Raw genomic sequence first — 115,343 nt, 5'->3', positions numbered from 1 at the left:
ATTAGATTTTAAATAATTTATAACTGCATCAATTTGTTCGGAAGATAGCTTTTTATTAATAGGATGTTTGTACGCCCCTAAAAGCTTATTAATTTGTAATGCAAGATTCACTGCTACTACATTATTGTATTTTACAAGCTTCCAATCTATGGGAAAAGCAGGAAACTTCACTCTACCAACTGCTGGGGTATTATAATTAAAAAGCTTAGCAGAGTTTAATATTTGATTGTTATCTACAACTTTATTAAGAACTGCCGCTAGAGTACCAGGGTAAAAAACCTTATCTAAATAAGAAATATCAATCGGTTTTCGATCTTCAAAATAATTTGTTTTTTTGTCTATATAATCTTCATATTCTCTAGAGTTTTGTATATGAGTATTTTTTATATTTTTAGTCATGAAATTCCTGTATTCTTTGAGCTTATATACTATTAAATAGCTGAACTCATAGGCTATTGTCTAGAGAAAAATTTGATTTTAAATTTAATTAATATTTGTTAATTCAATTGAAATATAAGGATATAAAATGTAGGTTATTTTTGCTAAAGAATACCTCAAAATAACAAATCAATTAGAACTTAGACTTAATTCTGACTAATGAATGAAATTACTTGTTAATTCTATATTATTTAATTCTTCTACAAAATCTAAAATATCCATTGGGTGGTTATGTTACTTCCCTCCATAATAGTTATTTGCTTTTTTAAATCTTGCTCACGTTTTTCTTTAGAAATTCTGGTCCTTGAATTAATATCACAGTTCTTTTAGTCATTTTTATTATTCAAAAAATTAATCGAAAGTAATGTAGTACAAAATTAATTTTCTGTTAATTCTTAATAAAAACTAATTCACTATCGGACGAGTACTCGGTACTAAATTCATACCCTAAATATGAGAAATCTTTAAGTAGCTTAGGTGAATCAATTAGATTATTGGCAATAACATTCATCATGTTTCCACGGGCCTTTTTAGCATTTATGCCAATTGTTAATAATTTCCCGTTTCTATTTTCTTTGAAATGAACGTTAACTAGTTGATATTTGAGGCTATTTGGATTTATTACAGATGAGTATTCTTGTGATGCTAAATTTAGTAAATATTTATTTTCGTGCTTAGCAAGAATTTTATTAATATAATCCGTGATTTCATCTTGCCAAAAGCTTGTTAAATTTAGTTCATTTAGCTTTGTTGCCATTTCTAATCTATACGGCTTAATAACATCTAGCGGTTTTAGAACTCCGTAAAGCCCTGATATAATAAGTAGATGTGATTGTAGGAAATTTAGTTCATGATTAGTTAGTTTTTCTATATGTATATTATTAAAAACATCTCCTGCATAAGCAAAAATAGCTACTTTACTCTCTTGATCATCAAAATTTTTAAATCTATCCTTATTTATATGCGCAAGCTTTGCACTTATATTCATTATTTCCGATAATTGATTCTCAGAATAGCCTTGGAGTATAGAAAGTAACTGATTTGTTAGTTTAGGGAAGGCAAGAGAAGTTAGCTCTAACTCATGAGCTAACTTCTCAAAATTAAGAGTTTTAGCAGAAGAAATAATAACAAGCATTTCTATCTAGCCGGAGTACTTGGAAGAGATGAAGTAGTGTTAGCAATATTTCTGTTAGTATTATCGATTGTTTTCATAATCGCATAGCTTGGATCACCGTCAAGTTCTACTACTTCTTTTGATTTCGTGGTTTTACCAGCACAGCCAATTAAAGCTACAGAAGCAAGTAAAATTATTAAATATCTTATCATAAATACCCTATTTTAATTTTAAACTTAAGATAGTTGCTTATTATTATAATGTCAATTAAGAGAAAAATTTTATTACCCTACCCCTACAGGTTCTAAGTAATAATCTAAGGATTCTTTATAATACTCTAAATCTAATTCGGCATAATTTAAATTAGAGCCATCTTCTCTTCTTTCTATTTCAGGTTCAGGTTCAGGCTTATCATAATTTTTTCTAGTTTTTAAATAATATTCTAAAGTGTCCTCATATTCCCATTTAGGGTGATCATCAGATTCTTTTTCTAAATATATCATTATTGATGATATATTTTCCTTTAAAAATTTATTACATACTTCTTCAAAAATGGGATAATATTCGTTCTTATTAGATACTAAAGGCATGATCGTTGCTTTACTATCATTTAAGTAATTATATAATGCTTCAAAAAAAGAATCATATTTCCCATTACCTATAATATCATGATATACAAGAGAGTCCATGGTGAGCGCTTGAATAATCAACTTTCCGTCTATCGATAATATTTTTTTAAAGAGTTCTAAATCTTGAGTATGAAGAGCCATGGAAAAAATATTATTATGTACTACCATGCTTTTTATTATTTTCCACTTCTCTATAGCGCTATATTTAGACCATTCCATAGCTTATTCACTCCTTAAATAAATTTTTAGGCATTCGATAGTAAATCGTATTATAGAATTTTTCGACATAGTTCTTTTCAAATTCTACTTCTAGAGGTAATTTGTACGTCGAGCTGGCACTACGTTCCGCGTCTCCTTCAAATTCCTCATTATAAGCAAATTTGGGAAGAACTATACTTTCAGGGAATTTGCGTTTGCGTATGGAGAAATTACCGAAATTTCTGATTTCGATACGCTCTTGTTCTTTAAGAGACTGACTTAAATAATCTAAAATTAAATTTACCGAATCTTTAACATCTTCTTTAGAAAGATAATTCAGTTCATTATGTATTTTATCTATTAAATAATTCTTAGTAACCATTATTAAAAAATCGCCTTGATTCCGTTAAAACTATTTTTAAAAAAACTAGGTGTTATACTATCAAAATCTTCAAGTATTATGTCCATTAATTTTGGTTTTGGTTTTAATTGATAATCTTTTACAGTTAGATTAACGTTAACTTTCTTAACTTCCTGTAGCCATTTTAATGCTGTATCTTCCGAGCCTATAACATCGACAAGCTTTAACTTTAAAGCCTGACGGCCTGAATATAGTCGTCCGTCTGCAAGCTTTTTTACTTCTTCTATAGGAAGATTACGCCTCTCTGAAACAATCTCAAGGAAAAAATTATAAGTATCTTCTATATTTTCCATAATAGCTACTCGTACTTCTTCGGTCAGTTTTTCGGTAGGATTTGGAACAGCTTTTAATTCACCTGATTTAAAATTATTAAACTTAATTCCTAATTTTTGAGCAAGTTCTGTTACCTCAGCTGTTTGTAATATTACACCGATTGAACCCGTAATAGTTCCGTTATGGCTAACAATATAATCACCTCCGAGAGAAATTAAGTAACCGCCGCTTGCAGCCATTGTCCCCATAACTATTACTACGGGCTTTTTCTCGGATATTTTACGTAGAATATTATAAATTTTTTCAGAACCGACTACTGTACCGCCAGGAGAATTTACATTAACTATTAATGCTTTAATATGAGAATCATCGATTATTTTTTTAAGCTTCTTGTCACGCTTCTCATCCTCAAGAATTATTTCATCTATTAATACTGAAGCTATATAATCCTCATTACTATTAATAAGTGAAACATCTTTTGGAGCAAAGTTTTTACCGATTAGTAATAATACAATAGCAATTAAAATAACAGCCACAAACTTCCAAATTAATAGACGAGATTTTATTTGTCTTCTTTCAATTAAATAATCAGGCGACATACTCGTGATATTTTATGTTTTTAATTAGTACAATCAGCGTCATTGCGTGCAGTCGTAGGATGCGTGACAATCTCATGAAATAATAACGAACTCTTAAGATTGCTTCGTTAAAATTTTCAATTTTTCCTCGCAATGACGACACGACTACAAACCGTTTTTAGGACGCTCAGGACTCTTCATCATCTCAAAAAACTCACTGTTGGTTTTAGTATTTTCAAGTTTTTTGAGTAAAAATTCTATTGCTTCACTGCTACCCATTGGATCGATAATACGACGAAGAACCCACATTTTATTTAATATTATTTTATCAACTAATAGCTCTTCTTTTCTAGTTCCTGATCTGGTTATATCAATTGCCGGATAAATACGCTTATCAGCGATTTTACGATCTAAGACTATTTCAGAGTTACCTGTACCTTTGAATTCTTCAAAAATTACTTCATCCATACGGGAGCCGGTCTCAATTAAAGCCGTACCGATTATAGTAAGCGAGCCGCCGTTTTCAATATTTCTTGCCGCTCCAAAGAATCTTTTCGGTCTTTGTAGTGCATTAGCATCAACGCCGCCTGTTAATACTTTTCCTGATGATGGCACTACGGTATTATAAGCACGAGCTAAACGTGTTATCGCATCTACTAAAATTACTACGTCTTTTTTATGTTCTACTAAACGCTTTGCTTTTTCAATAACCATTTCCGCAAGCTGTACGTGTCTACTTGCAGGTTCATCGAAAGTAGAGCTAACAACCTCACCACGTACGGAACGTTGCATATCGGTTACTTCTTCAGGTCTTTCGTCTATTAGCAGCACTATTAAAAATACTTCCGGATTATTAGTAGTAATAGCATGTGCAATATTTTGTAATAATACGGTTTTACCTGTACGAGGCGGCGCTACTATTAATGCACGCTGTCCTTTACCCATAGGAGCTACCAGTTCAATAACACGTGTACTAAAATCTTTACTATTATCCTCAAGCTCTAATCCTAGTTTCTCATCAGGATATAATGGGGTTAGATTATCAAAATGAACACGATGATAAGCTTTGGATGGGTCTTCAAAATTAACTTTATTTACTTTTAGTAAAGCAAAATAACGTTCTCCGGCTTTTGGAGCTCTGATCTGACCTTCTACCGTATCACCGGTACGCAGACCAAAACGACGAATCTGACTAGGAGAAATATAAATATCATCAGGACCTGCTAAATAATTTACTTCCGGCGAACGTAAAAAACCAAATCCGTCAGGTAATACCTCAAGTACTCCCTCACCAACTATTAAACCTCCCTGCTCTACGGATTTCTTTAAAATTGCGAAAACTAATTCTTGTTTAAGTAATGAATTAATGTTTTCAATTTTTAATTCCTCTGCTTGAGCTTGTAGTTCTTCAGGTAATTTACGTTTTAATTGTTTTAAATTAATAATACTACCGTTTTCTGCAAGATTATTATGATTGTTATTGGATTCGGAATTGTTAAGTTCTTCTGTGGATTCTTTATTAGCTGTGTTCATTATTTTATTATTAATAGATTATATTGTAAAGAGTTGAGTTAGCAAAACTTTAATTACCTTAATTGAAGGAAGTAATATACTTATTTAAATCAGGAATCAAATTAGATTTTTAGAAAATTTTATTTATTCTTGCGGTTTGAAGAATTATTTATTTTGTTAGCTTTAAAAGCTGTCTATGTATATAAGAGCATACTAACAATGTAACAGCCTGTTGTCAACTTAAATCGTCATTGTAAGCAGGTAATCGGTAAATCGTCATCGCGAGAAAAAGCAAAGCCTTGACGCGAAAATCTCGGGAATTTTGTGCTGTTTCATGAGATTGCCACGCTCCTTATAGTCGCTCGCAATGACGGATAACCAATCCACGTAACTCTATAAATTCTTCGACCTTAATAATAATACATTTGTATTAAGTAGCGGGGTGAATACGTTTTTAACTTCGTTTAATAACGCTTCATTGCTTATTTCTTGTTTTAATTCACTGCGTACTGCATCAAATATTTCTCTTAAACTTTTCTCTTCTGCCATATATTTAAAGATATATTTAGTACTTCTAAATATTGGCATTGAGATATTAACATTATTTAACACTCCATTATTAATAGTAAAATTAATAGCACTATTTATTGCTGAATGGTTAGACTCCAAATGTTCATAAATTTGTTTAGCGAAATTGGCAATATTATGGAAGTACGGTATATTATCAAGATCATTGAACGATACTACACTATCTTTTTGATTTGATACGTAAAATGAATGTTTAATTATATTACCGGTTAGTATCTCGCAAATTGATTCTTGAGTTACTTTATCCATCTTCTTAATTTTTTGTAGAAGCGAGAAATCTTTTATATAATTTTCTGGTCTGAGTAAAATTTTCTCTAAAGGATCAAGATAATCAACAAAATGTAAGTCTGCTTTTTCTACAAATTCATGTAATTCAGGAATGGAGTAAGCTCTATCTTGCTTATGCAAGAACATATCGTAAATCCCAACATCACCGAAATTTTGATAATCTGAAAATAACTCCCAACCTCTTTTATACCAGTTAGTAGAAGGTAAATTATCCAGAATTAATTTCCCGTTCATTACTTCTTCGACACGGTTTTTAGTATCTTTATTTATCATTTTCATTAAATCTTGAATTTGATAAACCCCGGTACGTCCATATTTAGCATATACCATTAAACCCATACCACCGGTTGGCTTTAAAGAATCTTTTAGATTTTTTAAAGCTTCCTCGGGATTTGCTAAATGATGAAGAACTCCGGTACAATTTATATAATCAAATTTTCCAAGTTTTAGATTAGGTATATTTAATATGGAATCATTAATCCATTTAATATTTTTAAGACCTCGTACTTCAGCACGTTTTTGTGCTACTTTCATGCTAGGCTTACTAAAATCTAGATATATTATTTCGGTATTTTTATCTTTTAATTGTTCAGCAAGATAAATAGTTGAATCACCCGTGCCGCCGCCAGCTATTAAGCATCTAAACCCGTTATTGAAATTTTCTTTTCCTTTATACAGAAAATGGTTTAATTCTCCTAGGAATTCACCGCAAATAGTAAGCAAACGTTCTTTTTCTTGATTTGGGTCTCTGAAAGGATAAGGATAATCTTGATAATGCTCTTGTACTTCCGCTAAGTCTTTAGAAATTTTTGTTTTCCTTGAATCGCTCATAAATTATTATTTTTAAGTTATTATTATATCTTTTATAATTAACTGAATAGTATAGTTATCTTGCCAATTATTTGTTTTTAGCGTTCCTATTGCTGAAATATTTTTTGCTTTAGGACTTAATAGAACCTCTTCAAATGAAGTACCTACCGAATTAAAGGCAACGGCGGGTATAGCTTTATTGCCAAACGCTTGCTTATTTGGAGCAAGTAAACATCTAATATGTCTACTTCCAACAATATCTGCTTTTAATACAAATAAATTATCGAATTTAAATATAGGTTCATGATTACCTTGACCAAAAGGTTCTAAAATATCTAATTCATCCATTAAAGGAAAATTAATGCTACTTGACGTTAAATTAAGCTCATATTCTGCTTGCTTATAATTTTCTAGTTTATTTGCTTTAATTTTAAAAGCATTATTTAAAAAATTCTGTAATTCTTGTAATTTTTCAGCAGTTACGGTAAACCCTGCTGCCATAGCATGCCCACCACCGGATATTAGTAGATTCTTGCTTTTAGCATTAATAATCTCAGCTCCAAAATCAATACCTACAATAGAACGGCATGAAGCTTTGCCGATTCCATCACTCAAAGCTATAACCGCTACCGGCTTATCAAATTTTTCTTTGAGTCTTCCTGCAACGATTCCTATAACTCCGGGATGCCATCCTTCTTTTACAATAAATAATAAACTACTATTTTCTTGTGTCAAAGCAATTTCCATCGCTTCTTCTATCATCAATAGCTCGATTATTTTACGCTCATTATTATGCTTTTCAAGCTCCAGTGCTAATTTATTTGCTTCATTAATGCAGCTAGTAGACAATAGATTAGCACCTAAACTTGACTTCCCTACTCTACCGCCTGCATTGATACGTGGACCCAAAACAAAACCTAAATGATAACATTTCGGTATTTCATTAAGCCCTGCCATATCGTATAATGTTTTAATCCCTATATTTTGTCTTTGTTGCATTACCTTTAAACCGCTCGCTACAAATGCACGATTTAAGCCTGTTAATTTCATCATATCACAAACAGTACCAAGAGCTACCAAATCTAGATATTTCATTAAATTAGGCTGAGGAATTTTTGTAAAATAATTCTTCTTTTTTAAGTTCGATAATATGGCAGTTGCAAATAGGAAAGCAACTCCTACAGCTGCCAAATGCTTATATTCACTTTTTTCATCAATACGATTTGGATTCACTATAGCTACTGCATCCGGTAATATATCTGCAGCTATATGATGATCGATGACTATAACATCAAGACTAACGTCTTTTGCGTATTTTAGAGCTTCATGTGCCATAGCACCACAGTCAACCGTAATTAATAATTCGACAAAGCTATCTTTAATTTTTTGCATAGCAAGAGGAGTCGGGCCGTATCCTTCAGCTATACGGTCGGGAACATAAATATCGCATATTATATTTAAGTCTCTAAAAACATTTTTAAGTAAAGCGGCTGAAGTAGCCCCGTCTACATCATAATCGGCAAAAATACATATTTTTTGGTTATTTAAGATAGCTTTAACAGTTCTAGCTACCGCTTTATCCATATCAAGTAAATGAAAAGGATCAGGCAATAAATTTTTGATTTTCGGTACTAAAAAATTTTCTACTTCCTCTAAATTACTTACTCTTAATGATACTATTCTAGCAAGTAAACCACTAATTTTAAAACTTCGACATAATTCTGTAACTATATCCTCGTTAATTAGTTTTTGTTGCCATATTTTACCGTTTATAGATACTCGTGGTTTCATTATTATTTTAATTATTAAGATGTTTTTAGATAATTACACAACAAAAATCATCATTTTTACCTATGCAATCAAACGTACCGCAATCACTTTTCTCTTCTGGGCTTAAAATTATTGTTTGACTAGTATAGTCATTATGTTTCTCTGATGAGCTTGTTAGACTTACTGATTCTATATTTTCTTCTATAGTTCACTTGTATGCGAATGATTATCGGTACTTTGATTATTTTTTTGTTATTTCATTTAGAAGTATTAATTCATCGCTATTTAAACTATTCTTAGAATAGGATTGTTGTATTATTTTTACTTCTTCTTTAGATATAGTAGTTTTACCTTGATCATTATATGTATATATTATTATATCATATTCCTTTTTATTCATGCTCTACTCCTATATTTCAGAAAGTTTTTTAGCCTCATCATCTGCAATTAAAGCTTCAACAAATTCATCTAATTGCCCGTTCTTAACTACTTCCTCTATCTTATAAAGTGTTAGGTTTATTCGGTGATCTGATACTCGTCCTTGCGGGAAATTATAAGTACGAATACGCTCGGAACGATCTCCTGAACCTACCTGCCCTCGTCTACTATCGGCTCTTTCTTGATCCTTTTTATGACGTTCTTCTTCATAAACTCTAGCTCGCAAAATCTTTAATGCTTTAGCTTTATTTTTATGCTGTGATTTTTCATCTTGCAACGCTACTACAATACCGGTAGGTATATGAGTTATTCGGACAGCAGAGTCGGTAGTGTTTACATGCTGTCCACCTGCTCCCGAAGCTCTATAAGTATCAATTCTTAAGTCTTTATCTTCAATCTTAATATCAACCTCCTCAGCTTCAGGAAGTACTGCGACAGTCGCCGCAGAAGTATGAATACGTCCGTTCGATTCAGTTTCAGGTATTCGTTGCACTCTATGAACGCCTGACTCAAATTTGAGCTTAGAGAATACATCTTTGCCTTTTATTGACGCCGATGCTTCTTTATAACCACCTATACCTGTATCGGAAATCGCTAATATCTCGAAACGCCATCCTTTTAACTCAGCATATCGTTGATACATATTGAAAAGTACAGCAGCAAAAAGTGCAGCTTCTTCACCGCCGCTTCCTGCTCTAACTTCAATAATAGCACTTTTACTATCCGCATCATCTTTCGGTAATAAAGCAATTTTTACGGCTCGCTCAAGTTTCGGTAGTGAATTTTCAAGAGTATGTATTTCGTATTCAATCATTTCTAAGGTGGCATTATCAAGTCCTACTTCTAACTTAAAATTATTTGCTTCTTCAAGTTCGGATTTAGCTTTATTATATTCTTTAATTCTTGCTACAACCACTTCAAGTTCTGCATATTCTTTAGATGCTTTAACAAACTCGTCTCCCATAACGCCGGAAGATAGTCTTTTGCTTAGATCTTCATATTTATCTAAAATTTTTGTTAAATTATCTGAAAAACTCATGTTATTTTTGATTTGATTAGGAGGGTAAGATATAATATTATTGTGCCTTTCTGTAAAATAAAGAGTTGGTAGACGAAGATCAACTTCAAAAAGAGCAAGGAGTTTATAAGTCAAGAAGCGGAGCGTATATATAATACGTGAGCATTCTTGAACTTATAAACGACGTAGCCAATTTTTGAAATTCATCGAGTATACAACATCATCAAAGCGGGACTCTCTATAAATTTCTTAAATACTGCTAAAAATTCAGCACCGACAGCTCCGTCCACTACTCGGTGATCGGCAGAAAGAGTTACGTCCATAATTGTTGCTATAGCTATTTGATCATTCTTGATTATAGTGCGTTTTGAGCTGCTACCGACACCCATTATACAACTTTGCGGCGGGTTAATTATAGCATTGAAATTCTTAATTCCATACATACCGAGGTTAGAAATAGTAAACCCTCCGCCTTGAAACTCTTCAGGAGTTAATTTATTATCTTTTGCTTTCTTTATTAATTCTTTCATCTCACGGGATAGCTCCATAATATTTTTTTGATTAGCATTTTTAACTATCGGCGTAACAAGCCCATTTTCAATTGCTACCGCTACTGAAATGTCAACATTATTGTAATATCTAATCGCATCTTCTCCCCAACTAGCATTAGCACTTGGAACTTCTTGCAGAGTCTTGGCTACTGCTAAAATAATAAAATCGTTAACTGATATTCTTGATGATTTATCTTCTGCAAAAGATTTATTGATATCTTCTCTCGTATCTAACAATTTATCGACATTACATTCTATAGATAAATAAAAATGTGGGACTGTTTGTTTAGATTCAAGCAGACGCTTGGCTATAATCTTGCGGATGTTATTATTCGGTACTAAACGATATTCTTCAGGATTTCTACTAACTATTTTATTATGAACAGTGCTAGGAGTATGCGATAAGATATCTTGTTTGACTATTCTACCGTGCGGTCCGCTACCTTTTACGCTCTCAAGCTTAATATTCCCCATTTTTGCAAGTCTTTTCGCAAGAGGTGAGGCGAATATTTTACTTTTATCATGATTTGTAACTGCTAACTGCTGTTCTATATTAGAGTGTTGTACAACTATATTCTCGGAGGATTTTGGAAGGTTAGCATCTGCTTTCGGTGATAGTGATGCATTACTATTTTTTGCAATGAACGCATCAATATTGGCTATATCTTCTCCCTCTTCGCTTAACACGGCAATTAAAGAGTTAACAGGTACATTTTGGCTATTTTGCGGGATAACTATCTTGGCTAGTATTCCCTCGTCTACTGCCTCTATTTCCATCGTTGCTTTATCTGTTTCAATTTCGGCAATTACTTCCCCAGGATTAACTTTATCCCCCTCTTTTTTTAACCACCTAGCTAGATTTCCTTCATTCATAGTTGGAGATAGAGCGGGCATTAAAATTTTAATCGGCATAATATATTTAGATTTGTTATTTTATTGGTTGTTATTTAACGGTAATTTATGTCATTCCTGCGAAAGCAGGAATCCAGTATAAAGCGAGATAAGTCGAGCTTTTAATTTCAGAAATTTGCTGTATTTATAATTTTTTTGGGATTCCCGCCTACGCGGGAATGGCATAAACGAGCCATGCAGCAACGCCCTCCGCTCCTCGCAATGACGTTATTGCACCTTAATATCAGGGCTAACTATCATTATCATCTGCTTACCTTCCATTCTAACATGCTGATCGATTTTAACGAGTCCTTCTAACGCTATTTCTATACGTTTAAATAATTCTTGCCCGACTTCTTTATGAAGAATCTCTCTACCTTTAAACCATAAAGAAATTTTTACTTTATCGCCGTCTTTTAAAAATTCTTTTATTTTTCTTAGTTTAGTTTCAAAATCACCTATACTAATATTAGGTTTAAATTTCATTTCTTTAAGTACGACGATTTTTTGCTTTTTGCGTGCCTCATGCAAACGTTTTTTGCTTTCATACTTAAACTTACCGAAATCTAAGATTTTACATACAGGGGGTTCGGCATTCGGTGATATTTCGACTAAATCAAGACCGGCTTTGTCAGCCATGTCAAGCGCTTCTCTAATATTTACGACGCCGTGCATTTCACCGTTTTCGCCTACTAGACGAACTTCTCTAGCTCTGATTTCTCTATTAGCCTTAGGAAAATTATTTTTAGAAATAAAATTTCTCCGTATTATGTTTATAAATAAATATATATTGCATTTAACTTATTTTATTTAAAATTACAAGTAAATAAAATATTTTATCTTTAATTTTATTTAGAAAGTTTTAAAAAAATTGAAACTACGAGGCAAATTCCAAATATTAATAAGCAGATTCGTGTTAATTTAGCGATTCTTTCCTGCGTTTTCAAGTTTTTTAGATCTATAGCATGTTTATGGGCTTGTTCTTTTTGCGCCATATTCATTAATTCTTGTAAAGTACCGGGATAAATATTCTCATACTCACTGATTAAATCAATTGGCGGTAATATATGCTCAAATTTTTTACGGTAAAAATTATTATCAGACTCGTTTACACTAAAAGTCTTAGCATAACCTTTATTTAATCTATTATTTTTGTTAAAAAAACGTTTAGTCTCTTTCATATTCCTTTTTTATTTTTTGAAATGTATATAATATATTACTTTCAACTATTTTAAAATAATCAATTAATTGCGTTTCTTTTTTTTGCTGTTGTTTAGAGTTTTTCATATTTATTATATTCTTTAGCTCTGCATATACTAGTTTTATAAAATTTTGTTTCATTGATTATACTAAATTTATAAAATCTTTTTTTGGTATCAGCGGTTCGCCCCTAAAATTTATAGCATAATTAAATTTATTGCAACAGGTTATAAAATTTTTATCACATCCGGCAGTAATTTTTACTTCCTCGGCATCTTTAGTGTAATCCGGTATAATATTCTCTAATATAATCAAATCACCGAAATTATTTAGAACTTTACTGCCAAAACGATTGTCACCGAATATAATTTGACCGCCGTTATAATAGCCGTTTTCTTTATTTAAATCTAGTATTCTTAAACTTTCTTTGAGTATTTCTTTAACCTTATATATCCCGCTATATAAATTTTTATCTATTTTACATTTACTATCTCCGAAAGCCACTCTACAGGTTTTACTATTCAGGTTTTAAATGTATTTAAAAACTTAGGTCATATTTTGTATATAAAGTGCAATAATATGTGATAAAATGCTCAAAAACACCTTCACTATATATTATTAGTTTAACAATAGCATTATTTAAATTCATCGCCATCATAATTCCTTTCTCCTCAAAAATACCTTCAATAATTATATGATTTTGCGCAGAATCGTTAAATTTCGCTTCTTTTAAATCTAAACCTGAATTCGGTAAAAAAAACTATATCTTCATTTTTTATAATATGATCGCTATTTGTTAAATTTAATTCCTCACCACTTGCTAGCTTAATTTGGAAACAATAAACAAAATTCGTGAGCTTTGTAATTACTTCTTCAATAGTAATACTCATATAATCACCTCAATTAATTCTATATCGGATAACGCTATAGAACCATCACTGCAATATGAATATTCAAAGCTATCTATACTAAATCTAACAGCTACGTCAAAAGTAAAATCAGCAGTTAAAGTTGCATCTTGTCCTAAAGAATTCGGAAGTGTTATAGTGCCGTCATTGTAATCAATTATACCCATAGTCCTTACGTTATTAATATAGGTCGCACCTCCATTTTACAGATGTGGATATTAAAAGGCTATACGTTCAATAAGAGTTCCGATGACTTTATCATGAATATCCAATGACTTGGAAAAACAAATTGTTTTACGTGTCAGTCTTTTGCATCTTGTTCTAAGATTTAAGTTACCCCGTTCTATCCGTTGAGTATATTTTTTACTAACAATGTGTTTTTTGGGATCTAATAACCTAGCATAACTTCCCCATCCATCTGTAAAGTAAAAAGTAACCTTAAAATCCTCCGGTTTTTTTCAGTAATGATTCTGATGTGCTATCACATCTTGTACCAAAAGTATAAGCAACTACTTTTAACAAAATCTTATCCAAAGAATATCAAAGCCATCTTTGTTTGGATTTATTCTGTACATAAGGCCATTGTTCATCTATTTCAGGAGCAATAATTACTTCTATCGTATTGATAGAATGATTTATCTTTTTTAACGCTAGATTTTTTTTAAAACACGGATAACCGTATTGATACCCACTTTTAATACTCTTACTGTATCCCTAACTCCAGAGCCATTGATTGACATATCTACTATCTGAGTCTTGACTCCAGGCTTAGAGGCATTATTAATATATTACAGTTAAAAATATCGATTACACTGCTTGCATTGATATCTCTGTTGTTTTGAAATTGAATATCCCGCCTTTACTACTTTTTCTGTGTCGTTATAATATCTACACTTAACATCTATTCTTGATCTACACTTAACATCTATTCTTGTCATAACTCCTTAACTATAATTCTCTCTTATTACTGTTTGAGGATTATAGACTATTCATGCTAAGCTGCAATACGGGGGCACGACCCTCTTGGGGTATATATTAAATTAGAGCTTAGGTAATAGAACTCTTCGGAAACTCTATTTCTAGGGGGAATTTGTACGTCGATCCTTACCACTCATCCTCACGTACTAATGTACGCTGCGGTTCGAGGTGAAGTGTCTTCTTCAAATTCCTCTCTATAAGCGAGTTTTTGAAGAGGTCTAATGATTAACAATAGTTAAACCAATAATTTAAATTTAGTAAAATTTTTGCTAAAAGGAGAGTTCGGCAGTAGAAAAAGAGATTATTTTTTTGGAAGATAGTTGTAATATTATTCTGCCGGTATTATCGATATTTTTAAAAAGACCGGTTACTATATCATTTTGATGCTTAACGGTAATATTTTCATGTAACTTATAGGCATGTTCTAACCACTTTTCTCTAATAAGAGAAAAACCGTTATTATCCCAAATTTGATAGTATTTTTCAAAATTTTCTATTAATTTTTCAAGTAAAGCTTGCGGCTCTATAGGCGGTAGATTTTCACTTATTAAGCTAGTAGTAGGCTGGTCGATATTATCAGGGTGATAGGTGATATTAATACCGATACCGATAATAATATAATAATTATTTTCTACTTTAATGGATTCAAGCAGTATACCGGCAATTTTCTGACCGTTAATTAATACATCATTCGGCCATTTTAGCTTCACACTGTCATCCCGTGGCCCCGCCACTGGATCCAAAAAAATAGATCCGGTGGAGGGGCCACGGGATGACATAGTATCATAAACGGCAAGTGCTACGACAAAAGATAATTGCGGTAGTAATTCTAGCTCTTTATCAGGCTTTATTAGTAAACTTGTATGTAAATTACCGGGATTAGATCGCCAGTTTTTACCGCTTCTACCACGTCCATTAGTTTGAGATTTGGCAAGCACGACATAATTTGACTCGACTTTACCATTCTTAGCAATTCTCATGGCTTCAGAATTTGTACTATCTATTTCATCAAAAACAGCTAGTTTAAATTTACTTATATTCATTTTTTAGTAACCGTCGTTGCGAGGAGCAAAGGGCGTTGTTGCATGGTTCGTTTTATGTCATTCCTGCGAAAGCAGAAATCCATCATAAAGCTAGATAACCTCTGCTTTTAATTTCAAAAATTTACTGTATTAATGCTTTTTGGATTCCTGCTTTCGCAGGAATGACATAGGGAACGGGAGTGACATAAAAACACCTAATCACCCCCTACTCCTCTGACTACTAGCTACCTCATGTTTGTTTTGAATTTTTGGTGCTTCGCTTTTACTTTTAGTAATAAAGCTTTCTAAATCTTGTTTAGTAAATTTAAACTTAGCAATATTTTCATCAAAGGTTTTGGTCTTGTAAAATCTTGCATCCTTATTTTTATCTATTCCAAGTACCTCAATGAAACTATCTTTTATTTTACTTGAAACGGTAGGATCATTTAATGTATGCAGCAAAGCTTTCAATGGGTTTGTATCGGCTTTTAACGTATTATTACGACTAGTAGCTGCAATAATTACATATTCTTTAAGGTTCTTTTGCGGTTCTTTTTCGTTTAATGCTCCGGTTTTGCAAAATGATAATAGCATTTTTGCTTTATCATTATAATTTTCAATAACACCATCCTGCCATTTAGAATTATTGTTTTCCCTTGACGGAATAAACATTTTTAATAATTTAGCTCCAAAAGTTTTATGTAAATTTTTATTATCATAAACTTCATAAACATTTAGCAGAAATTTTTGATGGTCAAATGTTTTATCAACTTTTTTCTTAGTTTATGATTATTTAAATATTCTCTGGTTTGGCAATATTCTTTAATATGCTAATAATCAGAATATTTTTGTGCATCTTTGAAATCCAAAGTATCTATTCCGATAGTATCTAAAACAACAGTGTTTAAAGCATTTTCGCGTAGCTGCTCATTAGTTTCTTTTAGGGTTTCGGTATATTTAAATTTTCCCCCTACTTTTTCAAGCGCCTTAAATAGTACACCAACTAAAAATTTTACGATATCACTTGGGCTTTCAAATTTTTTTGCACTATATGTAGCAATATTAGCATCAGCTTCCATTCCAACTCCAAAAGCCATAGCTAGAGTCCTACCTTGCTTTTTAGCTGAGATAATCTCCTCCATATCATCAGTTACTTCTTTTGTATCAAATTCCGGCTCATTGTCTTTAAAATATTTTGTTGGTATATTATCTCTATATCCGCCGTCGACATATTTTTTACCGTCAATTTCTACCGACTCAAAAACAATAGGGATAGGGACAGAAGCGCGGCACGCTAAAGCAATTTCAACATCAGGGGTATCAACGCTACTGAAAATAGTTAGCTCGCTTGTCTCTTGCTGAGTTGCCGTAATTACTAAATCTTTATACTGCACTGGATCGTATTTTCGCAGTAACGCTATATCTTTAAAATATATTTTTCCGTTTTCTTGATATCTTTTTCTTAATTCATCAAGAACTTCATCTCCTTTAACATTTACTATATCTGATCTCTGTAAAAAATTTCCTATATTTCCTTTAATAACAAGATCTAATAAATCATGTAAAGGTTTACTGTCTTTATTTAATTGTAGCACGCCGGCAGAAAATCCTTTTTTTCTAGTAAATCTTGTAAATTTGTATTTTTAAAAATTTCTTCAAATCGCTCCGGTTTCGTTCCAGGAGCTACCACTGCGACAGTAATAGCACCGGCGGAAGAACCGGTTACAGCTTTAACATTATCTAAAATACCGGCTTTTTTGCTGCCTCATAAGCTTCGGAATATATCGCTCCCTTAGCCCCCCTCCACTGAAAGCTATATATTCGATAGGAGCTTTCTGTGCTTGCTCTAACTCCTGCAATGTTTTTGTTTGATTACTAGAAGATTTTTGAATTTTTTCTAGGTCTTCTAATTCTTCCAATATATCAGATTACTCATTAACTATGGGAGTTTTTGACTCTTGCTTCAGATTATTAATAATAGGATGCTTTCTTACCTTTATATCAACCATAGTCTTACTTAATTAAATTATCTTCTGCAAACTTCCAGTTAATCATATGCTTGATAAATATGTCAACATAATCAGGACGCTTATTACGATAATCAATATAATACGCATGTTCCCAAACATCACATGCGAGAAGCGGCTTCGTACCGTTTGCTATAGGAGTGCCGGCATTAGCAGTTTTTATAATTTGTAACCTATTATCGTGATATACAAGCCATGCCCAGCCACTACCGAACTGCCCTACTGCCTCTTGTTTAAATTGCTCACAAAATTCTTCAAAGCTATCGAAATCTTTATTAATTTGTTCTAATATTTTGCCGCTTGGCTTACCTCCGCCCTGTGGCTTTATTGAATGCCAAAAAAAGGTATGATTCCATGTTTGAGCTGCATTATTAAAAATAGCGGCATTTGAGTTTTGTGATGACCATTCGATTATTTCCTCTAAATCTTTCTTTTGTAGTTCTTCTTTATCTGAAAGTAGTTTATTTAGATTTTGTACATAAGCATTATGATGTTTACCATGATGATAATCGAAAGTCTCGTGAGTAAAATGCGGTTTGAAACTCTCTTTATCATAAGGTAAGTCAGGTAAGACAAACGGATAAGAAGTTTGATTAGATTTGTTGCAATAGGTCATAATTATTTTCTCCTAGGTTTGTTTTTATGCTGTGTCATACCGCGATTTGACCGCGGTATCCAGTTAAGAATACTAACTTATTAGTATTCTTAGTTGTTTTTATGAATCTCGTGGTCAAGCCACGGGATGACAATTGGATAGCAACTTATAAAAATCGGAAGCTAAATAAAGCGATCCGGTTATTATAATATTTGCTTTATTATTGCCGTTTATCTTCTTTATATCACTAATCGCTTCTTCGAGTGAGTCGCTTTCGCTAAAATCAATACCGCTCCTTCTGCTTTCCAAATTTATTGTTTCTGCACTATAGCTTAATGGTTCGGATAAAACTTTAACACCGTAACCTTTAATTGTCAAACCCTTAAAGTATAAGCAAAATTCCTCGACACTTCTATTTTTAGTCATACCGAGTATTAAATATATCGGTGATTTTAAATTATCACGAACCCAATTTGCCAAAACTTGAGCTCCGCTATTATTGTGAGCTGCGTCTACCCAAATTTGAACATTATTACCTATTAATTTTGAGTATTTTTGTAGATCGATTTTTTCAATTCTTGCAGGCCAAATAGTATTTTGTAGTCCTCTAGAGATAATTTCATTACTTATATTAAATTGTTTATTTATCAAACTTATTAAAGCAATAACGCTTGCAGCATTGATTAATTGATGATCGCCGGCTAAAGAGGGAGTCGGAAATTCATAGGTAAAATTTCGTGATGAGTAGATAAATCCGTTGTCCGTCTTTTTAATACCGAAATCATATTCATAACAGAAACTAGATACTTCTAGCTCTTCACTCTTTGCAAATAATGTTTCATAAACTTCCAAGGTCTGCATACTTATAACGCAAGGAACGCAAGACTTCATAATACCAGCTTTCTCAACTGCTATTAGAGGTAATGTATCACCCAGCATATTCATATGATCATATGAAATAGGCGTAATTAAAGTAATTAACGGCTGCTTCACTATATTTGTTGCGTCTAACCGACCGCCAAGGCCCGTCTCTAAAATTAATATATCGGCTTTTGTTTTCTCAAATGCTAGAAACGCTGCTGCCGTAGTACCTTCAAAGAAGCTAGGTTCGATATTAAATTTTTCGCTTACTACTCTTACCTGCTCGCAAACCTGCCATAATTCATTATCTGAGATTTTCTCGCCTGCTATTACGATTCGTTCATTAAACTCTAATAAATGAGGAGATGTACAGCAATGTACCTTATAACCAGCAAACGTAAAGATGCTTTTGAGCATAGCGACACTTGAACCTTTACCATTTGTACCTGCTATATGTATGACGGGAGGAAGCCTTAAATGAGGATCACCCAAAGCTTTTAAAAGTCCTTTAATATTCTCTAAATCATATTTAATTTGATTTTTCCAATTCCGAGTCGGCACCGGAAAATGCGGCATTAGCATTTGTTACTGTTTTTTTCATGAATGAAAGTTGGTGTTGTTGCATGGCTTGAAAAACCTACTCGATGTCATTCTCGCGGAAACGGGAATCCATGATAAAGCAAGATAAATCGGGCTTTTAAAAAGCTTAAAAGTACTGGATTCCCGTTTCCGCGGGAATGACATCGAAACTTTAGATCAACTGTTTTTAGGTAATACCGAAGTTCATCGAGTCTTTGATTTTACTATATTTACAAGCCCAACTAGTAATATTGACTTTATTATACCGGGTACAATGAAAAATAGTATACCACTATAAAACGCTTCTTTTAATCCTAAGAATTTAGACAGCCACAACCAGCCGAGTCCGCTAACTATAGCATTACCGGTTAAATATAAAATAAACTGATTTAAGAATTTATTAGCGGTAAAAGCTTTACTTTTTAAGCTTGCCATGACATGTACAGCAATTGGAAAACCAACCAAATATCCAGCAGTAGGTCCTGTTAATTTAGCGAGTCCTCCTGAATAATTCATCATAACAGGCGCTCCCATAACGCCTATAGCAATGTAACATAACATTGTCAAAGGAGCAGTAATTTTATCGTAAGTTAGTCCGATAAATAGCACTGCAATGGTTTGTAACGTTACGGGAATAGGTTTAAAAGGTATTGTTATTTGTGAACAAATTGCAAGCAAAGCCACACCTAAAAATACCTCAAGAGTTCTTTGTTTGAACAAAGAAAAAGAAATTGAATTAAGTTGCATAAGCTACCTCATAATTTATTTTTAAAGTAAATAACTAAATAGAATGATATAGGATTGCTGTCAATAATTAAAATTCAAAAATCTAAATCTATATAATAGCTCGGAGGGGCAAAACCTGGGATTCGATCTTGTAATAATAACCTAAAAGCCGGTCTTGATTTAATTAGTGAATACCAATGTTTGATAAGTGTCCATTTATCCCAATAAATTTCACCGAAATAGTCTAGTACCGATAAGTGACAGCTTGCGGCAATATCGGCAATAGTGAGTGAATCCGATGCGATATAGCTCCTTCTTTCTAGTAAGGAAGTTATATATTCTAAATGATGATTTAAATTATTTTTAGCGGCGCGTAAAAACTCGGTTCTTGGGCTACTCATTTTAGCAATTGATCTTATAACTTTTTCATCGATGATAATTTTGGTAACTTCACGATAAAACTTATCGTTAAACCAAAAAAATAATCGTCTAATTTCGGTACAAATATCAATATTTTCATCTAAAAAATTAAAATTCGGATATTTGCTATTAAGATATTCGGCAAAAGGATAAATTCCTATTACGAATAAGCCGTACGATTCTTCTAAAACAGGTAAAGTTCCTGACGGGTTTATCTTTAAGAATTCTTTATTAAATTGCCAATAATCTTCTTTAATTGTAGTAAATTCTATATCTAATTCTTTTAAAAAGACACGAGCTTGTCTTGAAAGAGGGCAAATAGGATAATGATATAACTTTTTCATTAAATTGTTCTATGTCATTCCCGCGTAGGAGGGAATCTAATAATAAACAGGTTTAATATGTTGTAAAATGTTGTAAAAATAAAAATTTTTTTCTACTGGATTCCCGCCTACGCGGGAATGACACAAAGCTAGTTTCTGTATGATTTATGATTAAGTTTTACATAAGGATTTATATAAAACTTAAAAAGGTCTATAAGCCGGATTCTGTATGAATTAAATTCATTGCAGTTATTTATCTAGGATAAACGTTACCGTTTACCTCAAGCGATCTACCCGCATTACAAGCCGGTTAGAGATAACCCGGGAACTTACAATATTGAGTTCTGTAACGCCTATTTGATCTTGCTCTTGGTGGGGTTTACCATGCGTAATTTGTTACCAACTTACCGGTACGCTCTTACCGTACCTTTTCACCCTTACCAAAAATACTCGATCAACTTCAAAAATTGGCCACGTCATCCTACAAGAGCTACGGTTCTCACGTATTAAGTATACGCTGCGATCCTCGCCTTGTAGATTCCTTGCTCTTTTTGAAGTTGATCTTCGTATTCATACTTGGCGGTATATTTTCTGTGGTACTTTCCCTAAAGTAAATTAATGCTCCGCCGGAGATTAGCCGGCACCATACCTCTATAGAGTCCGGACTTTCCTCGTGGCCCATAGTTTTGCTATATCACCACGCAACTGCACGACCGTTTAGAATTATGGTCAATTTTCTTAAATTAGTCAATAACATTTAGAGGAAATTCAATTAGCTTAATAAGTATAATAACAAATTTATTAATAAATTTAAAATTTCAACTATTTTATTAAAGATATTCTTAATTTAACGTTGCTACTATGTTTTTCATACTGTATAAATGTGGTTTAATGTTCCTAAACACATAATATTGTTAGCAAATTTTGATATATGATATGAAAAAATTAATTTATTATTTTGGCAGTAATGGTAGTGATGGAAACGCTGGTATGAAAAATATACTAGGTAATAAAGGTGCCGGTCTTGCCGAAATGTCTAACCTAAAACTACCTATTCCGGATGGTTTTACAATAACTACGGAGCTATGTAATTACTTTTATACCCACAATAATAACTTTCCTAAAAATTTTCAAAATGACTTAAAAAATGCTATTACAAATCTTGAAACAACTACCGGTAAAATTTTCGGTAGTACAAGCAATCCTTTGTTATTATCGGTGCGATCGGGTTCCACGGTTTCGATGCCTGGAATGATGGATACTATCCTTAATCTTGGAATGAATAACGAAGTGTGTAATGCTCTTGCTGATTCGTGCGGTGATAAACGATTTGCTCTTGATAGTTACAAAAGATTTTTAGAAATGTACGGTTCAACGGTATTATCTATACCTAGTGATTTATTTGAACAAATTTACGAAAAACACAAGATTCAAGCTGATATTTATAAAGATAGCGACATTACTGCAGAACTATTAGAAAAAATTATTGATGATTTCAAAAGGTTGTATATTAAGTATACTAAGCAACTAATTAATAATCCTTATGAACAATTAGAATCGGCAATTAAAGCGGTGCTACATTCATGGAAGAGTAATAGAGCGGCTATATACAGAAAAATTAATAATATTTCGGAGGACTTCGGTACGGCTATCAATATCCAAGCTATGGTTTTCGGTAATTTAGGTAAAACTTCAGCTACGGGAGTTGCTTTTACTAGGTCACCCTCTACAGGAGAAAAAAAGCTCTTTGGGGAGTTTTTGATAAATGCTCAAGGTGAAGACATAGTTTCTGGAACTAGAACACCTATGCCTATTATCGCAAATGATTCAAACTCTATGCAAGCAATGATGCCAAAAGTGTTTAATGAGTTATCACAAATTGCAAAAAAGCTTGAAGAACATTACTTAGATATACAGGATATAGAATTCACTATAGAAAATAATAAATTATATATCTTGCAAACACGTACTGCAAAAAGAACAGCCATTGCGGCTATTAACGTTGCCGTACAAATGGTGGGAGAAAAGCTTATTTCTAAAGAACAGGCCTTAATGCGAATTGATCCGGAATCATTAAATCAATTATTACATACAAGAGTTGATTACAGTAAGGGGCCTATTTCCATTGCCGAGGGCCTTCCTGCTTCTCCGGGTGCTGCAACCGGTATTGCAGTATTTTCGCCTTATGATGCCGAAAAACTGTCCCATCATCATAAAGTAATTTTAGTACGACATGATACCAGTCCTGAAGATATTAACGGGATGCATGTTTCTGCTGGTATCTTAACTATTAGAGGAGGAATGACTTCTCATGCCGCGGTTGTGGCAAGAGGTATGGGGAAACCTTGTGTTTGTGGCACAAGTAATTTATTAGTAGATGAGAAGAAACAAACATTAAGTGTGGGTGACCTAATTATTAAACAAGGTGACGTTATAACGATTGATGGAGGTAGCGGTAAAGTCTTTTTAGGGGAAATGCCGTTAATTCAACCTACTTTCAGTGAGGAATCAAAGTTAATTTTAGATTGGGCAGACGAAATTAGCAGTTTAAAAGTTCGTGCAAATGCCGAAACGGTTAATGATGCTTTAGTATCCATAAAGTTTGGAGCTCAAGGTATCGGTTTGTGCCGTAGCGAACATATGTTTTTTGATAAAAATAAAATTCCTTTAGTGAGGGAAATGATTATTGCTCCTGATATAGATCGAAGAAAGCTTGCCGTGCAGAAATTATTACCTCTGCAAACTGAAGATTTTAAAGCTTTATTCAGAGTAATGAAAGGCAAACCAGTAAATATTAGATTACTTGATCCGCCGTTGCATGAATTTTTACCTACCACCGACGAAGACAAAAAAAATCTAGCAAATAGCTTAAATCTACCTTTATCTATGATTAATCAGCGTCTTCATGCTATGCATGAAGTAAATCCTATGCTTGGTCATCGCGGGTGTCGCCTTGGTATATGTTCACCGGAAATTTACCAAATGCAAGTTGAAGCAATCTTTACAGCCATTTTTGAGCTACATAAAAAAGAAAATATAGAGTGTAATTTAGAGCTAATGATTCCTCTGATTAGTAATGTAAGAGAGATAAAAAAGCTTAAAATTGATATTTATGAGATAATCCACGAATTAGAAAAAAATTATAAACATAAATTCTCTTTTAGCCTTGGCACTATGATCGAGCTACCGAGAGCAGCGCTTAGTAGTAAAAAAATAGCCAAAGAGGTTGACTATTTCAGCTTTGGTACTAATGATTTAACCCAAACTACTTATGGAATCTCTAGAGATGATATAGCCTCTTTCCTACCTTATTATTTAGAAGAAAAGATTTTTGAATCTGATCCGTTTACTACTCTAGATGAAGAAGGAGTAGGAGAATTAATTGAAATTGCTATAAAACGAGGAGAAAGCAGTAATGCTAATTTAAAACTCGGAGCTTGCGGGGAGCATGCAGGAAACCCTACCTCTATAGAATTTTTCCATAGAATGAATTTAAACTATGTATCATGCTCTCCATACCGAATCCCTATAGCAAGGATTGCCGCGGCACAAGCTAAAATTAAACATGGGTGATAAAGACGTTGTTGCGTGATCGTTTTATGTCATTCCCGCGGAGGTGGGAATCCAGTACTTTCTGGTGTCATACCGTGGCTTGACCGCGGTATCCAGTTAGAAAATTAGTATTTCTTATTGTTTTATGGATACCGTGGTCAAGCTACGGTATGACACCGAGTGCTTTTTTATATCCACGCAACAATGCTGAGATAGGAATGACATAGAAGGTGTTTTTCAAGCTACGCAATAATACCCCGTAGGATTCCTAAACCGGCATTTCAAATGTCGATAACTCGCCTATAAGATTACTAGAATCACCTACCGGTATTATTGTATATTCATCGGCATCTTTGACAGCATTATGATTACCCTCTTTATCAAATATGATTAGGAGTTTATCGCAGTTTCGATATACTATACTAGGATATAACCTGCTATCTTGATCAATTTTTAATTCTATTTTATCACCAAAGAATTTTACTCCGTTTTCCCCTTCGCTTCTATGAACAACACCCTTTTTTAGAGCATTAGTAAATATATCAAATGTTACCTTTTAAAGTTTTAGGTTAGAATCAATTACTGCATACCAATCCTTCTTAACCTTGATAACTTCTTCTGACTTTGTCGTAAAATCTACCCCATCATCAATATGCCATTAAATTGTCTTTTTACTCCCAAGTAATTTTTGTATTTGTTGTTTATGTAGTTTTTCTTTTTTATATTTAAAATATTTTTGAACTAGTTTTTGATCAAACTGAATAAGAGCAGCATGATCTTCTGCGTTTATTATTGCTTCTATTTTTTTAAAGCTATCTTTATCCTTCGGTGCTTCAGATACTGATCTTACATACGGCTCATATATCATTTTATCGGAAGAAAGCGTAGAGGTTTCAATTATTTCTGTTTCTTTTGGTGTAGATTCTATAGGAACTTCGTTAAGTAAATGATCTTCATTACTACTTAATATATCTTGTATAAATGTTCCTTCTTTTATCAAATATAGAAGTCGCTCTTTAGTTTCAGCCGGTATTTCAGAATTATTTAAAGAATCGCCATATAATTTTTCTATATTCTGTATATAAATTTTTACTTATTGATTAGAATTTGCCTGATAAAATTTGCTGCTATAGGCTGTAACAATAAACTCTACCCATTTTTTATCTATAAGCACTTCCGACTTAATATCTGCTAAAATTTTGTCGCATTTGTTTAAATATTGATCATTCGAATTATAAAAAATAAGTTCTATGTGTTTTAATGCTAAAATATTATGATTAGCTAAAATGGCAGGATATTTTTGGTATATCTTATTTAAAAATTTACATCCATTAGTAAAATCTTTTTGTTTTAAAAATGATACCAAACAATTATGCGTTGTATCATAAAATAACTGGTTATTATTTGTCGTTACTGCTGCTTTAATATTTTGTCATAGACACTATAAGCTAATTCAAACTGTCCGTTATATGTATATTGCTTGGCTTGTATATTATAATATAATTGGCTTTTTGAAGGATCATTTTTAAATTTATTAAGGGATAATTTATCAAAATTATACTTCTCCAATATAGTGTTAAATGCTTCTAGGTTTTGTGAGTTAGGTAATGTTAAATAAGTTGTTATTAGCAATAAAGATTTAAGATCGTTATCTGTTATTTTTTCTGCTTCTGCAATATCTGCATTTGGATTATGTAACGTATTAAGATAAATATTATGTTTGTTTACTATTATGCTTTGGCTAGGATCTAATAGCTCTGCTTTAGATAAATAATCCAGTGCTTTCAAAGAATCAAAGTTAGAATAAATAATTCCTGGTCGCACCTCCATTTTACAGATGTGGGTATTAAATGCTATACGTTCAATAAGAGTTCCGATGACTTTATCATGAATATCCAATGACTTGGAAAAACAAATTGTTTTACGTGCCAGTCTTTTGCATCTTGTTCTAAGATTTAAGTTACCCCGTTCTATCCGTTGAGTATATTTTTTACTAACAATGTGTTTTTTGGGATCTAATAACCTAGCATAACTTCCCTATCCATCTGTAAAGTAAAAAGTAACCTTAAAATCCTCCGGTTTTTTTTCAGTAATGATTCTGATGTGCTATCACATCTTGTACCAAAAGTATAAGCAACTACTTTTAACAAAATCTTATCCAAAGAATACCAAAGCCATCTTTGTTTGGATTTATTCTGTACATAAGACCATTGTTCATCTATTTCAGGAGCAATAATTACTTCTATCGTATTGATAGAATGATTTATCTTTTTTAACGCTAGATTTTTTTAAAACACGGATAACCGTATTGATACTCACTTTTAATACTCTTACTGTATCCCTAACTCCAGAGCCATTGATTGACATATCTACTATCTGAGCCTTGACTCCAGGCTTAGAGGCATTATTAATATATTACAGTTGAAAATATCGATTACACTGCTTGCATTGATATCTCTGTTGTTTTGAAATTGAATATCCCGCCTTTACTACTTTTTCTGTGTCGTTACAATATCTACACTTAACATCTATTCTTGATCTACACTTAACATCTATTCTTGCCATAACTCCTTAACTATAATTCTCTCTTATTACTGTTTGAGGATTATAGACTATTCATGCTAAGCTGCAATACGGGGGCGCGGCCAAAAACCTGTAGATGGTTTAAATCCAATATCTATGCTTCATTTTTCTGCAATGTATGGAGCTAAAAACTGCGCCGAATATCTTCTTAGTAAAAAATTTGATATAAATCAACCGGACGGCGGTAATTATTTACCGGTGGAATACGCAATATTATCTAACCATACAGGCATCGTAAAGCTATTTATACAAAAAGGCACTAAAATAGATGAGCATGTAATTAGTAATTTAGCAATTGCATATAAGGCTAAACATGATGATGCTATCAAATTATTAGATACTATACCTAATAATTTGATAAAGTTAAATAGTTACATACTATATGAAAAAGCAAAAAATCATCCCAGTGTAAAAAACAACACTAGTTTATCTGATAAGACAAAAACACATTATACCGAGTTTTCAGAAAATTTAAAATCTATAGAAGAAAATGGGTCGTGCCCCCGTATTGCAGCTTAGCATGAATAGTCTATAATCCTCAAACAGTAATAAGAGAGAATTATAGTTAAGGAGTTATGACAAGAATAGATGTTAAGTGTAGATCAAGAATAGATGTTAAGTGTAGATATTATAACGACACAGAAAAAGTAGTAAAGGCGGGATATTCAATTTCAAAACAACAGAGATATCAATGCAAGCAGTGTAATCGATATTTTTAACTGTAATATATTAATAATGCCTCTAAGCCTGGAGTCAAGACTCAGATAGTAGATATGTCAATCAATGGCTCTGGAGTTAGGGATACAGTAAGAGTATTAAAAGTGGGTATCAATACGGTTATCCGTGTTTTAAAAAAAATCTAGCGTTAAAAAAGATAAATCATTCTATCAATACGATAGAAGTAATTATTGCTCCTGAAATAGATGAACAATGGTCTTATGTACAGAATAAATCCAAACAAAGATGGCTTTGGTATTCTTTGGATAAGATTTTGTTAAAAGTAGTTGCTTATACTTTTGGTACAAGATGTGATAGCACATCAGAATCATTACTGAAAAAAACCGGAGGATTTTAAGGTTACTTTTTACTTTACAGATGGATGGGGAAGTTATGCTAGGTTATTAGATCCCAAAAAACACATTGTTAGTAAAAAATATACTCAACGGATAGAACGGGGTAACTTAAATCTTAGAACAAGATGCAAAAGACTGACACGTAAAACAATTTGTTTTTCCAAGTCATTGGATATTCATGATAAAGTCATCGGAACTCTTATTGAACGTATAGCCTTTTAATATCCACATCTGTAAAATGGAGGTGCGACCAGGTTTTTTAAAGTTTAATTTTAGTGTTTCTATAAAATATTTTAGTAGATCTACTCTGTAGCTTGCTGCAATAAATTCAGAATGTTTTGATACTTCTGGTGCAATTAATTTACCGCCGTTTTTAGAAAATAATTCAAGAATGCGTAAATCTTTACTATCTATAGCTACCGTAATTAATTTATCTCTACTTATGGGATCATTTATCAAAAATTATTTTTCTTCTTTCAAAAGTTTTTCATTTGCTTTAACTGAAAAATTACTAACACTCGTATTACTGCTATTAACTACTTTTTTAACATATTCCTTTCCCATATATTTACTCTACTAAATTAATTAATATGTTGTTAAAAATTAGGCATTCTAAACTTTTTTTAAGAAATTGTAAGATTTACATTTTTATATTTGTTGGTAGAATGTTTATAGTGAATTATTTTAAAAAATATATGATTATAGTACCGATATTAAGTCTTTTTGGGTTCTCATCTTTTTTTGCTAAATATTTCAAAACAAAATTGACCTTTGCTATTCCCGTAACAATCGGCATATTAGTAGCAATTTTATATTGCTTTGCTATGTTAAAGCTATTACCGACTGCAACATATATATGTTATTTCATCGGTATATTTTTAGCTTTCATGTCGTTCCCGTCCTTTATGTCATCCTCGCCCTTGATGTCATTCCTGCGGAAGCAGGAATCCAGAAAAAATATAATTGAAATTATTATGTTTGTTTTACTAATTTTCATATTTTTTCTTTATACAAGAGACGCCTCACTGTATACTTATGATGATTTTTCGCACTGGGGCGTATTTACTAAGGAATTGCTATATTCCGGTGTTTTTGAGAATCAGGCTTCGTTAACTTCCATTATTACTACTCACGCCCATTATCCAAGAGGTGCTGCCGCTTATCATTATTTTATGCTTTCACTTTCAGGCTATTCGGATGGTAATGTATTATTTGCTCATTTCTTATTACATTTAGCATTTTTAGCACCTCTGGCTGCAAATAAGAAACTTTGGCAAACTGGTATGTTGTTTTCTATGATACTTTGTGGCGTAGTATTATATACGACGGGAATTCGTTCAATATATAACGACAGTACTATTGGCTTAATGTTTGGAGCTATTTTTGTGATTTATATCCTTGAGGGGGACAAGAAAAAGGCATTATTGTTTATTTTACCTATCACGATATTGCTTGCACTTTTCCGAGAAATTGGAACATGGTTTGCAAGTTTTGCTTCTATAATTCTTATAGCTCATTATATTATTTTTTATAAAAAGCCTAAGAAATCAAGCGATTATGTTATATATCTGATACTACTTACCCTACCGATTTTATGTAATTTTATTTGGATGAGCTATTTTAAAAATACTCATGATTTTTTTGATAGGGGCGAACATAGTTTTAGCAAGTTAGTATATATTGCTGAAAATTTTAATGAACAGCATGGATCATTATTGCTAAATTACGGTAAGTTTCTTCTGTTATTCCTAGTAAAGGAAGGAAGTTTAGTGGTATATACTATTTGTATAGCGGCATGGTATGAAATTCGTAAATATAAATCGGATTTGCTGAAAGAGTATAAATTTTTTCTGATAAGTACGTTTGTTTGCTTTATAATCTTTGCTTTGTGGCGGTTATATTTATATTTCTTTAACTTTAGTTATGAGGAGGCAATTAGAGGAGCATCGTTACTTAGGTATCTAGGATGTTATGTTATAGCTATCGGAATGATTGCAGCTACATATGTTAAGGATAGTATTTTCTTAAATAAGCAAAGTAATGAAGAACTATTTATATTCATTCTTCTTTTTATTATTTCTACATTTTCCGTAGTAAAAAATATACTAAGAATCAAGCACTTAAACTTAGAACAAAAGAATTTTATCCAACAAACAATAGAAGTTAAAAAGCTATTAGAGCAGGGCAATAAAATTGAATTTAACTTTAGCGGTAAGAAGGATAATTTACAATGTTATATATTAAATTATAATCTAGCACCGTATTTAGGTAAAAAATCTTTACAAGAATGTATAAAAGCCCCTAAAGGAGCAACGATAGAGATAAAGAAAGAAACGTTATACGCCCCTTTTAAATATTAATTACAATAGCTGAGATTCAATCTTACATTTAGTAAAATAAGATAAGTATTAAATAGAGGATTAGAGATGAATCTAAATCAAAAAATAATAAAGCCAAAAATAGGATTACTGGGATTAGCTAGGAGTCTTGGAAGTATATCGTCAGCGTGTAAAGCTATGGGATACAGCAGGGACAGTTATTATAGGTTCAAAGAGCTATATGAAACTGGGGGAGAAGAGGCGTTATATGAGATTAGCCGGAAGAAGCCAATTATAGCAAATAGAGTTGATCCTGCGGTAGAGAGAGTAGTATTAGATATGGCGGTAGAATACCCAGCTTATGGTCAGATGCGAGTATCAAATGAGCTTAAAAAGACTGGTATTCTTGTATCACCTGGGGGGTTAGATCAATTTGGCTACGTAATGATTTAAATAATATCAATAAAAGACTTAAAGCATTAGAAGTAAAAATGGCTCAGGATGGTATTGTTCTTACCGAAGCTCAGTTACAAGTATTAGAGAAACGGCGTAGCGAGAAAGAAGCTCATGGAGAAATAGATACACAGCATCCAGATTATCTAGGATGCCAAGACACATATTATGTAGGTAATTTTAAAGGTATAGACAAGGTATATTCTCAGGTATTTATTGATAGCTATACTAGGGTTACAGATGCTAAATTATATACTGATAAAACAGCTTTTACCGCTACTGACATGCTTAATGATAGAGTACTGCCGTGGTATGAGAGTCAGCAAATACCAGTACTTCGTATTCTAACTGATAGAGGTGGTAAATATAAGGGCAATATAGAGTATCATGCTTTTGAATTGTTCTTAAGCATTGAGGGTATTGAGTATACTACTACTAAAGCATATTCTCCTCAAACAAATGGTATGTGTGAACGATTTAATAAAACTATGAAACAAGAATTCTTTGATACAGCTATGCGTAAAAAGATTTATACTGATCTTGATGATCTACAACTAGATCTTGATATTTGGTTAGAGCATTACAATAACGAAAGATCACATTCCGGTAAATATCGCTATGGTAAAACGCCTATGCAGACTTTTATGGATAGTAAAAAGTTAGATGTTGAAAAGAATAACGAAATCTTATATCTTGAATACTCATCTGACAGTCATAACTTATCAGACATTCAGATATAGTTTTTATAGTGTCTGTAGGATTAGATCTTGATTTCTACATCCAGTAAAACATATAACTTCTGTAGCAATATTGAAGTTATTTTCTGGATTCCCGCCTACGCGAGAATGACATCGAGCTGATTTTTTTGATCCATGCAACAACGCCCTTTCGCAGGAATGACATTAATGAGACCAACACCCTAATGAAATGAGATAAAACTACTAAAATGGATATAAAATATAATTTAGTTGCTGCTTACCGAATAATTGCGTATTTATCGCTGGATGACCATACTTATACGCATCTATCCGCAAGACCTAAAGAAGCTGATTTTTACTATATTTATCCTTTTGGACTAAGGTTTGAAGAAGTAACTACAGAGAATCTTTTAAAAGTTAGTTTAGACGGAAAAATTTTAGAAGGAGAAGAATATCAATATAATAAAACTGGCTATTTTATTCATGGTAGTATTTACAAAGCACGGCCTGATATTTCTGCTATTTTTCATTATCATACTCCCGCAAGCGTAGCGGTGTCTTCTTTAAAATGTGGGCTTTTACCAATCAGCCAGTGGGCATTACATTTTTACGACAGAATATCATATCACGATTATAATTCTCTAGTGCTAGATGCCGATAAACAGAGTAGTAGGCTTGTTAATGACCTTAAGCAAAATTACGTGATGTTACTTCGTAATCACGGTGCTATTACCTGCGGTAAAACTATTCATGAAGCTATGTTTTATACTTACCATTTAGAACAGGCTTGTAAAACGCAGGTGCTACTAAATTCTAAAGAACAGCAAGAGCTTATAGCGCCTTCCGCAGAAATATGTAAGCAGACGGTAAAAGATTTATTATCGTTTGAAGAAGATTTAGGCAAACGTGACTGGGAAGCTTGGCTACGACTTGTGAAGATGTGATTATAAATGATTCTTGCAGCTTTAAATTTAATATCTTGTACTACCTTTACTATAAATCATCAGTAGCAAATGACAGAAGTAATTTGCTATTTGCATTATAAAGCTCTTATTTCCCCGTGATAACAATTAAGCTCAAAAGAATTAGGATGAAATCGAGAGCAAGTATCTAAGGCTGTAATATTAGTATCATTATCCACTTCTTTTAACCAACTAATTAATGATTCTAAATATTTATGAGATTCATCACCTCCAATAGTTTGTAGAAATCAAGATTTAATCCTATATAATTTTTATAGCGTCTGTAGGATTAGATCTTGATTTCTACATCCAGTAAAACATATAACTTCTGTAGCAATATTGAAGTTATTTTCTGGATTCCCGCCTACGCGAGAATGACATCGAGCGGGTTTCTCGAGCCATGCAATAACGCCAGTTTCTTCTCGCAATGACGATATCTATCTTTAGTTAGTAATGCTTGGTGGGACGGTTAAATACTCCTCTTTCCATAGTTCATTATAAAGAATAGGATCAATATTACCGCCTGAGATTAGTACTAGTAATTTTTGAGATTTGGATTGTGTTTTTAACCAATTTACCACTGCAACCATATTTATGCTACTTGACGGCTCGCATATTACTTTAAGTAAATGAGTAAGCCATGCCGTCCAGTAATATATTTGATATTCATCCGCTAAATGAAAACCATCAAGTTTTTTTAAATATTCAAATGTACGAGCCGATACACTCAAGGTTTTAAGACCGTCTGCAATAGTATTAGGTGCGTCATCAAATCCATATATTGCACCATTTTTAACTGACAAATAGGCGTCATTAGCCGTAAGAGGTTCTGAACCTATTAATAAACTTGTGGAGGATATTAATTCCTTGGCAAGATACGAGCCGGAAATTAAACCGCCGCCACCACAAGATGCAAAAATAGCATCAGGACTAAAGCCTAGTTGCTGTAATGCTTCATAGCATAACGTGCCGGCACCTGCTATTGTAGAATCGCTATCAGAAGGGTGCATATAGTAAAACCCTTGCTCTATATCTTTTTTTGCTCTTTCTTCTGCTTCTTGCCTAGTCGCTGTGTATATAACTTCACCACCATAATGAAGAGTTGCTTGTTGCTTTACTTTTGAAGTATTTAACGGTAAATAAATTCTTGTTTTAATACCGAATAATTTACTCGCATAAGCAAGACCGATTCCATGGTTACCTGTACTATAACCGACTATTTTATCAGGTAATTTTCCTTGTTCCTTTAGTTCTAATAAATGATTTAATACCCCCCTAACTTTAAATGCACCGGTTTTTTGCAATGATTCAACTTTAAAAAAAATCTCGTGACCGAGCATCTCATTTAAGCTTTCAGAGTGAACGATCGGAGTTAAATGTAGATATTGTTTTATTCTATTATGTGCGGCTGCTACATTTTGAGAGGATTGTAGGAATAAATTCATAAATATAATTAATAAAGATGGCTTGAAATCGTGTTTATACTATATTATATAGTTAATAATTGGAAATTTTAAAAGGTTTTAATTGATGAATAAAAAATCCCTACCGCTTATGGCATTACGAGATATGGTAGTGTTCCCAGGAGTAATTGCTCCTATTTTTGTGGGCAGGCAAAAATCGCTGCAAGCACTCTCTCATACTACCATTTCCGAGGAAGATAATAGTAAATATATTTTAGTAACTTTACAGAAAAAGTTTGATCAAGAAAACCCTAGTAAACATGAACTTTATAACACAGCTATACTCGCCAAGATTATCCAAATAGTGAAGCTGCCTAATAGTACGGCTAAAATCTTAATAGAGGCAATAGCACGAGTAAAGCTAAGCAATATTAAAGGCAATGATGCTTTTGAAGCGAATTACGAAATTATTTCGGATGAAGAAATATTTGACGTTAATAACATGCGTTCACTCGTTGATAATGCAGTACAGCTATTCGCTAAATATGCCGTTAATGATAAGAAAGTTAATGCAGAAATTATTGAAACTATCAATAAAGAAATAAGTAATAGCACTAATTTCATAAATATTATTAACATATTAGCTTCACATTTGATAACTTCACTTGAGGCAAAGCAGCATTTATTAGAAGAAACCAGCCCCTTTAAACGTATCACTACAGTTATTAGCACGCTTACCTCCAATATAGTAAATTCAGAAACCGAGCAAGCTCTGCAACAAAGAGTAAGGAAGCAAATTGAAAAAACGCAGCGTGATTATTATCTGCACGAACAAATGAAAGCCATTCAAAAAGAGCTTGATGAAGACAAATCAGAACTTGCCGATATTGAGAAAAAAATTAAAAGTTTAAAATTATCAAAAGAAGCTAAAGAGAAAGCAGAATCTGAGCTTAAAAAACTCCGTAGCATGAATCAAATGTCGGCAGAGTCGGGGGTAACACGTAATTATCTAGAGACTTTGCTTAGCTTGCCTTGGGGTAAATATGATCATACTAAAATTGATATTAATCAGGCAGAGAAAATTTTAAATCGTGACCATTTCGGACTCGAAAAAGTTAAAGAACGAATTATAGAATATTTAGCGGTATTACAGCGTTCGAATAAAATTAGAGGACCTATATTATGTTTGATCGGTCCTCCTGGTGTCGGTAAAACTTCGCTCATAAAATCTATTGCCGGAGGTATGGGAAGAAAATACACTAAATTTGCTCTTGGTGGCGTTCGTGATGAAGCAGAAATCAGAGGACACCGAAAAACTTATCTTGGATCAATGCCCGGTAAAATTCTTACTCAACTTAAGAAAGTTAAAACTAGTAATCCTGTGATGCTTCTTGATGAGATTGATAAAATGAGTTCTGATTTTAGAGGTGATCCGGCATCTGCTTTGCTTGAGGTATTAGACCCTGAGCAGAATAGTCATTTCGTAGATCACTATCTAGAAGTAGAATATGATCTATCAAATGTAATATTTATTGCTACTGCTAACTCTAATGATTTACCGAGAGCTTTAAGCGATAGAATGGAAAAAATATATATTTCCGGTTATGTAGAGGAAGAAAAGCTCCAAATTGCCAAAAATTATCTGGTTCCAAAACAACTTAAAGTACATAAAATTAAGAAAGATGAGATTACTATATCCGAAGCGGCAATTTTAGATTTAATTAGATATTATACTAAAGAATCAGGAGTAAGATCTTTAGAACGTGAAATAGGAGCGTTAACTAGAAAAGCATTAAAGCAAATTTTAGCTGATAAGACGCTCAAGCATGTTGCCATAGATAGTAATAATCTTGAAGAATTTTTAGGTCCTAGAAAATATAATTTCGGGCTTGCCGAGAAAGAAGATCAGATAGGAAGTACTACAGGGCTTGCATATACTGAAGTAGGAGGTGAGCTTTTAACTATTGAAGCTTTAGCATTCCCAGGTAGAGGTGAAATAAAGACCACCGGAAAGCTAGGTGATGTTATGAAAGAATCGGCAATGGCTGCCTATAGCTGCTTTAGAAGTAGAGCAACAAATTTTGGACTAAAATACGATAATTATAAAGATTTTGATATTCATATTCACGTACCAGCCGGTGCTATTCCAAAAGACGGTCCTTCTGCTGGTTGTGCTTTGTTTACAACTATTGTTTCATTAATGACTAAAATACCCGTACATCGCACCGTAGCAATGACAGGTGAAATTACTTTGCGAGGAAATGTCTTACCTATCGGCGGTCTTAAAGAGAAGCTACTTGCTGCAAGTAGGGGAGGGATTAAAAAAGTACTAATTCCAGAAGAGAACGTCAAAGATTTAAAAGATATACCGCCGAATATAAAAGAAAGTTTAGAAATTATATCCGTGTCAAATGTTGATCAAGTACTAAAGCACGCTTTAGTAGAAATACCGTTAAACAAATAGAGATCGGTCATACGACTTATATTTTTAAAAAGCCCTTGATGTAATTCCTGCGAAAGCAGGAATCCAGTAACCTTTAATGTTATCCTGTGATCAAGCCACGGGACCTCGTATCGCATACTAAGTCCTAAGATACCGCCAAAGAAACTTGGATTTCTGCTTTCGCAGGAATGACATCAATATCCACGCGGGCAATGCCTTCTCGCAATTACGGAAAAACCGAGCCATACAATAGCACCGCAATCTTTCGACTAATCCATAAAATTTATTACTTTCTTATAAGTAATTCCAAAAATCTATTGTTGTAAAAAAGTTGCTATAAATTACTTATTATTAATAAAAAAATCAAAGATATTAAGAAAGTTTTTAGCAACGGCATCACTATGCGGAACATTATTTACTAGTTCTAATGCAGCAGGAGCAACGGTTTTAACTACAGGTCTTGTAGATGTAAATCTTAATACTAACGCAGGTCTTGCGACTCTCTTTAATAATAACGATACTATTCAAATAGTCACCGGCCTTCCCGGAATTAAGATGTCGGCAAATAAAGCAAATGTTCAGATTGGTGACATTACTACATTAGTTGGTCTTCTTAATTTTGGCGGTGTAGAAGTAAGTCAAAATGTATCTATAGGTCCTCTTAGTGCTACAATAGGTCTTACCCCTGATTTTGGCCCTCTTAAATTTATTAGTAACGGTACTACGGCTACTATTACCGGAGTTGGAAATCAAACATTTAGTGGTATAGATTTTGCCGGTAAAAATTCTACGTTACAAATTAATAACGGCTTGAATATTACAACTAAGATAGATAATACGGTAGCCGAAAATAATGGCATAATAACATTTGTAGGTACGGGAACTATATCAAATAATATAGGTTTAACTAATAATGGAGAGGTGTAGAAGCCGAAAATAATGGCATAATAACATTTGTAGGTACGGGAACGATATCAAATAATATAGGTTTAACTAATTCTCTTTCCGGAATAAATGTAGGCAATGGAGAGGTGCGGATTTATATGCCAGGAGCAGGTAATAGCATAATTAATGCTGCAAATATAAATCTGACTAATAATAACTCTATCCTTACTCTTTTTGACGGTAATGCAACAACGTTAACGGGTAATATAAATAATACTACCGGAAATAGTGGTCAAGGGGTACTAAATCTAGCTCATGATTTAGCAAGTGCGTCGCGCCCCCGTATTGCAGCTTAGCATGAATAGCCTATAATCCTCAAACAGTAATAAGAGAGAATTATAGTTAAGGAGTTATGGCAAGAATATATGTTAAGTGTAGATCAAGAATAGATGTTAAGTGTAGATATTATAACGACACAGAAAAAGTAGTAAAGGCGGGATATTCAATTTCAAAACAACAGAGATATCAATGCAAGCAGTGTAATCGATATTTTTAACTGTAATATATTAATAATGCCTCTAAGCCTGGAGTCAAGACTCAGATAGTAGATATGTCAATCAATGGCTCTGGAGTTAGGGATACAGTAAGAGTATTAAAAGTGGGTATCAATACGGTTATCCGTGTTTTAAAAAAAATCTAGCGTTAAAAAAGATAAATCATTCTATCAATACGATAGAAGTAATTATTGCTCCTGAAATAGATGAACAATGGCCTTATGTACAGAATAAATCCAAACAAAGATGGCTTTGATATTCTTTGGATAAGATTTTGTTAAAAGTAGTTGCTTATACTTTTGGTACAAGATGTGATAGCACATCAGAATCATTACTGAAAAAAACCGGAGGATTTTAAGGTTACTTTTTACTTTACAGATGGATGGGGAAGTTATGCTAGGTTATTAGATCCCAAAAAACACATTGTTAGTAAAAAATATACTCAACGGATAGAACGGGGTAACTTAAATCTTAGAACAAGATGCAAAAGACTGACACGTAAAACAATTTGTTTTTCCAAGTCATTGGATATTCATGATAAAGTCATCGGAACTCTTATTGAACGTATAGCCTTTTAATATCCACATCTGTAAAATGGAGGTGCGACCAGCAAGTGATCTGTCAACACTTTTCCGGACAGTTGTTTAAGCGCAATTTTGTATTTCTTCATATCTTACTGGTGATAAGTAATCGTTAGCAGAATACATTCTGATACGGTTATAAAATACCTCTATATATTCAAATATGGCATATTTTGCTTCCTCCTTAGTTTTAAATTTATATTGATACATTAATTCTGTTTTTATAGTATGAAAGAAACTTTCAGCAACAGCATATAGTGGACTGAAAAATCAAGACAAAATATATGAACAATGTACTTGGTAATTTTGTTCAAAATTAAGCTGCTATTTGTGTATGATGTTGTATACTATCGAGATATACATTCATGGGTTTTTTATACCCAATACTCGAATGAAATCTCTGATAATTATATTTACTGATATAATCATTGATACCCTCTTTAAGTTCTCCTATATTTTGATAATCATTAATAAATATACAATTATATTTCAGTGTCCTAAAGAAACGCTCAATAACAATATTATCAATACTTCTGCCCTTACCATTCATTGATATCTGTATATCATGACTTTTAAGAATACTTATATGATCATTGCTAGTATATTGACTACCCTGATCACTATTAAAAATCTGCGGAGCTTGATACTTACTTAATGCCTCCTTCAATACATCAGTAACTAATAGTCCATCCATACTATTCGACAGTTCCAAACCTCGGTCGCACCTCCATTTTACAGATGTGGATATTAAAAGGCTATACGTTCAATAAGAGTTCCGATGACTTTATCATGAATATCCAATGACTTGGAAAAACAAATTGTTTTACGTGTCAGTCTTTTGCATCTTGTTCTAAGATTTAAGTTACCCCGTTCTATCCGTTGAGTATATTTTTTACTAACAATGTGTTTTTTGGGATCTAATAACCTAGCATAACTTCCCCATCCATCTGTAAAGTAAAAAGTAACCTTAAAATCCTCCGGTTTTTTTCAGTAATGATTCTGATGTGCTATCACATCTTGTACCAAAAGTATAAGCAACTACTTTTAACAAAATCTTATCCAAAGAATATCAAAGCCATCTTTGTTTGGATTTATTCTGTACATAAGGCCATTGTTCATCTATTTCAGGAGCAATAATTACTTCTATCGTATTGATAGAATGATTTATCTTTTTTAACGCTAGATTTTTTTAAAACACGGATAACCGTATTGATACCCACTTTTAATACTCTTACTGTATCCCTAACTCCAGAGCCATTGATTGACATATCTACTATCTGAGCCTTGACTCCAGGCTTAGAGGCATTATTAATATATTACAGTTAAAAATATCGATTACACTGCTTGCATTGATATCTCTGTTGTTTTGAAATTGAATATCCCGCCTTTACTACTTTTTCTGTGTCGTTATAATATCTACACTTAACATCTATTCTTGATCTACACTTAACATCTATTCTTGTCATAACTCCTTAACTATAATTCTCTCTTATTACTGCTTGAGGATTATAGACTATTCATGCTAAGCTGCAATACGGGGGCGCGACCACACACTTAATTGAGAAGACTTCAGCATTTATTTTATAATATACAAGAGGCTCAAGATCTTGCTACTAAATGGCTTTGGTATTATAATAACGAGAGACCTAATATGGCTATAGGTGGCATAGTGCCAATACAAAAATTAGCTTTGGCAGCTTAACTCTCTACTTCTACTGCGATTAATAATGGGAGGATTGCCATTCCTAGTTCTCTAGCTGTTTGAGCAAAAGGTTGCTTAGACTCAATAGCTAATCTAATCGCTGATTCTTTAAATTCAGCTGGATATATCTGTGGCTCTATATCCAGCATTTTTATCCCTACTGTTAATATCGTCTATTATTAACTTTCTGGAAAACTATAGCCGCATCAAAGATATTTTGTCTAGTAGCGGCAACATAATTAAGAGGAGTAGAGGTGTCTTTAAAAAATTTAATTTGAGTATTAGATTTACTATCAATACTACTTATATTATTTGAAAATTTATTATATAATTCTTCTGTACTTAATGGAGCTTGGCGATTTCCTTCAGATTTATTAGCATCTTTTGACATAATCATCTCCCCTATTAATTATTGTTAATTAAATTAGATAATAATTAGTTAATGAATGCGAACCAATTTAAAATTTATGAATGAAAATTAATTAAAGCTTATAAAAAAAATTGTATTTTTTCATAGAAGAGGTCCTAATCGTAATTTCATCAGGGATTTCGGTTATGAACCTTGAGGGGTAAGAGCGGACTACTTCATAAAATATTTTTCGGCTTTCTGCGTGGGTAATGTAGAGGTCTTTTTTGGCTCTCGTAATGCCGACATAAGCAATGCGGCGCTCTTCTTCTAAGCCCTTTTCACCATCTTCGTCTAGAGATCTTTGAGACGGAAATACCCCCTCTTCCCAACCCGGTAAGAATACTACATCAAACTCAAGACCTTTCGCAGCGTGCAGGGTCATTATAGTAATAGAACCGCCGTAATTGGTTTCAAGCACTTCGTTTTCCATAACCAAACTAGAATGTTCGATAAAGTCATGGATATCGTTAAACTCAGCAATAGCTCTTAGCATCTCATTAATATTCTCGATTCTTCCAAGTGTCTCTTCGGTTTTCTCTTCCTTAAGCATTTCAAGGTAACCGGAATCATCAAGTATTACTTTGACCACGTTTATCGGAGCGTCAAGGTTAAATCTTTCATGCCAATTATCAATTTTAGTCACAAAATCCTTTAAAGTATAATATGATTTTGCTTTGATTTCGCCTTTTTCTAGCATTTCCTTAATAGCTACAAAATTAGAAATACTCTGCTCAATAGCATAGGCTTTAATTTTGCTTAAACTAGCTGCTCCTATTGCTCTTTTCGGTACATTTATAATACGCTCAAGTGCTAAATTATCGTTTGGATTCAAAGCAATACGGATATAGGCAAGCATGTCCCTTATTTCCATTCGTTCATAAAATCTTAAGCCCCCTATAATTTTATAAGGCATAGCACTATTTATAAATGCCTCTTCAAAACTCCTAGTTTGAAATCCGGCTCGCACTAATATGGCGATATTACCTGCATTATATTGGTCTTCTCGGACTAACCTATCTATTTCACTGGCTATATATCTTGCTTCTTCTTTATCACTCCAACAAGATATAATTTTTATCTTTTCACCGCTTTCTCTATCCGTCCATAACGTTTTACCGTGACGGTTTTTATTATTATTGATAACATTGGAAGCGGCAGCGAGTATCGGCAAAGTTGATCTATAATTCTGCTCTAATTTAATAATTGTTGCACCTAAAAAATCTTTTTCAAATCGTAATATATTACCGACTTCTGCTCCTCGCCAACCGTAAATAGACTGATCATCATCACCAACACAACAGATATTTTCATGTAAGCTTGCGAGCATTCTTGCCCATAAATACTGTACAACGTTTGTATCTTGATACTCATCTATCAAAATATATCGATATTTTTCTTGATAATGCCTTAATATGTCAGGATTTTTAATGAAAAGCTCATTATTATAAAGTAACAGATCCCCAAAATCTAGCGCATTAGAGATAAGAAGATTCTGCTGATATTCATGGTAAACAAGTTTTGCTACTCGCTGCACCGGAAGGCTAGTGTCTGAGGCTGATAATTTACTTGGTAGTAATCCTTGATCTTTCCATCTAGAAATTATGATATGTACTAATTTAGGAGCATATTTTTTAGTATCAATATCTTTCAGTTTTACTATATCTTTAATTAGTTTTAATTGATCGTCATGATTAATAATAGTAAATCTGTTATTTAAGCCAAAATTTAAATGCTCTATATGTTCCCGTAATATTCTAGCTGCCATTGAATGAAAAGTACCGATATTAAGCCCGTAGCAATTAATTAAGCTATGAACCCTTTCAGCCATCTCTTTAGCAGCTTTATTAGTAAAAGTAACGGCTAGAATATTTTGAGGTGAGGCTAAATTTTGGTGAATAATATTAGCTATTCTTGAGGTAAGTACCTTTGTTTTACCTGTTCCTGCACCTGCAAGCAATAAAAGCGGTCCTTCAGTGTGAAGAACTGCTTTTTGCTGTTGTGGATTTAATGTATTTAGAAAATATTGGTTTTGCATTGCACCTGTCGTACCGTGGCTTGACCACGGTATCCACAAAATAATTAATACTAGCTACTTTAGGTTTTTTACTAGATACCGTGGTCAAGCCACGGTATGACACTATTCTAAAACATCACCTTACTCTTCTCAGGTTTTTAATAATATAAAAAAGAGTAATTATTGGATTACAAAGAATTATTTTTAATAATCTAAAATAAGATCCTAAATTCCTATCTTCAATAAACCAATTATATAAATCATTTATGGGCTTAATCTTATCAGCTATAATATATTTATCTTTAAATAGTTCTTTCAAAGCTCTTTTTGCCTGTTTTGCTTCTACCTTACGCTCTATTGTTAAGCTTTGTTCATGAACTCTATAAAAATATAAAGATTCCGATATATGAGCAAATTTTGTAATAAGCCCAAAACGCAGCCAATATTCATAATCATCAACTAACTGCATATTTTCATTATATCCACCTACTTGCTTTGCTAAATCTGCTCTATATAAAAAACATGCACCGACACAATCCCTAATCGGCAAAAATTCAGGCGGTTCTTGATAAAGCCTTGCCCCCACCTTACCATGGTCATCGATCAAGGTATAATCGGTATAAACAAGCCCTATATCAGGCGAATTATCCAAAATACTACTCATTTCCTCTAAAGCATTTTCATGAAAAAGATTATCATCTGAAGTCCAAGTAAAATACTGTCCCCTAGCCTCTTTAAAAGCGATATTGAGACTACTGGGTAATTTTTTATTAGTCTCGTTTACTATTACTTTAATACGTGAATCTTGCTCTGCATATTTCTTAGCAACAAGCACGCTATTATCTTTTGAGCAATCATCAATAATAATAAGCTCGAAGTCTTTGGAGCTTTGATTAAGGCAGCTTTCAATAGCAAGAGGTAATAGCTTTTCTCTATTGTAGACCGGCAGAACTATTGAGATTTTATGGTTATTCATACGCATGCGCTCCTAAAATATCAAGTATTTCTATATATTGAATTACGATTTCTTGTAATCCTTCGGAATAGTTATTATGTTCAAAGTTTAATAATGTATTGCATAAAGCATTATTAAGCTCTTGAGGTATTATGATATTGATCTTATTAAAACTTTCAATTAATTGTACTATGGAATGAAAATATCCAATTGAAAGCGGCATCTTTTTATCCAGTAATTCAGCAAGATTATTAGATATTATGTGCAAGTAGTTATTCACTTTTTCTCTATCTATTAAACAAAGCCGTTCATAATTATCAAGGATAAAGCTAGTTTGTTCAATTTTTTCTTCAATATCATCTACAGGTGCCGGCATAATTTTCACTATTTATTACTTAGATTATTATATTTTCTATGTCATTCCCGCGAAGGCGGGAATCCCAGGGTAAAGCGAGATAAATCGAGCTTTTAAAAAGCTTTAAAGTACTGGATTCTCGCCTTCGCGGGAATGACATAAAAAAAACCATGTGGGCATTCTTAATTCTGTAAATTTATATATTTAGTATTTAGATATTCAAATATCCCTTCAAACGAACCTTCAACTCCAAAACCTGAGGCTTTACGCCCAGCGAAACAGGCTTTGGCATTTGCAGGTAGAGGATCATTAATCGATACCATACCAAAATCAAGCCTCTCTGCTATCATTTGTGCCACGGATATATTATTTGAATATACATATCCTTGCAATCCGTATTCGGTATTATTCGCACGTTCTATAGCTTCATTTATAGTTTTAAACTTATAGCAAGCAATCATCGGACCAAATATTTCTGTTCTAAAGATATCCATATTATCCAAACAGTCAATAATAATAGTCGGTTCAATGAAATTATTAACGGCTTTACCGCCGCAAATTAATTTAGCTCCTTTATTTTGTGCATCCGATAAAAGCTTTTGTATTTTTTCTATTGAAGCCGAATTAATTAAAGGACCTATATCCGATGTTTTATCGAATCCGTCACCGGCTTTAAGCTTAGTAAATTTAGCCTTTAGAATTTCTATAAATTTTTCATATATGGATTCTTCTATAAATATTCTGTTAGGGGAAGTACAAGACTGCCCGCTATTTCTAGTTTTAGCTACTACCAAATCACTTGCTACTTTCTCTAAATTACTATCTGCCGTTATAATGAACGGAGCATTACCGCCAAGTTCTAAAGATAAACGTTTTAGAGTATTTGCGGCATTTTGATATAGAATTTTACCAACATTTGTAGAACCGGTAAATGATAATTTCCGAAGCCTAAAATCATTACAAAAGGCCCTACCTATAACATCTGAATCACCAGTAATTACGTTAAATACTCCCGTAGGCAAACCGGCATCACTTGCCAGTTTCGCAAGTACTAAAGCTGATAGAGGTGTAAGACTTGATGGTTTTAATATAACGCTGCAACCAGCTGCTATCGCAGGTACTACCTTACGGGTAATCATTGCATTTGGAAAATTCCAAGGAGTTACAGCAGCAGAAGGTCCTACTGACTCATATTGCGTAACGATTTTATGAGCTTTATTATTTCCAGGTTTGATAGCCGAATGAATATTATGGATAGCATATGTATACCAATCAATAAAAGATACTCCGTATAGAATCTCTTTTTTGGATTCAGAGAGTATTTTCCCCTGCTCTAAGGTTAATATATGACTTAACTCATCAATATTTTCGATTACTAAATTATACCATTTTCTAAGAATCGCTATCCTTTCTTCAAATGAACTTTGTGACCATAAAGAAAAAGCCTTAACTGTATTATCTATTGCGGCATTAACCTCTGATACTTCTAAATTCGGAACTGTAGCGATTTCTTTTAAAGTCGAAGGATTAATAACGGATATTTGCTTTCCAAATGCCACAAATTCACCGTTTATATAATTTTTCCCCGTAATATTTTTAAGTAAGTTCATATTCCCTCGATAATATTAATGGCTTTGCTTACTAAGCTGCTGATGTCATCCCCGCGTAGGTATTTGCGTGGGGTTCGAAAAAAGCACTCGGTGTCATACCGTGGCTTGATCACGGTATCCATAAAAACAGTAACTGGACCCCGTGGTCAAGCCACGGGATGACATTTTCCTTAAGTTGACACCCATGCGCTTTCGCGGGAATGACATATAGTACTTTTCTAATATTATTAATTAAACCGTTGCTTCGTCGCAACAATTTCTTACCACACCGGCAATTTCTGTATCAGACTCCTCTATTCCAATAGTGAACTCTTGACCATCCATATAAAATGTAGTTCCTGTTTCAGTTTCTATTTTTTTCAATAAAAACATCACCTTTTTGTACTCGAGTTACCAAATTTAGCTTCTCTCCTAATATTTTCCAAATAACTACCTTTTGCCCGATATTATCAATATATTGCTCAAGCTGATTCATACCGTTAGAATCCGTTAAACTCACATGAGTAAAGCCCCTCTGCATAGCGATTTCTTCAAAAAATTCTTTACTATAATGTTCTCCAAAACCTACAGCAAACATATTAAATTGAGGATTTTGTATTACATCAGTTGCAGAATCTATAACCTCTTTTTGAGTTGTCTTACAATCAGTTCCTTCATTTTTCCCATCAGTAAATACTATAATAGTAGAATGTATATCTATTTTTTCTTTAAGAGATTCTAAAGCATCTTTGACAGTACCATACAACCTTGTACATCCATCGGCATTAAAAGTTTCTACGTATCATATCTCTTAATATCTTCAATAGTATTTTCCTTACTAGAAAAAGATTCCATGCTAGATTGATCATTAAATGCAACTATATTAATTTCCCCATTAGGAATCTCAACTAATTTAGTTAGTATCTTTTGTATATTATCTTTATAAGTATCAAAAGTACTTTTCATGCTACTGCTAATATCAATTAATAAAGTCATATAATGAGTATTATCATTATTTATAGCTTCTGAATCTTTAAAGGAAAACATAATAGGAAACTCGTCTTCTTCCTGCCACACAAAATCATTTAATATCGGAAATAAATATTTTAATAGATATTGTTTATCAAGGATAAATCCGCTTTCCAAATCAGAAGCGATAATAGGTGGTTTGCCATCAGCTTTATAAGCCTGTACGACCTGCATTGTTGCACAATTATTTAGAGCAAAAGTTAAGCTATTATTTTCTATATGAGAAATAATTTGGGATATTAACTTAGAAAATTCAGTAGGTGGGTAGGTATAATCTATAGCCGGTGCTTCTTTGCCTGTTAAAATTTTTGATAATTTATTTTCATCGGTTATAGTAGCTTGTAGCATTTTAAGCTTAGTTTCATTAAGATTTTGTTGTAAAGGATCATTAAAAGAAAACTGAAATTGAGTAGTTAATAATTCTTCATTAAATTTAGCTTCTAATTTCATTGCATTAAAAGTTTCAGATAAATTAAACTTAGTTATAAAGTCTCCATCTACTGATTTATGAAATAATTGCCTGCTTCTATATCCGAAGTATCTATATTATCAGATTCAACTTCTTCTAATTTTTTTGACTTATCCTCATTATCCTTAAATAAAGTATGTGTCACATTCTTCTTTAATTCATCAGGAGACGCTAATAATGTACGAAAATGTTCTAAGTCTTTAGAATTTGTTTTAAAAATGACTTTATTATCGATTACCTTTGTAACTTCTACCTTTGTTCCTATAGCGTTTAAAAAAATTTCCCATTTTTTTGATGTCAAATGCTGTATAGGCATAATTCCTCCTTATTTTATAAAATTAGAAAGAGGGATTATATTACCATAATTTTCAACACAAGAATTTATTAAAAAAATTAATAAATTCTTGTATCCCTGTTTCTTTTTTGAAGAAATTTAATTATTTATTTAAAAACTTCTCTGCTTCAAGAGCCGCCATACAGCCTGTTCCTGCGGCAGTTACCGCTTGTCTATAAATTTTATCCTGAACATCACCCGCAGCAAAAACTCCTTCTACACTAGTTTTAGTACTACCAAGTGTAGTGATAATATAATTATCATCGTCCATTGCAATTTGTCTGGTAAATAGCTCCGTATTTGGCGCATGTCCAATAGCTACAAATACACCGCTACAATTCACTAAACTAATTTCTTTGGTGTGAACATTTTGAATTTTAACCCCGGTAACGGATTTTGGTTTATTGCTACCTACAATCTCATCTACTACATGATCCCAAATAACCAATATTTTAGGATTTTTAAATAATCGATCTTGCAATATTTTTTCAGCTCTAAAACTATCTCTTCTATGCACTATAGTGACTTTGCTAGCATGATTTGTTAAATATAAAGCTTCCTCTACGGCACTATTCCCCCCCCCTACTACAACTATTTCTTGATTCTTAAAAAAGAAACCATCACAGGTAGCACATGCCGACACACCAAAACCACGAAATTCCTGCTCTGAAGCTATACCAAGCCATTTTGCTTCTGCACCTGTACAAATGATTATACTTTCTGCTTCATACTCATTCCCACTTCCTGTAAATACTTTAAAAGGGCTTTTTGATAAATCAACTTTTTCTACGTAATCACTAATAATTTCTGTACCGACATTTTGAGCTTGCATAGACATCTGCTCCATAAGCCAAGGTCCTTGCACCGTTTCCGCAAATCCGGGATAATTCTCAACATCGGTGGTAATTGTAAGCTGCCCACCGGGCTGCATGCCATTTATTAATATTGGTTTTAAAGCGGCTCTAGCCGTATAAATAGCGGCACTTAAACCTGCGGGACCTGAACCTATTATTAGTACTTTAGCAGTAATTTTCATAATTATTGTTTGTTTATTAATTTAACTTTTTTATGTCATTCCCGTGTGGGCGGGAGTCCAGTAAAACCTATAAAAAACTTGTTTTTTAGGTTTTTTTGTTAATTAAACGTAAGGTTATTTTTTCTGAATTCCCGCCTACGCGGGAATGACATCCTGAACGTTTATACAACACAAGGTCAGGCCTTGGGATGACAGACAAATGATATTACAATTTCTTCTCTAACCAGGACTTAATATATTTAATTTCCTCAATATTCATTAATGATGGAGCATGTCCTGCATATTTTATTTCATAAAGATCAAAATCTTTTGTTTCTTTCATTTTTTTAACGGTAGATTTTGTTAAAATTTGAGACTTTACTCCGTGAACTACTAATACTCTACATTCTATTTTATTCCATACGGACCATAGTTTAACATCTTCCTGGTTACTAGCGTTTTTCATTCCTTTTATTATAGCCGGATCATAATTCATTTTATATTTTCCGCCGAATGTAGCAATTACACTATATTTTGTTAAATAATCCCAATCTTCTTCGTCTTTGATACCTGATTGTGCATAAATAAGTTTTAGATGTTCTTTTGCACTAACCAAGTCATCTAAGATAATTGTTTTTTTAGCGTATCCTTCAATTTTAACTAAAGGAGCAGCATCAATAAATGCTCCTATATCATTTAATATTAAGGCTTTAAAAATATTTTTATATTTACTGGCGAGTATCATACCTATAATACCGCCCATTGAAGTACCAAGCCAAATAGGATTTTTAATATTTAGTCTTTTTAAAAAGAATAACGTATCTTTAATATAGGTAGTATAATTATAATGATTAGTTTTTTTGAAATTTTCGCTATCACCACGCCCAGGATAATTTATTGAAATTACCCTATAATCTTTACTTAATTCTTTAGCTATTTTATCAAAATCATGAGAATTTCTAGTTAAACCGTGAGCACATACTATTATATTTTTATTATTAGGATCACCAAATTCCACATAAGAAATTTTATGTTCCGGTATATATTGAAGAGGTAATAAATTAATATATGGACCAATTTTTATTGAATTAATTTTCATATGAACCTATCAATTTAAATCACTTAAAAATATACTGACCATTGTCGGCATATATATAACTACAAAAAGCAAGGACAAAAACACGGTAGCAGCAACTTTTTCAGGGTAAAATTTTTGTAAATTTGCTATAACTATAGTATTGGCGGCTAAGGGTGCTGTAGAAAGTAATTTTAACGCATTATAATAATCATTGTTATACCATTTTGTTACAAAATGATCAAACATGATAAATAGTCCTATCCCAAGGGGATAAAATATAAATTTAGCAGCAAAAGTAGCGAGGGTAAATTTTATATCGATTTCAAATTTTTGCAAAGACGAAAGAGCGAGCCCAACCATAACCATACCAAGTATCGAAAAAGAACCTTTCATATTATATATAAAATCATCTAAGAAGTCCGGTAAAGCAAAACCACAAAAACTAAACAAACATCCCAAGAAAAAAGCATTTAAAATCGGTAATTTTACTACTTTTAATATGCTGTCGGTAGTATTGGAAAAGCTCCTCATACAAATATAAAAGCCGACAGAGCATTCGTAAATATTAACTCCTATCACCGCCATCATGTAAATACTTAACGTATAATCATCAAAAAGTGCCGCCGCTATAGGCAGCATAAAATATCCGCCGTTTGCCGTACCTGCAGACAAAGCTATAATATTACGTGTATGATCTTGCCAAAATTTACCAAAAAAATAATAAGAAAAGAGTGATAAGAGTGTTGCGATTACAAATGTTACGACCGTAACGCTTAATGCCGAAAGTGTTAAGGTTGTACTAGCAGGTATCGTAAAAAATACTATAGGCGATATAAAATAGAAGAGTAACGAAGAGATACTATCTCTCTCAACATTTGAATATTTACCTGCTAAAAATCCTATTACTACACTTAATAATACCGAAACGGTTTTAAAAAAAACTATACTAAAAATTACCATTTATACTCCGAGTAAATAAAGAGTAGTATACGAAGATCAACTTCAAAAAAAGCAAGAAGTCCACAAGGCGAGGAACGGAGCGTATACTTAATACGTGAGCACCGCGGCTCTTGTAGGACGACGCAGCCAATTTTTGAAGTTCATCGAGTATAATGAGCTAAAGATATAATTACTTATAATACATGAGATTTTATTTTTTTCACTAGATTTTGTGAATATTTTTAATTGATTTTATATTTTAAGGTATTTTTTAGCGAAAATTAATAAGATTTTTGAAAGAATAGTTATTCATATTTCAAAAAAATCTTATAATTTGTAGCAAAAAAGAACCAAAATTAAATCTTTTTAGAAGTGTTCATAAGACCTGAATTTTGTAAAGATTTTTACTTTATAAACTTTTAATTGAAGTATTAAAAGAATTATGTTATTTAAAGATTCTAATTTAATATCAGGTTCTCTATATGCTCATAAAAAATCTATTTTGTTTTATTATCATATTTTTCTACCTGAATTCTTATGCAGCCCTGCTTCGCTTGGTCTTGAATTAAATAAAATTACACATCTAGACTTAACAAAAAAACAAAATTATTAATAAAGAACCTAGTTATTGGCAAGGATATAATTATTATATCGAACCAAACGAAAAAACTATCTCTGAAGTTTTAGTGATATGTAATGATTTTAATGTAAATAGAAACCGTTATTTTAACTATAGATAGGAATAAATTTGAAGAATTTTATAGCATCTTAAAGGGTAAGTATAGTTTAGAACAAGAAAATGATAGGGTGGTTACTTTCAAAGATGGTGATTGTTTAGTAATACTTGAATCTTCTGAATTAAATCCTGAAATGGAACTTGTATATATAACAACCGGTTTCTATAAAGAATTTAATCGCACCTCCATTTTACAGATGTGGATATTAAAAGGCTATACGTTCAATAAGAGTTCCGATGACTTTATCATGAATATCCAATGACTTGGAAAAACAAATTGTTTTACGTGTCAGTCTTTTGCATCTTGTTCTAAGATTTAAGTTACCCCGTTCTATCCGTTGAGTATATTTTTTACTAACAATGTGTTTTTTGGGATCTAATAACCTAGCATAACTTCCCCATCCATCTGTAAAGTAAAAAGTAACCTTAAAATCCTCCGGTTTTTTTCAGTAATGATTCTGATGTGCTATCACATCTTGTACCAAAAGTATAAGCAACTACTTTTAACAAAATCTTATCCAAAGAATATCAAAGCCATCTTTGTTTGGATTTATTCTGTACATAAGGCCATTGTTCATCTATTTCAGGAGCAATAATTACTTCTATCGTATTGATAGAATGATTTATCTTTTTTAACGCTAGATTTTTTTAAAACACGGATAACCGTATTGATACCCACTTTTAATACTCTTACTGTATCCCTAACTCCAGAGCCATTGATTGACATATCTACTATCTGAGTCTTGACTCCAGGCTTAGAGGCATTATTAATATATTACAGTTGAAAATATCGATTACACTGCTTGCATTGATATCTCTGTTGTTTTGAAATTGAATATCCCGCCTTTACTACTTTTTCTGTGTCGTTACAATATCTACACTTAACATCTATTCTTGATCTACACTTAACATATATTCTTGTCATAACTCCTTAACTATAATTCTCTCTTATCACTGTTTGAGGATTATAGACTATTCATGCTAAGCTGCAATACGGGGGCGCGACCGGATTTTTTTGCAAAGTACGCGGCAGTCTTTTTTAATAAATCACGTTCCTGTGTTACTCTATCTAGTTCTTCTTCAATCTCTTTAATTCATTATACAGATGTTCTTCATTTCTCATTACTTCCTTGGGTTTTGAATGTTTATTAACCCAATTATATAGACTAGACTTTGTAATTCCTAGTTCTCTAGCTGTTTGAGCAAAAGGTTGCTTAGACTCAATAGCTAATCTAATCGCTGATTCTTTAAATTCAGCTGGATATATCTTTGGATTTATACCTGGCATTTTTATCCCTACTGTTAATGGTCGTGCCTCCGTATTGCAGCTTAGCATGAATAGTCTATAATCCTCAAACAGTAATAAGAGAGAATTATAGTTAAGGAGTTATGGCAAGAATAGATGTTAAGTGTAGATCAAGAATAGATGTTAAGTGTAGATATTGTAACGACACAGAAAAAGTAGTAAAGGCGGGATATTCAATTTCAAAACAACAGAGATATCAATGCAAGCAGTGTAATCGATATTTTCAACTGTAATATATTAATAATGCCTCTAAGCCTGGAGTCAAGGCTCAGATAGTAGATATGTCAATCAATGGCTCTGGAGTTAGGGATACAGTAAGAGTATTAAAAGTGGGTATCAATACGGTTATCCGTGTTTTAAAAAAATCTAGCGTTAAAAAAGATAAATCATTCTATCAATACGATAGAAGTAATTATTGCTCCTGAAATAGATGAACAATGGCCTTATGTACAGAATAAATCCAAACAAAGATGGCTTTGGTATTCTTTGGATAAGATTTTGTTAAAAGTAGTTGCTTATACTTTTGGTACAAGATGTGATAGCACATCAGAATCATTACTGAAAAAAACCGGAGGATTTTAAGGTTACTTTTTACTTTACAGATGGATGGGGAAGTTATGCTAGGTTATTAGATCCCAAAAAACACATTGTTAGTAAAAAATATACTCAACGGATAGAACGGGGTAACTTAAATCTTAGAACAAGATGCAAAAGACTGACACGTAAAACAATTTGTTTTTCCAAGTCATTGGATATTCATGATAAAGTCATTGGAACTCTTATTGAACGTATAGCCTTTTAATATCCACATCTGTAAAATGGAGGTGCGGCCAATATAAATTTAAAACTAGAGAGGAAGCAAAATATGCCATATTTGAATATATAGAGGTATTTTATAACCGTATCAGAATGCATTCTGTTAACGATTATTTATCACCAGTAAAATATGAAGAGATACAAAATTGCGCTTAAACAACTGTCCGGAAAAGTGTTGACAGATCACCGTGGTAGATAACAACTCCAAGAAAATGAAGAATAGATAGACGAAGTTTAATTCGAAAAAGAGCAAGGAGTCCATAAGACGAGGAGCGGAGCGTATACTTAATACGTAAGCGCCGCAGTGCTTATAGGACGACGTAGCCAATTTTTCAAATTAAACGAGTATAGCCACTTCGGAAATTATAGGCATATGTAAATTGTATTTTTTTATCAAATCTAAAACTAATTTCAACGCTTCTCTTCCCTCTACTAGCTCTTTATATTCCTGTAAAAATTTCTTTTTATCGCTACTAATTCCAAGCTCATAACCGAATTTTGTATTGCGCGAACCTAACGAATAGCAAGTAAGAACTAAATCGCCTACTACTCCTGCCTCTAGTAATATATTTGAATTTTCTTGCATACCTCCTAAGGCTTTAGATAAAGTAGCAATTTCTTTCAAAGCAGATACTATAAGCGTTGCTCTAGCATTTTCGCCCTGCTCTCTTGCTAAATCAATCCCACTTTTAATAGCAAAGATATTTTTTAGCGCTCCTGCCATCTGTAATGTCACAATATCGCTTGTCACATTAGTAGTAAAAATTTTTGAACTTAGATTATTAGCTATCTTATTTGCTACATCTATATCTAAACTTGCAATACTTGCTGAAGACGGTAAATTTTTGACAAGTTCCTTTACAAGATTAGGACCGGATAAAAAAGCTATAGGGCTATTCGGTAACAAGGTTTTAAGTCTGTCGGAAAACAATTCGGTAGGATTACGAGCAAAACCTTTTGTTGCGATTAAAAGAGTGTTATCTGTAGAAATGCCGTGAGTTTTTAATAATTTTATTGAATCATCAAAAGCGTAAGACGGCACTGCAATGATAATTAGTTCAAAATCCTTAATTATGTCTAAGTTTGTAGTAGCCTGTAAATGAGCGGGTAATTTAATATCTCCTAAATATTTTACGTTAGTTTTGTTATGTAAAATTTCTTTTGCTATTTTCTTATCACGTAAAAATAAAGTAACATTATTACAGTTTTGTGCTGCTAAAGAAGCAAGGCTAGTACCGAAACCCCCTCCCCCATAAACTACAATATTTTTAAATTTATTCATTTATTCACTATACTGTACAAAAGAACTAGGATATCATTCCCGCGTGGGCGGGAATCCAATAAGACACATAAAAAACTTGTTTTTATGTGTTTATTTTGCTAAATATGTAACTTCTGTATCAATATTGAAGTTATTTTTCTGAATCTCCGCCTCCGCGGGGATGGCATAGAGTAGGTTTTTCGAGCCATGCAACAACACCTACTCGCAATGACAATCATACTACTCTATAACTTTCTCGAGATTTACTATTATCACGGGTGATTTATTAACTTCCTGTTTTAAGGCTTTACGGATTGTTCCTTTTATTGCCTCGATCACTTGTTCATCTGATAAAGCTTTTTTCGCTTGGCTTTGTTGAATGGTAACCAGTTCTTTGATGTAGTTTTTAATAAGGTTAACTAATGCCATATCCTCCTTTGGATCAAGCAATCCCGGCATAGATAATATCGGATTTGCGGCAAGTAGTCCTTGTTTATTAATTACTACCGATGCTACCACAATACCCGCTTCACGCATACGTCTTCTAGCTTTAAAAATCGGTGATTCTACAGGGAGTAAATAATTACCGTCAACAGCTAAATAACCGCTTTCAACCTTTGAAATTACTTTCGAATTATTCGGATCAAGCAATACTACACTGCCATTCTCAACCTCTACTGCCTGTTTTATGCCGTTTTTCTTAGCAAGCTTAACATGTTCATGGATATGTACCGACTCGCCGTGAACAGGAATACAAATATTCGGTCTAATTAGAGAATACATTTTTTTTAGCTCATCAATCGATGGATGTCCTGAGACATGGACAAAATGATCTCGCTCAGTAATAACTTCTACACCGCTTTTAACAAATATATTAAATAGCCTGAATATTTTCTTTTCATTGCCGGGAATAATTTTTGAAGAAAAAATCATTGTATCTTTAGGCGTAAGTTTTATTGATTGGTGGGAATTACTAGCTAATTTTGCGGTTGCAGCGAGTGGTTCACCTTGGCAACCGGTAGCAATTATAAGTAACTCTTCTCGCCTAAATCTACTAACATCGCGTTCACTAATTAGAGAAGTAATATCTTTAAAATACCCGCTTTCCTGAGCAGCAAGCATCATACGATGCAAGCTTCTACCGGTTAAGACTACTTTTCTACCGGCAAGCCCTGCGGCATGAATTATTGTATCAAGTCGTGCTAAATTAGAGGCAAAGGTTGAAACTACTACCATTTGAGGGCAGCCGGCTATAATATCTACTAAACTTTTTCTAACATCACCCTCAGAACCTGAGCTTCCTTTATTAAACACGTTAGTTGAATCACAAACAAGTGCAAGAACCCCTTCATCTCCGTAAGATTTTAAAAGCTCTTCATCGGCTTTTTTTCCAAGTATTGGATCATTATCAAATTTCCAATCTCCCGTATGTAAAATATTACCCGCATCTGTACGGATCATAATTGCTTGCATTTCAGGAGCTGAGTGAGTCAGGGGCACCATTTCTAAGGAAAAGGGATCTAGGTTTATTTTACTACCAGATTTTACTTCATGAATTTTTATATTTTTAGCAAAATCATATTCATTTAAACGAATCTTTAAAAAGTTTGCAGTAAAAGTAGTAGTATAAATAGGGCATTTAAGGCTATTCCATAAATATTGAACTCCGCCTAAATGATCCTCATGAGCGTGAGTTAAAATCATACCTACTATATCTTTTTTATATTTCTCGATAAAGCTGCTATCGGCAATTATCATATCAACACCGGGTAAATAATCATCGGCAAAACCGCTACCGCAATCAATCATTAACCATTTACCTTTATAATGGTAAAGATTAAGATTCATACCTATTTCATTAGATCCTCCTAGCGGTACAAATAGCAGATCATTTTTATGATTTTTGATATTGAATGATGACATAATTTAACTTAATATTTATTTTATTACTTTATTCTTATAACTTATTATTAGTTAAGCGTCTATATATTAAAAAAGAAATTCATATAATGAATATAAATAAACTAGCATTGATTTATAACCAAAATTCCAAGCATCTAGCTATTATAGAGGAAATTAAAAAACTCTATAATTACTGTAAGATAGAGGAAGCAGAAGTAATTATCGTAATAGGAGGTGATGGGGAATTACTACATAATATTCATCGTTATATGCATCTTAATATACCTTTTTACGGAGTTAATTTAGGAAGCCTCGGCTTTTTAATGAATCCTTTAGATACCAAGAATTTATTACAAAATATACATGAGGGTACGGTTTCTATCCTAAATCCTCTTCTTATGCACGCCGAAGATACGAGTGGTCAAATACATACGGCACTTGCTATTAACGAAGTATCGATATTTCGTAAAACTAATCAAGCTGCTAAATTTAGAATAGACGTAAACGGGATAGAGAGAATGAGCGAATTAGTAGCAGACGGGGCTTTAGTTGCAACACCTGCCGGAAGTAGTGCTTATAACTTATCTGCCGGCGGCCCTATTTTACCGCTTGAGTCAAACATGTTATGCCTAACCCCTATCTGCTCGTTTAGACCGCGTAGATGGCACGGCGCTTTACTGCTTTCATCCGCTACAGTTGGATTTGAAATATTTAATACAAATAAACGACCGGTAAATGCTACTGCTGACTTCCAAGAGTTTAATAATATCACAAATGTTACCGTTAAATCTACTAAGGATAAACCCATCGAACTGCTCTTTAATAAAAATCATACGTTGGAAGATCGAATTATTAAAGAACAATTCGGTGGATAAATTATTAAGAAATATTAATAATTTCTTTACTAGGAAGTAAATTAATATATAATGCCTTGTTAAAATAACTAAGTATTATATGAAAGCAAAAAAGTTTTCTATTAACTTTTCTGAAAATAACCATATTTTATGGTTATCACTTACGGGCGATGCCTTGGTACAAGGAACAATAGAATGTATTGAAGATGTAGTTACAAAGTTTAAATAGGGAGTTATTTAGAGGTTATAGAGAACGTAAAGGATTTAAAATTAGCTTTAGAAACAGTTAGTATAGCAAGTAATGTACTAAGTAATAGACAGAAAAAATTATTACTAAAATGTTTATTAAAAAATTATAATTATGAGGATCTTAAAAAAAACCATAAATTATTTGAAACTTATACCATAAATCAAGATAAAACGGCCATAATTCAAAAAGATATGAATCAGAAAATGAGTTTAAATTTGAACCTATATCATTTCAAAATCCTTTAGATCGTATTCATTATAAGTGTAATGCACAAAAAAATATTTTCTTTATAGCCGCAGCAGAGAAAAATATTCAAATTATGGGAAAAATAACCACGGATCTGCTTAATACCGCCCCTGTAGTTTCAAAATTATTAAAAACCGAATTATACTACCGACAATATCTTCGATTATTACAAGAGGTTGTAATATTTATAAAACCTGAAAAGCAACTTGAAGTTATAAAAAATTTAATAAGTACAATAATTATAGATCTTATAGCCTTAGCTCATTTTTCAGCAATATTAAATAATGCTAAAGGATATGAAGTAGTAACAATAATACTTGAATCTACACTGCTTAATCCTCAACTAGCGAATTTAGTAAGTGCTGGTGAAGAAAAGGAAGCTTTATATCGTTGTCGGACTAATCTGTGGTCAGCATATGTTAATACAAGAAATTTAACATCAGCTGAAGAGCAATTATTGCTCATGTTAAAATGTAAACCAAACAATAGTAACTTCTGTAATTTGTTTACGATTTATAGGCTCAATGGAAAATTTACAGAAGCAGGGAATTTAATACAAAATGCTTCTAATGATATAAAAACTTTAACAAAAATGGTTTCAAATTCTAACGAAATTTCTCAATCTAACTTAAATTTAATTAATCAAGCTAATTTACCTGATAATTGTAAAGGCATGTTACGGATCTTTCAATATATGGCTAAATATAATAAATATTCTACTTTTGAAAAAATTTCAAATAAAGAAGGTCTAGAGGATGAATTAATTAAAATTAGAGTCGCACCTCCATTTTACAGATGTGGATATTAAAAGGCTATACGTTCAATAAGAGTTCCGATGACTTTATCATGAATATCCAATGACTTGGAAAAACAAATTGTTTTACGTGTCAGTCTTTTGCATCTTGTTCTAAGATTTAAGTTACCCCGTTCTATCCGTTGAGTATATTTTTTACTAACAATGTGTTTTTTGGGATCTAATAACCTAGCATAACTTCCCCATCCATCTGTAAAGTAAAAAGTAACCTTAAAATCCTCCGGTTTTTTTCAGTAATGATTCTGATGTGCTATCACATCTTGTACCAAAAGTATAAGCAACTACTTTTAACAAAATCTTATCCAAAGAATACCAAAGCCATCTTTGTTTGGATTTATTCTGTACATAAGACCATTGTTCATCTATTTCAGGAGCAATAATTACTTCTATCGTATTGATAGAATGATTTATCTTTTTTAACGCTAGATTTTTTTAAAACACGGATAACCGTATTGATACCCACTTTTAATACTCTTACTGTATCCCTAACTCCAGAGCCATTGATTGACATATCTACTATCTGAGCCTTGACTCCAGGCTTAGAGGCATTATTAATATATTACAGTTAAAAATATCGATTACACTGCTTGCATTGATATCTCTGTTGTTTTGAAATTGAATATCCCGCCTTTACTACTTTTTCTGTGTCGTTATAATATCTACACTTAACATCTATTCTTGATCTACACTTAACATCTATTCTTGTCATAACTCCTTAACTATAATTCTCTCTTATTACTGCTTGAGGATTATAGACTATTCATGCTAAGCTGCAATACGGGGGCGCGGCCAGGTTTAGATTGTTACGGAAAAATTAGCAAAAAATTACAAGAAAAACTAGATAAGAATCAATATGATAAATTTGTAAATGTCTTAAAGAAAGATATAATATATAGACAATAAGGCGATAACAGCGTTAAATTTATCGGTAAAAAAATAATTGAAATTAAAATTGACGGTGACTAGCGTTTATCACAAATATATTACATTCAAACGAACATGGTGAATTACTGATAAATTTTGATCATCAAGGGAATTATAATGATGTAGTAAAATTTGCCGGCGAACATCATCTAGAATTTCATCAAGATTTGCTGTAGTACATATGTCATTCCCGCGAAGGCGGGAATCCAGCATAAAGTGAGATAAATCGAGCTTTTAATTTTAAAAATTCGCTGTATTTATGCTTTTCCCTTGAATTCCCGCCTACGCGGGAATGACATAAACCGAGCCGCGCAACAATTATAAGTTAGAATGACACTAGAGTAAGGCCTCTCTTAAAAAGTTATGCTTGCTCTTGAGTTTCAAAAAACATTCTGCAATCTCCTACAATATCTTCAGTAGGACCTCCAGGATATAAATTTATATACTCTGCATCTATTTTACTTAAAAAACATGATGAGGATAATTCTGCATGCACCGGTTCTAAATTTTTTGCACGTAAAATATAAACAGGGCTATTTGCATCTTCCTTAGCTTTATCAATTAGTTTATAATTATAAGTACCACCGCCTAAACGCTTGCTGTTTTCCGTATCTATATCTCTATTAAATTCTAATGCTGTGATATTAGAATGATTATCAGGTTCAGTAGCAATAATTGCCGCATGAGATTTGTAAAGATAAATATCCCCTGGTTGGATTAACTTTAACTGCTCTCCGCTTGTATTAGAGTCTAAGGTAGTAACTAACTTATATCCATATTGAGAATAATTTTCTCTCATTTGGGTAGTATTTATACCTCGTACCTGTTCAGTAGTAAGATAGGTTGCTTTACCTACACTACTTGAACAATCCTCAGGACCAAAAATTAATTGATCTTTAAAATAACGATGTCCGCCAAATTGGTAATCTCCAAAAAGTAACATTCCTTTTTCACCAACAAAATGATAATCTTTCGGTATCAACTCTTTCGGCAGCTCATATTGTGAATTATAAAATTCATAAACAGTGCTGGCTCCTACTAATGATGTCGGTTTAATATTAAGTTTTTGGGCAATACGTTCAAGCAACACTGAACTAACAGAAGAATTTTCATTCCCCCAAAACGATACCGTATTATCTGACTGTAAAATAGGTAGTTCATTAGAATTTATTTCATTTGATAAACCTCTATAAAATTTTCCTTTTGCTGTTTTATCTATTAAATTATCACTTTGCCCCTTTGCATAATCTAATGCCATTTTTAACTGTAGGTTAGTCTTGTTAAATTTTATAGGAAAACCGAGATCATTTACATCTTGTTCTTTTAAATAGTTATTTACTGATTTACTTGTATTATAAGACTCTTTTAAATCTTGTATAATTTCCTTTCCCATTATCTCACCACTTTTATCAATGCCATTTTCTTCCAATACTTCAACTATAGCGTACTGCTCTTTATTTTGCGCGTCTCTAGTTGCGAATTGTTTAGCTCTAATTTGAGCTACCATGTGAAGAACTGATTTTGAGTTAATATTAAAATCTTTCATAAAACCTCTTTTAAAATTATATAGAGGTTAGAAATTAATGATTTTTAACTATTGTGTCAATTAAATATAAAAATTTGTTAGTATTTTACTCAAAAGGTTGACGTAGATTAATAGCGGCAGATAAAGTACCTTCATCTAGATAGTCAAGTTCACCTCCGATAGGTATACCGCTAGCAAGGCGAGAAATTTTAGCAGGGTGTTCTCTTAGATATTCAGTAATAAAATAGGCAGTAGTTTGCCCTTCTAAGGTAGAATTAGTAGCAATAACAACTTCTTTAATATTTTCCGCAAAACATCTTTTAAGTAGTTCAGGTAATCTGAGTATTCTAGGATTTTGCCTACTAGCTGCCGATAAATTATGACCTAGTACGTGATATAAACCTTTAAAATTACCACTACGCTCCATTGCCCATAATTCAGCCACGGTTTCAACAACAGCAATAACCGATTTATCTCGATATTCTTCAGTGCAAATACGGCAAATATTTTCCGTATCCATATTACCGCAAATCTCGCATTTTACTATTTTTTTGTCTATCTCTACAAGGTTATTAATCAGGCTTTTTAACCTTATATCTTTATCTTGCAGTAGGTACAGTACTATACGTCTTGCCGACCTACTACCAAGACCGGGTAATTTTGAAAAAAGATAGATTAGCCGGTCTATTTCATTATCATTTGTTTTATTCATAGTCGGAGTATATATCATTATAAATGAAGAGTCGGTATATAATACGAAGCTCAATTTGAAAAAGAGCTAGGCGTTTTGAAGCTTTTAATCGCAGCGTACATACTAGTACGTGAAGATTAAAAGCAAAAAACAACGAGGTCAATTTTTCAAATTCAGCGAGTACACATTTAAGACTTAATAACGACTGTTCCGGCTATCTTATCATGTAATGCTTGTTTCTTGGAAGAAAAAAGTATGAAAAAAATTCCAATAGGAAAAGTCATATATCCTAAAAATCTTTTAATTAACTGCTTTAAAGTCGGACGATTTAATGTTACGGCATCTACGAGTTTCATACGTAGAAATATTTTACTAAGCGTTGCACCTTTATAATACCAAAACGTTACAAAATACGAGCCTATTACTAATATATTAGTAGCAAAAATTGAGATATTAAACAAAATATATTTGTTAAAATTTCCTGCTTTAAGATATTCATAAAATTCCTGACTCATAACAGAGCTAAACATTTCATTAGGATTATAAAAAGTAATGTTATTGCTAAGGAAATAATCATTAAAGAACAACCATAATAAATTAAAAGAACAAGATTGTGATATTGGGATTGCTATAAAGGCAAATAATGATAAATCAAGTGCCGTAGAAAAAATTCGTGCTATAAAATCAGGATAAATAATTTGCTTTTTCATTGCCGGTTACTTTATTTTGGTGTTAGATAGTAAAGGTTGTGGTATGGTACTCTTTTGTCATCCTAGCTAATTTGATCGCGGGATCTAGTCTTTTTTTTAATTTTTTTATGGATATCGTGGTCAAGTCACGGGGTGACAACAAAAGGATCGAGCAGTACAGCATACATAATCAAAATTCAATATATTACATTTATGAATCAATTTGAAGCATATAGTTTATTATTTGTTGATAGTTTTGTCTCAAATCTTGTTATCAGTTTTCAGAATGAGTTAATATTTCATTCTATGAAAATGTTTGGAGGCTATAATAGTTTAATAATGCTGTTAGTAGCTACTTGTGCTTCTCTTAGCGGTAATACAGTCAATTATATCTTTGGAAGAGTAGTTTTAAATATCTTTTATACTTCCAAAAATGAACAAAATATTTTAAGACTTAAAAATTTAACAAAACTATATTATAAATATGAGTTATTTATACTTTTCTTAATGGCGTTTCCTTTTTGGGGCTGTTTTATTTCTTTATTCTCTGGTTTTTTTAAAACCAAATTTCTAAAATTTTTGAGCGTTGGTTGTTTGGCAAAAGTATGCTATTATGCTCTAGGTTTTGTGAACATTTCTAATTGATTTGTTATTTTGAGGTATTTTTTAGTGAAAATTAATAAAATTTTTATAGAAATAGTTATTCATATTTCAAAAAAAATCTTATAATTTGTAGCAAAAAATAACCAAAATTAAATCTTTTTAGAAAAGTTTACAAAACCTAAAATTATATATATCTTAACTTATGAAAAAATTAACTAAAGCAAATTCTCATAGACAACAAAAATTAGCAAGCATTATAAATGAAGCATTAATCGAAATTCTAAGGCGTGGTAAAATGCTGGATAGCAGACTTTTTGATTGTCCTCTCACTATTACGAAAGTTATAGTTACCACCGACCTAAAAATAGCTAATTGTTATTTCTTGCCTTTTAATACTAAACTAACAATAGATGAAATTATGAATGCCTTAAATAATTCTAAAAATGCTATCAGAAATTTTATTACTAATAAAATAAATATGAAATTCTCGCCTGATATAAGATTTCATTACGATCACGGGTTCGAGAATGCTACAAAAGTAGAAGAGTTACTAAAAAATATTAGTACTAGTAATTAAATATTAGGTAGGTAGACGAAGTTTAATTTGAAAAAGAGTAGTAGTCTATAAGGCGAGGAACGGAAGCCATTACTTAATACGTGAGTACCGCAGAACTTATTAGACTTTGTGCTAATTTTCAAATTAAACGAGTATAGGTGCTAGGGGATAAACTCAATCATTAAAAACAATAATTATCCGTTATATTAAAATACTTATGAATAAGTGTTAGTATAACAGCCCTCTAGCATAAATGGACTAAGGACTATAAAATGTTTTGCAACGATGGAGTTTAAACATCATTTACAAAACGAGGATATCATAATAATTGAAATAATCAAGATATTTTAGTTATCTTTTAATATTTTTTAAACTTTAATTTTAACTCAAATAAAAATAAATTCTTATTTTTATTAAATAACTTTAAAAGATTATTTTTTTATATTAATATATAGGAATCATCTTTTAATAAAAAATAAATAGAATAATGTCTCCTCAAATAATCGAGCTATTAATTTTTGCCGCTATTGCCTTTTTTATTATTAACAAATTAATTACGACTCTTGGTTCTACCTCAGAAGAGGAACAGACAAAGCAAAAATCTTATTTTGGCGAACCAGTTATTAAAGACGTAACTCAGAGCGCAGTTAAATCTAATAAAAAAGAAAAAAATTTCCCAACAGCCCAAGATATTAAAGCTTTTAAAGATATAATAGTAGAGCAAAATATAACTGCGGTTGTAGACGGAATGGAACAGGTACATAAACGCCTTTATTCATTTGATCCGGTTAAATTTATAAATAATGCTAAAACTGCTTTTCAAATGATTATAGAAGCTGCTTATAAAAAGGATACTCAAGAATTATCTGAGTTGATAGATAAAAGATATTTGGAAGAATTTGAAAAAATAACACAATCTTACGGTGATTTTTTTGACTCATCGGCTTTAAATGCAAAATATTCAGAAATTTATATGTTTGGCAATAATATTTTTATTAAATTACTATTCCAAGGTAAAAATGTAGTTGACAAAATCGAATACTTAAAAGAAGAATGGACATTTACACGTAATGCTAATACCAGAGAAGTAGATTGGTTTTTAAGTAATATTGAGAGAGTGTAGATAAAATTCTACATCATTGCGAGAAAATTACGAAGTAATTAACGAAGTAATCTCAGGATATTTGTCGAGATTGCCACGAAGCCTATGGCTGCTCGCAATGACGGCTTAAATAACCTAACAAGTTATATAGTAATGACAAAATTTTTCTATATTATAGGCACTATATTAATAATAAGTGTCGGTATTTTTATGTTTCAAAAGCAAACGATAACAGATAACAATCATATAATCCCAAGAAAAGTTTTATTCGGCAATCCTGATAAAGCTAGAGTTTCTCTAACCCACGACGGTAAATATATTCTATATATCGCACCCAAAGATGGTGTCCTAAATATTTGGTTAGCTCCAAGCGATGATATTAGTAAAGCACAAGCCATAACTTATGATAAAGGTCGCGGTATTAGGTCTTACGCTAAGGCTTACAACAATAAAAATATTTTATATAGTCAAGATTTTAATGGTGATGAAAATGACCGAATCTATAGTTATAATATAGAAACGAAGGAGACAAAGTTACTTACTCCCGAAAGAGGCGTTAAAGCCGGTATAGCCGGAGTGAGTTATAAAAAGCCAAATGAGATATTAATATATTTAAATGAACGTAATCCTGAATATTTTGATATTTATAAATTAAATCTGGGTACTTTAGAAAAAGAACTGATTTATAAAAATGATAGATTTACCGATTACGTAGCTGATGAAAATTTAAATTTAAGATTCGGTAGTTTACTAGATAAAGACGGAGCCGTTGAATATTATGAATTAAAAGACGGTAAGCAGCAATTATATACTAAAATCTCAATGGAAGATTCTTTCAATACTTCTATACTAGGTTTTGATGCTAGCGGCGAAATTCTTTATATGCTTGAGGGGCGTAACCGTAATACTTCAGCCCTTAAGGCTATAACACTCGCTACCGGCGGCGAAGAAATATTAGCTGAAGATTCAAAAGCCGATATTGGCTTATTTGCCGTGCATCCTACCAAACAAACTCCGCAAGCAGTGTCTATAGATTATGATAGAGTTTCATACAAGATATTAGATAAAGATATTGAGGATGATATTAAATATCTGCAAGATCTTGATCGTGGTGATTTAATTATCAACAGCAGGACGTTAGACGACAAAACTTGGATTGTTGCTTATATGGCTGATAACGCACCGGTGAAATTTTATAAATATGATAAGGCAAATAAAAAAGCTGAATTTTTATTTTCTAACCGTAAAGATCTTGAGAAATATAATCTTGCTAAGATGATACCAGTAATTATCAAGTCACGTGACGGCCTTGATTTAGTTAGCTATATAACTTTCCCAAATTATGTAAAGCTTGATGAAGATAATATACCAGATAGAAAAGTACCTCTAATCTTAAATGTTCATGGCGGTCCGTGGGTGCGTGATAGCTGGGGATATGATCCTGAACATCAATGGCTTGCAAACCGTGGCTATGCAGTTTTAACTGTTAATTACCGTGGTTCTACAGGCTTTGGTAAAAATTTCCTAAATGCTGGTAATTTAGAATATGCTGGTAGAATGCACACTGACTTAATTGACGGTGTTAACTGGGCTATTAAGAATAATGTAGTTGATTCTGATAAAGTTTGTATTATGGGTGGAAGCTATGGAGGTTATGCAACGCTTGTAGGTCTTACCATGACGCCTGACGTGTTTGCTTGTGGTGTTGACGTTGTAGGAATGTCTGATTTATTAACACATGTGCAATCTAAAGCTCCTTACATGACACCATTATTAAGTATATATAGAACACGTATAGGACCTTGGGATACCGAAAAGGAAAAAGAATTTTTAAGACAAAGATCACCGATTAATTTTATAGATAACATTAAAAAACCTCTATTTATAGCACAAGGAGTCCATGACGTTAGAGTGGTGCAAGCCCAATCTGACAAAATCGTAAATGCCCTGAAAGCAAACCATATACCGGTAGTTTATGCCCTTTACAAAGATGAAGGACACGGCTTTGCCAAACCGGGTAACAGAATATCTTATTACGCTCTTGCCGAACAATTTTTAGCTAAGATTTTAAAAGGAGGAGCCGAGCATATAGAAGATGATTTAAAAAATGCTAATCTTATTCTGAATGATAACGAAAAAATTACCGGTAAGGAAGCAGAAAAGATTATAGATACAGCAGTTGGGAATTAAGAAGAAACTGTTATACCGCGGCTTGATCGCGGTATCTAGAAAAATTAAAAAAGAATGGGTGCCGCGATCAAGTCGCGGTATGCATAGTTGAGGTATCATTATGCTACTTACAAATACTGAAAATTCTTACGGCTTAATCGCAAAACTTTTCCACTGGACGATGAGTATTATAGTTATAGTAATGCTCATTGTCGGTTTCTCAATGGACAATTTCGTAGAACCACCTCTAAAATGGCAGCTATACGGCTTACATGAAGCTACCGGCATAGTTGTTTTATCTTTAGTAATAATAAGGCTTTTATGGAAATTCTATAATGCTAATGTTTTACTACCGGCTGATATACCGAATTGGCAGAAAAAAGCTGCACAAATTAATATAAATTTGTTATATCTTTTAATGTTATTAATGCCAATAAGCGGCTTTCTAATGACTATTTTATCAAATCATCATATTGATTTTTACGGTCTATTCACTATAAACTCTTTCGCTCAAGATTTACAATTTGCCAAAATTTTTAAAAAAATCCATAAAGAAGCCGCTTTGTTATTTACTGCCTTAATTATTTTGCATATACTAGCTGCGTTTTATCATCACTTTATTAGAAAAGATAACGTACTTAAGAGGATGTGGAATGAGTAAAAATATTTTAGATTTTTTTGAAAAAGGTAAACATAAGAACAAAAATGAACCAATCGATATAGACAAAGCTATTGCTATAGCAGTGATAGAAGGGAATCTTAGCTTAGATAAAAAACTCTCTTCTTTACAGCTTAAAGATTAATTATTATACTGTGCTTTAATTATTTAAATAAATTATTTAAAATGAATATTCATGAATATCAAGCAAAAGAGATTTTAAGAAGATACGGTGTGCCTACTTCCACTGGACTCGTTGTTACAAAAACCGAAAAGATTAACGAAACCATAGATAAGTTAAATACGGAAGTATATGTGGTTAAAGCACAGATACATGCCGGCGGCAGAGGTAAAGCAGGCGGTGTTAAGGTTGTTAAGAGTAAAGAAGAGGCCAAGAAAGTTGCTCATGACATGTTCGGTATTAATTTAGTAACACATCAAACAGGACCCGCGGGGCAGAAAGTAAACCGTCTCTATATAGAATCGGGCTGTGATATTTTAAAAGAATATTATTTCAGTATAGTATTTGATAGATCAGATAGCCGTATTACTTTTATAACTTCTACTGAAGGAGGGGTTGATATTGAAGAAGTGGCAGAAAAAACCCCGGAAAAAATTGTTAAATTTTCTGTTGATCCTGCAACCGGTTTACAAGATTTTCATATGCGAGGCATAGCTTATGAGTTAGGCTTTAAGGATAACCAAGCTAAACAGATGAAAGAAGTAGTAAGATCGGTCTATCATACTTTTATTGAAACTGATGCAGCGCAAATTGAAATCAACCCGTTAATTGTAAATAGTGACGGTGATCTACTCGCTTTAGACGCAAAAATCACTTTTGACGATAATGGTTTATTTAAACACCCGAATATTACGGCAATGCGTGATCACGATGAAGAAGACCCTCTAGAAACTAGAGCAGCAAATGTAGGACTTAGCTATGTAAAAATGGATGGTAATATCGGCTGTATGGTTAACGGCGCCGGTCTTGCCATGGCTACTATGGACATTATTAAGCTTTACGGTGCGTCACCTGCAAATTTCTTAGATGTTGGTGGAGGAGCTGATCGTGAGCGTGTAAAAGAAGCTTTAAAAATAATTTTATCCGATAAAGAAGTGAAAGGAATTTTAGTTAATATTTTTGGCGGCATTATGCGTTGTGATATTATAGCAGAAGGGATTATTGCAGCTGCAAAAGAAATAGGTATAAAAGTGCCGTTAGTGGTTCGTCTAGCCGGCACTAACGTTGAAAAAGGCGAAGAGATTTTATCAAATTCAGGTTTAGAAATAATACCGGCACATGATTTAGCAGATGCTGCAAATAAAATAGTTGAGGCGATAAGGTAGAGGTTTCGGTATGTCATTCCCGCGAAAGCGGGGATCCAGAAAAAAAGCGAAATAAATCGAGCTTTTAATTTTAAAAACTTACTGTTTATTACTAGATTCCCGCTTTCGCGGGAATGACATAAAATGACGTCACACACACAAAATAAAAAACGCAATCTATTAAAATAAATTATTATACATGGCAATATTAATAAATAAAAAAACAAAAGTAATCTGTCAGGGTTTTACAGGCTCACAAGGAACTTTCCACTCTGAACAAGCAATAGCTTATGGCACTAAAATGGTTGGTGGTGTTACGCCGGGCAAAGGTGGTGGAACTCATCTTGATTTACCGATTTATAATACCGTACATGAAGCAAAAGCAAAAACCGGTGCAAATGCTAGTGTTATTTATGTTCCACCTGCCTTTGCAGCTGATTCGATATTAGAAGCAATCGATGCCGAAATCGAAATAGTAGTATGTATTACAGAAGGAATTCCGGTACTTGATATGGTGAAAGTAAAACGTGCTTTAGTCGGTTCTAGAACTAGATTAATCGGTCCTAATTGTCCAGGAATTATAACTCCTGATGAATGTAAAATCGGTATAATGCCGGGGCATATTCACAAAAAGGGCTCAATAGGTGTCGTTTCAAGATCAGGTACTTTAACTTATGAGGCAGTAGCACAGACAACAACCGTAGGGCTTGGGCAATCTACATGCGTCGGTATTGGCGGCGATCCTGTTAATGGGACTAATTTTGTTGATTGTATTGAAATGTTTTTGAAAGATGATGATACAAAAGCTATTATTATGATTGGTGAAATTGGTGGTAATGCGGAAGAAGATGCAGCCGATTTTATCAAACAATCAAAAATCAAAAAACCTATTGTTAGCTTTATAGCAGGTATTACAGCACCTCCTGGTAAAAGAATGGGACATGCCGGAGCTATTATTGCCGGAGGAAAAGGAAGCGCTGAAGATAAGCTTGAAGCTCTACAAAGTGCCGGTGTGACTATTACTAGATCCCCTGCCGATATCGGTAAGGTTATGTTGGATTTGTTAAATAGAAGTTAGAGTAGGATATATGCACTATCTCAAGACTAGATGAAATGAATAGTGCAGCTTATTTACTAAATAATGATTTTAGGAATTGAAGTAGACTTTTTGTGCAGCTTGCTTCTAAATATAATTTGTACGCCGAGAAGATAGCCGAATCTTCGTGTACTTCTTTATGCACTATGGTTTTATGCTCTTGCGTTTCTTTCAAATCCCTCTTTTTAGCTAAGTTATACAAGAGGGTCAATTGCAAAAAAAACTTAAATCTTTTTATTTTCCATCATTTATAGCGTAACTAATTTTGATTAAAAATCTCATCTTTTTTCTTTGCAGAAGGACGAGCATCATAAAATAATTCTATACCAGAAATAAGATTGTCGGTAAAAGATAGTAATGAAGCTTCTCTAAAAATACCTATAGGCCCAGGACAATCAAACTCCAATACCAACATAACCTTATCCTCATTATGAAATTTTTCACAAATTGTAAGATTCTTAAAGAACATCGAAAAGTTTTTAGCATCTTCAACTACTGATGCTTTGCCGTCCATAATCGCTAATGGGCCTATAAAATGAACATTAGTATGTATATACGAGGCCATTCCATCATAATTTTTATTAAGCATAGCCATATGATAAGAGGTTGCTTTATTTAAGTTTTTATCGGTCATAATATTTGTATAATTAGTTTTGGGAATTATATACTTGTATAACTTATATTTTCTTTTTATTTACCCAAGATGTAAATTCAGATATACTAAAAACTTCTATTGAATTACTACCAACTTGATCTTTGAGCCATTTCAAGGCTTCTTTTTTATATCCATCACCATCAATTATTATTATATAACCAAACCTCTATAAAGCAGTTACAATAAGATGGAGTAATTAAAATAAATCATTGTAATAACATATTCAGTAGACTTTAGAAAGAAAGTTTCAGCAATCAAGAAAAAAAAGAAGATGAGTTTTGCATCAATATCAAAACGTTTTGGAATAGGAAAGAATAGAGTATTTGTATGGACAAAAAGAATATCGCCCTTAAGAAGTAGAAATAAAGATTCAACAAAAATACCGCTTGATAGATTGAAGGTAGGCGTAGAGCAATATAGTGATGCATACCAATATGAAAGGGCTGAGCGGTTAGGAGTTAGTAAATCAGGGATACATAAAGCATTAAATAAGTTAAATATTACGTATAAAAAAAGCTTTAAGACATCCGAAGGCAAAAGAAGAAGAGAGGCTAGAATTTCAGCATAAGATCAAAAAGTATAAAGCGGAAGAGAAAGTGATCGTATTTACCGATGAGAGCTGTTTTGTCCGTAGTGCTCCTAGTGTTAGCAACGGAAGTAAAATGATACAGCACAATGGATAAAAATTGATACAGTATTAAAGTAATATCTTCTGGGTAAGGAGGTAAAAAATAATGATAATACTGGAGCAAATAATGGAAATAAAAATATTAAATAAACAAGACACAAGCCTAAGAAGTATATCAAGAGAAGTAAGTGTTTCAGTAAATACAGTACGTAAATATTTAAAATATGATGGTAGCCCTAAATATAAGGATGGGAGGAAGTTGATAACAAAGCTAGCCCCGTATAAGGAGTACTTGAGCGAAAGAATAAAATCAGCCTATCCTATATCGCTACCCGGCACTGTATTGTTTCAAGAGATAAAGGAGATGGGTTACACGGGCAAGATGACCCAACTCAGAGATTATTTAAAAAGCATAAAGCCAGCAGCTAAGCAGGAGGATATGGTAAGATTCGAGACTGCATCCGGTAAACAGATGCAAGTTGATTGGATTGAATTTCGTAAAGGCAAGAACACTTTATCAGCTTTTGTAGCTACATTAGGATATAGTCGAGCAAGTTATGTGGAATTTGTTACTAATGAGAAGCTTGTAACGTTAATAGAATGCCATAAGCGTGCATTTGAATATTTTGGCGGAGTACCAAAAGAAGTGCTTTATGACAATATGAAAACAGTAATACTGGGTAGAGATACGTATGGTCTTGACATACATCTTTTTAATAAAGGAATGCTAGATTTTGCAAAACATTATGGTTTCCGCTTAAGAGTGTGTAGACCTTATCAAGCAAAAACCAAGAGCAAGGTTGAGCGATTTAATAGATATCTCAGAGAAAGCTTTTATAACCCATTAGTGACAAAATTAAAAACAGCAGAGCTAGTGTTGGATGTGGATACTGCAAATTCAGAGGTGCTAAAATGGCTGCGAGATATAGCGAATATGCGTGTGCATGGCACCACAGGTGAAATACCTGTAAAAAGATTAAAGTCTGAGAGGAGTACTCCTCAACCACTACCATTGGATTATAGCGGTAGTCATCCTGCGGTATTAGAGATTATGGAAGGTAAAGAAGAACGATTTTCTACAGTTTCTTTGCAGCATTCCCTATGCGTATACTAGATATATTGGAGGCATTATGAACCTGCAGCACCAACGTATAGCAGAGATGTGCCACTCATTAAATCTTGTTCAGGTAGCTGAAAATTATTTTGATATCGCACAGTCCTTCTAGTAAAGAAGACTCAAGTTATACGGATTTCCTTGAGTCAATATTAAAAACAGAGTTGTTGGCGGGTCACGCCCCCGTATTGCAGCTTAGCATGAATAGTCTATAATCCTCAAACAGTAATAAGAGAGAATTATAGTTAAGGAGTTATGGCAAGAATAGATGTTAAGTGTAGATCAAGAATAGATGTTAAGTGTAGATATTGTAACGACACAGAAAAAGTAGTAAAGGCGGGATATTCAATTTCAAAACAACAGAGATATCAATGCAAGCAGTGTAATCGATATTTTCAACTGTAATATATTAATAATGCCTCTAAGCCTGGAGTCAAGGCTCAGATAGTAGATATGTCAATCAATGGCTCTGGAGTTAGGGATACAGTAAGAGTATTAAAAGTGAGTATCAATACGGTTATCCGTGTTTTAAAAAAATCTAGCGTTAAAAAAGATAAATCATTCTATCAATACGATAGAAGTAATTATTGCTCCTGAAATAGATGAACAATGGCCTTATGTACAGAATAAATCCAAACAAAGATGGCTTTGATATTCTTTGGATAAGATTTTGTTAAAAGTAGTTGCTTATACTTTTGGTACAAGATGTGATAGCACATCAGAATCATTACTGAAAAAAACCGGAGGATTTTAAGGTTACTTTTTACTTTACAGATGGATGGGGAAGTTATGCTAGGTTATTAGATCCCAAAAAACACATTGTTAGTAAAAAATATACTCAACGGATAGAACGGGGTAACTTAAATCTTAGAACAAGATGCAAAAGACTGACACGTAAAACAATTTGTTTTCCCAAGTCATTGGATATTCATGATAAAGTCATCGGAACTCTTATTGAACGTATAGCATTTAATATCCACATCTGTAAAATGGAGGTGCGACCCATATAAATTTAAAACTAGAGAGGAAGCAAAGTATGCCATATTTGAATATATCTGGATTTCAATATTATCGGTATAGCACTTATACTTGGACTTCCTATTGGATATGCCGTTTATAAATCAAGATGTTGTGGTATAGTAAAAACTATACAAGAATTAAAATGTTTGGAAATGATGGAATGGGGTGACAACACGAGTATTAATTGTGAATAAGAGCGGAGGGAACAAGTCATCGATGTCATTCCTAATTCCGCAGAAATGACATCATCCTATAATAACATCAATTATATCAAGCTTGTTCAGTATTTGGTGTAGTTTGCTCTTCTCCAACAACTGGCATTTCATCACTATCATAATTAAATGTATCTGTTGTAGAAGGGGTGGACGATACAGGCGATTTACTTGCTAATTCAGTAGACTTTACCTCTAAATAGTCTCTTACTTCTCGTTTACCAAGCAATTCCATAGCATCATTTTTATTACTCTCTTTTATATATCCTTCTGGAATATATGCTTTAATATATTCTATATCAAATGCGTTCTTTAATAAATAAGGTGATATAAACTCTAATATGTCCTTGCCGCTTCTTTTATAACTAGCAAATGAATAAGTAACACAAATACCGTAGTCATTTAATTTATTGCAAAATTCTTGTGTTTTGTCTGGCGAATGTTGTTTTGCAGATTCCACAACTTTTAAAGCATATAATATCTGCTCTCTTGTTGCTTGAATAGAAACATCATCTGAAGCCATTCCATAAGCTTTTTCAAGCCCTTGATCTTTAAAATGTAATTTTTTTGTTATTTCTTTTATTTCAGTAACAATAGGGCTTTGAGGACCTTTTATAGAGGTAAGACTAGTAGTACTTACGGAGAGTTTACTTTTCATAATATACCTATTAGTAAATTTAATATATTTCTATATTCAGATATTAATTTTTATTAATAAATAATAATCTTACTTAGAAAATAATAAACCTATTAGATGGCGATAAATATATCACATAGTATGTTATATCGAGCAAGCATTACTGCTATTGTCATCATCTTCACGGATAAATTTTTGCTTTACCTTAGAATTGTTATTATACGGCTTACTATTTTTTACCGGTGAATAATTTACAGGCTCATAATTTGTAACGGGCGGTGCATAATTTTGGTTTACCGTAGCATTTGGACAAGTATATTTTGATATATCGCGCTTAGTTTCTCTAAGCATTGCTTTTATCTGATTTAATTCCTCTTGTATCTTTTTTTCCTTATCGCTATCGCTTTTTCTAACCTTTTTATTCGCTCTGCTTAAAGTCATATCGTCATCGGATTCAGCGATGCCGACTTCTGCTTTTTGCCTTGCTATATCCCTTTTAATCATTTTAAGATATATTTCACGATTTCTCTTCACTGGATCTATTCTCTCCCCCCTTAAAGGACTATCGCTATCATAATCATCATCATTGTCGTTATCATCATCAAGATTATCTTCTACTATATTCTTTTTAGCCAAGGTAATATATTTGTTATTATATACCGGCTTTCTTTTACCGCCTTTAGCACCTTTACTATCAACCAATCTATTATTTGCGGATTTTTGAAAATAGCTTCTAAAATTATCGGTACAAGCTGAAAGTAAAAACATTCCTAAAAATAATATTATAATTTTTCTTAACATATATTTATATTATTCCAAAACTTTTATTATAACGTAGCTAATAATAGCCAAATTTGCAAGAGTAAAGCACCAAAATTCTATGTGCTTAATTAAATTATTGTTATTTTTATGTCATTCTCGCGAAAGCGGGAATCCAGTAAAGAAATATAAATACAGTAAATTTTTAAAATTAAAAGCCCGATTTATCTCGCTTTATGCTGGATTCCTGCTTTCGCAGGAATGACATCGGCAGGGCCAAAACTTAAATCACTTCTTCTATTAAATCACTTAACAATACATGCCCTTCTTTTCTTCTTTTTAATAAATTTTGTGAGGCATCCTCTAATACCTTTGGATTACTTATCAAATCAAGTATTTTATCGGCTAATTTTTCGGCAGAAATGCTATTCTGCTCTAAACACCATCCTCCTTTTTTATCTTCCAATAATTTTGCATTGTAATATTGATGATTATCCGCAGCACTTGGTAGTGGGATAAAAATTGCAGGTAACCCTATATATGTCAGCTCTTCTATTGTAGACGCCCCTGCTCTTGAAATTACTAAGTCAGCCTTCTTATACTGCGATACCATATCATCAAAGAATTCAGCAAACTCATAAGCAATATTTAATTCTGAATATATTTTTCTTATTTTTTCTTGATCATCAAATGATGATTGCTGAACCACATACAATTTTAATTCCGGCTGCTTCTGCATCAAAATTTTAATACTATCCGGTATTAATTCTGAAAATAATTTAGCTCCCTGGCTCCCTCCGAAGATTAGTATAGTAAAGATATTATCCTTGCTTCTCTTGATGTCATCCCCGCGAAAGTGGGGATCCAGACTTAATTTTTCTATATTCCCACCTTCGCGGGAATGGCATACATTTCTAATACTCTCTCTAACTATTCCACCGGTAATTACTATTTTACTTTTTGCAAATTCTGGTAAATTTTTTACATTTTCATAAGAAATAGCTATCTTTTTAGTAAAGCTTGCAAAAAATTTATTAACTTTTCCAAGGTAAGAATTCTGTTCATGAATTATAATCGGTACTCTTAAAAAAATTGCCGCAAACATTGAAGATATAACAGGATAACCGCCAAATCCCACAATGACGGAAGACTTTATATTATATAATAATCTAATAGCTTTCAAAACTGCAATTGATAATCTTGGTAAAAATAAAAAAATATTACTTGATCGTTTTAAATCTAAGATATGAAAAATTACTTTTATATCCTGATTTATATATTTTTGGCACCTTAAATCAGTAATAAAATGAACTTCATACCCTCGTTTTATTAATTCCTCTCCAAGAGCGACTGCCGGAAAAAAATGCCCACCAGTGCCACCTGCTACCAAAATTATTTTTTTCATATTTCAATATTATGTATTTTATAAGAATTTAAAGGTGTTCGGTGTCTTGTGAAGCCAAGAAGCATACCGGTAGCGATAGCAATTGCAAGCGTTGAAGAACCACCGTAACTAATAAACGGCAATGTCATGCCTTTAGTAGGAAGTAAATGTAAAGTCACTCCCATATTAATTATTGCCTGAAGTCCTAATTGCGCAACTATACCGCTGGCAGCGAATTGTACAAACTTATCTGTTTCGTTTAATAATTTAATAAGACTTCTTAATACTATAAAAGCAAATATACCTATAACAATCAAGCAAATAATAGCTCCAAACTCCTCACCTGCTACAGCAAAAATAAAATCCGTATGTGAATCGGGTAGTACCTGCTTTACTGCTCCCTCCCCTGGACCGCGTCCATATAAACCGCCATGCTCAAAAGCCTTAAGGGACTTACTCACTTGATAATTCTCGCTACTATCGGGATCTAAAAATGAATTAATTCTTTGCGTTACGTGAGGTAACCAAAAATAAGCAATGGTTACTCCTATCATTCCTAAAAAACCGGCTAGAACAATCCAAAATATCGGCATACCCGCAATAAACAGCTGAATACCGAAAACTGCCGTAATCATTACAAGCATTCCAAAATCCGGCTGAATAATTAAGAGAATGGTAACAATAGAGTAAAGTATTACACAAATTGTAAAACTTGGGAAATCATCATTAAATTTTAGCGATAATATCCAGCCCGTAACAACCGCAAAAAACGGTTTAATAAATTCCGAAGGCTGAATAGATAGACCCAGGATATTAATCCATCGCACTGCCCCTTTTACTTCATAGCCAAAAAATTTAACTGCTATTAATAAAACTACACTAGCAATAAACCCAACTATTGCAAAACGCCTTAACCATTTCTTATTAAGGCATGAAAATAATAATATAAACCCTGAGGCGGCGGCTAAATAAAGTATTTGTCTAGATGCAAAATAATTTTCTTCAAGTCCTATTCTATTTGCAACCGCCGAACCTGAGGTGGTAACCAGCATTAGACTGAAAGCAAATAAAATTATTAAAGAAATTATTATTTGGCGGTCGGTGCTACGCCACCATAATTTAATAAAGCTATTAGATATTTCGTTATTCATGGCTATATGTCATTCCCTCGAAAGTGGAAATCTACTTTGTCATACCGCGACTTGATCGCGGTATCTAATTCATTATTTTTAGACCCCGTAATCAAGTCGCGGGGTGATAGTATGTTATACAATTTAATAAATAACTCACCACGTTCTTCAAAATTTTTAAACTGATCATATGAGCTACAACTAGGTGCTAGCAAAATATTTTTTACCTTTGCATTATCGCTGCAAGCATCTTTGTATGCGAGTTCAAAAGCTTGCTCAGGATCATCACATATTACAAAATCTACTATACCAAGAGCAGTATCTGCAAATATTTTTTTAGCCTGTCCATAAAAATAAGCTTTCTTAATTTTACCAAAATAAGGTTTTACTTCTTCAATACCTCCCTCTTTCGGTATTCCTCCTGCAAGCCAATAAATATTATCAAGTGCTTTAATTGATTGCATAGCAGATATTGCATTTGTTGCTTTGCTGTCATTGTAAAAATTTATATTATTTATACTACCGATATATTGCATTCTATGAGGTAAACTTTGAAAACTACTTAAAGACTCAAGTATTTTTGTAGATTCTACTCCCATTATCTTAGCTACCGCATAACTTGCTGCAATGTTTTCACAATTATGGATTCCCTGCAAATTTTTATTAAACAGCAATTTAAAGCTACTATCATCAAAAAAATTATCATTAATTTTATTATTAACTATTGATACACCATTTTCAAGGATTTTAGTAACCGAGAATGGAATTAGTTTTACACGTTGCTCTTGCTGCAATTTTATAAAGACTTCATGACAATAATTATTATCAATATTAATTACTGCATAACAACTATTATCCATTCGAGCGAAAATCTTAGATTTTGCTGCAATATAGCAGGTCATGTCTTGATGTCTATCTAAATGGTCAGGGGTTATATTAAGAAGTACTGCTATTTTAGCTGTAAAGGTTTTTACTAAATCTAGCTGAAAAGAAGATAATTCAAGCACATACCCATCTTTACTATTCTTGGCTTTTAAAGCCGGAACCCCTATATTACCTGCAACTGGATAGTCTAAACCATTACTATTTAAAATATGGCTTATTAAAGCAGCAGTAGTACTTTTACCGTTTGTACCGGTTACGGCGATAAAGTTTAAATTTTTTGATTTTTCAAATAATAAATCTATATCAGAAGTAATTGATATATTGAAATGATGAGCAATTCTTACTACTTCGTGCGTAAGCGGAACTCCAGGACTTAAAACAATTTTATCTAAATTTTGCCATCTTGAATCGGATAAAGCAGCAACAAGACTTTTTCCGAATAATTCTTCAAATATATCTCTATTTGCTTTTAAATCATCATAAACAATTACATCATATTTATCTTGTAGCTCCTCGTAAACCGATATACCGGTTTTACCAAGCCCCAAAATACCTATTTTTTGTTTTGTATGAGAATTCATGAATAACTTACATGTCATTCCCGTGAAAGCGGGAATCTGGAAAAAGAGAGGTAATTTTAAATATACTAGTTTTAAAAACTAGTAACATTTGTGTTTGTTGATTACTGGATTCCTGCCTTCGCAGGAATGACATATATACATGCTGCAACGAAGCCATAACAAACTTACTTAGTTTATCTCTTGCATTAATGCTTGCTCACCTTCATTAAACTCACCTTGTTCTTTTATATTATTATAAGTTGGTTGACTATTCCTAGGATCAGGTAAATAATAATGAGGAGGCACTTCTAGTGCTTTAGTACGCTGTACTTGATACTCATTAGGTCCAGCTGTTGATATACCTACTGTTTCTTTTAACTTTTTACTACAAGCAGAAGTAATTAATAAAACAGTAAATAATAAAAAAATCTTTTTCACTTAATACACCTTTAATTAAAATTATATTTCATAGTTTTTTAACTTGGACTAGGGATAATCAACAGACTTCTTGCATAAGTCATCTTATAAAGAGGAATTTGAAGGAGACACGGAACGCAGAACCGCAGCGTACTCAAACGTACGTGAGGATTCGAGTACCGGATCGACGTACAAATTACCTTTAGAAGATAACTTATATAGGGAGTCTAATTTTGCACGCTTCGACTGTGCTCACGTATTATATATACGCTGTGCAGTTTCGCTTTTAAATTAACCGTCCTTGGTCTAAGTTAATTCACTATATCGTCACCGCTATGATCGGTGTTACAAATTTTTTCAGCCATAGCTCCAATTTGGGTATTATCATAATTCTCTTTAGCTTTTTCTTCAATAACTTTTTTAGTACTATAATAATCTTCTATTAAGATAATTACTCCTATTGTAATAAAGCAATCAGCTAAATTAAATACGGGGAAACTATAATGTTGATAATGAAAATGAATGAAGTCAAAGACTGCCCCTCTAAAGAATCTATCAATTAGATTACCGACGGCACCACCTATTACAAAACTATAACCTGCAAAGCCTCCAATCGTTTTTGAACACGCCATCAGGTAGTATAAGTAACAGACAATAAGCGTATTCGTTATTAAGAAAATAGCATTACTATATTGATAGTATTCACGCATTAATCCAAAACTGATGCCATAATTCCAAGTATAAACCATATTTAAGAAAGAAGTAACCTTAAGCATTAAGCTCGGTTTCCATCTTAAATTATCAATAAACCACCATTTGCTTAACTGATCAATAATAACTAATGTTATTATTATACGACTACTACGAGCGAATGTTAGGTATAGTTTTTTAAATAGTGGGAACATAAATGTTTGTGAATGATGGCTCTTATGTTACGAGTCTTCCCAATTAAGTGTGTAAACTTTTTTTCAAAGGCCTAGATTATATCTTTAAATTTTATTAAAAAATGAGCCATAGCCGCATTCCAATTTGATATAGGCATGGACCATTTCTTGGTCATGTAATCAATTGCTAAATACAAGCTTTTAAAAACAGCATTATCATTTGAAAAACACGTTTATTTTTAGTGACTTTTCGGAGTTGACTATTAACGGATTCCACAGCATTAGTTGTGTAAATTATTTTTCGTATTTCTTCAGGGTATTCTAAGAAAATCATTAAATTATCCCAATGAACGTACCAAGATTTAGCAATTTGAGGATACTGTTTACTCCATTTAGATTCAAAAGCCTCTAAAGTGGAAGGTGCTTCTTTTTCTGTGCTAGCTGTATAAATAGGTTTTAAATCACCGGCTAGCTCTTTTCGGTCCTTGTATGATACATATCGTAAACTATTTCTAATTTGATGTACAGTACATAATTGATGCTCCGTCTTTGGAAAAACAGCACTTATAGCTTCAGACATACCAGTAGGGTTATCACTACATGCTATCAGTATGTCTTGCATACCTCTATTTCTCATCTCAGTAAAATTACCAAGCCAAAATTTATCTCCTTCATTCTCACTGGCCCACAATCCTAAAATATCTTTTCTTCCTTCTAAATCAATACCTAAGGCAACATATACCGGTTTATTTATAATCCGCTTATCTTGACGCACTTTTACTATTAAACAATCAAAAAATACTTAGCATATACTGGATCTAATGGACGGCTCTGCCATAGCTTAACATCCTCTATTATATCATCTGTGATTTGGCTAATTAAACTCTCGCTTACATCAGCTCCATATAACTCCTGAAGCTGTAATTTTATATCTAATAAACTCATCCCTTTAGCATACAAAGATAGTACCTTATCATCAAAACCATCAAGTCTTCTTTGACGCTTTGCTACTAATGATGGTTCAAAACTACTATTTCTATCTCTTGGCACTTCAATCTCAACAGCACCATTCTTTGTAATCAGATTTTTTGTGTTATAACCATTACGTGCATTTTGAGCATCACTTTGATTATACTTGCTATATTCTAAATGATTATTCATCTCAGACTGTAAAGCTTTCTCTACAAGACGCTTGGTTAGTTCTTTTAATAAACCATCTTCTTTAAATAAAGTTGATACATCTGTATCATTATTGATCAATAAATCTATCGCTTGATCCATTGCAGCATTTTGTTTCTGTGTCATTGTAATTTCTCTTTTTGTTATATTTTCTTTTATATAACCTTTGAGAATTTTACACACTTATTTGGACAGAGCCGATGTTTTTGCGTGGATCGGTTTTATCGTCATTACGAGAAGTAACTGCAAGTTTCGACGAAGCAATCTCAGGACCTTAGCACGAGATTGCCTCGTTGCTTCGCTCCTCGCAATAACGACTATCCTACAATAAAACCTCAACTGATTTCTCTGCTTGCAATTCCTTATCAAGCTTAACATTTAAAGTTTTTATTTCTTTTTTAAATTGTTTAAATTTCTCTAAATTTTTTCCGTTTAATTCTACACCCGGTGTTGTCTTAACTGACATAGGATTAACGTGTTTGCCGTCAATTTTAACTTCATAATGTAAATGTGGTCCTGTAGTTCTACCCGTACTTCCAACATATGCTATGATCTGCCCTTGTTTTACTATACTTCCCACTTTTAAATTTTTTGCAAAATTTGAAGCATGGGCGTAAGCAGTAGATAGCGTCCCGCTATGTTTTACCTGAATAAATTTTCCGTAACCCGACTTCCACCCTATTTCTGTTATAACTCCGTTTCCTGCGGAATATATAGGTGTGCCGGTTGGAGCTGCGAAGTCAACTCCTTTATGCAGTTTAGTATAACCAAGTATCGGATGCTTTCTATTACCATAATGTGAAGAAACTTTTATAACTTTTAGCGGGGTTTTAAGTAAGCTTCTTTTTACGCTTTTACCGTCTTCAGAAAAAAATACCTGATTATTTGCGTTATTATCATGGGAATAACGATATATATTATATTCTTTTCCTGAAAGATTTAATGAAACATATAGAATTTTACCGTGGTGGGAAAATTTACCGTCTTCCGTTACGTATTTTTCCGTTATTACGGTTGCAGTATCACCGCTTTTTATTTGACGCTGAAAATCGATTTGATAGGCGTAAGCATTAATCAGCTCTATTATACTATTATTCGATAAACCTAGTTTTTTAAGGGCTGACATGAAATTTGATTCAATACTTACCGACGATTTAGCAACTTTTTTACTTAAAGGCACTACAATTTCTTCAACTTTAAAATTATCACTCTCTCTAATTACTTTAATAGTTTTTAGCTTATCGATAATTATAACGATTTTATTTAAGAACATTATCTCTGAGGCTAAATCTTCATTCTCGTTTTCGGTGATTTTTGTTTCATATTCAAAAGTAATTTGTTGCCCTATTTTAAGAGTAGAAGATAATTTACCCTCTTTTACTAAATTTACAATTTTTTCTATTTCATTTTTAGGGATATTTTGTTCTATCAAAACTGATTTTATAGTATCGCCTTTTTTTACTACTACTTCTTTAAATAAAATTGTTTCTTCTTCACTACTATCAGGCTGTACTAAACTTATAGACAAAGTGTCGTTAACATAATTATTAACGGCAAAAGAAACAAAGACAACTAATCCTATAAATAATAATAAGGAGGCAGGGGTGAGGATTTTCCTAAGACGTGCACTAATAAAAGATGATGGTAGTATGCCATTTAAATCATAAGATAGTGCGGTATCATTCATTAAAATTGCTCTGAAGATTATTTGAATCAATTTTTCATTACTAATAATAATATGAACTATATACAAACAAATTACAATAGAAAATTGTAAAATTTTGTTTTATTTTTGTTTTATTAGTTTTTTATTAATTAAAATTAAATCCTTTATATAAATTAATAAAAATTAACTTATATAAAGACGAAGATTATGCTTAGACTTTTTCTATTTTTATTAATTTTTACAAATCTTATCTCCTACTCATCTAACTATAATGCTGTCAAAATGCTTAAAATAGAGTATTATGATAATATTTCTTTAAATAAAAACTGCTCTATAAATAGTAAAGTAGTTCTAGTAGGCGGTTGTTTTGATTTATTACATTACGGTCATATAGAATTTCTACACGAAGCTAAAAAAAACAAGATAAATACTTAATCGTTGTAGAGCCGGACGAAACAATTATTAAATATAAAAAAACGTCAACCTATCCATAATCAATTGCAACGAGCAAAAATTTTAAGCTCTTTAACGTTTGTCGATAAAGTACTTATATTGCCTAAACTGAAAGATTTTAATGATTATGCTCGGTTGGTGCAGAATATTTGTCCCTCTGTAATCGCTGTAACAAAGCACGATCCTCAGTTAATAAATAAACAAATTCAAGCAAAATTAATAAATGCGAAAGTAATAGAAGTTATTGACTTATTGCAACATCCTAGTATAGATACACTTTCTAGCTCAAATATTATTAAAAATATATAGTTTTTTATAAAAATTTATTGATTTTTACTTTAATAAAAATACATATCCATTTATATTAAATGTAAATAACTTTATATGTGTTATGAAAAATATTATTGCTTTAATTTGTTTTTTGATTGTTAGTAGTAGCTGCTTTGCTTCCGAGCCGTTACCTTGGCAAGTAACATTCCAGCCGCCAGCAAGCCCGATTATGGAAGAATTACATCATTTTCATAATTTTCTGCTTTATATCTCAACAGCTATTGTTTTATTTGTTACTGGGCTACTTATTTATGTATGTATTAGATTTAGCGCTAAAAATAATCCCGTACCGGCAAAATTTTCACATAATATTTTAATAGAGATAATATGGACTGTAATCCCGATAATAATCTTGATTATTATTGCCGTGCCGTCTTTTAGAATATTGCGTCATGCCGAAAAAATACCCGAAACGGATTTAACTATTAAAGTAGTAGGTTACCAGTGGTATTGGCATTATATATATCCCGATCATGATAATCTAGAATTTGATAGCGTAATGATCTCTGATGAGAATCTAAAGCCTGACCAGAAAAGATTATTAGACGTCGATAATCGAGTTGTTATTCCCGAAAATGCTACCGTAAGATTTCTCATTACTGCAGGCGATGTAATACATAGTTTTGCCGTTCCGTCACTTGGGTTTAAAATAGATGCAGTGCCTGGAAGAATTAATGAAACATGGACAAGAGTGGCCAAAAAAGGCGTATATTACGGACAATGCTCGGAGCTTTGCGGCATCAATCACGGCTTTATGCCGATTGCTATAGAAGTAGTGAGTAAAGAAGATTTCGACAATTGGATTGCGAGCAAGAATAAGGTTGCTATGAATGTTGGGAATCAAAAGTTAGTCGCCAATTAATTACTTTTTTAAATATATGACCAACCACAACAACCCTTGTCCACATCTTTTTCCTAAACAAGCGAAAGAAACGATATTTTTAAAACATTTTATCCATAATCCAAATATAATAGTCGGAGATTACACTTATTACAACGACGCTAATCACCCTAAGAAATTTGAATATGAAAATGTTAGAGGAGCTTATTTTGTTAAATTGATTATAGGGAAATTTTGTGCTATTGCTATGGGTGCTAGTTTTATAACCGATGATACGAATCATCCTATGGACGGATTTTCTACTTATCCTTTCTTTATTTTTGAAAATTGGGATAATTATACACCTTCGCCTGGCAAAAGAAGAGGCGCTGTTATAAGAAATGATGTATGGTTTGGTACAAACTCTACCATTTTGCCCGGAGTTAATATAGGTGACGGGCAATTATCGGTGCTTGCTCAGTAGTAGCTAAAGATGTACCACCGTATAGTATTGTTGTCGGTAATCCTGCAAAGATAGTACGCTATAGATTTCCTGATGAGATAATTGAGCGATTACTTGAAATTAAGTGGTGGGATTGGGATTATGATAAAATCACTCGGAATATTCCGGTAATAGCCGGAGCTGATATTGAGAAATTAAAACAGGCTTAGTAATAATAAGAAGTTTAGCAAATATATGATAATGAGTGAAGAAGGGTATGAAAATCACCCCGATATAGTTGATTTGCCTGAATGGAGAAAAACTTTTTTTATCTTATAGATGTAGGGCGTTATGAAGGTTATGATGACTCAATAAATTGCCTTGCCAAAAATTTAAGAAATCCGGAGGAATTAATACAAGTTGGGGCAATTGAAGCTACAGGTCTTTTGGTTGAGAGATTTTATAATGTTAAAGAATATCTGATATTACCTTTATTATTTGAAAATTTGAAAGGAATTAGTGAAAAAATTTTAAATGAAACTAGTTTAATATTATTCAGCATTGTCATTTGTATACTAAGATTAAGAAGAAAAGTTTATTTAGAATATTTTAAAAATAATTTGAAATTTTTAAGCGATGAAAAATTAAAAATACTTACAGATAAAACATTAATAAATTTCTTAAGAAAATGAGAAAGAAAAGAGAGTTTATTTTAAGCTTCTGTCAAAATTCTTTAAATTATCGAGAAGCTTTAGAAATTTGTTTATACTTCCTAAAAAAATGAAAGTATAGAAATAAACACAGCTGCTTTTGTTGGGCTTACTTATATAATAGCAAGATTTCAAAAAATAAAACTTAAGGCCATATTACCTTTTATCGCAAAATATTTAAAACATTCTTCTATAGGCTCTGATCTATGGTGGGATGCATGATCTTTATTAGGGAACATTGTAATTATGATACCAAAATTACGCATAAAAATAATTCCGCTTTTGAAAAAATACTATTCTGTTCAATTAAAGACTCCGTCAGTTATAGAATATATAATGACTAAAAATAAACAAAAGGATCAGGTGAAGCTTGAGAAAATGCTAAAATTATATGTAAATAACCTTGAGAGACAAAAGATTAAACTTAATGTTTCTAGTTTTCAAAAATCAACGTAAATTTTAAGAAATCAATTTAAATAAAAATTACAACTGCTATGCATTCAATTACAAGTACAAACGACCTAAACCACAATCACCATACCCCACACGGCTGGAAACGGTGGCTTTTTTCTACCAATCACAAAGATATCGGCATTATGTATATCACATTTGCCATTTTTGCGGGAATTGTCGGCGGTTTGTTCTCGCTGCTTTTTAGGTTAGAGCTCGCAATGCCCGGCGGCACTTTCTTAAATCATGATTTCCAGCTATATAACGTGCTTATTACCGCACATGCAGTTATTATGGTGTTCTTTATGATTATGCCGGCTTTATTCGGCGGGTTTGGTAACTATTTCGTACCTCTATTAATAGGGGCTCCCGATATGGCATTTCCGAGATTAAACAATATCAGTTTTTGGCTATTAGTTCCTGCCTTTCTCTTACTTATGGGTTCGGCTTTTGTTGACGGCGGTCCTGGAACGGGCTGGACGCTCTACCCTCCTTTGAGTAATTTGAGCGGTCATCCCGGTGCAGCAGTCGATATGGCTATTTTCAGCTTACATTTAACCGGTCTATCGTCAATCCTTGGATCAATTAATTTAATCGTTACTATATTTAATATGAGAGCTCCTGGCATGGGGCTTTTCAAGATACCGTTATTTGTTTGGTCTATATTAGTTACTGCATTCCTTATAATCTTAGCCATGCCGGTACTTGGCGGAGCTATAACTATGCTGCTTACCGACCGTAACTTTGGAACTAATTTCTTTAAACCGGATGGTGGCGGTGATCCCGTATTATTTCAGCATCTATTTTGGTTTTTCGGTCATCCTGAAGTATATATCGTAATACTTCCAGGCTTTGGTATAGTAAGTCAGGTTATTTCGACTTTTTCACGCAAACCTATATTTGGCTATCAAGGTATGGTTGCAGCTATGGTAATAATCGGTTTCGTCGGATTTATCGTATGGGCTCACCATATGTTTACTGTTGGGCTTTCTTATAACGCACTTATATATTTTACTGCCGGAACAATGATTATTGCCGTTCCGACGGGTATTAAAATATTTAGCTGGATCGCTACTATGTGGGGCGGCTCGATTACGTTCCCAACTCCAATGCTATTTTCAATAGGATTCATTATATTATTTACGATTGGTGGCGTAACCGGCATAATTCTCTCAAACTCAGCACTTGATAGAGTGCTGCACGATACTTATTACGTTGTTGCACATTTCCATTATACAATGTCGCTTGGTGCTTTATTTACAGCATTTGCCGGCTTTTATTATTGGTTCGGCAAAATATCCGGTAAACAATATCCTGAAATCTTAGGCAAAATCCATTTTTGGATTACCTTTATCGGAGTTAATTTAACTTTCTTCCCCCAGCACTTTTTAGGTCTTGCAGGCATGCCAAGAAGAATACCCGACTACCCGGAAGCTTTTGCCGGCTGGAATATGGTTTCTTCAATAGGAGCAGGTATCTCTATGGCAGCTGCACTTTATTTTGTATTTATTGTGCTCTATACGCTAAAATACGGAAAAGATTGTCCGGTGAATCCTTGGGGCATCGGTGCAGATACTTTAGAATGGACACTTACCTCCCCTCCTCCGTTCCATACATTTGAAACACCACCACATATTGGGGGGTAAGCTATGAGTGATTACACATATTGCGGATTTTGGAGAAGAAGCGGATCAGCGTTCATTGACGGAGCAATACAACTATTTATTACATTTTGTTTGTTATTTTGTAAATTAAAATTTTTTTTACCCTGCTACACCGCTACTAGCTCTAGAAAATTATCTTGCTTACCTTACAATTACAAGCAATATTATTCTTACTACAATCGCTGTAATGTTATATTATGCTTTGTTTGAAAGCTCTAAATTACAAGCTATCTCAGGGAATATTTATTGAATATGAAGATAATTATTAAAGCAGATGGAGCTAGGATGAGTTTTTTAGAATCTTTTTTTAGAGTATCATTAAGTTTTGTCTTAGGTATGATAGATGACTTAATGAATGTACAAATAATATCAATTATACATTTAATACTAGTAACTGTCAGTGTTTTATGCATAGTATTTACCAAACAGAAAATCTATACCGGATATGATTTGTGGTACTAGAGTAGTAAGACGATGAATAAATAAGCTTAAATAAAATCTAATATATAAATTTAGGGTTTTTATGATTTTCAGAAGATTTTTTGCTATACTAATTGATAAGCTTTTACTTACAATTATATCAACAATCCTATTTATATTTATTAGATTTCTCTCAAATTCTGATGCAATATGGCTCTTTACATCTTTTATTATCGCGGCTTTTTACTTTTATTATTTAGATTCATCAAAAACGCAAGGGACTATTGGAAAGAGAATATTAGGTATAAAAATAGTAAATATATATGATGGCAATGCAATAGACGGCACTACTGCATTTTTTAGGTTTATCGCCTGTTTTCTTATAAATATAACAATAATAGGTCTTATGGTAAGCATTATTTTTATGTTATTTAATGAAGATGAAAAAATGCTCCATAATATATTTTTTAGCACCAAGGTAGTAAAACGATAACAAAATGAAAAAGAAACCGATAATAGGTATTACCTCTGATTTAGCTCAAAATTGTGAAAAATACACTTATGCTGTTTTTCCATGGTATGCCTTGCGAAGAAACTATACTGATGCGATTATTGCAGCCGGCGGTGTACCGCTATTACTACCATATCAAAGCGAAACAATAAATGAACTTATGGACCTTGTTGACGGTGTTGTAATTCCAGGCGGTGATGAGGATATACATCCTAAATTTTATGAACCAAGGTATGCCGAAGATGTAGTAATTTCTAATGAAGAACGTGATAATTTCGAGATATTAGTTTTAAAGAAATCATTAGAGAAGGATATTCCGATTTTAGGAATATGCCGAGGAATGCAGTTATTAAACGTTATTTTCAAAGGTACTCTTATTAAGCATATTCCTGATTATATTAAAGAAACAGAACAATCCATAATAATTAATCATATACAACCTTCACCTAAAAACATAGTTTCGCATTCAATCAATATAGAAGCAAATACTAAACTTGCTAAGATAGCTAATAATCAGCTACAAACTATGGTTAATTCAACTCATCACCAAGCTGTTAAACAACTAGGTAACGATCTTATCGTGTCTGCAAAAGCAGAAGACGGGATAATTGAAGCCATTGGATCAACAAAACATAAATTCGTTATCGGCGTTCAGTGGCATCCTGAATATCTTAACGATAATGGAGTAGATTTAGAATTATTTAAAGAACTCATAAAAGCTAGTATGGTGTAAGCACTACTAGCTCTTTACTCAATACTTAACTAAAACTCCATTCTATACCTATTTCGCCTAAAATTTCTTCAGCTTTATCAACATCATACTTAAGAGCTTGATAATTATCATCATACTCTTCAAATACAGAAGTAATAGGAGAAATATTTAAAAAGTCTTTTGCCTCTTTACATAATAAAGTAATGTTTTTAACATTTTCTACTTCAAGACTATTTAGTACTATTTCTATTTTATCTGTTAATCCAGGTAATTTATCTAATAAATCTTGCTTAATTACATCAGTGCTTAAATTTATAGTTTCTAAGCTTTTATAACATTCATGATACTTTAAAATAACATTAAAACAATTTCCTACTGCAGATTTAGCTTTTAAATAATGATTATTTAAAATATCTTTCAGCTTAGAAATTTTTGCCCCATCATGTGTGGTTTTTAATAATATTAAGTTTGGTATTAAGCTTTCTGGATTATTTTGGTAATATGTAAGAGAGGAATTATATTCATTCTCATTGAATGGACCGTATCCAAGAACTGCAAAAATACTTGGAATGGTAAAAAATTTTAAATTATTTTCCAGTAACTTCTTATCATTTTTATTAATTTCTTCTTCTTTTTTATTATCAACAGGCCTTAAAAACACATTTTTAGGTAATATATTTTCAAAATTTGGATTTAATAATTTTTCAATTTCATTAGTTAATAGATCTACATTATCTTCAAAATTTTTTCCCAATCTAAAAGCTTAGATACTAATTTATCCTCAAATTTAATTATCTCCCTTATTTTATCGCTAAAAGAACCTAGTATTTTCTTAAAATTTTCATAAGTTTCGCATTCTTCTACTAAATATTTTTTTTTAAATTATCGTAAATATCATAATTGCTATTATTAAAACTAATAATTTTTAATAAAGCTTCTTCTTCTAATAATAAAGTTGCTGTTTCTGAATCTTTAGGTATTTCAAGCTTTTCATTATTTGCTTCCGATAATAAAGCTTCGACTGAACTTTCAGATATCTCATCTGATAGCAAGACTTCTACTTCTAAACCTTCAGATGTTTCAAGCTTTTCATTATTTGTTTCCGATAATAAAAGCTCCGCTTCTAAACCTTTAGATATTCTAAGCTTTTCGTTATTTGCTACTAAAAAGCAAAATCTTTTTAATGTTAAATCTTTTACAGTTACTATATCTTCATCTTTATAACTTAATAATTCCGATGGATTATGTGCCAAAATAGATAATATCTTACTACTTTTAATAATTTGTAATATTTTTTCTTTAGTAGGTTCTAACATTGCAACACCATAAGGAATAGGTGAAGTAGGATTTATCTCCTTTAAGGGTATTAAAGAATTAATAAAAGACTTGTACTTATATAAACTAATTCCACTAACTATATATAATAATTCAGCAATTGGTGCATATACTTCCTCATTTAAAATAGTAGTATGAGAATCATTAGGTATCCGGTATAAATCGTTATTAAAAATTTTAGCTACTAAACCTTTAATTTTACCTTTAGATAGCTAAGATAAGATTTCTTTTTTAAAACTAAATATTGATCTTGCTCTCTTGTATTTACTATATATGTTATATTAGACATGTTACATACTCCTTAATTTATATTAAAAATTTTTGTATAGAAAAATTAATAAAAATTAGTGATCAAGTATTATTTGTCATAAAATATGATTTTTTTATTATAATTTGTTTTAAATATCCAATATGTTATAGTTAGTCTAAAAATATATTTTATGACTTTTTTAGAAAATTTTGCTGAGTATATCATTGATAAATTGGGTAAAGGTAACGAAGTTCAAATAATATTGCCTAATAATTTCTCATGCCTAGAATTAAAGAAGATTTTAACCGATAAATATCAAATTAAATTACCTATCATTATTCCTTTTAGTTCTATCCTTTCAAAAAAAAATGATTCTGATTATATATCTGAAATAGAAGAATTACTTATTTTATCATCCATTATCACTGAATATAAAGAATTACCTTTTAATATTGAAGGATCGTTAAAAGCCGCAGAAATTCTAAGAAAACTATTTAATGATCTTATAATCAATAATATCGATATAAAATTAATAGAAACCTATAATAATTTTAACTATTGGCAAAAGATTTATAAATTTCTAGAATATTGCTTTTTGAGATGGCAAGAAGGAATATCGCTTACTCAAAAACAAACTAGACCTCTTCGGAAACTTGCTTATAGGGAGCGATTACAAGAAGAGATAATAAGGATAAAAACGAATCATAGGCACGTAATACTAGCAGGAATATTCAAACCTGATCCTTTCTTAAAAAAATTTGAAGAAGAATTAAAGGATTATGTAATTTACTACAATCCCAACTTAACTACAATTAAGGATAATATATACTATTACGACACCACAAATATTTATGACGAGGCAGCAGCAGTAGCTTATATATGCACTCAAAATAGTAATAAAAAGATAGCAATTGTTACAAATAATAACAAACTTAAGAAAATATATTGTAATTTTTTAGATAAATATTGCTTAGCTTTTGAAGATTTAATCGGTAATGATCTAGCTTTTACGAATATTGCCGATTTACTGATATCTATTATTAAAATATTATGTAATAATTTTGATTTAAAGATCTTATTTTTATTACTTAAAAACCCTTTAATTAACTGCTCTGTCGTACAGAAGTTAGAGCTAATGATATCAGGTAAAAACCGTTTTATATCTTCACCAAAATATTTATTACAATTACAATTTGATAATGAAGAGGTAAAAGAATATTGCCGTAACCTAATAGATATTTTATTTAACGATACTCCGCATAGTATACAAGATATTCTAACCTTAACTAAAGAAATAGCTGAAAAACTTGTACCTGAAATTTGGGAAAAAGAAGGAGGAGCAGAACTACTTGGATTTTTAACAAATTTAACCTCATATCTCTCTATGTCTTTTCTGTCTCCCCTGTCATTCCTGCGAAAGCAGGAATCCAATGATAAAAAAGACTTTCCCAAAATTTTCTCTTTTTTACTTGTAAGTCACAAATATTATAAAAATACCGACTCTGCTAATGTTATTATAGGAAAACCTGAGGATTTAACATTATGCGAATTTGACTTAATCATATTACCTCATTTTAATAGCGAAAATTGGTCTCCTAATAACAAGGCTCACCCATGGCTTAGCAAGAAAGCTTTGCAGATATTAAATATAGATTATGGTGAAATTGGCACTACTCTATATTCAAGTTACTTCAATTTATTTCTACAAAATAAACAAGTAATTATACTAAATGCTAAAAAATATGATGGAAAGTTGTCAACTCCTTCTAATTTATTTTTGAAATTACAGAATGTCGTTCCTATACTACCATATGTCATTCCTGCGGAAGCAGGAATTCAGCTTAATACAAACCGAGGTATGGAACCCCGCTTTCGCGGGGATGACATAGAGGGGTGCTGGAATGACACAAGGGGCGAATCCACAGCTCTTAGCACTACTTTCCCAACAATCTTATCCGTAACCGATATAGAAACATTAATAAGAAACCCGTACGGTTTTTATGCTAAGAAAATCCTTGAATTACGTAAAAAAGATAATATATGGGAAGAGCCTAAAATATCGGATTTTGGTAATTTTATTCATAAAGTTTTAGAGGAATATTCTAAAAATTATGACAAACAATATATTGATTTAAATTTGCTTGATAAACAAGTTGCCTTAATAAATATCGGTAATCATATTTTATGTGGCACTATTCTACCCACTTACACAAAAAAAGCTTGGCAAATAAAACTTACAGCTTTCAGCAAAGCCTTTATTTTATTTGATATAGAACGTCGAAAAAACTGTAAAGAAATCTATTTTGAGATTAAAGGGGGATTACGATTAAATATTGCAGGTCAAGATATAAAAATAATCGGTATAGCTGACCGCATTGAAATAAGTAAATCAAACAATATAACTATACTGGATTATAAAACCGGTACTATTCCAACCAAGAAAGAAATAGAGCTTGGACTCTCTCCTCAACTTATTATAGGAAGCTTGATGTTACTAGACAACGGATTTAATATTAAAAATGAAAATAATATAGTCAATTCAGTTGGACTTGGATACAAGGCACCGAGGGTAGAGCCTATAATAATAGGCGAGACAATGAGTAACGATGTAGGTAAGTCTAAATCAATTGGCTATATTATCGCCTACGTGAAAATAACTAGTACCGAACCTTATGTGCAAACAACGGAAATAACTTTAAGCATCGAGACTTTAAATAGACATAAAGCAGGGCTCATAAAATTACTTGAATATTACGTTACAAATAAATCCTTTTCTTATGATTTGAATTTATCAAAATATAATGATTATTTGCATTTGGGTCGATAGGCTAATTATGTCATTCCTGCGAAGGTGCATGATAAGACTCGATGTCATTCCCGCGTAGGCGGGAATCCGGTACTTTAAAGCTTTTTGAAAGCTCGATTTATCTCGCTTTATGCTGGGTGGGAATGACATAAGAGCTATGCAACAAACCTGGTCAAGCCACGGGGTGGCATAATGTTTACAGTCCCATCACTAACTTGAATCCTTTATTTTTAATAATCTTACTATCAGTATTATAAATAATCGGGTCGTTAATTTTTTCGTGACCAAATTTATTTGTTTTAAATACCGGAATATTTAAACTACCTGCAAAATTACGAAGCACTAACATTGTGCTTTCCGAATCTTTATCAAATGAACCAAATATTATGGCCTTAGCATCCTCAAGCAATTCTGCTTGCTTTAAGTGCAAAAGCTCACGATCTAATCTAAAAGCAGCTACATTCACATCTTCTAAAAAAAGAATTTTATCTTTGGTTTTTATCTGCCAGCTCGTTCCTATACTAGTCTGCACCATAGTTAAATTACCACCGGTTAGTTTGCCATTAACAAGATCGCTTGATTTTGCTGTATCGTTAAGCGGTAATAAATTATCTATAGTAACTTTCTTTACTTTACCTTTTAATATTTCAGCAAGCTTAGTAAAATTGCTTTGATCTTTTTCGGGCTTTAAAAGATCGGCTATATTACTGCCGTGAATAGTTTTCCATCCCCATTCTTGTGATAAAAAAAGATGTAAAGCCGTTATATCGCTATACCCTATAAAAAATTTCTCTTTATTTGGTTTTGGTAGTTTTAGTAAATCGGGAATTAATCTAGCCGAGCCATAGCCACCTCGTAAACTCCATACTACATTATCAGACTTATCAAATAATGCATCCCGCAGACAATTAAATCTTACCTCATCGCTACTTGCAAGAAACGGTAACTTGCCTTTAACAAGACACTTAGCCGGAATCCACAAATTTAAAGCATTAATATTTTTTAAATCCGATAAAGTCTTATTATCAGCACCTGTTGCCGGAGCAACAACGGTAATAGAGATATTTTTTAGATTATTGGCAGCAGAAAAAGCTGATATTGAAAAGAATAATATTACTAGTAAAGATAAATTTTTAAGAATCATAGATATAATTGATAGGTATTGTTACATTAACAGGTAAATCTACTATGTCACCCCGTGGTTTAACCACGGGGTCTAGTCCTTATTTTATTTTTTTAGATCCCATGAATAAATCACGGGATGACACAGAAGGGAAAACCGGATTCCCGCTTTCGCGGGGATGACATAGAAAGAGACGGGGGCGACATAGGAGCCAAGAATAACCTCAAGAAATTATTATAAATACGAAACACCGCCGCCTAAGATTTTTGCTTTTTCAATTTTCATTTGGTCAAAAGTAAGGATATCATAGTTATTGAATTCATCAATAAACGTTTGTGGTATATTATCGACTATCTCATGTACAGCTTCATATTTATCCATATCGTTATTAGAAATATATGCTAATTTTAATGCTATTTCCTTTTTAACAAGATTAGAATCTTCGGGCGATAATTTGCTTTAAATATTAGTTAATTGTTTTATAAAATTTGGTTTATCTAATAAATCTATAATCTTCTTAACTTCGTATTTAGCACCATTAGTAAGCGTTACTTCAGTTCCAAGTATTTTTGATATAACTTCTATATCATCATCGGAATCTTAATCTGACGTGTTACCTTTAAGGTCACTAGAGCTTACACTCGACGTTGCAGCTTTATTTAAAGTCTCGCTTGCTCTAAGGTTTTCCATTTTAGTCCATAACTGCTCAGTTGAATCATAACCGCTATCAGCTAGATATTTGTTATTTCCCTCTCTAGGTGGTACAAAAGCATTATCAATAAATTCTTTAACTGTCCATTTATTGTTAGATTTATTAAAAGCACTTTCTATAAACTTTGCTAAATTATTAGAGTCTAACTCTAATAATTTTTGCTTAAGGTCTATAGGGATATGACTTTTTGTGTCTAACCAGGTTTGCATTCCTGTTAATACTTAATCTATTAACTTATTAGTATCTTGTTGGATTATAAGACTTTCTATTTCAGATTCAACAAGTTTTGTCCATAGCTGGTCTGTCGAACTACAATCACAATCGGCTAGATATTTTCTACCTTCTTCTTCAGTTTTTACAGCATTATCAATAAACTCTTTAACTATCCACTTATTGTTAAATTTGTTATAAGCAGCTTTTATGAATAGTTCTAAATTATTAGAACCTAACTCTAAGAATTTTTACTTAAGGTCTATAGGGATATGACTTTTTGTGTCTAACCAGGTTTGCATTCCTGTTAATATTTATGATATTAACTTATTAGTGTCTTGTATCGGTGCAATAATATTATGCTTCTTAATATTAACATCAAGTTCATTTTTAGTACTAGCATCCAAGTTAGATACTGAGTTTTCATACTGAGCTAGGTTATTTTTAGTTTCTTTTAAAGTTCTTACTATTTTCTTAAATATTTTACTATTTCTGAATGACTACCCGTAATGCTTGTCATCCAGTCCCATTTAAAATATTCAAACTCGCCAGTAGCATGATTCGGAACTTCAACATGTGCAGACTTATGGTCATGTCTAATGCCGATTACATCAAGATCTTGTTTATATTTCTTTACTTGAGTATCTGTATCATTACGCTGTTTTTTAATGTGTTGCTCTATTTTTTTTCATGACCACCTCCTTAATTTATGTTTTTAATTAGCCCTCGTATCATACTTATATATTACCACATGTCAAAATAAAATACTGATAAAAATTAATTTTTTGATATATCACAAGCATGCAAGTCTTGTTTGAATTTTAGAGTATTATTTTCACCTAAAATTATACGATAAATTTGAATATTTTCAAATACTCTTTGAACATAATCTCTTGTCTCACGATAAGGTATAAGCTCTATCCAATCTACGATTTTTCTAGTATCTTTTATATCTCTTGGATCACCGAATCTATCAATCCATTTTACTACCTTATGACTTCCGGCATTATAAGAAGCAATAGACAAAATATAAGAGCCTCTATGGTCACCTAGCAATTGTTTAAAATGATGAGTACCGAGTTTAATATTATATACCGGATTCCTAGTTAAATCCACTACATTACATTTTGCATTTATAGATCTTGCAGTATCGCAAGCAGTTTTTTCTATAAGCTGCATTAAGCCCATAGCACTCGCACTACTTATTGCCGAATGATCAAAAACCGATTCCTGTCTAATTATTCCATAAGTTAAATGAGATGAGATAGGTAAACCTGCTAGATTATAAGGCGTCGGAAAAGCGCATTCTGGAATAAAAATATTATTTTGAGCAGCAATTTTTGCTACATCAACCATATAATGGGTATTATTACATCCCTTAATAATATTCACAATTACTTGAATTTCTGCAGGATTTTTAGTATTTGTAATCGCTGCTTTGGAATATATCATAGCTAAATGGTTTTTATTATATTTAACCAGTAATTTAATTGCTTTAATAATCTCTTTATTTTCTATGTTTTTCCTTTCTTCAGAAGTTATTACGGGAATAGGAGGCAAAACTAACTTTGTTCTATTTAATTCAATATTTGCTACCTGTCCGTAAAAGGTAAAAGAATATTTGGCTGCCTGCTCATAAAATTTCTTAGCTGTTTGCTTATCGCCTTTTACTTCATAGCTGCGACCTAACCAATAAAACCCGCGTGCCAAGCTAATTGGGGTTTTAACTACCTTAATAAATTTATTAAAATGCACTAATGCCTGATCCGGCTTCTTTAAAAAGCTTAAAGAAAGCCAACCTGCAAGCCACTCCTGCTCTCTTATAGTTTCAGGACAAGTAGCAAAAGGAAGCGTTGCTATTTTATAACTATTGGTAAAATCTTTGTAATCTATGAATTCACGAGCATAATAAGATTGAATGCGGCACCATTTAGCAAAATGCTTACGGTTATTTTTGGCTTTCTTAAATAAGGTAATATCTTCCTTTGTCGGTTTTTGCGTTTTCTTAGAATCCAAATAACGATATAACAAACCGGAAGTATAATATTTTTCAGGAACGCTTCTAAAAAGCTTCTCAGCGTTTGATGATTTACCTATAATCGCAATTTGTGCTTTAAAAGAATTACGATAGCTTTCTACATATTTTAGCGACTGCTCAGCAGACCTAATATCATTTTTCCATAAATGTTCTTCTATTCGCTCTAAATGATCGCTCGCAGTTAAATATTTATGCCATCTACTATAATACGCCTTTTCTTCTTCAGGAGTGAAATTGGCGTATATCCACGCTTCTTTAATAATAGGCAATAATATTTTCTGATCTTTAATTAAGCTACTTGCAGCAGCCGCATAAAACTTATAACCTTTACCAGTAAGCGGTGGATGTTTACTAAACCAATCAAAAATTACTTTTTTATTTGTATTATTATTTAGATATTCTTCGACTCTTTCTTCGAGTAGTTTATTTTGAGGCCAATTTGGGTTATCACGTAAAAACTTTATTACCTGCTCAAAACTATTATCTGAATATTTATTATTCAAAAATTTTTGTGAAAAAACGATTTTTGTTAAAGCTTTATTATTTACTTCTAAAGCTAAATCTTCAGCTTGTGACCAATTTTTTTGATCGATATAGGTAAAAATTTGTTTTATATTATCTACAGGACCGGAATTAGCATTTACTCCAGCCGTCATCCCGTGGCTTGACCACGGGATCCAGTTCAAAGCTAACAAGAATATCGTAATTAATAATTTTATTTTCATAAGTTTATAAGTGTTTTTATGTCATTCCCGCGAAAGCGGGAATCTAGTACTTTAAGGCTTTTTAAAAGCTCGATTTATCTCGCTTTACTCTGGATTCCCGCTTTCGCGGGAATGACATAAAACGAATCATGCAATAACACCTCTTCGCAGGAATGACATAGAGACTAACTAAACACCAGTAGAACCAAAACCACCACTACCACGCATCGTTTTTTCAAGCGCGCTACTTTCTTCCCATAATATACGTTCATACTTTGCGATTATCATCTGTGCAATTCGCATGCCTTTTTCTATAACGAAATCTTCTTTACCTAGATTAATAAGAATAACTTTTATTTCACCTCGATAATCTGCATCAATAGTACCTGGCGAATTAGCAACCGTAATACCGTGTTTAACGGCAAGACCTGAACGAGGTCTTATCTGCGCTTCAAACGAATCCGGTAGTGCTATAGCAATGCCTGTCGGGATTAGCTGTATACTACCTGCTTTTATTGTTATAGGTTGGTCGTTTGCAGCTATTAAATCCATCCCCGCACTATGCTCTGTAGCATATTCCGGCAAACTGTCTGAAAAATTTTCTAATTTCTTAATTTTAACTTGCGTTATATTCATAATACTTCTCATAAGCGAAGGGTTGATCTGGTACATTTATTGGCATTGCCTAAAAAAAGTTGTTTTATAGTATAGTTTAGCCTTCAGATATCATTCCCGCGGAAGCAGGAATGATATAGAAACTTTATATCAACTCTTTTTAGGCAATGCCTATTTATTTTATATCAAATTTATCGTTAATAATTTTATTTTCAACGGCATCAATTAAAGAATTAGCAAAATTATCGGTTAATATCTTGCTTCCCATACCAAGTTTCTTTTTAAGCCAAGGTTGTTTAGCACACAGATATTGAAACTTAATATTATCGCCGAATTTTTCTTTCATCACACTATACATATCCCCTATACCATCAATCAAGCCGTAATCAAGAGCCGTTTGTCCTGCCCAAAATTCACCGTTAAATAAAATTTCGTCTTGTTGTGTTAACTTCCCTACTCTTCTTGTTTTAACATAATCTACGAAACGCTCATAAACCTGCTTTTGTAGACTTTTTATAATTTTAAGGTCATCTTTGTTAACAGGCTGAAAAGGATCTAATACCGATTTATTTTTCCCTTCTGTGTAAACTCTTCGCTCTATTCCAAGTTTGTTAATCGCTTCATGAAAACCAAACCCGCTTGATACTACTCCAATACTACCGATAACCGAACTTGGCAAAGCATATATCCGGTCTCCGCTGCAAGCAAGCCAATATCCGCCTGAAGCCGCCATATCTTCAATAAAACTATAAATTTTTATTTTATTTTTTTTAGCAAGGTCGCGAATACGTTTTGCAATAAGTTCAGATTGTACAGGCGAACCTCCTGGGGAATTAATAATTAAACATAAGACTTTTAGTTTCTTTATTTTAAAAGCTTTTTCTATTAATTCATTTAATGATTCTAACGTAAGACCTGATTGCACGGTACTTACTTTACCGATAACACCGCTGAGGCGTAAAACAGCAATTATGTCTTTAGAATCGCCAAAAACCGAAGCAAATAACTGTTCTATTTTACTTATCTGACGTTTTGCTATTACCTGCTCAAATTCTGCACCCGCAATAGCCGATTTATTTACTTCATTCATTAATTTACCTATTATTAACCTTATACTAAATTCAATATTATTCTTTATGAAGCTTGGGCATAGCTCTTAAAGGTCGTAATCCAAAAAATAACCTTAATATTGATACAAATATTACGCATTTGATAAAATAAACATGTAAGAAACTTGTTTTTTATATGTTTTACTGGATTCCAGCTTTCGCAGGAATGACATTAAATACCGGAACTTCTTCGGTACTTTTTTGATTTATTATTTCCTTAGCCACACCTTCCTTCATTGGCAGCAAAGGCTTAGCCGGTTTATTAAGAGATTGTTCATTATAACTATTTTTCGGCTCAGGATAATTTCCAGGGATAGCGGATAAAATAGTTTCTCTAATTTTTTCGTCATACCAATTTGTATTACCGACAAAGCTAGTTATTATTTTGCCGTTTGGGTCTATTAATATACTAGTTGGTAAACTAATAACACCTAATACTTTAAATAATTCATTTCTATAATCATGATAAATCTGCAAATATCTTATTTGATAGCTTTTAAAGTATTCTTTAACAACTTTTATGTCTTGATAATCTTCTGAAATTGGAATTACCAAAAAAGGTAGTTTTCTAAAATCTTTTTGTAACATATCAAGATCAGGCATTTCCTTAACACAAGAAGCGCTCCAAGTAGCCCAAAATACTAACAATATAGTTTTTCCTTCAAACTGATCAAGAGAATATTGATTTTTTTCTTCATCAAAAAAAATTACATTATCAGGAACGCTTGAACCGCTTAAATGCTCTAGTTTTTCCTGATGCTTAGCATAAATTTTAGGAATAAAGATTGTTATAGGTAATAAAAATACTATAATATATAAAAAATCATATAATAATTTAGGTAATGAAAACACTTTATTTATTCTTATTAACGTTTATATGCGTTATATTATGCGGTTGCGGTATAAAAAAACCTTTGGAGTCTCCCGTGCAAGAGGCAAAACGTCATTGCGAGGAAAAACTGTAAGTTTTGACAAAGCAATCTTGTACCAAAGTCCTGAGATTGCCACGCTCCTTTCAGTCGCTCGCAATGACGTTACTATCAATATCTCTTAAGCGTCGTACCTTGTAATACTAAATCAAAACAATACGACATCATATTTTCCTGCGGTTCGATCAATATCGGGTTTACTTCACCGCACTCATTATCACACATATTTTTATTAGATAAATCTAAACGTGTTTCAAGGGGCGCAAGACTGGAATGTTCTATTCTTATATTTGCACTTCTTAAATAACGAGAAGATTTATAAGGTAACATGCTAATAAAGTAATATTCTCCTTTGTTATTGGTAGTAGCGATGCCGGAGCCAGTGAAACTTGAATCGCTTTTACTTGTGAATCTTTTTTTATCGATTCGAGTTTTTAAAGGTTCATAGGGATATTTACCGCTGCTTCCTGCTTGCCATAAATAAACTTTAGCATCTGCCACCGGCACGCAATTTTGATCTAATATTTTCCCTTTAATTAATATTTTTTCACCATAAAACTTTGATAATTTTCCTGTTTTACGTAATAAATTATTAGTAGGTTCAAAAACTTTTGGTTCATAATCATTGAATATATTTCTAGTAATTTTACAACGATTAAGCTTATTAGGATAAATTTCAGAAGCAGCAAATATGTTTAATGTCCAAAAACATAAAGAACAAAATATAAATTTTTTCACTTTTCACCACTATATTTATAGAATTCTGCATTTAAATTTAGACCAATTATTTATATTAATCAAATTATTTTTATTCTCATTTGATTATTAAGTAATTGATTGTTATAGTAAACTTTATTGTACTAAAATATACTCCTGATAAATGGCAGAACAGAAGATAGACGAAGTTTAATTTGGACAAGAGCAAGGAGTATATAAGGCAAGGAGCGGAGCGTATAATAATACGTGAACACCGCAGATCTTATAATACGACGTAGCCAATTTTTCAAATTAAACGAGTATCCATGCAAAAATTTTTATCTTTAGTAATTGTAATTTTAATACTTTACAATATAGTAAAGTTAAAAATATCCCCCGACGACAATAATCCTACAGTTGTGGAACAAACGGCTTCAAATAATTTATCTACCAATGAAAACCGAACTAGTATAAATAATGAACCACCTATTTCATTAAATGGTAATTTATTTGAACGTACGGTTTCAAAAATAGTAATAAATGCTCTTAAAACCGAAGAAGGGAAAACATTCTTTGAAAATATTTTACAGCCGTTAAATGGACCTATCAACCCTAATGAGTACACTATTGAAGTACGTAAGGATTTAGTAAAAACACTATTTAAAATTAATACGCTCGGTAGCGGTAATATCGGTCCCGCTTCTTGTGGACATGTAGTTACTGTATTTTATCAAATATTAGATATGAATAATACTTTAATATCTGAAGATACTAAAACTTTTACCTTAGGATCGAGTCCTATAATGCATGGCTTAGATAATGTAATAATAGGTATGATGGTAGGAGAAGCACGAGAAGCTATTATTCCGGCAAAATACGCCGTTAATAATAGTAATGATATTATCTTCGATAATGCTTATAATTACAAAGTAAATGTAATGTTAAAAGCAGTATTACCACAAAATTTTGTTAAAAATGATGAAGTTAGAATTTATGATGATGAGATAGCTTATCGTGTTCCTTTATTATGTGGTGAAAAAGTAAGTTTTAATGCTAAAATTACTCGCTTATCAAACGGTAAAATACTATATGATTCAAAAGCAAAAGGACAAAAAATAGATATGAAGATCGGCGATATTACATATCCTTTAATTTTTTCTTACGCTTTGCAAGGTAAAGTAACGGTTGGAACACGTAGTGTTATTGCTGAAGGTAAAGCATTTAAAGCCTTAGGTTCTAACATAAATAAAATTATTTCTCATGAATCTTTACCGATAAATGAATATCTTTTGCTTGAACTAGGAGACTTTAAACAAAATTAAATAAATATGAAACAATCTAAAATATCGGATAATAAAGAACAAAAAAATTATATTTTGTTATCTATCCTTGTCATAATGATAATAATTGTATATCTTATAGCTTTAATAAAAATTGCAGGATAAATTTTGTGTTTATCAAAAATTTGAAACTTAGATGAGAAGGACAATTTAGTAGACGAAGTTTAATTTAGAAAAGAGCAGGAAGTCTATAAGTCGAGGGGCGGAGCGTATAATATAATACGTGAGCACCGTAGATCTTATAAAATGACTAGCCATTTTTTAAATTAAACGAGTATTCTTACTTTAAACTTTAATTAAGCTAGGAGTTTAGTATGGAAATCATTCAAAAAAATAAAAATATTATTATAGTAGTAGGTTTAATATTTTTAGCAGTAATTATTTATATCTCTACAAGTAAGATTCCAGGTAATAAAACAAATGATAATATATTAGAAGTGAAGATAGCTATAAAAGATCATAAATTTGTTCCAAATATAGTTGAAGTACCAAAATCTACTAAGATAAAGTTAATTGTTCATAATGAAGATGATACGGTAGAAGAGTTTGAAAGCCATGATTTACATCGTGAAAAAATAGTTATGCCACATGAATCAATAAATATTATACTTGCACCACTCGCTCCTGGGAAGTATGAAATTTTTGGGGATTTTCATCAAGATACAGCTCAGGGTCTTATAATTGTTAATGATTAGATAAAAATATGTTTAAAATTGCTTTGGTAGTGTTTCGTGAATGTTTAGAGATATCCTTATTACTTGGTGTAATACTAGCCGTAACAAAACAAATAGAAAAATCTCGTCTCTATATTATTGCCGGAGTAATGCTTGGGGTAGTATTTGCCTCAATTTTTGCATTTTTTACGCGTAAATTATCTTTATCTTTTGGTGGAATAGGAGACGAGTTATTCGATTCCGGAATTATGATACTAATAACAATTCTGATTAGCTGGACAATAATATGGATGCAGGGTTACGGTATAAAAGTAAAGCAACATATAAACGACTTATCCGTAAAAATTCATGAAGGTAATGCCAGTTATTTCATGTTGGTTTTTTTAGTTGCCACTACTATACTACGAGAAGGTGCAGAAATCATTATTTTAGTATATAGTATATCTTCAGTTGAAACAATATCAAGCAGTATTTACTTGCAAGGAGTAATAATAGGTGCTACAAGTGGTTTTTTACTTGGTTTAGTAATATATTTCGGTTTAATTAAGATTGCTAATCAAAAATATATTTTTAAAATCTCTTCTGTATTATTAATGCTGATAGCGGGAGGGTTTGCAGCAAGTGCGACAGGTATTCTAACTTCTTCCGGTCTAGTTATGTTTTTATCCGATCAACTTTGGGATAGTTCATGGTTAGTAGCAGATAGAAGTATGATTGGCAAAATCTTACATATTGTTACCGGTTATATTGCAAGACCTAACGGACTGCAAGTACTTGCCTATTTTACTACTATATTACTAATAAATATTTTTATACAAATAAAATTAAGATATTCTAGAACAGTACAAAAAAACGAATCAAATTAATTTTATCAAAGAGAGAGTAATTAAATTAAATATGTTTAAACTTTTATCAGAAATTGGTCCAGTAATAGCATTTTTTGGAGGCTTTTTTTATGGCGGTGGCATACAAAATGCCACTCTTTATATGCTTATTACCTCTGTTATTTGTATTACTCTTTGTTATTTTATAGACAAAAAAGTATCAAAGCTTTCTATTATTTCTTCATCTGTTTTATTAGTTTCGGGAAGTATAACTTTAATTAGCGGCGATTCAATGTATATAAAAATCAAGCCGACTATATTATATACTATTTTTGGAATAATTTTTCTTATGAGCGGTATAAGAAAAAATCCTTTTATCAAATATGCTTTAGAGAGTATAGTGCGTCTTAAAGAAGAAAGCTGGATAACTCTAAGCTATAGAACAGCATCCTTTTTCTTTTTTATGGCTATAGTTAATGAAATAGTTTGGCGTAATTTCTCAGATGAAACATGGGTAAAATTTAAAGTATTCGGCGTAATACCTATTACCTTTATATTTATTTTACTTCAAATACCTCTTTTATTAAAGAATAAATTACCGGATAGTAAGATATGATTTTTATAAAAAGTCTATTAAGAATTTTAATTTTCACAACTATCTCTTTCAATTTATCTGCCTGTTTACCGGTCATATTTGCCGCAGCAACCACCACTGGTATTGTTGCCTCAAAAGATCAACCAATGTCCGAAACATTAAATGATTCAAGGATTTCTGCCGGCATTAAAGCTGATTTAGTAAAAAATAATTTTAAGGATTTAGGAGCTAAAATAAAGGTCGAAGTATCCCAAGGAAGAGTATTATTAACAGGAAATATTCAAAAAGAACCGGATGTCTTAAAAGCCGTAGAAATTGCTTGGAATCAAAAAGGCGTAAAAGAAGTTATCAATGAGTTAAAAATAAATAAAAGCAGTAATCATTTTGATTTAGCACAATATACTAAAGATAGTATGATAACAACACAAATTAAAGCTAAAAATTTAGTCAAAAAAGATATTAAATTTGCTAATTATACTATTCTAACTATAGATAATATTGTTTATTTATTTGGAATTGCAAGATCAGAAGAAGAGCTAAAAAAATTTGCTTCTATTGCATCAAAAATAAAGGGCGTTGAAAAAGTTGTGTGTTACGCTAAAATAATGGATAACTTTAACACAGATAGTGATAATAGTGAAGAATTATAAATTCAACTTGGACCCTTTGCAAAACGAAGCTAATAAAGAGGAATTTGAAGAAAACACGGAAGTGCTCACCACCGCAACGTACAAAAAAGCACATGCGGATGCGAGCGCCGGATTGACGTACAAATTAGGTCTATACTCCTGTAAAATAAAGAGTTGTTATGCGAAGTTCAACTTGAAAAAGAGTAATTGGTCTGTAATCCGAGGAGCGGAGCGTATAATAAACGTTCAGCATCCAAGGACTTACACAGACATTGTCGCCAATTTTGGTTGTTCAACAAGTATATTACTTTTATTAATTTTTTGTTTAGGACTAAGCGGCTGTAATAGCTCAAAAAAATTACCTTATTCCCGCAAATATTCATACAAGGAGTTATCAAAAGATGATCCTCATAATCTAACTTATAAAGGACATTATAAAGTTGGAAAAAATTATAGAATAGAGGGGAAAACTTACAAACCTCACAACCCTAAATCTTTTACCGAAACAGGTTATGCCTCATGGTACGGTGGACGCAAGGACGGTTTCCACGGTAAAAAAACAGCTAACGGTGATAAATTTAATAAAAACCTATTAACTGCCGCACATAAAACTCTTCCTCTTCCTTGCTTAGTTAAAGTTACCAATAAATCCAATAATAAATCAGTAATATTAATGGTTAATGATAGGGGTCCTTTTAAGAAAAATCGTATAATAGATGTTTCACAAAAAGCAGCTGAAATTTTAGCATTTAAAAATCAAGGTATAACTAAAGTAAAAATAGAGTATTTACCTGATGAAACCGAGAAATTTCTAAAAAATATTAATTTAAAAAAACCACAAAGTAAAACTTTAGTTAAAAACTCTAAAAAACCTTCATCTACTAAAGTTACAAAAAACACTAAATGTAGCGTTAATTGTCATATAAAACTTGTAAATTTAAAGTACAGGCTAGCAGTAAATCCTTAAAATAGTACCCTACGATTTTTATTTTATGTCATTCCCGTGCAGGCGAGAATCCAGAAAAAGTATAAATACAGCAAATTTTTGGAATTAAAAGCTCGATTTATCTCACTTTACGCTGGATTCCCGCTCTCGTGGGAGAATGACATCGAGCGTATTTTTCGATCTATGCGACAAAGCCTATGCCTCCTCGCTAATGACGATACATATCAGCTACGTATATTCTTTTTCTTTATTATTTTTGATTTAGTTTTTGTAGTAGATTTATTGTTAGAGGCAAGTCTGATTGAAGATTTAGCGACTATAGGCTTAACGCCAAAATGCTGATCCAACAATCCAATCATTTTTTGATCACGAGATGCGGCACTTTTGCCGCCTGTAACAACGGCAATCAGTGATTTACCGTTCCTAGAAGCAGTAGTTACTAGATTATAACCTGCTGGGGTATGAAAGCCTGTTTTCATGCCTTCCGCACCTTGATAATTTTTAGTAATTCTATTGTGTCCATTTACTATATTTCCACGAAATATAAAGCTGGTTTTAGAAAATAACGGGTAATATTTTGGATAATCTCTCTTCAGGGCCATAGCAAGTTTAGCCATATCTCTTGCGGTAGTTTGTTGCAATGGATCATGCCAACCTGAAGCATTTTTGAAATAGGTATTTTTCATACCGAGCTGTTTAGCTTTAACATTCATTAAATGAGAAAAAGTTTTCTCAGAACCTTTCATCCCCTCAGCAACCGTTACAGCAACATCATTAGCGGATTTTATGATTAATCCATTAATTGCCTCTCGAACAGTTATAGCTTCCCCCGCTCTTAAACCAAGTTTACAAGGCGGCATTTTTGCTGCTTTCTGTGAAACAAGTAATTTTTTATTCAAAGGTAACTTACCCGCTTCAATTGACTCAAACATTAAATATAACGTCATCAATTTTGTTAAAGAAGCAGGGTAAATCCGAATTTGTGAATTATGAGTATGTAAAACATTACCTTTCGAATCAATTACTAAGCTAGTTTGAACAGGAGGTTTAGGAGAATTTTTTACAGCTTTCTTTGCTTCGCTTATTGGAGCAAAGAAAAACGTTATGACAAAAATATAAGGTAATAAGAATTTTTTAAACATTTTAAATAAATGAAATATTATTCAAATTAAATCAAGTAGGATTTTTCATGGCATTGCTCAAAAATCGACTCGATATCATTCCCGCGTAGGCGGGAATCCAGTTTTTTAAGCAAATTATATTTTTTATATAATTTTCTTTGTTTTATAACTTTTTACTGGATTCCCGCCTACGCGGGAATGACATAAACGCAACAATATCTACAATCACTTGCAATGACGTTTAAAATAAACCTTACTATACTTTAACCTTTTTATTAAGATACATTAATATAAACAAGGCAGGCAAGGCTAAAATTATAGTAAAGATGAAAAAACCGTCCCAACCCATCATATTTACAAGTTTTCCGGCATAAATAGTGACAGTATTGTTACATAAACTACTAGCACTACTAAGTAAAGCATACTGCGTTGCGGAATATTTCTTATTACATAAATTACCGATATATCCGACTAAAGCAACAGCACCCATAGCACAGGCAAAATTCTCTATAGTAATAGCAATTAACAAAGCTTCAAGAGAAGGAGGTTGGTGATTAAGCCAAATAAAAGCAAAATGTGTTAGACTTTGGGCAATACCGGTAATAATCAAACCTTTAAAGTTTCCCATCCTATGCATTACAATACCACCGGCAAAACCACCGACTAAGGTCGCAATTAATCCATAAAGTTTAGCTATTGTTGCTATTTCGCCTTTTGTATAGCCAAGCTCTATATAAAACGGTGAAGCAACCGCTCCAAGCATAGCATCGCCTAATTTAAAAAATATTACCGCGAGTAAAATAGTTACGGCAAACTCTCTTTTGAAAAAATCTTTGAACGGATTAATTACTGTAGAAATCCATGAAGAAATAGAAGTAATATTAATTTTTTCTCTTACTAATTCTTTTTCGTTTACGGTTATTATAAATATCGTTGCAACAGCAAATATTATAGCTATAACAAAGAAAGTTAGCTGCCAATCATTACCTGTTATTTCTGCAAGATATAAAGCACCTGCACCAGTAATTAGCATACCGATTCGGTAACCGAATACGGCAGCTGCACTAGCTATGCTTTGTGTTTCCTGATCAAACTTATCTATACGCAACGCATCAACGGCAATATCAAAAGTACTAGATAAAAAACCTAATGCTATAGTCAAAAAATATAAAGAAGCTAAGGAAACCTTAGGATCTGTCTTGCTTATAGCAATTAACACTAGAACCATTAAAGAGCTACATAATATTAGCCAGCTTTTTCGATGTCCCCATCTACTTAAAAAAGGTATTTTAAAATTATCGACTAGAGGTGACCAAAATACTTTTAACGAATATGATAACCTTGCAACCGCAAAAGTAGTAATAACAGCGATATCTATCCCGGATTCTTTTAACCATACAGAAAGAGTAGAGAAAATTATAACCAGCGGCATACCGCTAACTATTCCTAAAATAAATATTTCAAATAATCGATAGTCTTTAAAAATCTTGGTAATGAGCATTGTGTTATTCCTTGGTGTTGGTGTCGTTCTTACTTTTAACAGGTCTTGGTGGCTCTTATGTCATTCCTGCGAAAGCAGGAATCCAGCATAAAGCAAGAAAATTGAGCTTTTAACTTCAAAAATCTGCTGTATGTATATTTTTTTCGATTTCTGCTTTCGCAGGAATGACATAGAATTAGTTAATAAAGATTAAGAAATATAAACTATTTACTTTATAAATCAACTGTTTTCTCTTAATTCTTTATTATATAACCTATAATATTCATCCTTATTCTTAAGTAATTGAATGTGAGTACCCCGCTCACAAATTTCACCGTTTTTCATAACGATAATGTTATCAAGATCGATAATACTACTTAAACGATGCGTAATAATTAAAGTGGTTTTTCCTTGGCGTAATTTCTTTAAAGATTCTAAAATTTTCTGTTCGGAAGCTTGGTCTAAGCTACTCGTTGCTTCATCCCAAATTAAAATAGGCGCATCTTTTAGGAAAGCTCTAGCAATAGATAAACGCTGACGCTGACCACCTGAAAGCGTCGCCCCCTGCACTCCTATCTGCGTATCGTAACCATTCGGTAGATGCCTAATAAACTCATGAGCATCAGCATATTTTGCCGCTTCTATTATCTCTTCTTTTGTAGCGTTTCCGTGACCATATGCTATATTTTCTGCAACACTTGTATCAAATAAATGAGTATCTTGCGTAACTAAAGAAATCTGACCTCTAAGCGAAGTAAGCTTAATATCTTTAATATCATGATTATTAATTAAAATTCTTCCATCAATTGGATCATAGAAACGTACTAATAAATTACTAAGAGAAGTCTTGCCGCTACCGGAACGCCCAACAAACGCAATCATTTTATGAGGTTCTAACTTTAAATCTATATATTTTATAGCTATTTTACTCTCAAAACTTAAAGCTAACTTCTCAAAAGTAATTTGTGGATTATACAAATTTATTTCTTTAGCATCTTCACAATCTTTAATAAGAGGTTCAGTATCTAAAATACTGAATACTCTTTTAGCTGCCGCAATTCCTTCTTGTAAATTGACATTTAAGGATACCAAGCTTTTAAAAGGTCTATAAGCCGCAGCAAAAGAAGCTAAAAAAGCAAAAAGAGCACCGGGTGTACTTTTCCCCTCAAGCACTAAATTACCTCCATACCATACCATCCCTCCAACCGCAAGACCGCTTAAAATCTCCATAATCGGTGAAACCATCGCATCTAATTTAGAAGTTTTCTTATAAAACTCTAAAATATTATTAATAATCAAGGATGCTCTATTACTTTCTATTTTTTCGCCGACAAAAGATTTAATAATCTTAATTGACTGGAATGCTTCATCAAGCCTAGAAGTATAATGTCCTAATTCCTCTTGGGACTGCGATGATATTTTACGTATCTTTCTTCCCATTTTTTGTACCGGATAAACGGCCAAAGGGAAAACAAGGAAAACTACACACGATAATACCGGTTCTAAGTTAAACATTGATCCTATTAAAAATACTACCGTTAGGAAATGTTTAGCACATCCGACAAGTAAATTAGAAACAGCACCACGCATCAAAGAAATATCGTTAGTAAAACGAGATATAAGACGCCCTGAGGTTTGTTTTTGGATAAAAGAAATATCGGCAAATAACAAATGCTCATACATTTTCATCTGCAAATCGTTTAATACTCTCTGACCTGCAAATTTTATTAGATAATTCTGATAATATTCCGAAATTCCTTTTATGGAAAAAGTAGTAGTCAGCACTATCGGCATTATTATAAGCATCTTCCTATCATGCGTTAGAAAAACCTTATCGATAATAGGCTTAACTGCATGCACGATAACAGCAGTACAAATTGCTGCAATAGCCATACAGAATATTGCAAAATATATTTTATTTGCATAAGGTTTAACATGATCTTTTATCAGCCTTTTTATAACATAAATAGCTGTATAATCATCAGGCCTCTTTCCAAACTCTACTTCTAGAGGTAATTTGTGCGTCGATCCGATACTCGCATCCTCACGTACTTTTTTGTACGCTACGGTGCTGCGTTTCGTGTCTCCTACAAATTCCTCGCTATAAGCGACTTTGGAAAGAGGTCTATTATTCAAATTATTATTGCTCATTCTCGTTAAAAATATTAAATTGATGATGTGGTTGATTTGGCACTGGCATTTTCAAATGCTCAAAAGCAGCAATAGTGATTACCCTACCTCTAGGGGTTCTTTGTAGTAAACCTATCTGTATTAGGTACGGCTCTATAGTTTCTTCAAGTGCATCACGCTGTTCAGACAAGGCAGCAGCGATCGTTTCAATACCAACCGGACCACCGTTATAATTATCCGCTATGAATTTTAGATAACGATAATCATTGCTATCAAGCCCAATCGCATCAACTTCCAAACGATTTAAACCAAAATCGGAGATTTTTTTATCTACTGTTGATTTACCGTCAACTGCCGCAAAATCTCTTATACGACGCAGTAACCTTAAGGCAATTCTCGGTGTTCCTCTACTTCTTTTAGCTATTTCTTCAGAACCCGAATCGGTCAAATCAATACCGAATAGTTTACTTGCTCTATTTAGAACTTTCTTAAGTTCTTCCGTATTATAAAAATTTAAACGCACAGGGATGCCGAACCTATCACGCAAAGGATTGCTAAGCAAACCAAGTCGTGTGGTAGCACCGATTAACGTAAATTGCGGCAAGGTTATTTTCACCGATCTTGCGGCAGGTCCTTCACCGATAATTATATCAAGCTCAAAATCTTCCATAGCAGGATATAAAACCTCTTCAACCGCAGTATTTATGCGGTGAATTTCGTCGATAAATAATACGTCGTTCTTTTCAAGATTGGTAAGGATAGCAGCAAGATCGGCTGCCTTAAGTATAGCAGGACCGGAGGTAGATTTGAAATTACCGCCAATTTCGTTGGAAATAATCTTAGCAAGTGTAGTCTTACCAAGCCCAGGCGGACCATAAAATAAAGTATGATCAAGATGCTCATTTCTAGATTTTGCAGCCTTAATAAATACCGAAAGATTTTCTTTAATCTGCTGTTGACCAACAAATTCTTGCAAATATGACGGTCTTATCGGCAATTCTTGATCATTTTCACTTTTTTCGGGCGATAATATATTAGTCATTATTTTAGATTAAATATAATGACTAATAATAGCTAAAAAATAGTTTTATGCTATATTTTAATTTAATTGAAAATTAGAATTTCGATTTTTCAAGGCTGTTTTGATTAATTCATCAATAGAAATTTCAGGATTTGGGGCAATATTATAACAACACCCACTCTTCGCTTGTCCCCTCTTCCCCAGATAAGAGTACTACATTCCCTGGTTTCGCATTTGTGGATTTTATATCTGAAAATTTTAAGCAAGATGCTGTATGTCTCATTATTTCTAGGGGTAAATCACCTATTGCTGTATTTTTTACAATTCCTGTCATTTCAAAAAAAACACTCATTAATATATTTATCTGTATTTTTAGTTATAGCGCCTAAATTGTCATAGTTTACTTCTAGTTCTTTTAATATTTTTTAAGATGTAAATTTCGATATAATTTTAAATATTTACAAGTTTCGCTATCGGCGATTTTTAACTTCTTTTCATAAAAATTTCTTAAGATTGGTATTATTTCCTTAGCTACTTCCTTTACTATTTCTTCTGATACATGCTTTATTTTATTCAAAGTTATAGCAGTAATTTCTCTAATAGCTTTAGATAATTATTGTTCTTGTTCTATATTAATTGAACAGCTAATAACTTTACTATTTCCTATTGAAGTTAGTAATTTTTCTATTGATTCTTCACTTATTTCGCTAGCTAAAGAAAAGCTTAATGAGATAGTGTGGTTATTCCTTTCTAGAAAATAAGATATAGCTGCCACTCCTATATCATCTATATAAAAACCCTTCATATCTAAAGTATTAATAAGAGAATCTCGAAAAAACTTTTCAAAGAATTGTAAGGAATTAGATTTTGCATTATTCCTCAAATAAACTCTTGAATTTATTATTTTTATTGATTGGAATAGTTCTATTATATCTTTACGTATCAAACAATAACTTAATGTAAACGAATTAACATTACTCATGCAAAAAAATTTATTAAGACTATCTATCTGTGTCTGAGGAGTAATTTTCTACATTAGGAAGAGATAAAATTTTTAAATTAGGTTTTTGAGAAATATTAGCTAAAAATGTCTTAAATTCACAGGCTTTTACCCTAGTATTTCTCCAATCAATTTTTTGAGGAGTATTATTTTTTTAAAGTCTTTAGAATAATCGCAAGTTTTTCATGATCTACAAAACTGCTATCTATTTTAATATTAGTAATACGACATTCAGGATCTATTAAAAATTAATCTAGTAATTCGGAACATTTTTTTAATTGCAGATAAACCTATAAATACCAAACTTTTAATACCAGCATCCCTTAAAAGGTTAAATAAATTACTTAAATTCTCTTCTGAATGCCAAGCATTATGCTCATGTTTTAAATATAAGGTAGAAGGATTACGTTCTAATTTTTTAAATGTTTCTTCAGCATTTATACTTTCTAAAAAAGTTTTCAATTCTAACATAATTTATATTAATTTTTAGTTACTAAGATTAATATAAAATAATTGTTAATTTATCAACTAAAAATTAGAATTTCGATTTTTTAGGGTTGTTTTGATTAATTCATCGGTCGTGCCCCGTATTGCAGCTTAGCATGAATAGTCTATAATCCTCAAACAGTAATAAGAGAGAATTATAGTTAAGGAGTTATGGCAAGAATAGATGTTAAGTGTAGATCAAGAATAGATGTTAAGTGTAGATATTGTAACGACACAGAAAAAGTAGTAAAGGCGGGATATTCAATTTCAAAACAACAGAGATATCAATGCAAGCAGTGTAATCGATATTTTTAACTGTAATATATTAATAATGCCTCTAAGCCTGGAGTCAAGACTCAGATAGTAGATATGTCAATCAATGGCTCTGGAGTTAGGGATACAGTAAGAGTATTAAAAGTGGGTATCAATACGGTTATCCGTGTTTTAAAAAAATCTAGCGTTAAAAAAGATAAATCATTCTATCAATACGATAGAAGTAATTATTGCTCCTGAAATAGATGAACAATGGTCTTATGTACAGAATAAATCCAAACAAAGATGGCTTTGGTATTCTTTGGATAAGATTTTGTTAAAAGTAGTTGCTTATACTTTTGGTACAAGATGTGATAGCACATCAGAATCATTACTGAAAAAAACCGGAGGATTTTAAGGTTACTTTTTACTTTACAGATGGATAGGGAAGTTATGCTAGGTTATTAGATCCCAAAAAACACATTGTTAGTAAAAAATATACTCAACGGATAGAACGGGGTAACTTAAATCTTAGAACAAGATGCAAAAGACTGACACGTAAAACAATTTGTTTTTCCAAGTCATTGGATATTCATGATAAAG

The 115,343-nt window shown here is 32.3% G+C and carries 115 protein-coding genes, 1 other RNA gene and 30 pseudogenes (2 of these 146 running past the window's edge); 52 read left to right on the top strand and 94 right to left on the bottom strand.

Annotated elements, in window-relative coordinates; all coding sequences use genetic code 11:
- The 28 genes and pseudogenes from AAGD46_RS03880 to rnpB form a co-directional block, all read right to left on the bottom strand.
- Positions 1-399 carry the 5' portion of a hypothetical protein gene (locus AAGD46_RS03880; protein WP_341787826.1) on the bottom strand. Its footprint begins 153 nt before the window's first position, so 399 of the gene's 552 nt are visible here — the first part of the coding sequence; its start codon is at positions 397-399; its stop codon lies off the left edge, out of view.
- A 427-nt stretch (positions 400-826) separates the two neighbouring features.
- Entirely contained in the window at positions 827-1,573 is a 747-nt protein-coding gene (locus AAGD46_RS03875) for a YaaA family protein (RefSeq protein WP_341787825.1), read from the bottom strand.
- Between the two features lie 2 nt (positions 1,574-1,575).
- Positions 1,576-1,764, bottom strand: coding sequence for a hypothetical protein (locus AAGD46_RS03870; RefSeq protein WP_341787824.1), 189 nt, complete (start codon positions 1,762-1,764; stop codon positions 1,576-1,578).
- Positions 1,765-1,836: 72 nt separating this feature from the next.
- Positions 1,837-2,400, bottom strand: a complete 564-nt coding sequence (locus tag AAGD46_RS03865; protein WP_341787823.1) for a hypothetical protein — start codon at positions 2,398-2,400, stop codon at positions 1,837-1,839.
- 175 nt (positions 2,401-2,575) lie between these two features.
- Positions 2,576-2,761, bottom strand: a pseudogene (locus AAGD46_RS03855) (HU family DNA-binding protein); the annotation flags it as partial.
- Positions 2,762-2,763: 2 nt separating this feature from the next.
- A complete protein-coding gene (gene sppA, locus AAGD46_RS03850; protein ID WP_341787822.1) occupies positions 2,764-3,672 on the bottom strand; it encodes a signal peptide peptidase SppA in 909 nt (302 codons plus the stop codon).
- Positions 3,673-3,816: 144 nt separating this feature from the next.
- On the bottom strand, positions 3,817-5,184 hold the full coding sequence (gene rho / locus AAGD46_RS03845) for a transcription termination factor Rho (RefSeq protein WP_341787821.1): 1,368 nt from the start codon (positions 5,182-5,184) through the stop codon (positions 3,817-3,819).
- Between the two features lie 372 nt (positions 5,185-5,556).
- The gene (locus AAGD46_RS03840) at positions 5,557-6,870 is read right to left on the bottom strand and encodes a class I SAM-dependent methyltransferase (protein WP_341787820.1); all 1,314 of its coding nucleotides are present in this window, start codon (positions 6,868-6,870) and stop codon (positions 5,557-5,559) included.
- Positions 6,871-6,882: 12 nt separating this feature from the next.
- Complete coding sequence (gene recJ / locus AAGD46_RS03835) at positions 6,883-8,640, bottom strand: single-stranded-DNA-specific exonuclease RecJ (protein WP_341787819.1); 1,758 nt, start codon at positions 8,638-8,640, stop codon at positions 6,883-6,885.
- A 220-nt stretch (positions 8,641-8,860) separates the two neighbouring features.
- Positions 8,861-9,019 (bottom strand): hypothetical protein, encoded by a 159-nt coding sequence (locus tag AAGD46_RS03830; RefSeq protein WP_341787818.1) that lies wholly within the window; start codon positions 9,017-9,019, stop codon positions 8,861-8,863.
- A gap of 9 nt (positions 9,020-9,028) precedes the next feature.
- Positions 9,029-10,096 (bottom strand): peptide chain release factor 1, encoded by a 1,068-nt coding sequence (gene prfA / locus AAGD46_RS03825; protein WP_341787889.1) that lies wholly within the window; start codon positions 10,094-10,096, stop codon positions 9,029-9,031.
- Between the two features lie 182 nt (positions 10,097-10,278).
- The gene (locus AAGD46_RS03820) at positions 10,279-11,538 is read right to left on the bottom strand and encodes a pyruvate dehydrogenase complex dihydrolipoamide acetyltransferase (RefSeq protein WP_341787817.1); all 1,260 of its coding nucleotides are present in this window, start codon (positions 11,536-11,538) and stop codon (positions 10,279-10,281) included.
- 207 nt (positions 11,539-11,745) lie between these two features.
- Positions 11,746-12,306 carry a translation initiation factor IF-3 gene (gene infC, locus AAGD46_RS03815; protein ID WP_410525967.1) on the bottom strand — a complete coding sequence of 187 codons (561 nt, stop codon included), beginning with the start codon at positions 12,304-12,306 and terminating at the stop codon, positions 11,746-11,748.
- Between the two features lie 59 nt (positions 12,307-12,365).
- Entirely contained in the window at positions 12,366-12,698 is a 333-nt protein-coding gene (locus AAGD46_RS03810) for a DUF2335 domain-containing protein (RefSeq protein WP_341787816.1), read from the bottom strand.
- Positions 12,685-12,858 carry a hypothetical protein gene (locus AAGD46_RS03805; RefSeq protein WP_341787815.1) on the bottom strand — a complete coding sequence of 58 codons (174 nt, stop codon included), beginning with the start codon at positions 12,856-12,858 and terminating at the stop codon, positions 12,685-12,687. Before AAGD46_RS03805 ends, AAGD46_RS03810 begins: the two co-directional genes overlap by 14 nt.
- A gap of 3 nt (positions 12,859-12,861) precedes the next feature.
- On the bottom strand, positions 12,862-13,083 hold the full coding sequence (locus AAGD46_RS03800; protein ID WP_341787887.1) for a phage BR0599 family protein: 222 nt from the start codon (positions 13,081-13,083) through the stop codon (positions 12,862-12,864).
- 295 nt (positions 13,084-13,378) lie between these two features.
- A pseudogene (locus tag AAGD46_RS03795) lies at positions 13,379-13,607 on the bottom strand (hypothetical protein); the annotation flags it as partial.
- Positions 13,604-13,828: pseudogene (locus AAGD46_RS03790) on the bottom strand (DUF2460 domain-containing protein); the annotation flags it as partial. The pseudogenes AAGD46_RS03790 and AAGD46_RS03795, both read right to left, overlap by 4 nt.
- Before the next feature lie 15 nt (positions 13,829-13,843).
- Positions 13,844-14,008: pseudogene (locus AAGD46_RS08975) on the bottom strand (IS1 family transposase); the annotation flags it as partial.
- Positions 14,009-14,275: 267 nt separating this feature from the next.
- On the bottom strand, positions 14,276-14,365 hold the full coding sequence (locus AAGD46_RS08970) for an IS1-like element transposase (RefSeq protein ID WP_341786649.1): 90 nt from the start codon (positions 14,363-14,365) through the stop codon (positions 14,276-14,278).
- 383 nt (positions 14,366-14,748) lie between these two features.
- Positions 14,749-14,835, bottom strand: a pseudogene (locus AAGD46_RS03780) (palindromic element RPE1 domain-containing protein); the annotation flags it as partial.
- A 37-nt stretch (positions 14,836-14,872) separates the two neighbouring features.
- Positions 14,873-15,646: a biotin--[acetyl-CoA-carboxylase] ligase gene (locus AAGD46_RS03775; RefSeq protein ID WP_341787814.1), complete on the bottom strand. Its 774-nt coding sequence runs from the start codon at positions 15,644-15,646 to the stop codon at positions 14,873-14,875.
- Positions 15,647-15,844: 198 nt separating this feature from the next.
- Positions 15,845-17,517, bottom strand: a pseudogene (locus AAGD46_RS03770) (patatin-like phospholipase family protein).
- Between the two features lie 121 nt (positions 17,518-17,638).
- Positions 17,639-18,268, bottom strand: a complete 630-nt coding sequence (locus tag AAGD46_RS03765) for a superoxide dismutase (protein WP_341787813.1) — start codon at positions 18,266-18,268, stop codon at positions 17,639-17,641.
- Positions 18,269-18,382: 114 nt separating this feature from the next.
- Complete coding sequence (locus AAGD46_RS03760) at positions 18,383-19,690, bottom strand: folylpolyglutamate synthase/dihydrofolate synthase family protein (RefSeq protein ID WP_341787812.1); 1,308 nt, start codon at positions 19,688-19,690, stop codon at positions 18,383-18,385.
- Positions 19,691-19,891: 201 nt separating this feature from the next.
- Positions 19,892-20,434, bottom strand: coding sequence for a biotin transporter BioY (locus AAGD46_RS03755; RefSeq protein WP_341787811.1), 543 nt, complete (start codon positions 20,432-20,434; stop codon positions 19,892-19,894).
- Positions 20,435-20,508: 74 nt separating this feature from the next.
- The gene (locus AAGD46_RS03750) at positions 20,509-21,177 is read right to left on the bottom strand and encodes a glutathione S-transferase family protein (RefSeq protein ID WP_341787810.1); all 669 of its coding nucleotides are present in this window, start codon (positions 21,175-21,177) and stop codon (positions 20,509-20,511) included.
- Between the two features lie 177 nt (positions 21,178-21,354).
- Positions 21,355-21,877: RNase P RNA component class A (gene rnpB, locus AAGD46_RS03745), an RNA gene on the bottom strand.
- A 215-nt stretch (positions 21,878-22,092) separates the two neighbouring features.
- Between rnpB and ppdK the strand changes: the two genes are divergently transcribed.
- Positions 22,093-24,729: a pyruvate, phosphate dikinase gene (gene ppdK / locus AAGD46_RS03740; protein ID WP_341787809.1), complete on the top strand. Its 2,637-nt coding sequence runs from the start codon at positions 22,093-22,095 to the stop codon at positions 24,727-24,729.
- Between the two features lie 637 nt (positions 24,730-25,366).
- Here the strand turns inward: ppdK and AAGD46_RS03735 are convergent.
- From AAGD46_RS03735 to AAGD46_RS03720, 4 genes and pseudogenes are all read right to left on the bottom strand, one after another.
- The gene (locus AAGD46_RS03735; RefSeq protein ID WP_341787808.1) at positions 25,367-25,708 is read right to left on the bottom strand and encodes a hypothetical protein; all 342 of its coding nucleotides are present in this window, start codon (positions 25,706-25,708) and stop codon (positions 25,367-25,369) included.
- 93 nt (positions 25,709-25,801) lie between these two features.
- Positions 25,802-26,074, bottom strand: a complete 273-nt coding sequence (locus tag AAGD46_RS03730) for a hypothetical protein (RefSeq protein ID WP_341787807.1) — start codon at positions 26,072-26,074, stop codon at positions 25,802-25,804.
- A gap of 44 nt (positions 26,075-26,118) precedes the next feature.
- On the bottom strand, positions 26,119-26,538 hold the full coding sequence (locus AAGD46_RS03725) for a hypothetical protein (RefSeq protein ID WP_341787973.1): 420 nt from the start codon (positions 26,536-26,538) through the stop codon (positions 26,119-26,121).
- Positions 26,539-26,565: 27 nt separating this feature from the next.
- A pseudogene (locus tag AAGD46_RS03720) lies at positions 26,566-27,273 on the bottom strand (IS1 family transposase); the annotation flags it as partial.
- A gap of 114 nt (positions 27,274-27,387) precedes the next feature.
- Here AAGD46_RS03720 and AAGD46_RS03715 point away from each other — a divergent pair.
- The 4 genes and pseudogenes from AAGD46_RS03715 to AAGD46_RS08955 form a co-directional block, all read left to right on the top strand.
- The gene (locus tag AAGD46_RS03715) at positions 27,388-27,810 is read left to right on the top strand and encodes an ankyrin repeat domain-containing protein (protein WP_341787806.1); all 423 of its coding nucleotides are present in this window, start codon (positions 27,388-27,390) and stop codon (positions 27,808-27,810) included.
- A 254-nt stretch (positions 27,811-28,064) separates the two neighbouring features.
- Positions 28,065-28,154: an IS1-like element transposase gene (locus tag AAGD46_RS08965; protein WP_341786649.1), complete on the top strand. Its 90-nt coding sequence runs from the start codon at positions 28,065-28,067 to the stop codon at positions 28,152-28,154.
- An 11-nt stretch (positions 28,155-28,165) separates the two neighbouring features.
- Positions 28,166-28,366, top strand: coding sequence for an IS1 family transposase (locus tag AAGD46_RS08960; protein WP_410525965.1), 201 nt, complete (start codon positions 28,166-28,168; stop codon positions 28,364-28,366).
- Positions 28,367-28,421: 55 nt separating this feature from the next.
- Positions 28,422-28,586 (top strand): annotated as a pseudogene (locus AAGD46_RS08955) (IS1 family transposase); the annotation flags it as partial.
- On the opposite strand, the gene AAGD46_RS03705 reads toward AAGD46_RS08955, so the two are convergent.
- Entirely contained in the window at positions 28,530-28,823 is a 294-nt protein-coding gene (locus tag AAGD46_RS03705; protein WP_341787805.1) for a hypothetical protein, read from the bottom strand. The pseudogene AAGD46_RS08955 and the gene AAGD46_RS03705 overlap by 57 nt on opposite strands.
- Positions 28,824-29,059: 236 nt before the next feature.
- On the opposite strand from AAGD46_RS03705, the gene AAGD46_RS03700 reads away from it, so the two are divergent.
- The 3 genes and pseudogenes from AAGD46_RS03700 to AAGD46_RS03690 all read left to right on the top strand — a co-directional run bounded on the left by AAGD46_RS03700 (position 29,060) and on the right by AAGD46_RS03690 (position 32,777).
- Entirely contained in the window at positions 29,060-30,724 is a 1,665-nt protein-coding gene (locus AAGD46_RS03700) for a hypothetical protein (protein ID WP_341787886.1), read from the top strand.
- Between the two features lie 66 nt (positions 30,725-30,790).
- Positions 30,791-31,875 (top strand): annotated as a pseudogene (locus tag AAGD46_RS03695) (IS481 family transposase).
- A 206-nt stretch (positions 31,876-32,081) separates the two neighbouring features.
- Complete coding sequence (locus AAGD46_RS03690) at positions 32,082-32,777, top strand: class II aldolase/adducin family protein (RefSeq protein WP_341787804.1); 696 nt, start codon at positions 32,082-32,084, stop codon at positions 32,775-32,777.
- A gap of 461 nt (positions 32,778-33,238) precedes the next feature.
- Here AAGD46_RS03690 and AAGD46_RS03685 read toward each other — a convergent pair whose 3' ends face one another.
- The gene (locus AAGD46_RS03685; protein ID WP_341787803.1) at positions 33,239-34,240 is read right to left on the bottom strand and encodes a serine/threonine dehydratase; all 1,002 of its coding nucleotides are present in this window, start codon (positions 34,238-34,240) and stop codon (positions 33,239-33,241) included.
- A gap of 85 nt (positions 34,241-34,325) precedes the next feature.
- Between AAGD46_RS03685 and lon the strand changes: the two genes are divergently transcribed.
- From lon to AAGD46_RS08945, 5 genes and pseudogenes are all read left to right on the top strand, one after another.
- Positions 34,326-36,662 carry an endopeptidase La gene (gene lon, locus AAGD46_RS03680; RefSeq protein WP_341787802.1) on the top strand — a complete coding sequence of 779 codons (2,337 nt, stop codon included), beginning with the start codon at positions 34,326-34,328 and terminating at the stop codon, positions 36,660-36,662.
- A 534-nt stretch (positions 36,663-37,196) separates the two neighbouring features.
- The gene (locus AAGD46_RS03675; RefSeq protein ID WP_341787801.1) at positions 37,197-37,568 is read left to right on the top strand and encodes a hypothetical protein; all 372 of its coding nucleotides are present in this window, start codon (positions 37,197-37,199) and stop codon (positions 37,566-37,568) included.
- 116 nt (positions 37,569-37,684) lie between these two features.
- The gene (locus AAGD46_RS03670; protein WP_341787800.1) at positions 37,685-37,882 is read left to right on the top strand and encodes a hypothetical protein; all 198 of its coding nucleotides are present in this window, start codon (positions 37,685-37,687) and stop codon (positions 37,880-37,882) included.
- A 254-nt stretch (positions 37,883-38,136) separates the two neighbouring features.
- The gene (locus AAGD46_RS08950; protein WP_341786649.1) at positions 38,137-38,226 is read left to right on the top strand and encodes an IS1-like element transposase; all 90 of its coding nucleotides are present in this window, start codon (positions 38,137-38,139) and stop codon (positions 38,224-38,226) included.
- A gap of 267 nt (positions 38,227-38,493) precedes the next feature.
- A pseudogene (locus tag AAGD46_RS08945) lies at positions 38,494-38,658 on the top strand (IS1 family transposase); the annotation flags it as partial.
- A gap of 66 nt (positions 38,659-38,724) precedes the next feature.
- On the opposite strand, the pseudogene AAGD46_RS03660 reads toward AAGD46_RS08945, so the two are convergent.
- The 5 genes and pseudogenes from AAGD46_RS03660 to AAGD46_RS08930 all read right to left on the bottom strand — a co-directional run.
- Positions 38,725-38,913 (bottom strand): annotated as a pseudogene (locus tag AAGD46_RS03660) (IS3 family transposase); the annotation flags it as partial.
- 64 nt (positions 38,914-38,977) lie between these two features.
- Positions 38,978-39,370 (bottom strand): annotated as a pseudogene (locus tag AAGD46_RS03655) (transposase); the annotation flags it as partial.
- Between the two features lie 38 nt (positions 39,371-39,408).
- Positions 39,409-39,573, bottom strand: a pseudogene (locus AAGD46_RS08940) (IS1 family transposase); the annotation flags it as partial.
- A 157-nt stretch (positions 39,574-39,730) separates the two neighbouring features.
- Positions 39,731-39,784, bottom strand: coding sequence for a hypothetical protein (locus AAGD46_RS08935; RefSeq protein ID WP_410525954.1), 54 nt, complete (start codon positions 39,782-39,784; stop codon positions 39,731-39,733).
- A gap of 1 nt (position 39,785) precedes the next feature.
- On the bottom strand, positions 39,786-39,929 hold the full coding sequence (locus AAGD46_RS08930) for an IS1-like element transposase (RefSeq protein ID WP_341786690.1): 144 nt from the start codon (positions 39,927-39,929) through the stop codon (positions 39,786-39,788).
- 302 nt (positions 39,930-40,231) lie between these two features.
- On the opposite strand from AAGD46_RS08930, the pseudogene AAGD46_RS03645 reads away from it, so the two are divergent.
- Positions 40,232-40,363, top strand: a pseudogene (locus AAGD46_RS03645) (integrase core domain-containing protein); the annotation flags it as partial.
- Here AAGD46_RS03645 and AAGD46_RS03640 read toward each other — a convergent pair.
- From AAGD46_RS03640 to AAGD46_RS03585, 12 genes are all read right to left on the bottom strand, one after another.
- Entirely contained in the window at positions 40,360-40,512 is a 153-nt protein-coding gene (locus AAGD46_RS03640; RefSeq protein WP_341787799.1) for a transposase, read from the bottom strand. The pseudogene AAGD46_RS03645 and the gene AAGD46_RS03640 sit on opposite strands and share 4 nt — an antisense overlap.
- Positions 40,513-40,526: 14 nt before the next feature.
- Complete coding sequence (locus AAGD46_RS03635; protein ID WP_341787798.1) at positions 40,527-40,754, bottom strand: hypothetical protein; 228 nt, start codon at positions 40,752-40,754, stop codon at positions 40,527-40,529.
- A gap of 91 nt (positions 40,755-40,845) precedes the next feature.
- Positions 40,846-42,807 (bottom strand): DNA helicase PcrA, encoded by a 1,962-nt coding sequence (gene pcrA / locus AAGD46_RS03630; protein ID WP_341787885.1) that lies wholly within the window; start codon positions 42,805-42,807, stop codon positions 40,846-40,848.
- Between the two features lie 115 nt (positions 42,808-42,922).
- Positions 42,923-43,768 (bottom strand): glycosyltransferase, encoded by an 846-nt coding sequence (locus tag AAGD46_RS03625; RefSeq protein ID WP_410525949.1) that lies wholly within the window; start codon positions 43,766-43,768, stop codon positions 42,923-42,925.
- Positions 43,755-44,117, bottom strand: a complete 363-nt coding sequence (locus tag AAGD46_RS03620; RefSeq protein WP_341787796.1) for a hypothetical protein — start codon at positions 44,115-44,117, stop codon at positions 43,755-43,757. Before AAGD46_RS03620 ends, AAGD46_RS03625 begins: the two co-directional genes overlap by 14 nt.
- Positions 44,118-44,278: 161 nt before the next feature.
- Positions 44,279-45,706, bottom strand: a complete 1,428-nt coding sequence (locus AAGD46_RS03615) for an NAD-dependent succinate-semialdehyde dehydrogenase (protein WP_341787795.1) — start codon at positions 45,704-45,706, stop codon at positions 44,279-44,281.
- Between the two features lie 343 nt (positions 45,707-46,049).
- A complete protein-coding gene (locus tag AAGD46_RS03610; RefSeq protein ID WP_341787794.1) occupies positions 46,050-46,451 on the bottom strand; it encodes a VWA domain-containing protein in 402 nt (133 codons plus the stop codon).
- Positions 46,452-46,480: 29 nt separating this feature from the next.
- Positions 46,481-47,164, bottom strand: a complete 684-nt coding sequence (locus AAGD46_RS03605) for a vWA domain-containing protein (RefSeq protein ID WP_341787793.1) — start codon at positions 47,162-47,164, stop codon at positions 46,481-46,483.
- Between the two features lie 47 nt (positions 47,165-47,211).
- A complete protein-coding gene (locus AAGD46_RS03600) occupies positions 47,212-47,499 on the bottom strand; it encodes a hypothetical protein (protein ID WP_341787792.1) in 288 nt (95 codons plus the stop codon).
- 121 nt (positions 47,500-47,620) lie between these two features.
- Positions 47,621-48,553: a thioredoxin-disulfide reductase gene (gene trxB / locus AAGD46_RS03595; protein ID WP_341787791.1), complete on the bottom strand. Its 933-nt coding sequence runs from the start codon at positions 48,551-48,553 to the stop codon at positions 47,621-47,623.
- Between the two features lie 205 nt (positions 48,554-48,758).
- A complete protein-coding gene (locus tag AAGD46_RS03590; protein WP_341787790.1) occupies positions 48,759-49,631 on the bottom strand; it encodes an alpha/beta hydrolase in 873 nt (290 codons plus the stop codon).
- Between the two features lie 9 nt (positions 49,632-49,640).
- Positions 49,641-50,570 (bottom strand): AEC family transporter, encoded by a 930-nt coding sequence (locus tag AAGD46_RS03585; RefSeq protein ID WP_341787789.1) that lies wholly within the window; start codon positions 50,568-50,570, stop codon positions 49,641-49,643.
- Between the two features lie 421 nt (positions 50,571-50,991).
- Between AAGD46_RS03585 and AAGD46_RS03580 the strand changes: the two genes are divergently transcribed.
- Positions 50,992-51,162 carry a hypothetical protein gene (locus AAGD46_RS03580; protein ID WP_341787788.1) on the top strand — a complete coding sequence of 57 codons (171 nt, stop codon included), beginning with the start codon at positions 50,992-50,994 and terminating at the stop codon, positions 51,160-51,162.
- A 194-nt stretch (positions 51,163-51,356) separates the two neighbouring features.
- Entirely contained in the window at positions 51,357-51,548 is a 192-nt protein-coding gene (locus AAGD46_RS03575) for a hypothetical protein (protein ID WP_341787787.1), read from the top strand.
- Here the strand turns inward: AAGD46_RS03575 and AAGD46_RS03570 are convergent.
- Both AAGD46_RS03570 and AAGD46_RS03565 read right to left on the bottom strand, forming a co-directional pair.
- Positions 51,492-52,210 (bottom strand): annotated as a pseudogene (locus AAGD46_RS03570) (IS1 family transposase). The gene AAGD46_RS03575 and the pseudogene AAGD46_RS03570 sit on opposite strands and share 57 nt — an antisense overlap.
- A gap of 144 nt (positions 52,211-52,354) precedes the next feature.
- Entirely contained in the window at positions 52,355-52,621 is a 267-nt protein-coding gene (locus AAGD46_RS03565; RefSeq protein ID WP_341787786.1) for a transposase, read from the bottom strand.
- A gap of 53 nt (positions 52,622-52,674) precedes the next feature.
- On the opposite strand from AAGD46_RS03565, the pseudogene AAGD46_RS03560 reads away from it, so the two are divergent.
- Positions 52,675-53,393: pseudogene (locus AAGD46_RS03560) on the top strand (IS1 family transposase).
- A 38-nt stretch (positions 53,394-53,431) separates the two neighbouring features.
- A pseudogene (locus AAGD46_RS03555) lies at positions 53,432-53,563 on the top strand (IS3 family transposase); the annotation flags it as partial.
- A 181-nt stretch (positions 53,564-53,744) separates the two neighbouring features.
- On the opposite strand, the gene AAGD46_RS03550 reads toward AAGD46_RS03555, so the two are convergent.
- Positions 53,745-54,689: an NAD(P)H-dependent glycerol-3-phosphate dehydrogenase gene (locus tag AAGD46_RS03550; protein ID WP_341787785.1), complete on the bottom strand. Its 945-nt coding sequence runs from the start codon at positions 54,687-54,689 to the stop codon at positions 53,745-53,747.
- Positions 54,690-54,908: 219 nt separating this feature from the next.
- On the bottom strand, positions 54,909-56,591 hold the full coding sequence (locus AAGD46_RS03545) for a ribonuclease J (protein WP_341787784.1): 1,683 nt from the start codon (positions 56,589-56,591) through the stop codon (positions 54,909-54,911).
- 86 nt (positions 56,592-56,677) lie between these two features.
- Here AAGD46_RS03545 and AAGD46_RS03540 point away from each other — a divergent pair, with 86 nt between their 5' ends.
- Entirely contained in the window at positions 56,678-57,445 is a 768-nt protein-coding gene (locus AAGD46_RS03540) for an NAD kinase (RefSeq protein WP_341787783.1), read from the top strand.
- 548 nt (positions 57,446-57,993) lie between these two features.
- Complete coding sequence (locus AAGD46_RS03535) at positions 57,994-58,728, top strand: hypothetical protein (RefSeq protein WP_341787782.1); 735 nt, start codon at positions 57,994-57,996, stop codon at positions 58,726-58,728.
- On the opposite strand, the pseudogene AAGD46_RS08925 reads toward AAGD46_RS03535, so the two are convergent.
- The 3 genes and pseudogenes from AAGD46_RS08925 to AAGD46_RS08915 form a co-directional block, all read right to left on the bottom strand.
- A pseudogene (locus AAGD46_RS08925) lies at positions 58,725-58,889 on the bottom strand (IS1 family transposase); the annotation flags it as partial. The gene AAGD46_RS03535 and the pseudogene AAGD46_RS08925 sit on opposite strands and share 4 nt — an antisense overlap.
- 55 nt (positions 58,890-58,944) lie before the next feature.
- Positions 58,945-59,100 (bottom strand): IS1 family transposase, encoded by a 156-nt coding sequence (locus AAGD46_RS08920; protein WP_410525963.1) that lies wholly within the window; start codon positions 59,098-59,100, stop codon positions 58,945-58,947.
- Position 59,101: 1 nt separating this feature from the next.
- Positions 59,102-59,245, bottom strand: coding sequence for an IS1-like element transposase (locus tag AAGD46_RS08915; RefSeq protein WP_341786690.1), 144 nt, complete (start codon positions 59,243-59,245; stop codon positions 59,102-59,104).
- 251 nt (positions 59,246-59,496) lie between these two features.
- Between AAGD46_RS08915 and AAGD46_RS03525 the strand changes: the two genes are divergently transcribed.
- Complete coding sequence (locus AAGD46_RS03525) at positions 59,497-59,637, top strand: hypothetical protein (RefSeq protein WP_341787781.1); 141 nt, start codon at positions 59,497-59,499, stop codon at positions 59,635-59,637.
- Between the two features lie 69 nt (positions 59,638-59,706).
- On the opposite strand, the gene AAGD46_RS03520 is transcribed toward AAGD46_RS03525, so the two are convergent.
- The 4 genes from AAGD46_RS03520 to AAGD46_RS03505 form a co-directional block, all read right to left on the bottom strand.
- Positions 59,707-59,871 carry a hypothetical protein gene (locus tag AAGD46_RS03520; RefSeq protein ID WP_341787780.1) on the bottom strand — a complete coding sequence of 55 codons (165 nt, stop codon included), beginning with the start codon at positions 59,869-59,871 and terminating at the stop codon, positions 59,707-59,709.
- Between the two features lie 148 nt (positions 59,872-60,019).
- Positions 60,020-61,204 carry a hypothetical protein gene (locus AAGD46_RS03515; RefSeq protein ID WP_341787779.1) on the bottom strand — a complete coding sequence of 395 codons (1,185 nt, stop codon included), beginning with the start codon at positions 61,202-61,204 and terminating at the stop codon, positions 60,020-60,022.
- Between the two features lie 85 nt (positions 61,205-61,289).
- Entirely contained in the window at positions 61,290-61,895 is a 606-nt protein-coding gene (gene recR, locus AAGD46_RS03510; protein ID WP_341787884.1) for a recombination mediator RecR, read from the bottom strand.
- 167 nt (positions 61,896-62,062) lie between these two features.
- Positions 62,063-62,584 carry an RDD family protein gene (locus AAGD46_RS03505; protein WP_341787778.1) on the bottom strand — a complete coding sequence of 174 codons (522 nt, stop codon included), beginning with the start codon at positions 62,582-62,584 and terminating at the stop codon, positions 62,063-62,065.
- Between the two features lie 192 nt (positions 62,585-62,776).
- On the opposite strand from AAGD46_RS03505, the gene AAGD46_RS03500 reads away from it, so the two are divergent.
- The 8 genes from AAGD46_RS03500 (at position 62,777) to sucD (ending at position 70,055) form a co-directional block, all read left to right on the top strand.
- Complete coding sequence (locus AAGD46_RS03500; RefSeq protein ID WP_341787777.1) at positions 62,777-63,208, top strand: YqaA family protein; 432 nt, start codon at positions 62,777-62,779, stop codon at positions 63,206-63,208.
- Between the two features lie 160 nt (positions 63,209-63,368).
- Positions 63,369-63,743 carry a 30S ribosome-binding factor RbfA gene (gene rbfA / locus AAGD46_RS03495; protein WP_341787776.1) on the top strand — a complete coding sequence of 125 codons (375 nt, stop codon included), beginning with the start codon at positions 63,369-63,371 and terminating at the stop codon, positions 63,741-63,743.
- 466 nt (positions 63,744-64,209) lie between these two features.
- Complete coding sequence (locus tag AAGD46_RS03490; protein WP_341787775.1) at positions 64,210-64,845, top strand: Tim44 domain-containing protein; 636 nt, start codon at positions 64,210-64,212, stop codon at positions 64,843-64,845.
- 132 nt (positions 64,846-64,977) lie between these two features.
- Positions 64,978-67,014, top strand: coding sequence for a S9 family peptidase (locus AAGD46_RS03485; protein WP_341787883.1), 2,037 nt, complete (start codon positions 64,978-64,980; stop codon positions 67,012-67,014).
- A gap of 100 nt (positions 67,015-67,114) precedes the next feature.
- Entirely contained in the window at positions 67,115-67,654 is a 540-nt protein-coding gene (locus AAGD46_RS03480) for a cytochrome b (protein WP_341787774.1), read from the top strand.
- Positions 67,647-67,796: a hypothetical protein gene (locus tag AAGD46_RS03475; RefSeq protein ID WP_341787773.1), complete on the top strand. Its 150-nt coding sequence runs from the start codon at positions 67,647-67,649 to the stop codon at positions 67,794-67,796. Before AAGD46_RS03480 ends, AAGD46_RS03475 begins: the two co-directional genes overlap by 8 nt.
- A gap of 41 nt (positions 67,797-67,837) precedes the next feature.
- Positions 67,838-68,998: an ADP-forming succinate--CoA ligase subunit beta gene (gene sucC, locus AAGD46_RS03470; protein WP_341787772.1), complete on the top strand. Its 1,161-nt coding sequence runs from the start codon at positions 67,838-67,840 to the stop codon at positions 68,996-68,998.
- A gap of 178 nt (positions 68,999-69,176) precedes the next feature.
- Positions 69,177-70,055: a succinate--CoA ligase subunit alpha gene (gene sucD / locus AAGD46_RS03465; RefSeq protein ID WP_341787771.1), complete on the top strand. Its 879-nt coding sequence runs from the start codon at positions 69,177-69,179 to the stop codon at positions 70,053-70,055.
- A gap of 49 nt (positions 70,056-70,104) precedes the next feature.
- On the opposite strand, the gene AAGD46_RS03460 is transcribed toward sucD, so the two are convergent.
- The 3 genes and pseudogenes from AAGD46_RS03460 to AAGD46_RS03450 form a co-directional block, all read right to left on the bottom strand.
- Positions 70,105-70,248: a hypothetical protein gene (locus AAGD46_RS03460; RefSeq protein ID WP_341787770.1), complete on the bottom strand. Its 144-nt coding sequence runs from the start codon at positions 70,246-70,248 to the stop codon at positions 70,105-70,107.
- Between the two features lie 84 nt (positions 70,249-70,332).
- On the bottom strand, positions 70,333-70,707 hold the full coding sequence (locus tag AAGD46_RS03455) for a hypothetical protein (RefSeq protein WP_341787769.1): 375 nt from the start codon (positions 70,705-70,707) through the stop codon (positions 70,333-70,335).
- A 43-nt stretch (positions 70,708-70,750) separates the two neighbouring features.
- Positions 70,751-70,882 (bottom strand): annotated as a pseudogene (locus AAGD46_RS03450) (PD-(D/E)XK nuclease superfamily protein); the annotation flags it as partial.
- Positions 70,883-70,999: 117 nt separating this feature from the next.
- Here AAGD46_RS03450 and AAGD46_RS03445 point away from each other — a divergent pair.
- The 6 genes and pseudogenes from AAGD46_RS03445 to AAGD46_RS08900 all read left to right on the top strand — a co-directional run.
- Positions 71,000-71,296, top strand: a complete 297-nt coding sequence (locus tag AAGD46_RS03445) for an IS630 transposase-related protein (protein ID WP_341786833.1) — start codon at positions 71,000-71,002, stop codon at positions 71,294-71,296.
- Between the two features lie 187 nt (positions 71,297-71,483).
- Positions 71,484-72,470, top strand: a complete 987-nt coding sequence (istA, locus tag AAGD46_RS03440; RefSeq protein WP_341787866.1) for an IS21 family transposase — start codon at positions 71,484-71,486, stop codon at positions 72,468-72,470.
- Between the two features lie 89 nt (positions 72,471-72,559).
- Positions 72,560-72,685 carry a hypothetical protein gene (locus AAGD46_RS03435; protein WP_341787768.1) on the top strand — a complete coding sequence of 42 codons (126 nt, stop codon included), beginning with the start codon at positions 72,560-72,562 and terminating at the stop codon, positions 72,683-72,685.
- Between the two features lie 238 nt (positions 72,686-72,923).
- On the top strand, positions 72,924-73,067 hold the full coding sequence (locus tag AAGD46_RS08910) for an IS1-like element transposase (protein WP_341786696.1): 144 nt from the start codon (positions 72,924-72,926) through the stop codon (positions 73,065-73,067).
- On the top strand, positions 73,024-73,122 hold the full coding sequence (locus AAGD46_RS08905; protein WP_410525950.1) for an IS1 family transposase: 99 nt from the start codon (positions 73,024-73,026) through the stop codon (positions 73,120-73,122). Before AAGD46_RS08910 ends, AAGD46_RS08905 begins: the two co-directional genes overlap by 44 nt.
- 157 nt (positions 73,123-73,279) lie before the next feature.
- Positions 73,280-73,381, top strand: a pseudogene (locus tag AAGD46_RS08900) (IS1 family transposase); the annotation flags it as partial.
- A 6-nt stretch (positions 73,382-73,387) separates the two neighbouring features.
- Here AAGD46_RS08900 and AAGD46_RS08895 read toward each other — a convergent pair.
- From AAGD46_RS08895 to AAGD46_RS03380, 11 genes and pseudogenes are all read right to left on the bottom strand, one after another.
- Positions 73,388-73,513 carry a hypothetical protein gene (locus tag AAGD46_RS08895; RefSeq protein WP_410525948.1) on the bottom strand — a complete coding sequence of 42 codons (126 nt, stop codon included), beginning with the start codon at positions 73,511-73,513 and terminating at the stop codon, positions 73,388-73,390.
- 247 nt (positions 73,514-73,760) lie between these two features.
- Positions 73,761-74,360 (bottom strand): hypothetical protein, encoded by a 600-nt coding sequence (locus AAGD46_RS03425; protein ID WP_341787972.1) that lies wholly within the window; start codon positions 74,358-74,360, stop codon positions 73,761-73,763.
- A 123-nt stretch (positions 74,361-74,483) separates the two neighbouring features.
- Positions 74,484-75,140, bottom strand: coding sequence for a hypothetical protein (locus AAGD46_RS03420; protein WP_341787767.1), 657 nt, complete (start codon positions 75,138-75,140; stop codon positions 74,484-74,486).
- 241 nt (positions 75,141-75,381) lie between these two features.
- Positions 75,382-76,503 carry an undecaprenyldiphospho-muramoylpentapeptide beta-N-acetylglucosaminyltransferase gene (gene murG, locus AAGD46_RS03415; protein ID WP_341787766.1) on the bottom strand — a complete coding sequence of 374 codons (1,122 nt, stop codon included), beginning with the start codon at positions 76,501-76,503 and terminating at the stop codon, positions 75,382-75,384.
- Positions 76,500-77,633 carry a putative lipid II flippase FtsW gene (ftsW, locus tag AAGD46_RS03410; RefSeq protein WP_341787765.1) on the bottom strand — a complete coding sequence of 378 codons (1,134 nt, stop codon included), beginning with the start codon at positions 77,631-77,633 and terminating at the stop codon, positions 76,500-76,502. The genes murG and ftsW overlap by 4 nt, the downstream gene beginning before the upstream one ends.
- Positions 77,634-77,710: 77 nt before the next feature.
- Positions 77,711-79,078 (bottom strand): annotated as a pseudogene (murD, locus tag AAGD46_RS03405) (UDP-N-acetylmuramoyl-L-alanine--D-glutamate ligase); the annotation flags it as partial.
- Positions 79,079-79,085: 7 nt separating this feature from the next.
- Positions 79,086-79,235, bottom strand: coding sequence for a hypothetical protein (locus AAGD46_RS03400; protein WP_341787763.1), 150 nt, complete (start codon positions 79,233-79,235; stop codon positions 79,086-79,088).
- An 11-nt stretch (positions 79,236-79,246) separates the two neighbouring features.
- Positions 79,247-79,495, bottom strand: coding sequence for a DUF3035 domain-containing protein (locus AAGD46_RS03395; RefSeq protein WP_341787762.1), 249 nt, complete (start codon positions 79,493-79,495; stop codon positions 79,247-79,249).
- A gap of 290 nt (positions 79,496-79,785) precedes the next feature.
- On the bottom strand, positions 79,786-80,379 hold the full coding sequence (lspA, locus tag AAGD46_RS03390; RefSeq protein WP_341787761.1) for a signal peptidase II: 594 nt from the start codon (positions 80,377-80,379) through the stop codon (positions 79,786-79,788).
- A gap of 71 nt (positions 80,380-80,450) precedes the next feature.
- Positions 80,451-81,663 (bottom strand): annotated as a pseudogene (locus AAGD46_RS03385) (IS256 family transposase).
- Positions 81,664-81,859: 196 nt separating this feature from the next.
- Positions 81,860-83,224, bottom strand: coding sequence for a M23 family metallopeptidase (locus AAGD46_RS03380; protein WP_341787760.1), 1,365 nt, complete (start codon positions 83,222-83,224; stop codon positions 81,860-81,862).
- A 228-nt stretch (positions 83,225-83,452) separates the two neighbouring features.
- Here AAGD46_RS03380 and AAGD46_RS08890 point away from each other — a divergent pair.
- From AAGD46_RS08890 to AAGD46_RS03345, 7 genes and pseudogenes are all read left to right on the top strand, one after another.
- A pseudogene (locus tag AAGD46_RS08890) lies at positions 83,453-83,965 on the top strand (adenylyltransferase/cytidyltransferase family protein).
- Between the two features lie 82 nt (positions 83,966-84,047).
- The gene (gene coxB / locus AAGD46_RS03365) at positions 84,048-84,848 is read left to right on the top strand and encodes a cytochrome c oxidase subunit II (protein WP_341787757.1); all 801 of its coding nucleotides are present in this window, start codon (positions 84,048-84,050) and stop codon (positions 84,846-84,848) included.
- Positions 84,849-84,864: 16 nt separating this feature from the next.
- Positions 84,865-85,478: pseudogene (locus AAGD46_RS03360) on the top strand (CatB-related O-acetyltransferase).
- A gap of 81 nt (positions 85,479-85,559) precedes the next feature.
- Positions 85,560-85,940, top strand: a complete 381-nt coding sequence (locus AAGD46_RS03355; protein ID WP_341787755.1) for a hypothetical protein — start codon at positions 85,560-85,562, stop codon at positions 85,938-85,940.
- Between the two features lie 512 nt (positions 85,941-86,452).
- Entirely contained in the window at positions 86,453-88,054 is a 1,602-nt protein-coding gene (gene ctaD, locus AAGD46_RS03350; RefSeq protein WP_341787754.1) for a cytochrome c oxidase subunit I, read from the top strand.
- Between the two features lie 541 nt (positions 88,055-88,595).
- Positions 88,596-88,985 (top strand): RDD family protein, encoded by a 390-nt coding sequence (locus AAGD46_RS08885; protein WP_410525947.1) that lies wholly within the window; start codon positions 88,596-88,598, stop codon positions 88,983-88,985.
- 4 nt (positions 88,986-88,989) lie between these two features.
- The gene (locus AAGD46_RS03345; RefSeq protein ID WP_341787753.1) at positions 88,990-89,736 is read left to right on the top strand and encodes a gamma-glutamyl-gamma-aminobutyrate hydrolase family protein; all 747 of its coding nucleotides are present in this window, start codon (positions 88,990-88,992) and stop codon (positions 89,734-89,736) included.
- Positions 89,737-89,761: 25 nt separating this feature from the next.
- On the opposite strand, the gene AAGD46_RS03340 is transcribed toward AAGD46_RS03345, so the two are convergent.
- Positions 89,762-90,469: a hypothetical protein gene (locus AAGD46_RS03340; RefSeq protein WP_341787752.1), complete on the bottom strand. Its 708-nt coding sequence runs from the start codon at positions 90,467-90,469 to the stop codon at positions 89,762-89,764.
- 109 nt (positions 90,470-90,578) lie between these two features.
- On the bottom strand, positions 90,579-91,031 hold the full coding sequence (locus AAGD46_RS03335; protein ID WP_341787751.1) for a hypothetical protein: 453 nt from the start codon (positions 91,029-91,031) through the stop codon (positions 90,579-90,581).
- Positions 91,032-92,276: 1,245 nt separating this feature from the next.
- Here AAGD46_RS03335 and AAGD46_RS08880 point away from each other — a divergent pair.
- Positions 92,277-93,816, top strand: a pseudogene (locus AAGD46_RS08880) (PD-(D/E)XK nuclease family protein); the annotation flags it as partial.
- Between the two features lie 119 nt (positions 93,817-93,935).
- Positions 93,936-94,127, top strand: a pseudogene (locus tag AAGD46_RS08875) (hypothetical protein); the annotation flags it as partial.
- A 175-nt stretch (positions 94,128-94,302) separates the two neighbouring features.
- Here the strand turns inward: AAGD46_RS08875 and AAGD46_RS03325 are convergent.
- From AAGD46_RS03325 to AAGD46_RS03285, 9 genes and pseudogenes are all read right to left on the bottom strand, one after another.
- Entirely contained in the window at positions 94,303-95,250 is a 948-nt protein-coding gene (locus AAGD46_RS03325) for an LD-carboxypeptidase (RefSeq protein WP_341787749.1), read from the bottom strand.
- Between the two features lie 213 nt (positions 95,251-95,463).
- Entirely contained in the window at positions 95,464-95,610 is a 147-nt protein-coding gene (locus AAGD46_RS03320) for a hypothetical protein (protein WP_341787748.1), read from the bottom strand.
- Between the two features lie 219 nt (positions 95,611-95,829).
- Positions 95,830-96,150, bottom strand: coding sequence for a hypothetical protein (locus AAGD46_RS03315; protein ID WP_341787747.1), 321 nt, complete (start codon positions 96,148-96,150; stop codon positions 95,830-95,832).
- 30 nt (positions 96,151-96,180) lie between these two features.
- Positions 96,181-96,833, bottom strand: a pseudogene (locus tag AAGD46_RS03310) (hypothetical protein); the annotation flags it as partial.
- A gap of 95 nt (positions 96,834-96,928) precedes the next feature.
- Positions 96,929-98,914, bottom strand: a complete 1,986-nt coding sequence (locus AAGD46_RS03305) for a lytic transglycosylase domain-containing protein (protein ID WP_341787746.1) — start codon at positions 98,912-98,914, stop codon at positions 96,929-96,931.
- Between the two features lie 168 nt (positions 98,915-99,082).
- Complete coding sequence (gene dut / locus AAGD46_RS03300; protein WP_341787745.1) at positions 99,083-99,529, bottom strand: dUTP diphosphatase; 447 nt, start codon at positions 99,527-99,529, stop codon at positions 99,083-99,085.
- 154 nt (positions 99,530-99,683) lie between these two features.
- Positions 99,684-100,598 (bottom strand): S49 family peptidase, encoded by a 915-nt coding sequence (locus tag AAGD46_RS03295; protein ID WP_341787744.1) that lies wholly within the window; start codon positions 100,596-100,598, stop codon positions 99,684-99,686.
- Positions 100,599-100,758: 160 nt separating this feature from the next.
- Positions 100,759-101,469, bottom strand: a complete 711-nt coding sequence (locus AAGD46_RS03290; RefSeq protein WP_341787743.1) for a TlpA disulfide reductase family protein — start codon at positions 101,467-101,469, stop codon at positions 100,759-100,761.
- Positions 101,470-101,657: 188 nt separating this feature from the next.
- Complete coding sequence (locus tag AAGD46_RS03285) at positions 101,658-102,284, bottom strand: dioxygenase (RefSeq protein ID WP_341787742.1); 627 nt, start codon at positions 102,282-102,284, stop codon at positions 101,658-101,660.
- A gap of 284 nt (positions 102,285-102,568) precedes the next feature.
- Here AAGD46_RS03285 and AAGD46_RS03275 point away from each other — a divergent pair, with 284 nt between their 5' ends.
- From AAGD46_RS03275 to AAGD46_RS03250, 7 genes and pseudogenes are all read left to right on the top strand, one after another.
- Positions 102,569-103,564, top strand: a complete 996-nt coding sequence (locus tag AAGD46_RS03275) for an FKBP-type peptidyl-prolyl cis-trans isomerase (protein ID WP_341787741.1) — start codon at positions 102,569-102,571, stop codon at positions 103,562-103,564.
- 332 nt (positions 103,565-103,896) lie between these two features.
- Positions 103,897-104,277: a cupredoxin domain-containing protein gene (locus AAGD46_RS03270; protein WP_341787740.1), complete on the top strand. Its 381-nt coding sequence runs from the start codon at positions 103,897-103,899 to the stop codon at positions 104,275-104,277.
- 8 nt (positions 104,278-104,285) lie between these two features.
- Positions 104,286-105,122 (top strand): FTR1 family protein, encoded by an 837-nt coding sequence (locus AAGD46_RS03265; protein ID WP_341787739.1) that lies wholly within the window; start codon positions 104,286-104,288, stop codon positions 105,120-105,122.
- A 31-nt stretch (positions 105,123-105,153) separates the two neighbouring features.
- A complete protein-coding gene (locus tag AAGD46_RS03260) occupies positions 105,154-105,696 on the top strand; it encodes a septation protein A (protein ID WP_341787738.1) in 543 nt (180 codons plus the stop codon).
- Positions 105,693-106,325, top strand: coding sequence for a BON domain-containing protein (locus AAGD46_RS03255; RefSeq protein ID WP_341787737.1), 633 nt, complete (start codon positions 105,693-105,695; stop codon positions 106,323-106,325). Before AAGD46_RS03260 ends, AAGD46_RS03255 begins: the two co-directional genes overlap by 4 nt.
- Positions 106,303-106,443, top strand: a pseudogene (locus tag AAGD46_RS08870) (palindromic element RPE1 domain-containing protein); the annotation flags it as partial. The gene AAGD46_RS03255 and the pseudogene AAGD46_RS08870, both read left to right, overlap by 23 nt.
- 162 nt (positions 106,444-106,605) lie before the next feature.
- Positions 106,606-107,271, top strand: a pseudogene (locus AAGD46_RS03250) (septal ring lytic transglycosylase RlpA family protein); the annotation flags it as partial.
- Between the two features lie 203 nt (positions 107,272-107,474).
- On the opposite strand, the gene AAGD46_RS03245 reads toward AAGD46_RS03250, so the two are convergent.
- The 7 genes from AAGD46_RS03245 to AAGD46_RS03215 form a co-directional block, all read right to left on the bottom strand.
- On the bottom strand, positions 107,475-108,392 hold the full coding sequence (locus tag AAGD46_RS03245) for a D-alanyl-D-alanine carboxypeptidase family protein (protein ID WP_341787735.1): 918 nt from the start codon (positions 108,390-108,392) through the stop codon (positions 107,475-107,477).
- 235 nt (positions 108,393-108,627) lie between these two features.
- Positions 108,628-109,872, bottom strand: coding sequence for an AmpG family muropeptide MFS transporter (locus AAGD46_RS03240; RefSeq protein ID WP_341787734.1), 1,245 nt, complete (start codon positions 109,870-109,872; stop codon positions 108,628-108,630).
- A 219-nt stretch (positions 109,873-110,091) separates the two neighbouring features.
- Positions 110,092-111,885 carry an ABC transporter ATP-binding protein gene (locus tag AAGD46_RS03235; protein ID WP_410525966.1) on the bottom strand — a complete coding sequence of 598 codons (1,794 nt, stop codon included), beginning with the start codon at positions 111,883-111,885 and terminating at the stop codon, positions 110,092-110,094.
- A 106-nt stretch (positions 111,886-111,991) separates the two neighbouring features.
- A complete protein-coding gene (gene ruvB / locus AAGD46_RS03230) occupies positions 111,992-113,023 on the bottom strand; it encodes a Holliday junction branch migration DNA helicase RuvB (protein WP_341787732.1) in 1,032 nt (343 codons plus the stop codon).
- Between the two features lie 394 nt (positions 113,024-113,417).
- Positions 113,418-113,579: a hypothetical protein gene (locus tag AAGD46_RS03225; protein ID WP_341787731.1), complete on the bottom strand. Its 162-nt coding sequence runs from the start codon at positions 113,577-113,579 to the stop codon at positions 113,418-113,420.
- Positions 113,580-113,615: 36 nt separating this feature from the next.
- Positions 113,616-113,885, bottom strand: a complete 270-nt coding sequence (locus tag AAGD46_RS03220; protein WP_341787730.1) for a hypothetical protein — start codon at positions 113,883-113,885, stop codon at positions 113,616-113,618.
- 348 nt (positions 113,886-114,233) lie between these two features.
- The gene (locus tag AAGD46_RS03215; RefSeq protein WP_341787729.1) at positions 114,234-114,473 is read right to left on the bottom strand and encodes a hypothetical protein; all 240 of its coding nucleotides are present in this window, start codon (positions 114,471-114,473) and stop codon (positions 114,234-114,236) included.
- 186 nt (positions 114,474-114,659) lie between these two features.
- Between AAGD46_RS03215 and AAGD46_RS03210 the strand changes: the two are divergent.
- A pseudogene (locus tag AAGD46_RS03210) lies at positions 114,660-115,343 on the top strand (IS1 family transposase) (it continues 35 nt past the right edge of the window).

Source organism: Rickettsia endosymbiont of Cantharis rufa (assembly GCF_964026445.1).
GTDB lineage: Bacteria > Pseudomonadota > Alphaproteobacteria > Rickettsiales > Rickettsiaceae > Rickettsia.
Note: the sequence above shows the minus strand (reverse complement) of the source record. Positions and strands in the feature narration are given on the sequence as shown.

What these genes read in the sequence shown, in the direction of transcription:
- AAGD46_RS03875 (WP_341787825.1), bottom strand. Translation starts at nt 1,573, where the DNA reads ATGCTTGTTATTATTTCTTCTGCTAAAACTCTTAATTTTGAGAAGTTA.
- AAGD46_RS03870 (WP_341787824.1), bottom strand. Translation starts at nt 1,764, where the DNA reads ATGATAAGATATTTAATAATTTTACTTGCTTCTGTAGCTTTAATTGGC.
- AAGD46_RS03865 (WP_341787823.1), bottom strand. Translation starts at nt 2,400, where the DNA reads ATGGAATGGTCTAAATATAGCGCTATAGAGAAGTGGAAAATAATAAAA.
- sppA (WP_341787822.1), bottom strand. Translation starts at nt 3,672, where the DNA reads ATGTCGCCTGATTATTTAATTGAAAGAAGACAAATAAAATCTCGTCTA.
- rho (WP_341787821.1), bottom strand. Translation starts at nt 5,184, where the DNA reads ATGAACACAGCTAATAAAGAATCCACAGAAGAACTTAACAATTCCGAA.
- AAGD46_RS03840 (WP_341787820.1), bottom strand. Translation starts at nt 6,870, where the DNA reads ATGAGCGATTCAAGGAAAACAAAAATTTCTAAAGACTTAGCGGAAGTA.
- recJ (WP_341787819.1), bottom strand. Translation starts at nt 8,640, where the DNA reads ATGAAACCACGAGTATCTATAAACGGTAAAATATGGCAACAAAAACTA.
- AAGD46_RS03830 (WP_341787818.1), bottom strand. Translation starts at nt 9,019, where the DNA reads ATGAATAAAAAGGAATATGATATAATAATATATACATATAATGATCAA.
- prfA (WP_341787889.1), bottom strand. Translation starts at nt 10,096, where the DNA reads ATGAGTTTTTCAGATAATTTAACAAAAATTTTAGATAAATATGAAGAT.
- AAGD46_RS03820 (WP_341787817.1), bottom strand. Translation starts at nt 11,538, where the DNA reads ATGCCGATTAAAATTTTAATGCCCGCTCTATCTCCAACTATGAATGAA.
- AAGD46_RS03810 (WP_341787816.1), bottom strand. Translation starts at nt 12,698, where the DNA reads ATGAAAGAGACTAAACGTTTTTTTAACAAAAATAATAGATTAAATAAA.
- AAGD46_RS03805 (WP_341787815.1), bottom strand. Translation starts at nt 12,858, where the DNA reads ATGAAACAAAATTTTATAAAACTAGTATATGCAGAGCTAAAGAATATA.
- AAGD46_RS08970 (WP_341786649.1), bottom strand. Translation starts at nt 14,365, where the DNA reads ATGTCAATCAATGGCTCTGGAGTTAGGGATACAGTAAGAGTATTAAAA.
- AAGD46_RS03775 (WP_341787814.1), bottom strand. Translation starts at nt 15,646, where the DNA reads ATGAATATAAGTAAATTTAAACTAGCTGTTTTTGATGAAATAGATAGT.
- AAGD46_RS03765 (WP_341787813.1), bottom strand. Translation starts at nt 18,268, where the DNA reads ATGACCTATTGCAACAAATCTAATCAAACTTCTTATCCGTTTGTCTTA.
- AAGD46_RS03760 (WP_341787812.1), bottom strand. Translation starts at nt 19,690, where the DNA reads ATGCTAATGCCGCATTTTCCGGTGCCGACTCGGAATTGGAAAAATCAA.
- AAGD46_RS03755 (WP_341787811.1), bottom strand. Translation starts at nt 20,434, where the DNA reads ATGCAACTTAATTCAATTTCTTTTTCTTTGTTCAAACAAAGAACTCTT.
- AAGD46_RS03750 (WP_341787810.1), bottom strand. Translation starts at nt 21,177, where the DNA reads ATGAAAAAGTTATATCATTATCCTATTTGCCCTCTTTCAAGACAAGCT.
- ppdK (WP_341787809.1), top strand. Translation starts at nt 22,093, where the DNA reads ATGAAAAAATTAATTTATTATTTTGGCAGTAATGGTAGTGATGGAAAC.
- AAGD46_RS03725 (WP_341787973.1), bottom strand. Translation starts at nt 26,538, where the DNA reads ATGGAGGTGCGACCAGGAATTATTTATTCTAACTTTGATTCTTTGAAA.
- AAGD46_RS03715 (WP_341787806.1), top strand. Translation starts at nt 27,388, where the DNA reads ATGCTTCATTTTTCTGCAATGTATGGAGCTAAAAACTGCGCCGAATAT.
- AAGD46_RS08965 (WP_341786649.1), top strand. Translation starts at nt 28,065, where the DNA reads ATGTCAATCAATGGCTCTGGAGTTAGGGATACAGTAAGAGTATTAAAA.
- AAGD46_RS03700 (WP_341787886.1), top strand. Translation starts at nt 29,060, where the DNA reads ATGATTATAGTACCGATATTAAGTCTTTTTGGGTTCTCATCTTTTTTT.
- AAGD46_RS03690 (WP_341787804.1), top strand. Translation starts at nt 32,082, where the DNA reads ATGGATATAAAATATAATTTAGTTGCTGCTTACCGAATAATTGCGTAT.
- AAGD46_RS03685 (WP_341787803.1), bottom strand. Translation starts at nt 34,240, where the DNA reads ATGAATTTATTCCTACAATCCTCTCAAAATGTAGCAGCCGCACATAAT.
- lon (WP_341787802.1), top strand. Translation starts at nt 34,326, where the DNA reads ATGAATAAAAAATCCCTACCGCTTATGGCATTACGAGATATGGTAGTG.
- AAGD46_RS03675 (WP_341787801.1), top strand. Translation starts at nt 37,197, where the DNA reads ATGTCGGCAAATAAAGCAAATGTTCAGATTGGTGACATTACTACATTA.
- AAGD46_RS03670 (WP_341787800.1), top strand. Translation starts at nt 37,685, where the DNA reads ATGCCAGGAGCAGGTAATAGCATAATTAATGCTGCAAATATAAATCTG.
- AAGD46_RS08950 (WP_341786649.1), top strand. Translation starts at nt 38,137, where the DNA reads ATGTCAATCAATGGCTCTGGAGTTAGGGATACAGTAAGAGTATTAAAA.
- AAGD46_RS08930 (WP_341786690.1), bottom strand. Translation starts at nt 39,929, where the DNA reads ATGTCAATCAATGGCTCTGGAGTTAGGGATACAGTAAGAGTATTAAAA.
- AAGD46_RS03640 (WP_341787799.1), bottom strand. Translation starts at nt 40,512, where the DNA reads ATGCTGGATATAGAGCCACAGATATATCCAGCTGAATTTAAAGAATCA.
- AAGD46_RS03635 (WP_341787798.1), bottom strand. Translation starts at nt 40,754, where the DNA reads ATGTCAAAAGATGCTAATAAATCTGAAGGAAATCGCCAAGCTCCATTA.
- pcrA (WP_341787885.1), bottom strand. Translation starts at nt 42,807, where the DNA reads ATGCAAAACCAATATTTTCTAAATACATTAAATCCACAACAGCAAAAA.
- AAGD46_RS03625 (WP_410525949.1), bottom strand. Translation starts at nt 43,768, where the DNA reads ATGCGTATGAATAACCATAAAATCTCAATAGTTCTGCCGGTCTACAAT.
- AAGD46_RS03620 (WP_341787796.1), bottom strand. Translation starts at nt 44,117, where the DNA reads ATGCCGGCACCTGTAGATGATATTGAAGAAAAAATTGAACAAACTAGC.
- AAGD46_RS03615 (WP_341787795.1), bottom strand. Translation starts at nt 45,706, where the DNA reads ATGAACTTACTTAAAAATATTACGGGGAAAAATTATATAAACGGTGAA.
- AAGD46_RS03605 (WP_341787793.1), bottom strand. Translation starts at nt 47,164, where the DNA reads ATGAAATTAGAAGCTAAATTTAATGAAGAATTATTAACTACTCAATTT.
- AAGD46_RS03600 (WP_341787792.1), bottom strand. Translation starts at nt 47,499, where the DNA reads ATGCCTATACAGCATTTGACATCAAAAAAATGGGAAATTTTTTTAAAC.
- trxB (WP_341787791.1), bottom strand. Translation starts at nt 48,553, where the DNA reads ATGAAAATTACTGCTAAAGTACTAATAATAGGTTCAGGTCCCGCAGGT.
- AAGD46_RS03590 (WP_341787790.1), bottom strand. Translation starts at nt 49,631, where the DNA reads ATGAAAATTAATTCAATAAAAATTGGTCCATATATTAATTTATTACCT.
- AAGD46_RS03585 (WP_341787789.1), bottom strand. Translation starts at nt 50,570, where the DNA reads ATGGTAATTTTTAGTATAGTTTTTTTTAAAACCGTTTCGGTATTATTA.
- AAGD46_RS03580 (WP_341787788.1), top strand. Translation starts at nt 50,992, where the DNA reads ATGTTATTTAAAGATTCTAATTTAATATCAGGTTCTCTATATGCTCAT.
- AAGD46_RS03565 (WP_341787786.1), bottom strand. Translation starts at nt 52,621, where the DNA reads ATGCTAAGCTGCAATACGGAGGCACGACCATTAACAGTAGGGATAAAA.
- AAGD46_RS03550 (WP_341787785.1), bottom strand. Translation starts at nt 54,689, where the DNA reads ATGAATAAATTTAAAAATATTGTAGTTTATGGGGGAGGGGGTTTCGGT.
- AAGD46_RS03545 (WP_341787784.1), bottom strand. Translation starts at nt 56,591, where the DNA reads ATGTCATCATTCAATATCAAAAATCATAAAAATGATCTGCTATTTGTA.
- AAGD46_RS03540 (WP_341787783.1), top strand. Translation starts at nt 56,678, where the DNA reads ATGAATATAAATAAACTAGCATTGATTTATAACCAAAATTCCAAGCAT.
- AAGD46_RS03535 (WP_341787782.1), top strand. Translation starts at nt 57,994, where the DNA reads ATGGGAAAAATAACCACGGATCTGCTTAATACCGCCCCTGTAGTTTCA.
- AAGD46_RS08915 (WP_341786690.1), bottom strand. Translation starts at nt 59,245, where the DNA reads ATGTCAATCAATGGCTCTGGAGTTAGGGATACAGTAAGAGTATTAAAA.
- AAGD46_RS03525 (WP_341787781.1), top strand. Translation starts at nt 59,497, where the DNA reads ATGCTAAGCTGCAATACGGGGGCGCGGCCAGGTTTAGATTGTTACGGA.
- AAGD46_RS03520 (WP_341787780.1), bottom strand. Translation starts at nt 59,871, where the DNA reads ATGCTGGATTCCCGCCTTCGCGGGAATGACATATGTACTACAGCAAAT.
- AAGD46_RS03515 (WP_341787779.1), bottom strand. Translation starts at nt 61,204, where the DNA reads ATGAAAGATTTTAATATTAACTCAAAATCAGTTCTTCACATGGTAGCT.
- recR (WP_341787884.1), bottom strand. Translation starts at nt 61,895, where the DNA reads ATGAATAAAACAAATGATAATGAAATAGACCGGCTAATCTATCTTTTT.
- AAGD46_RS03505 (WP_341787778.1), bottom strand. Translation starts at nt 62,584, where the DNA reads ATGAAAAAGCAAATTATTTATCCTGATTTTATAGCACGAATTTTTTCT.
- AAGD46_RS03500 (WP_341787777.1), top strand. Translation starts at nt 62,777, where the DNA reads ATGAATCAATTTGAAGCATATAGTTTATTATTTGTTGATAGTTTTGTC.
- rbfA (WP_341787776.1), top strand. Translation starts at nt 63,369, where the DNA reads ATGAAAAAATTAACTAAAGCAAATTCTCATAGACAACAAAAATTAGCA.
- AAGD46_RS03490 (WP_341787775.1), top strand. Translation starts at nt 64,210, where the DNA reads ATGTCTCCTCAAATAATCGAGCTATTAATTTTTGCCGCTATTGCCTTT.
- AAGD46_RS03485 (WP_341787883.1), top strand. Translation starts at nt 64,978, where the DNA reads ATGACAAAATTTTTCTATATTATAGGCACTATATTAATAATAAGTGTC.
- AAGD46_RS03480 (WP_341787774.1), top strand. Translation starts at nt 67,115, where the DNA reads ATGCTACTTACAAATACTGAAAATTCTTACGGCTTAATCGCAAAACTT.
- AAGD46_RS03475 (WP_341787773.1), top strand. Translation starts at nt 67,647, where the DNA reads ATGAGTAAAAATATTTTAGATTTTTTTGAAAAAGGTAAACATAAGAAC.
- sucC (WP_341787772.1), top strand. Translation starts at nt 67,838, where the DNA reads ATGAATATTCATGAATATCAAGCAAAAGAGATTTTAAGAAGATACGGT.
- sucD (WP_341787771.1), top strand. Translation starts at nt 69,177, where the DNA reads ATGGCAATATTAATAAATAAAAAAACAAAAGTAATCTGTCAGGGTTTT.
- AAGD46_RS03455 (WP_341787769.1), bottom strand. Translation starts at nt 70,707, where the DNA reads ATGACCGATAAAAACTTAAATAAAGCAACCTCTTATCATATGGCTATG.
- AAGD46_RS03445 (WP_341786833.1), top strand. Translation starts at nt 71,000, where the DNA reads ATGAGTTTTGCATCAATATCAAAACGTTTTGGAATAGGAAAGAATAGA.
- istA (WP_341787866.1), top strand. Translation starts at nt 71,484, where the DNA reads ATGGAAATAAAAATATTAAATAAACAAGACACAAGCCTAAGAAGTATA.
- AAGD46_RS08910 (WP_341786696.1), top strand. Translation starts at nt 72,924, where the DNA reads ATGTCAATCAATGGCTCTGGAGTTAGGGATACAGTAAGAGTATTAAAA.
- AAGD46_RS08895 (WP_410525948.1), bottom strand. Translation starts at nt 73,513, where the DNA reads ATGGCATACTTTGCTTCCTCTCTAGTTTTAAATTTATATGGGTCGCAC.
- AAGD46_RS03425 (WP_341787972.1), bottom strand. Translation starts at nt 74,360, where the DNA reads ATGAAAAGTAAACTCTCCGTAAGTACTACTAGTCTTACCTCTATAAAA.
- AAGD46_RS03420 (WP_341787767.1), bottom strand. Translation starts at nt 75,140, where the DNA reads ATGTTAAGAAAAATTATAATATTATTTTTAGGAATGTTTTTACTTTCA.
- murG (WP_341787766.1), bottom strand. Translation starts at nt 76,503, where the DNA reads ATGAAAAAAATAATTTTGGTAGCAGGTGGCACTGGTGGGCATTTTTTT.
- ftsW (WP_341787765.1), bottom strand. Translation starts at nt 77,633, where the DNA reads ATGAATAACGAAATATCTAATAGCTTTATTAAATTATGGTGGCGTAGC.
- AAGD46_RS03400 (WP_341787763.1), bottom strand. Translation starts at nt 79,235, where the DNA reads ATGGCTTCGTTGCAGCATGTATATATGTCATTCCTGCGAAGGCAGGAA.
- lspA (WP_341787761.1), bottom strand. Translation starts at nt 80,379, where the DNA reads ATGTTCCCACTATTTAAAAAACTATACCTAACATTCGCTCGTAGTAGT.
- AAGD46_RS03380 (WP_341787760.1), bottom strand. Translation starts at nt 83,224, where the DNA reads ATGAATGATACCGCACTATCTTATGATTTAAATGGCATACTACCATCA.
- coxB (WP_341787757.1), top strand. Translation starts at nt 84,048, where the DNA reads ATGAAAAATATTATTGCTTTAATTTGTTTTTTGATTGTTAGTAGTAGC.
- AAGD46_RS03355 (WP_341787755.1), top strand. Translation starts at nt 85,560, where the DNA reads ATGGAGAAAAACTTTTTTTATCTTATAGATGTAGGGCGTTATGAAGGT.
- ctaD (WP_341787754.1), top strand. Translation starts at nt 86,453, where the DNA reads ATGCATTCAATTACAAGTACAAACGACCTAAACCACAATCACCATACC.
- AAGD46_RS08885 (WP_410525947.1), top strand. Translation starts at nt 88,596, where the DNA reads ATGATTTTCAGAAGATTTTTTGCTATACTAATTGATAAGCTTTTACTT.
- AAGD46_RS03345 (WP_341787753.1), top strand. Translation starts at nt 88,990, where the DNA reads ATGAAAAAGAAACCGATAATAGGTATTACCTCTGATTTAGCTCAAAAT.
- AAGD46_RS03335 (WP_341787751.1), bottom strand. Translation starts at nt 91,031, where the DNA reads ATGTTAGAACCTACTAAAGAAAAAATATTACAAATTATTAAAAGTAGT.
- AAGD46_RS03325 (WP_341787749.1), bottom strand. Translation starts at nt 95,250, where the DNA reads ATGATTCTTAAAAATTTATCTTTACTAGTAATATTATTCTTTTCAATA.
- AAGD46_RS03320 (WP_341787748.1), bottom strand. Translation starts at nt 95,610, where the DNA reads ATGGATAAATATGAAGCTGTACATGAGATAGTCGATAATATACCACAA.
- AAGD46_RS03315 (WP_341787747.1), bottom strand. Translation starts at nt 96,150, where the DNA reads ATGCAAACCTGGTTAGACACAAAAAGTCATATCCCTATAGACCTTAAG.
- AAGD46_RS03305 (WP_341787746.1), bottom strand. Translation starts at nt 98,914, where the DNA reads ATGAAAATAAAATTATTAATTACGATATTCTTGTTAGCTTTGAACTGG.
- dut (WP_341787745.1), bottom strand. Translation starts at nt 99,529, where the DNA reads ATGAATATAACGCAAGTTAAAATTAAGAAATTAGAAAATTTTTCAGAC.
- AAGD46_RS03295 (WP_341787744.1), bottom strand. Translation starts at nt 100,598, where the DNA reads ATGAATGAAGTAAATAAATCGGCTATTGCGGGTGCAGAATTTGAGCAG.
- AAGD46_RS03275 (WP_341787741.1), top strand. Translation starts at nt 102,569, where the DNA reads ATGCAAAAATTTTTATCTTTAGTAATTGTAATTTTAATACTTTACAAT.
- AAGD46_RS03270 (WP_341787740.1), top strand. Translation starts at nt 103,897, where the DNA reads ATGGAAATCATTCAAAAAAATAAAAATATTATTATAGTAGTAGGTTTA.
- AAGD46_RS03265 (WP_341787739.1), top strand. Translation starts at nt 104,286, where the DNA reads ATGTTTAAAATTGCTTTGGTAGTGTTTCGTGAATGTTTAGAGATATCC.
- AAGD46_RS03260 (WP_341787738.1), top strand. Translation starts at nt 105,154, where the DNA reads ATGTTTAAACTTTTATCAGAAATTGGTCCAGTAATAGCATTTTTTGGA.
- AAGD46_RS03255 (WP_341787737.1), top strand. Translation starts at nt 105,693, where the DNA reads ATGATTTTTATAAAAAGTCTATTAAGAATTTTAATTTTCACAACTATC.
- AAGD46_RS03245 (WP_341787735.1), bottom strand. Translation starts at nt 108,392, where the DNA reads ATGTTTAAAAAATTCTTATTACCTTATATTTTTGTCATAACGTTTTTC.
- AAGD46_RS03240 (WP_341787734.1), bottom strand. Translation starts at nt 109,872, where the DNA reads ATGCTCATTACCAAGATTTTTAAAGACTATCGATTATTTGAAATATTT.
- ruvB (WP_341787732.1), bottom strand. Translation starts at nt 113,023, where the DNA reads ATGACTAATATATTATCGCCCGAAAAAAGTGAAAATGATCAAGAATTG.
- AAGD46_RS03215 (WP_341787729.1), bottom strand. Translation starts at nt 114,473, where the DNA reads ATGTTAGAATTGAAAACTTTTTTAGAAAGTATAAATGCTGAAGAAACA.